A 111,753-nucleotide genomic window follows, 5' to 3' on the forward strand; every position below is an offset into this window, starting at 1 on the left:
GACTGTCTCCGACGGATGCCTATCCTGATCCGGTCGTTGATCTGAAGGTTGGGCGACAGCGGGCGCTTGCCGCCTACGAAAGCCGAAAACACCAGTAAGGAATTGAAAACTTGCCAGAAACGGAATCCCGTCCTAGCCTGCTCCGACCACCGCACAGGGGAGAGCGGATGATCCTGACGACGACAGAGGGGCAAAAAAACCTGCCCAGATATTTTTCGCAGGTCTTCAAGATGCTGCAGCGAATGGAGTCCGGACGGCTGGACATCGCGCTGCCGGATGGGCGCGTGTTTCGCAACGAAGGTGCCAAACCCGGACCTGTCGCCCGTGTCGATATTCACGACCCGGATGTGTTCGCCCGGTTGATCCGTGAAGGCGAGCTCGGCTTTTCCGACGCCTACCTTGAAGGTGGGTGGAGCACACCTGACCTGCGCGCCTTCATGGATCTTGTCCATCTGGGCACCGAGACGGTCTATGATGATTTCACTGGCAAATTCTTGGTTCAGGCCTATGAACGCCTGCGGTTCTGGCTGCACCGGAACAACCGAAAACAGGCCAAAAAGAACATTTCGTACCACTACGATCTGGGCAATGATTTCTACAGCCTGTGGCTGGACGAGACGATGACCTACTCCAGCGCGCTGTTCGAAACCGGTCAGGAAAGTCTGGAAAAGGCTCAGACGGCCAAATATGCCAGCCTGGTCGACGAGATGGGAGCAAAGCCGGGCGACCACATTCTTGAAATTGGCTGCGGTTGGGGTGGCTTTGCCGAATACGCCGCCAAGGAAAGAGACCTGAGGGTCACAGGCCTGACCATCAGTCAGGAACAGTTGAAGTATGCGACGCAACGCATAGAAAAAGCTGGACTTTCCGACAAAGTGACCTTCAAGCTCCAGGACTATCGCGACGAGCGTGGGCAGTATGACGGCATTGCGTCGATCGAGATGTTCGAGGCCGTTGGGCAAAAGTACTGGCCGGTTTATTTTCAAACGGTCCGCGACCGGCTGAAGCCCGGCGCACGGGCCACGCTTCAGATCATCACAGTGGCCGACCGCCGCTGGGACGTTTACAAAAACGGCGTTGATTTTATTCAGAAATACATCTTTCCGGGTGGCATGTTGCCAGCCCCGACGGTGCTGAGGCAGGAAATCCAGCAGGCCGGTCTGGATGTGGTCAAGTCGAAGGAGTTCGGCCCAAGCTATGACCTGACCTTGCGGCGCTGGTACGACACATTCAACGACAAGTGGGACCAGGTTGCTGCAATGGGCTTTGATGAGCGTTTCCGCCGCATGTGGAATTATTATTTGACCGCCTGCGGCGCAGCCTTTGACACGGGCAATTGCGATGTGACACAGATCACCGTAGCTAAACCCAACTAACACACGGAAATACCGGAATGCCGACAGCCTCACGTCTTGTTGCCGCGCTCAGTCTAATGGTGGTGGCTTTCCTTGTGTCCGGCATGATCATCGACAACGGCGAAGAGGGAAAGGACTACGGCTACTTCACCTATGTGAACCTGGTCCTTGGTTTTTTGTGTGGTTGGGTCATCATGGGCAAACGGGCTGGCCGCGGCTGGACTGCAGCCGTGAACAATGGCCTGACCGGAGTGGTTTCTCTGGTGTTTTGGGGCCTGTTCGTCCAGGGCACGTACGAGATGTTCCGGCTTGCGATGCGTCACCGCTATGACGGTCCATTCGAGGCATTGCTGGCCATTTTCCAGATCGGTGTGGATTTCGGCAAGCAACTGATCTCGCCCGAGATCATCGCGACCTTGGCGATTGGTGCTCTGCTGTCCGGCCTGTTTACCGAAGGCGCCTCGCGGCGCTGGAACTGACGCCCTAGTCACGAGACTACGATGACCAATCTGTTTTTTTACGGCACATTGCGGTATTTGCCGCTGCTTGAACTTGTTTTGGGTCGCTCGGGACAGGATCTTGCGGCCGAGCCGGCGATGCTGCCGGACCATGCGGTTCACGCGGTGCAGGACCAGGCCTTTCCGATGATCCTTGAGGTGCCCGGCGCAGCGGCACAGGGTATCTTGGTGCAGAACCTATCTACGCAAGACATTGAACGGTTGGCCTTCTACGAAGGTGGGTTCGACTATGACCTGCATGTCAAAGAGATCGTCCTTGAGGGCGGATCGCCCGTTTCCGCCCAAGTCTTCTTTCCCGCTCCCGGGTTATGGACGCCGGCCGATCCCTGGTCGTTGAAACAGTGGGTGTCCGAGTGGGGCGCGATGACCCTTTTGGCTGCGGATGAGGTCATGGGGTATTTCGGCAAGGTCGATGCCTCTCGGATCGCGCGCAGCTTTCCCGCCATTCGTACCCGGGCGTGGGCCAAGCTTGAAGCGCAGCAACGAAAAACCGGGGATGGACGAAGCGCCCGCGATGATGTGATCGTTCACCGCCACACGCGCGCATACATCGACTATTTCGGGATGGAAGAGATCGAACTGCAGCACCGCCGATACGATGGATCGATGGGGCCGGTTCTGAATCGGAATGGCTTGATGCAGGGTGCTGCGGTCGTGGTGCTGCCGTATGATCCCCTGCGCGATACGGTCCTTCTGGTTGAGCAGTTCCGAACCCCCGTATTTTTGATCGATGACCCCGAGCCTTGGATGTGGGAGCCGGTTGCCGGCATGATCGACCCCGGAGAAAGCCCGGAACAGGCGGCCCACCGAGAAGCCATGGAGGAGGCGCAGGTGTCGTTCTCGCGGCTCGAATATGCAGGTGGCGCCTATTCTTCGAGCGGTTCGTCAACCGAATACATCCACCTCTATGTTGGGATTGGAGACGTCACCGCCTCGATCAACAATGGTGGCTTAGCGACCGAGGGGGAGGACATTCGCAGCAGGATTCTGCCATATGTCGAATTCATGGATATGGTTGACCGGCATGTCTTCAAGGACCTTCCTCTATTGTCCCTGGCGCATTGGTTGGCACGCAACCGCGATCGGCTGCGGGGATGACTATCCCGCCTTGTGGTCGGCGCAGGGCACCTGTACATCTGCGAAAACGCCATTTTACAAGAGGGTGCCATGCGCATTGCACGAGACCTTGCTGACGCCGTAGGAAAGACTCCGTTGATCCGGCTGCGCCGTGTCAGCGAAGAAACCGGGTGCGAAATCCTTGGGAAGGCCGAGTTCATGAACCCCGGTCAGTCGGTCAAGGATCGCGCGGCGCTGTTCATCATTCGCGACGCCATTGCGCGCGGCGATCTCAAGCCCGGCGGGACGATTGTCGAGGGGACCGCGGGCAACACGGGCATTGGTCTGGCGCTGGTCGGCGCGTCGATGGGGTTCAAAACCGTGATCGTCATCCCGGAAACCCAATCCGAAGAGAAGAAGGACATGCTGCGCCTCGCCGGGGCCCAACTGGTTCAGGTTCCCGCCGCACCATACCGGAATCCCAACAATTTTGTGCATTACTCGCGGCGGCTGGCCGAGCAGTTGGCCAAGACCGAACCCAATGGTGCGATTTGGGCAAACCAGTTCGACAACGTCGCGAACCGTCGGGCGCATGTCGAGACCACAGGGCCGGAAATCTGGGAGCAGACCGACGGCAAGGTCGACGGATTCATCTGTGCGGTCGGATCGGGCGGAACGCTGGCCGGTGTGGCCGAGGCTTTGCAGCCCAAGGGCGTCAAGATCGGTATCGCCGATCCGATGGGCGCCGGTCTGTATTCCTATTACACGACGGGTGAAATCGCGATGGAGGGTGGCTCGATCGCCGAGGGGATCGGCCAGGTCCGCATCACCAAAAACCTTGAAGGGTTCAAGCCCGACCACGCCTACCAGATTACGGACAATGAAGCGTTGCCCTATATCTTCGATCTTCTGCGCGAAGAGGGGCTGGTCATGGGTGGGTCCACCGCAATCAACATTGCCGGCGCCGTGAGGCTGGCCAAGGAAATGGGTCCGGGTCACACCATCGTCACCGTGTTGTGCGACTATGGCACGCGCTACCAGTCGAAACTGTTCAACCCCGACTTCCTGCGTGAAAAGGAACTGCCGGTTCCAGAGTGGATGACCGAGGCCCCGCGCAGCATACCGGGTGTATTTGAGGACGTATGATGCTGCGGCAGTTCCTGGTTTTACTGGCATTTGCGTTTGTGGTCGCAATTGGCGCCGCAGGCGGAGCCTCGGCGCAGCTGACCGACCGTCAAAGCGAGTACTACCAGGGATGGCTCAGCACCGCCGAGCGTGCCGAGAAGGTGATCGAAGCCAATCGGGCATCGAATGCCTCGATGGAGAAATTGCGCACTGAAATAAGTGGTTATCGGGACGACTTCAATCGCGCGCGAAGTGCGAACACAGACCGCATTCAAACGCTGGAAAGCCAGCTCAAGGCATTGGGGCCCAAACCCGATGACGGATCTTCGGAACCTGAGGACATCGCCAGCTTGCGAGAAAGCCTCGAGCAGCAACTAAACAGCCTGAAGGTACCGCGGATCATCTCGGAAGAGGCCTACAGCCGCGCCAACGGCCTGATCAGCGAAATTGATAAGATCATCCGTGAGCGGCAGCGGAAAGAGTTTCTTGAGCGCGGGCCATCGCCGCTCAACCCGGCGCATTGGGCGCCTGCCTGGGTGGACGTAACCGAAGCTGGCCGTGCATTGATGAACGAGACGAAGGCCAACATGCGTTCGGCCGTTGTCCGTGAAAAGCTGAAAGAGAGCGGACTTGCCATCGGTATTCTGCTCGCGGTGGCCATGATCCTGCTGCTGTTCGGGCGATCTTGGTCGGAGAAAGCTGGAGACTATCTGCGGCGGTTCGGAGGCTCCGGGCGTGGCGTATGGACATTCGTCGTGTCGCTGTTCCGGATCATCCTGCCATGGTTCGGGGTTGCCATTATCGTTCAGGCCGTGGTCATGACCGGAGTGCCGGGGTTGCGCGGCACATTGCTGATCCAGGAAATTCCCTATTGGGCCGCGATCATTCTGTTTTACGACTGGATCGGTCGTCAGGTCTATTTGATGGGCGAAGAACGGGGTTTCAAAGTCCTGTCAGCAAATACGATCAAGGAACTGCGGGTTTATCTGGATCTGCTCGCGCTGATGCTGATCCTGCATGAACTGGGCCAATTGTTCGAACGGATCGAAAACACCTCTGAGGCTACTCGCGCCGTTGTCAGCTTCCCGGTCATACTCGTGACAGCCCTGTTGCTGCTGCGGATCCGCCAAATCCGCCGCCCCGAAGGTTCCGAGGACGAGACTGAGCAGGGCCAGTCAGCACGGGCTGCCGGGTTCAGTCAACTGGTCGAGTTGCTCCGTCGGGCGCTGTTTTTCCTGGGCATCGCAAGCGTTGTCCTGGCTGCCATTGGCTATACCAATGCCGCCGAAGCGATCGTGTTCCCATCGGTCAAAACGCTGGTCCTGATAACGGCCATCGTCATCTTCCAGCGGTTCATCAGCTCGATCTATGGCTGGCTGACGGGGCAGGGCGACGCGGCCAGCGACTCGTTGTTCTCGGTGCTGGTCGGGTTCGTTCTGGCCATTCTGTCGTTGCCCATTCTGGCGCTGTACTGGGGGGCGCGCGACTCGGACCTGCGCGAGGCGTGGTCCCGGCTTCTGATGGGTTTTGACATCGGCGGCGTGACGGTCTCGCCCAGCAACTTCCTGACTTTCGTGGCCGTGTTTGCGATCGGTTACATGCTGACCCGACTGCTGCAGAGCGGTTTGCGTAACTCGTTGCTTCCAAAAACCAGCATCGATCCGGGTGGGCAGAACGCGATCGTCGCAGGAACGGGCTATGTGGGAATTTTCCTTGCGGCGCTGGCCGCGATCATTGTCGCGGGCTTTGATCTGTCGTCACTGGCGATCGTCGCGGGTGCGTTGTCTGTGGGTATCGGTTTCGGATTGCAGACAATCGTGTCGAACTTTGTATCGGGCATCATCCTGTTGGTCGAACGGCCGGTCGCCAAAGGGGACTGGATCGATGTCAACGGGATGATGGGCTATGTGCGCGACATCTCGGTGCGCTCGACACGGGTGGAAACCTTTGACCGGACCGATGTGATCGTTCCGAACTCGGACCTGATCAGCGGCGTGGTGACCAACTATACCCGCGGCAATACCATAGGACGGGTCATCGTTCCGGTTGGCGTCGCCTATGGGACTGACACCCGAAAGGTCGAGAAGATCCTGGGCGAAATCGCGAATGCGCATCCGATGGTGTTGGCCAACCCGGCACCCAACGTCGTGTTCCAGGGGTTTGGCGCGGACTCGCTGGATTTCGAAATCAGAGCGATCCTGCGCGACGTGAACTGGGTGCTGTCCGTAAAGTCGGACATGAACCACGAAATCAACCGGCGCTTCACCGAAGAAGGGATCGAGATTCCATTCGCACAGCGCGATCTCTGGCTGCGGAACCCCGAGGTTCTGGTGCAACCGGCCAACAAGGCAGCGAAGCCCCAACAGCCGGATCAACAGGAACCTGTGAAGACCGACGACTCAAGCTCGGCGCCGATGGGCCTGACCGAGGCGGACATGGACGGAGACGACGGCGAAGAGCTGTAGTCAGAGGACTACGGCACCATCTCGCCGGCTGGCCGAGACCGAAGCGACCCCGCTCAATCGTTTGGGGTGGGGGCGCTTCAGGCAACTTTCGGATCCCCTGGATTTCCGCGCAATCGGCCCTTGCAAATCCCTGTTCGTTGGTCCAAATATCGCCGGCACGGAGAGGTGGCCGAGTGGTCGAAGGCGCACGCCTGGAAAGTGTGTAGGCGGGAAACCGTCTCCAGGGTTCGAATCCCTGTCTCTCCGCCATTCACCTTGAATACCCACAGTTTTTGCGCACCGCGCGGGATCGGCAGTGTTTTGGCCCGGACACCTTGGGCGAACATATGTTGTGCGCTGGGATCCGTACTGCCGGGCGGTGAGGCGGTGTACCGGGATTGTTACGTATCGGGGAACTGCACGGCCAGTTCTGTGCTTTTAGGGACGGCTTGGCAGGTCAGAACTTCACCGCGTGCGATGTCGTTCTGATCGAGGGCCATGTGCGCCCGCATTTGTACCTGACCCTCTGTCTGAATTGCGCGGCATGCGCCGCAGACGCCTGACTGGCAGCTGAAGGGCGGCGCCAGCCCCGCTGCAATGGCGGCCTCCAGGATCGTTTGCCCAGCCTCGATATGCACCTCGCGGGTTTCCCCATCAAGCGTCACCCTCGCCGTGGCCGCCATGCCCGACTGGTTCGTGTCCTGAGCTGGGTTGGCGCCGAAGCTTTCCATGTGGATTCGAGCATCGGGCACATCCAGCGCGTTCAGCGCTGCCCGGACGTCTGAGTTCATGCTGCCAGGGCCGCAAATCCAATACTGGACGTCCTGTGCGATGGGGGGTGACTCTTCGATTGCCGCCTTGATCGCATCCGTGTCAACGCGGCCGGTTCGCCAGGGGCTGAACCAGCTCAACAGCGATCGAGATGACAAGACATGGCGCAAGGTGAACCGGTATGGGTTGGCCTCGACAAGGGCGTCCAGCGTTTCCCGAAACAGAATCTCATTCTCGGACCGGTTGCCGTAGATTAGATGGGCGACGGAATGTGGCTCGTGGTCAAGCACGGCTCGGATCATCGCATAAAGCGGAGTCAACCCGCTGCCCGCGCCAAAAAAGTAGTGCGTGCGTCGTGCAGTTGCGTTGGGTTCCAGCGTGAAGCGGCCAAAGGGTGGCATCGCCTCGACCGCATCTCCGGCGCGCAGGGTGTCGCCGATATGGTTCGACACCAATCCTTCGGAAACGCGTTTCACGGTGATCCGCAGCGCTTCGTCTGGCGGGTTTGAGATGGTGTAGCAGCGTCGCTGCTCTTTCCCGCTCAGGCCGAAGCGCAGTGTCAGATGTTGGCCGGGGGACCAGCGAAACAGCTCAGTCAGGGCTGATGGTACGTCCAGCACGACGGTGGTTGCTTCGCCACCGATTTCAGGTCGGATTTCAGCCACGGACAAGGGGAAGAATTTGCGGGTCACGAGTGGTCCCTTCCTGAGCAAAAGACGGCCATCTTCAGTCAGCGATAATCCATGGTGGTGTGCAGTGCGCGGATCACCCATTTTCGGCCTTTGCGCGTCAGCGAAAAGCGGTCGGTTTGAGCCATCGTACCTGCGTGACCCTGCCAGTCGTACTTGACTGTGGTGACCGCTGTTGCTGTGGCGCTGCCGGGCTCTTCTGTAGTCACGATCCGCGGGGGTGAGCGGTCTGTTTCCACATATCCCTGCAGCGCTAGGACAGATTCAAAGCCGGTATCGCCGTTTCGCTGGGCCCAATCGGCCACCGAATAGCTAAAGTGATCATCCGGCTGGCCCTGACCATATTTTACGGTGATCGTGTGGATCGCTTCGGGATCCCAGTCGCTCCACGCGATCTGAGAGTTGGGGACAGATAGCTGACGTTCGGCAACCGCCTTCGGGTCGCTGCCGGGCGCGGCGAGAGCCAGTCCGCCTGCCAGGGCGATCCCAACCAAGCTGGCAAGAATGCGAAGTCTCACAGGATGACCTTTGGGTTCTGGGCAGTTGGGCGCGGGATGATTGGTGCCGGCCCAGGGATGGCGTTTGGGGAGAGTGTTTTGGGCCTGGTCATGTCTCGGCCTCAGCTTTCGTCATGAAGTCCATAACAACTTGCTGATGCTGCAAAACCGGGCCTTCTCCGACAGAGGCGGGGCCGACTTCAAACAACGGGCTTGCCAAGGATTTCTGTTGCTGTTCGCAGGCATAGACATCTTCGGTCGTGAAATCGCCCGAGGCCATCGGATCATCTTTGCCCAACGCGTGGTCGCCTTTGTATTTCGTGCCACCGAAGTCACGCCAGAACGCGTAAGATGACCATTGCTGCCGCGAGTACTCCCACGCCGACGCGCTGGCCAATCGGGTGCGGTTTTCCACTCGCGTTCGGTCGGGCGCGAGTGGCGTGATGATGAAGATGTTCCAGCTGTCTTCACTGCCAGCCAAGCCAATGCCCGGAAACAGCATCGGCACCCAGGCGCCAACGTGCGGTTTCGGGATTACTCGCGGAGTGGGCAGGTTTTTCTCGAGCGCGCGGGCATAGTCTGACGCGGGCGGCTCCCAAAAATGATAGTGTGGACCTTTCCAGCCGTATTCTGCGCGACCGTGGTCATACATGTGAAGCGTGTTCGAATGCAGGTGGCTCAGGTGGAAGACGTCGATGTAGTTCTCAACCACGATCTTCCAGTTGGCGCGGATCTCATAGCTTTGGCGGGCTTCGCCGTATTCGACCAATTCTTCGGGCTTGTGCGGGCCCAGCAACGGATCGACTGGCCCGAACCACTCCGCAAGGCTCGGCGCCTGCGGGTCAGGGTGCACGAAGATCATCCCGCGCCAGAGATCGACGCTTGCGGGTTTCAACCCGAGGCAAGATTTGTCGATGCCGTCAGGATATTCGCGGTTTTCATCCGGGACCGAGATCAGGTTGCCTTCCAGATCGTAGGTCCAATCGTGATAGGGGCAGGTCAGTGCCTTCTGTGTTTTGCCCACTGCACGGATCAATTGGGTTCCGCGGTGACGGCAGATGTTGTGGAACGCCCGCAGCCGACGGTCGCGCCCCATTACGACGAAGATGTTGTTCAAACCCGCCTGTACCGAGATGTAATGTCCGGGCTCGGGTACATCCTCGGCAAACCCGGCATATCGCCAGGTGCGAGAGAAGATCAGTTCTTGCTCGCGGCCGTACCAGTCCTGCGCTGTATAGGCAGAGGCGGAAAGCCGGTGATACATTCGTGTCATGAAAACCACTCAGACCAGCCAGGCCGGATAGACGGCCGGTGCGATGTCGGCGGTAACCATCAGGCCGCCGAAGACCACCCAAAGAACAGTAACGGTCCAGAACAAGAGTGGATCGGCTTCGCGGTTGACGGTATCGATCAGGAAAGCTTGGCCGCTGCGGATCGATGGTACGGCCCACCAGAGAAATACCAGCCCCCAGGGCCACTGGAGCCCCAGCCATGTGGCCACCAAAAGAACGGGTAGGGCTGCGTAGTTGATCAGTCTGGGAAGATTGATCATGCGTCACCCTCCAAGCTTGCAAACAACGCCAGCGCTGCCGCTTTCAGATCGTCGCGCCACTGAACTGGCGGTGAAATCGGGGCAAGCGCGTCGATGTTTTGAGCGCAAGCCGTTACTCCATGGGCGACTGCCCGAATGCGTTCGGGAGGTGCCGATGGATACGCGCGGGCCAGAATGCCTTCGACAACGGCCAGAAAGTCGGAATAGCTTTGGGTCAGTTTGGGGCCCAGGTCAGGAATGCGTTCGGCGGCGGCAGCCAAAGCCTGCCAAGCCAGCATCAGCCGGGGATCATGGCCGTGCCCGTCGTCAAACAGGGCATCAATCAACTCAGATGGCTCACCCTGCGACCCGAATTGAACCGAGACCGCCTCTGTAACTTCGGCAAAAGCGTTGATCACGTGGTCTGCCAATGCCGCCGTCATGTCATCCCGGTTTCCCAAGTAGTGGCGCAACAATGGCCGCTTGACACCAGCCTCTGCCGCGATGCGTTCTTGTGTTGCGCCTTCCAATCCGAAACGGGCCACACAGGTCAGGTAGGCATCGAGTATTTCAGCGGATCGTTGGTCTTTGAGCGTAGGCCGGGGCATTGGGGTTCCTTTATTGTCATCTTTGACAAATAACTGTGGCGCGTAAGTTGTCAATAATGAAAATTAACAGAGCGGGGTTGAGGGCAGGCCAAAATCAGCCTGTCCCTACGCAGGATTTGGCATGATGGGATGGTCGTCGGTGTCAGGTCTCGTCAGATCATACGACCGTTTCGCGCAACTGCGTCCGCGACGACGTTCTCCCACGCGGAGTAGACCCTCTCTGGAGAAAGAAGCGCCCTTAACTCATCGGATTCGTTTGCCATTCCTGCGCGGGCCGTCGGGTCATGGATCAGACGAATGGCGGCTTCTGCCAGTCCGGTGACGTCGCCGGTCGGCACCAGATAGCCATTTCGTCCGTGGCGGATGAATTCGGACGGACCATAGTCACAATCGAATGAGACGACCGGGATCCCACTGACGACAGCTTCGGCGACAACATTGTGAAACCCTTCATACAGCGAAGACCCAACCACGATATCGGCGTCGTTGGCCCAGTCGCCGACCCGGGCCGTGTTGCCAGGCAAATGAACGCAGCCCTCAAGACCCAGAGACTTGCGCAATTGCTCGAGTGCGGGACGCTCGGGACCTTCACCGTAGATCGTCAGGGTGGTCCATGGGCACTCGCCATGGATCCTGGCCATGGTTTCCAGAAGAAGGTGAAAACCTTTCTGCGGCACCAGGCGACCGACCGAGACCAGGTGACGCGCTTTTTCGGAGTTCGATACCTGCGCGCGTGTGAAAGGCTCGATCGGGTTCGGTATGACCCGACCGCGACGGCGGAGCGGGCCGGGCAGATCCGCCAGACCTTGTTGCGTCAATGCAACGACAGCCTTCGACCTTCGGCCCAGAACGGATTGCAGTCGCGCCCATCCGGGGTGTGCGTCCTGCAGACGTGGGTTGTTCCGTTCCGAAATGATGACCGGCAGCTTGGAGTCCAGTGTGGCGATCAGGGTAATTACATTCACTTTGGTCAGAAACGAAATCACGACATCGGGTCGTAGTTCGCGAATGACAGAACGGACGTGCGTGATCCTATTGAACTGTCCGCGCCTGCCGGACAGCGCGCTGGTCCGCACTTTTTCGTTCATCGAAAAATAGGGACCGTTTTCAGGCATGCTGAACGCCGTTGCGTGAACCTCGCAACCGCGTTCTACGAAATGGTTCGACAACATGGCGATGACTTTTTCCGCACCACCCGGACCGAACCCTGCCTGCACAAAAAGCAGCTTTAGACCATTCAACGACACAGTCCCCCGCCGAAAATGGTAATTTACGCAGGGTAATTGAGCAAGCTTGAGATGATTATTGTCAGAAATGGACGCAAAAGCTGGCGACAATATCCGAAATCCGGCCGATTGGATCGCAAAGCGTGTTGTCAGAGCAGCGGGTGTTCGAACCGGCTACTTGCTGTGGCCTGTCATGTCGTACAGGGCTGAAATTTGTTCGGCGCTTAGCTGGCGAGGGTTCAGTCCTCGGGTCAACAGGGCGAGTTTTGCGGTTTCCTCCAGTTCCTCCATTGCGAAACTGGCCGCCCAGATGTCTTTGCCGGCAACCACAGGGCCGTGATTGGCCAGCAGCACCGCGCTGCGCTGTCCGGCCAGTCCCCGGACCGCATTGCCCATTTCAGGGTCGCCGGGCAGGAAGAATGGCAGCAATTTCACCCGACCGACCCGCATGATTGAATACGGGGTCAGCGGCGGCAGAACGTCCTCGGGGTCAACTTCGGGAAGCATGGACCAGGCCACCGAATGCGTCGAGTGGAGGTGGACCACAGCCCCGGTCTGCTGCCTTGTGTCGTAGAAGGCCGAGTGCAGTGGGACTTCCTTGGTCGGCAAGTCGCCATCAATGTGCTGAAACCTGGCATCCAGATGGCTGATCCGTGCCGGGTCGAGAAACCCCATCGAACTGCCGGTCGGCGTAACCAGGATCGTTCCGTCGGACAGCCGGGCCGAGATGTTGCCCGACGCACCGCAGGTCAGCCCCCGATCGAACATCGACTTTGCAAGCAGACAGATTTCTTCCCGTAGCTTCGCCGCCTCGCTCATTGTTGCCGCTCCATTCTGTTCAAGGCGTCCGCAAAGAAATCGGGGCCGCCGAAATTGCCCGATTTCAGCGCCAGTGCAACGGACGGGGTTCCGGGCAGGAGTACCATGGGAACGCCGGCGGCCAAGCGGGGGCCGATCTGCAACTGCTTTGCGCGCAGGCCCTGGACGACCGCGCCCGAAGTCTCACCCCCTGCAATGACCATCCGGCGGAAGCCCGCGGCCCGCAGGCTGCGAGAGAGATCGGAGAACAGGTTTTCGATCGCGGCAGATGCCTTTTCCTTGCCGAAGGAGTCCTGTGCTTGCCTCACGACTTGTGGATCGGCCGAAGAGTAGATCAGCGGCGGTTGCTTCTGCTCGAGCGCCCAGTTGACCAATTCTTCCACCGAGATCGAGCCGCTGACCGCGTCCCGCGCGGTGACCTCGCGGTGTGGGGCGATGTCCCGGTAGCGCGCGACTTGCTCTCGGGTGGCGCGACTGCAGGATCCTGACAGCACAATGCCGGGTCCGGACACGCCGTCCCACTGTGGGTGTCGCGGTTTGAAGCCAAAATTTTCTGGCAACCCAAGCGCGATCCCGGACCCGCCGCAAAGGAGCAGGGTATCGCGGGCAGCCTTGCCGATTTCCAGCAGGTCTGCGTCGCGGATCGCGTCGACAATCGTATGACCTTTGGCAGGCAGGGCAGACTGAATGGCTGCAACCCCCTGCATGACCAACAAGGCGGCCACATGATGGACCGGACGGGCGGACTGAGCGGCCAGCAGACGCCGGAGATCAGGGTCGGTCATCGGAGTCAGTGGATGGTTCTGCATGCCGCTTTCATTCAACAGCTTGTCCTGCACGAACAGGTGCCCTTGGTAAACACTGCGCCCATTTTCGGGAAAAGCCGGGCAGACGATCGTGGTCGGAGCGTTCAGCCTTTCCGTCAGCGCATCCAGAACCGGACCGATATTGCCCTTTGCGGTGCTGTCGAAGGTCGAACAGACCTTGAAGACGATTTGCTGCGCACCTTGGGATAGCAGCCAGTCACAGGCTGCCAGACTGTCGCGCACCGCCTCGTCAACCGGGGCCGTGCGCGATTTGAGCGCAACCACGGCCGCATCAAGATCCTGGTCCGTGTGGCCCGTTGGGATGCCAACAAACTGGCTGACGCGCATGCCGCCCTCAGCGAGGGTCAGGCCAATGTCGGATGCGCCGGTGAAATCATCGGCAATGACTCCGATCTTCATAGTTTGATCTCTCTGATTGGCCCCGTGTCCAAACGGTTGATGTGGTCGGCTGGTCCCGGGGCAAAAACGGACCGGACCAGCGGATCGTGGCCTGGGATGATCAGGCCAGGGGCAGACGCGAGGCTTTGCAGCTTGTCAAAGCCGTCCAGCATGTCCTGCAGGTCGACCACAATGGGAAATGGTTTTCGGGCCATGAAGTTCTCGTAGTAATGCGATGCGTCCGACGCCAAAACCATCCAGCCGCTGGCAGTCCGGACCCGTACGCATTGCAGCCCGCGGGAGTGGCCGCCGATGCAGTGGACCGTGACACCGTCGGCCAACTCGGCGTCGCCGTCGTGGAAAACCACTTTGCCGGAATAAAGCCGCTTGACCGCCTCGCAGATATGACCGGCCGAAAATGGCGCGCGCAGAGTGTCGTGGCACATGCAGGGACCCGTGGCAAAGGCCATCTCGGCCGACTGCATATGCAACGTGGCGTTTGGAAACAGGTGCAGACCCCCTGCGTGGTCATAGTGCAGGTGCGTGACGATCACTTGCTGAATGGCCTCTGGCGCGATCCCGAAAGGCAGCAAGGCTTCACGCGGATCCATGGCAATAGGCCGTCCGCGGCTCAGCCCTTCGTCGGTGTCATACCCGGTATCCACCAGAATGACCTGCGTGCCGCGCCTGAGCAGCCACAGGTAGTAGTCCATGGCATGAGGGGCCGCGTGATCGTCATCCAAAATGAAGCTGTCAGCGCGGGTGCGGGCATTTCTGTCCGCATATTTGATGGCATAGACTTCCCAGTCGTTCATCGCATGACCTCGGAGAACGTGTTGACCTGCTTTCGGACCACCATATCCGAAACCGCCAGATCAAATGTCTTGAAATGCGGACTGTCCAAGTGGATCCTGAACGCGTCGGCGTTCGCGTAGATCTCATACAGAAAAACGATGGCCGGATCGTCGCCTGCGCAGACGTCGAATTGCAGACACCCGGGTTCGTCGCCCAACGACGTGCGCGCGTTGTCCAGCATCAGAGGCAGGAAACGCTCGCGTATCCCGGGCTTCAACTCGAAGGTTACGGTGACGGCATACATCAGGCGGGCGCTCCTTTCAGGCGGGCGAACAGGCGTTTGACCGGAGGCAATTGGCTGAGGATCAGCGCCAGGTTCAACACCAGCAGAATTGCTGCTCCGGGTCGAGAAACAAATACTGACAGATCACCATCCGACAGGAACAGTGACCGGCGGAATGTCTCGTCGAACAACCCGCCAAGGATGACGCCGATGACCAGTGGCGCAATCGGATATTTCATCAGGTTCATGAAATACGCCACGAAGCCGACCCCCAGCATCAGGTAAAGGTCATTGATGCCGCCACCCACACTGAATGAACCAATCGTGGTCAGAACCATCACGACGGGCAAGAAAACAGTTTGCGGGATTTTGAGAATCTTGATGAAGACCCGCGCGGTGAAAAGGCCCATCAGGAACATCGTCAACGATGCCAGCACCAGGATGGCCACGACCCGCAGGATGATTTCGGGGTCGATCGTGGGGCCGGGGATGACGTTGTTGATTTTGAACGCCCCCAGCAGCGCGGCCGCGGGTGGCGAGCCGGGGATGCCCAGTACCAACAGCGGGATCAGTGCGCCGCCGATGCAGGCGTTGTTGGCGGTCTCCGAACACAAAAGCCCGTCCAGTGAACCTTTGCCGAAGTTCTTACCATCCTTCGAAACGGTTTTGCCGACACCGTAGCTGACCCATCCGGCAACATCCTCGCCGACGCCCGGCAGGGCACCAACGCCGGTGCCGATCACGCCGGACCTGCCGATGGTGGGCAGGTGACGGCGAACCGTCGAGAGATTTGGCAGGATCGAGCCTTTCAGAGCCATGACCTTGCCGGCTTCGACATGGCGCAGGCCTTCGATGATCTGAGGGATCGCGAAGGCCCCCATGAGAACGGGCACCACCTGGAACCCGCTCAGCATGTAGGACCAGCCGAAAGTGTAGCGGGGTTCGGACAGCAAGGGGTCAAGTCCGACCATGGCCATGGCAAGCCCGATCAGACCGGATATCCACCCTTTGAGTACCAGGTCCTCGCTCATGAGCGTGCCAGACAGAAGGATACCGAACAGGGCCAGTAGCGCCTTTTCCGGGCTTGCGATGTTCTTTGAAACAAGCAGCAGTGCCCAGACGAAGATCAGGAGCGTGAGTGTGCCGATAATGGTCCCGATGAAACTGGCCGTCGTCGTCAATCCAAGCGCCTCACCTCCGCGTCCGGCCTTGGCAAGCGGGTGACCGTCCATTGCGGTGGCAGCGCTGGCGGCGGTGCCTGGGATGTTCAGCAGGATCGAGGGATAGGACCCGCCGTAAATCGCCCCCACATATGCGCCCAGCAGTGCGATCAAAGAGTAATCCAGCGGGATCTTGTTGCCGAAGAATCCGGTCAGAATGGTCACGGCAAGGGTCGCGGTCAGGCCGGGCAGGGCACCGAATGTTATGCCCAGAAAGACCGAAAAAACCAGATAGAGATAGGTCAGCGGATCGGCGACCAGCGCAGCGAAGGCATGGCCGAAGCCCGCCAGCTGAGACAAGACGAACTCCATGGTCTTAGCCTTTCCAGATCGGGCGGAGCGTCACGTAGTAGTGGTACTCGATTTGTTGAAACAGCAGGCCACCACGGGCCGGAACATTCTGGCGAAATCCGAAGGCCATGGCGCAAACAAGAATAAGTGGGGCGAGGACGGCAATGTAGGGAACGACCCGCAAAAGCCGCTCGGACCGGGCTTTGATCAAAACCGGGATCGTCAGGGCAACCCAAATGCCCAACGTGATCCAGTCGTCCGCATGGGCGTTCCAGTCGGCTTGAGCAGGGTAGAGCAACCAGGATGTGAACCCAGCCAGGCAAACGGCGCCGCAGGCGATCATCGCGCGCCGCGGGTGCCCACCGTAATACCCAAATATGAGAGCGGTAATCAGAAGGCCGGAACAAAGAGTGAAATCGACGCGCGGGACCAGCCCGCCCACATAAGCCAGAAGGATCAGGCCAATGGTGGAAAACCGAAATGCTTCGTCAGGGTTCCAGCCGATGCCAGCCGCACCAAGGGCGTGCCGCGCCCCGCCGGACCGGACCGAGATCACGAACAGCACCGTCGAGAGGCACAACAGGCCCACAAAGATGAACAACGGAACAATGGCTGCTGAGTCGTACCATTGGGTACCGCTGACCCCCGCCTTGTTTTCACCCCACAAGGGGATGTTCATGGTCTTCCACAGAAAGAACACCGATGTCGCCCCCAAAACCAGCGACGCCCAGAAATCCCGTGCGCGCAGGACCAGAATGTCCTCAGCCTTTTCCAACTTTGCCCTCCCGTGCAAAAAAGGGGCGCGGAACCGCGCCCCCAAGATCGTTTGTCGCTCAGGGCTTCTCGATGCCCAGAGAGGCCGGATCGACGGTCGTCGCACCCAAATCTTGCAGGGTGTATGCAAAGGTGGATTCCAACGTCGAGAACAGCTTCTGCGCCTCGGGTCCGTACTGTCCGCCGATGTCATAATTGTTTGCCGCGGCCCAATCGGCCACGGCCTGCGAGGCCATGGCTTTCTGGAATGCTTCGGCCAGTTTTGCCTTTACATCGTCGCTTGCCGAATTGTGGACCGCAAAGCCGATTGCCTGCTTCAGCGGCAAATATTGGTCGAGCCCGTCATAGATGCCAAAGGCCGAAGGAACGGTCATTCCCGCGATTTCCGCGTTTTCAGGTGTCAGCATCGCCAGCGGGCGCAACTGTCCGCCTTCGATCAGCGGGGCCTGTTCCGCCAGCGAGGTCACGACCAGCGCAACTTCACCGGCGATGGCGGCCTCTTGCCCCGGAGCTGAGCCTTTGTAGGGGACGAATTTGAACTCGGCGCCCGAGCCCTTTTCAATGGCCAGCAGGTTCAGGTGGTGGATGGATCCCGCACCCGAGGCTGCCGCGGGGATGGTTCCGGGCGCGGCCTTCGCCGCGTCCACCAGCTCTTCAAGGCTGTTGTAGGGGCTGTCGGCGGGAACCGAGATCAAATCAGGCGAGCCGCCAACGATGAACGGATACCAGTAGTCGAACTTTTTGTCCCAGCCGCCCTGGACGGCGGCGGTCACGTTCGATTCGGAAAGTCCCACCAACGTATAGCCGTCATCAGGCTGGTTCATGACGTAGACCATTCCGTTTGAACCCGCCACGCCTCCGGTCTGGTTGATCACGTTGATCGACACCGGCAAATGTTTCTCCATCTCGGCCATGATCATCCGGTTGATGGTGTCGGTACCGCCTCCGGCGCCCCAGACGACGGCGGTGGTAATGTCCCGGTACGGATATTCCTGTGCGCTGACGAGCCCTGCGGCACCTGCCGACATTAGGGCGGCCGCTGCCAACCTTGCGATTTTCGACTTCATCTTTTCCTCCCAGATGCAGTGATGTGTTTGTTGTTGCATTTAATTGCGTATACGTTACACAATGCGTTGTCAACGACCGGAATTGATTTAAGGTCGAACGCAAGAACACAGGAAAAGGACGCAGGGCGCAGATGGCCGAGAGACTAGAGATTGCAGTGTTCCACGGGGACGGGATCGGCCCGGAAATCATGGCTCCGACGCTAAGCATCCTTGCGCAGCTGTCGGAGCAGACCGAGGACTATACACTTGAGTTTCGGGAGGTTCCGGCCGGGGCAGCCCACTATGCGCAAACCGGAGAATCATTTCCGAAAACGTCAATGGATGCGGCGCGGCAGGCAGATGCCATTCTACTGTCCGCGATGGGTTTGCCGGACGTTCGGTACCCGGATGGGACCGAGATTTCACCTCAGATCGACCTCCGCAAGGCGCTGGGGCTGTTTGCCGGCGTGCGCCCTGTGCGGGTGAGAGCTGGGCAAGCAACACCGTTGGCCCTGCCGCCTGGCAAGGAAATTGACTTTGTTCTGATCCGCGAAAGCACTGAGGGGTTGTTTCACACCCAGGGGTGCGGAGAAGTGACCGAGGACGAGGCGCGCGAGACGCTGCTGATCACCCGAGAGGTCTGCGAAAAGCTGTTTCGGTTTACCTTCCAGTTGGCGCATGACCGAAAGGCATCCGGGCAGGGTCGGGGTCGTGTCACCTGTGTGGACAAGGCCAACGTCTTCCGTGCCTTTGCATTCTTTCGGGATCTGTTCGATGCCGAGGCTGAGCGTCACCCGGATTTGGTTGCGGATCATGCCTATGTGGATGCAACGGCCTTGTGGATGGTTCAGAAGCCTTGGGAATTTGATGTTCTTGTCACGGAAAACATGTTCGGAGACATCCTGTCTGACCTTGGGGCCGGTCTGATGGGAGGGCTGGGGCTGGCGCCCTCGGCTGACATTGGTCTGGATCATGCGGTGTTCCAGCCCTGTCACGGATCCGCCCCTGACATTGCCGGGGAAGGCATCGCCAATCCGTTTGCCATGCTCCAGTCGGCGGCGATGATGCTGGAATGGCTTGGGTTGCGGCATCAAAACCCCGCGTTGTCGCGCGATGGGCAACGGCTGCACGCGGCAGTCGACGGCGTCGTATCCGAGGGCCGAATTCTGACCCGTGATCTTGGCGGAGAAGCCGACACGCTGGCCGCAGCGCGGGCGGTGGCGGACAGGGTGTTTTCGGCGTGAGCAGCCAGCAGTTCATTCGTGTCGCCTGTGTCGGCGCCGGCTATTTCAGCCAGTTCCACTATGGCAGCTGGCGCCGCATACCGCAGGCTCAACTGGTCGCCGCATGTGATCGCGATCTCGAGAAGGCGGCCGCCACTGGGTTGCCTGCCTATGATGATCTGCCGTCGATGCTGGCCCGGGAATCTCCCCAGCTGTTGGACATAATCCTGCCGCCTGAGGGTCATGCCGACGCAATTCGTGCCGCGCTGGACGCAGGTGTGAGTTGGATCCTGTGCCAAAAACCGTTTTGTCGATCTCTGGCAGAAGCAGAGGCTGTTCTGCAGGATGCTCGGGATGCCGGAGCCAGCGTCGTTGTCCACGAGAATTTTCGCTTTCAGCCGTGGTATCGGGTGATGAAGGACGCCCTGACACGCGGGGATATCGGGACGCCGTTGCAGGCCACGTTCCGGTTGCGCCCGGGCGACGGGCAGGGGCCGCGCGCCTATCTTGATCGGCAACCCTATTTTCAGGAAATGCCGCGTTTTTTGATCCACGAAACGGCGGTGCATTGGGTCGATACGTTCCGGTTCTTGTTCGGCAAGCCAGTCTCGGTTTACGCGGATCTGCGGCGGATAAACCCGGTCATTGCCGGAGAGGACGCAGGCTATGTCATCTTTGAGTTCGAAAACGGCTTGAGGGCCGTATTCGATGGCAACCGGAACCTGGATCATGCCTCGGACAATCTGCGCCGCACCATGGGGGAGGCCCTGATCGAAGGCACTGGCGGAACACTGACGATGGATGGCTTTGGCGCCGTTGGGCTGCGGGAATTCGGCAGCCAGAGCAGAGAGCAGTTGCTTGCACCCGATAAATGGGAGGGCTTTGGCGGCGATTGCGTGCACGCATTGCAGCAGCATGTCATATCCGGTCTTCTAAATGGAACGCATTTGGAAAATACTGGCCCGGACTATCTGGACGTTATCCGCATTGAACAGGCGATCTACAGATCTGATGCGGAGGGCAGGAAAATCGTTTTGGAGGCCGAATGAAAAACGAGACCGGCAAGGCTCTCTCGAATACTCAACGCGCGGTGCGGGACTTGCGGCGGATGATCCTGACCGGAGAGTTGGCCGCCGGCACCGACCATCTGGAAACCGAACTGGCCGAGCAGTTGGGGATGTCGCGCACGCCGGTTCGCGAAGCAGCGCTTATGTTGGAAAGCAAGGGCCTGCTGGAAATGCGGCCGCGCAAAGGGGTGCGGATCCTGCCGGTATCTCCGGATGACATGCGCGAGATCTATGACATTCTGACCGAGTTGGAGAGCCTTGCAGCCGAACGCGCGGCCCAGGCCGGATTTTCCGAGCAAGACCTTCAGCCGTTGGCGGACTCGATCGCCCAAATGGATCGCGCCATAGGTGACGAAGACCTGGAGGCATGGGCCAAGGCCGACGACCTGTTCCACCGCGAGCTTGTCCGATTGGGTGGCAACCGGCGGGTGGAAAGCATCGTGTCCATGATGAGCGACCAGGTCCGCAGGGCGCGGGCCTCGACCCTGTTCATCCGCCCGTTGCCGGTCAAATCGAACGAGGATCACCGTGCGGTCTATACCGCAATCCGCGACGGCAAACCTGACGTGGCGCGCGACCGGCATCGCCAGCACCGGCTGCATGCCAAATCCGTCATCATCGACATTTTGGAAAAGCATCGGCTGAACAAGCTGTAGCCAGTCAGTTCGCTCATCCCGCTGGCCGTAGATCTGCCGGCGGTGCAATCTGGACTTCCAGTCCCAACTGGGGATATGGCCAATAAAGCGGCGCGCGATGCGAAAGGACTTCCGGTGCAGATAACCCAGCAGATGGCAGGCGACAGCGTCTATTACATCAATCTGGACCGTGTGCCCGAGCGCCGGGCGTTCATGGAGGCGCAGTTTCTGAAGGCGGGCCTTGTGGGTGCACATAGGATCAGTGCGACGGATGCCAGTCAGCCAAGCGCGTTGGGGCAAAACGGATATGTCGCGGGAACGGGAACGCGCTGGGGTTTGACGACCAGCGAAATCGCCTGTTTCGAAAGCCATAGATCGGTTTGGCAGCGGATCGCCGATCGGAACCTTCCAGCCGCTGTCGTCTTTGAGGATGATGTGGAAATGTCCTCTGACGCTGGCCGGGTGATCACCGAAGTGCTGAACCACCCGGAAGCCTATGATTGCGTCAAATTGGATTACTCGCCCCGGTCACTGCGCTTTGGGCCGGAGACCGGGATCGGAAATGCCCGCGTGCGCCCAATGTTGGAAATGGCGCCAAGTGCGGCGGCCTATGTTCTGTCACAGGCAGGCTGCCGCAAATTGTTGGCCTGGTCGCAGAGATATTCGGACCATCTCGATGACTTTCTGTCCTTGCCGCGCAGGGATTGGAACATGTTTCAGTGCTTTCCGGCCGTTGGTGTCCAGATGATCTGGTCGGGACGGCAGGAGCAGATCGACGAACCGGTCAAAAGCAGCGAACGAACCCAAAGCGCAGCCACAAACAGCGGATTGGACAAGGGCCCCACGTGGTTTCGGCTGCGGCGCGAGCTTCAGTCGGCCGGCCGAAAACTGAAATGGAAGCTGGGCGGTCAGGCGCGGCTTCTCCAGCGCGGCGGCATGGTGGACTTCATTCCCTGTGCCGACGATCTGATCGTGCGCCCTTGGTCCTGAAGTCTTTGTGCCAGTGGTGAAAAACCAAGCGGTTCCAACCATCGGCGCCAGTCGCAAAGTGCATAAACGTTAACAAAACTCTCGATTTGATATAACCTCGCAGTGTTATTGCGCGATTTGTTGGGGTTTTGGTGTGGGGCAAACGATTTACGAGAAATACGGCGGGTTCAAAACCATCAGCCGGATCGTGATGACATTTTACGAAATGGCATTGGAATCGGATGAGATCGGAGGCTACTTCGAAGATATCGACATGCCACGGTTGATTGATCACCAAACCAAATTCGTTTCGTCTCTGGTGGGTGGTCCCGCGTCTTTCAGTGATGATCGGATCGAGGCCGTGCATCGGCACCTCAACATCAGCCACGATGATTTCGACGAGATGGCTACGCTGTTCGGCGAAGCCCTTTCAATTCATGGAATGACCGAAGATGACGTGCAGGTCGCGCTGGCTGCGATCGAAGGCAAAAGGGCGATCATCGTTGCCCGGGATGCGGCATGAGCATCCTGGCCATCAACGAGCATCTGCTGCGTGCCATCGGGGTCGGTGTAGCGGTATTGCGGGCCTCGGACCTGACCTTCGTGTTCCACAATGGTCCATTTGCCGAATGGTTCGGCAAACCCGAGCCCGGCCAGACACTTATGGATATATTGCCGGATCTCGACCAGCGCGAACTGGATGACGTCAAACAATCGGGCCTGCGATACTCGGCCGAGCTGCAGATGAAGCCCAAGCGCCGCACGCTGATCTTCGCGGTGACGATTTCCTTGGCCAACGGGATGGATGAGCAGGTTCTGGTTGTCGAATGTCAGAACATAACGAAAATTCGTGAGCTGGAAAGCATGATCGACAGCTATTCGACCATGGTCGAGCGCAACACCCGCGAGTTGGAAAGAGAAAAAGAAAGGGTCGAACGGCTTTTGCTGAACCTGATGCCGCGTGCGGTTTATGAGGAGTTCAAAACCTTCGGCGTAGTGACGCCTCAGCTGTATGATCAGGTTTCCGTGGTCATGCTGGATTTCGTCGGCTTTACGGATTTTGCGGCAAAAACCGACCCTACGGTCACCCTCAGTGAGTTGAATGACATCTTCACCGCCTTCGACCGGATCGTCGAACAGTTCGGGTGTGAACGGATCAAGACGATCGGAGACGCTTATCTTGCGGTCTCAGGCATGCCCGACGCCACGCCTGACCATGCCACGGCGGTTGCGCATTGTGCGGTCCGATTTCTGCGGTATCTGGAACGGCGCAATGAAAGTCATCCGCACAAATGGCAGGCCCGGATCGGGCTTGGCATGGGGCCGGCCGTTGGGTCCGTGGTAGGGATCCAGAAATACGTCTATGACGTTTTTGGACCGGCCGTGAACATCGCATCGCGGTTGCAGGTCTTTGCGAACCCCATGAACATCGTTGCCCCCGAAGAGATGAAATATGCGCTGATCGATGAATTCCAGGTCTCGGACTTGGGTCCGGTCGACATCAAGGGGATGGGCATGATGGATCTGATCAATGTCACCTCACGGCTGAACGCACCGCATGCCAGCCGGATGTTTTGACGGTCATTCGTCGGGCGGAACCAGCCCCAACCCTCTGAGGTAAATGCCGATCCCGGATTCCAGAAGGTCTTCGGGCGGGAACGGCGAACTGGCCCCCGCATTGCGGGCATAAAGCTCGACTACACCATGGCTCATCGCCCAGATATGCGCGCTGAACATAGACGCCGGTGGTCGCTTTTCCGGCGGAATGTGTTCTGAAAGATCGGCCGCAGCCATTTCCAGAACCTCCTTTGCACGGTTGGCGGCCAGCGCCAGCTCGGGCGTCCGGTTGACCGAGATTCCGCTTTCGAACATCGAGATGTAATGGCCGGGATGCTTGCGCGCAAACGCCAGATATGCGCGCCCGGTCGCTTCGAAAGCGGCCAGCGCCGAGGGCTGCCCCTTGTCATAGGCATACTGCATGAGGTCCGCGAACATCTCGAACCCCTGACGGGCCGCCTCGGCGATCAGATCCTCGCGACCCTGATAGTGTCGGTAAACCGCGGCTGGGGTGACGCCGGCCCGTTTTGCGGCCTCAGACAATGTGAAGCCGGTCGGACCTTTTTCTTCGATCAGCGAGAGGGCGGCGTCGATCAGCGCCTGTTTCAGATTTCCATGGTGATAGCCGCGTTTGGTCATTCCGACGGCACCTGCCTGTGGTTGCGTGCTCTTTTACCAACCAGACATAATGCACGCGGCGCAGCAGGTCCAATCCCCGGGGCATGATCGGAGGGGCCACCGCTTGACCAAAGGCGCCCTAGACTACGCATCCCAGATTTCCGGTCCGCCACAAATCATCGGGTCGGGCTCTCCAACGGCTTCGGCGTCCTTTTCGTCATAGTCCAAGGTCGACAATACCGCCCGGATTGCCGCAAGCCGGGCGCGCTTCTTGTCGTCCGAACGGATGATCGTCCAAGGGCACAGATCGGAATGGGAGCGTGTCAGAGTTTCGGAAATCGACTGCGTGTATTCATCCCATTTGCCCAGACCGGCGATGTCGATAGGGCTCAGTTTCCATTGTTTCAGCGGGTCATTCTCGCGCGCGAGAAACCGATTGAGCTGTTCTGCGCGTCCGACGTTGAGCCAGAACTTGAAAAGGTGAATGCCGTCATGCACAAGCCCGATCTCCAGCGGCATGACTTGCCTGAAGAAGCGTTCCCGCTGGTCTGCGGTACAGAATCCAAAGACGTTTTCGACGACCCCCCGGTTGTACCAGCTGCGATCGAAGAAAACGATCTCGCCGGCTGATGGCAGGTGCTGGATGTACCGCTGGAAATACCATTGGCTGCGCTCGGCGTCGGAGGGTTTGCTGAGGGCGACATTGCGGGCGCCACGCGGGTTCAGGTTTTCCCGGAATCGCTTGATCGTACCGCCTTTGCCTGCTGCATCCCGGCCCTCGAACACGATCGCGATGCGTTGTCCGGTTTCCTTGACCCATGCCTGCATCTTGACCAGTTCGATCTGCAGGGCCTCCATCTGATTGTCATAGTCCTTGCGCTTCATCCTCTCCTGATATGGGTAGCTGGGGTTGAGGATGTCGCCTTTTTCAGCGTCTTCGATGGCCTTTCGCACGCTCTCGGGAGCGTCGTTCCGAAAGTAGCTGTTGATTGCTCGGTCCGCTGCACGGGTCATGAGTTGCCTCGCCATAAAATCCAGTTTCTACTATGGATTACGGGCGGGGTTAACGCAAACCCGCTCGTTCCGCGGCACGTTCGACCGCAGCAGCAACTTCTGGAGCGTCCACCACCTGCGGCATGTGCCCCATGCCTTCAAGTTCAATCAGCTCAGCGCCGGGGATTTGTTCGATCAGCCGCTCGGAATGCCAGCCCAGACCAACTGTCGTATCTGCCGTACCATGCACGATTTCGGTGGGCACCGATATCTCAGGGTAGCGCGGTTGCAGTTCGGCAACTTCGTCCAGGAGGTTGGCCCGTTGTTTTGCGTTGGCATGCATCGACGACCGGCGGAGCGTCAGGGCCGGGCCAAAATGCTCGGCATAGCCTTCGGGTGCGGTCTGGGGGGCAAAGACCGTATCCAGGGCCTTGTTGACGTACCAGTCCGGAACGTAGGCGGTGATCAACGGCAGGACGAGAGCATTTCCCCAGGAGGTCGAGGCAATGCGGTTGAAGGAATCGAGCGGAGTTTCCCATGGCACTGCGGCCGGGGCGATCAGGACCAGAGCCGAGATGTTGTCAGGTCGCGTCACAGCCCAGGCCAGTGATACCGACCCGCCATAGCTTTGGCCGGCGACGATGGGTTTGTCGGCCCCCAGCATCGCGGCAGCTTTCTGCAGGATTTCTGCCTGCTCAACGATGGTTTCGCCATCCGCCGAGAAGCTCTGAGAATAGCCCAGCCCCGGCCGGTCGAATACAATGACCCGAAAGGACTTTGCCAGCAACGGCGCCAGAGCAAACGTCATGTCCCGGGTATTGCCGCTGGACCCGTGGATCAGGACGACATCCGGGCCTTCGCCCATGACGACGGCATGTACAGCAACGCCGTCGACATCCAATACCTGACCCTCTGGCGGAAACGCGGCCTCGGCCCGGGCCTCATGGCGTGCGGCAAGCCAAGCCGTCAAAGCCGCAAAAAGGGCCGCAAACAGGCCCAAGTATATCAACGACTTAATGACCAATTTTCGTCATGTCGAAAGGAGTGGTCTGGTAGATCTCGTTGATCCAGTTCCCATACAGCAGATGCGCATGGCTACGCCACCGGTTCTGAGGCGTGCGGGACGGGTCATCGTCGGGATAATAGTTGATGGGCACGTTGATCGGAGTGCCATTGGCCACGTCCCGGTCGTATTCCTGTTTCAGGGTGTCACTGTCGTATTCGAAGTGATTGAAGATATACAGCGCCCGGTTCTGCCGATCTTCAACAAGACACGGACCGACCTCGTCGCTGCCCAGAAGGGTCACAAGCCCTTCGGCAGCGTCGATTTCATCCTGACGGACTTCGGTCCAGCGACTGACCGGGATCACGCAGTCATCCGAGAAGCCTCGCAGGAAAGGCGAGGCCGGTGACAGGTTCCGATGCCGGAAACACCCAAACGCCTTGGCGTCCAACATATACTTTTTGACGCCATGAAAGTGATAGATCATCGCCATACCACCCCAGCACACGCCGAAGGTCGAATGCACATTGGTTCGGGTCCATTCGAAAACCTCGGTCAGTTCGTCCCAATAGGTGACGTCCTGAAACTCCAGATGCTCGATGGGGGCGCCGGTGATGATCAGGCCGTCAAATTTCTGGTCCTTCACGTCCTGAAAGGGGCGGTAGAACTCTTCCATGTGTTCGGCCGCGGTGTTTTTGGTCTGATGCTCGGTCATGCGGATCAGGGACAACTCGATCTGCAGAGGCGTCGCGCCGATCAATCGGGCAAACTGGTTTTCGGTCTGGATTTTCTTCGGCATCAGGTTCAGCAACCCGATCTTCAGGGGCCGGATGTCCTGCCGTGCGGCCTGATCCTCGGCCATGACCATGACGCCCTCTTTCGTCAGAACGTCAAAGGCCGGGAGGTCGGACGGAATCTTGATAGGCATGAGGCGGGTTTTTCCAGTTTCTTCTGAAGCGTTCTAGTTAGGACGCCGCGGCGCGGGTCTCAAGTGTGCTCTCGATCAACTCATCGAAATCACGCGCATCCCGCACCTTTCCGATTGCGTCGGCGGTAACAGTGACCCCCCAATTCTCAGCCATGGATTGGTATCTGGGCTGTCGGTGGGCCAGGGCGCGGGCATAGGTCCAGCGGATGAAGTCGTCGGGATTGACCTCTGCCTCGGCGCAGCCGTGCTGATCAAGGTATTCCTGCCAGGTGCGCGTGAGGAAATCGGCCTGATACGACATCGGTTTGGGAGCCTTGTCGAACCGTCGGATCAGTTCGGCGGTGTGATCGTCGTCACCCTTGATCCAGACCATCAAGGTCTGGCGCGACAGTTCCGACAGGACGTGGTCGGAAGGGTTGTCAGGGTCCACCCATTCGCAGATTGACCCGCCGGTGTCACAGATAAAATGCGGGTACCCGTACAGACGCTGAGCGCGGTCAATGAAAAATTCGGTGTCCAGCAGAGCGTGGATTTCGGCCTGCCGGAACTGCTCTTGTCTACGCCGATATTCCGGCATCGCCAGCCCACCCAAGGCCGGGTTTCCGGGCTTGCCCAGATAGGCGGCGACCGGCGTCAAGTTTTCGAACGAAATGTTGGAACCGATATAGATCGAGTCAGAGAGCAGCAGATCCCGCAGAAAGGGAACCTTCATTGCCTCAGCCTTGGCGTTGTCGGTGATGTATTCACCCATGTAACGCGTGCCAATTCGATAATCGATCGAGTAGTGGAACCAGTCGCCCGAGTCGCGAAGGATGTTCGACACGTAAGTCTTGCCCAAGCCGGACATGCCGAAAAACAGCACCTTTTTGCGCGCCGCTTCGCGCCAGTCCTTTGCCGAGCTGTAGATCATGTGCAACCGTCCCTTGTTTTGTCCTAGCTAAATCGGCCCGGCGATGGCGTCAATCTCGGCTGCGGGATCGGCTTAGGATCAATAGCCCCAATGCAAGGATCGCAAAGCCGATGAAGGCATTCGGGGCAAGGGTTTCGTGCCGGACATAGGCGCCCAGCAGAATGGCGACCGGAGGGATGATCAGGGTGACCAGCAGCAGGTTGCCGCTGCCGGCTGCGGCCAGAACCCTGTAGTACAGCAAGTAGGCCCCAGCCGTAGCGACGAGTGCGTAATAAGCTACGGCGAGCCAAGTTGTCATAGGCAAGTCGAACGACGGCACACCGTCGACGACCAGCATTACCGGCAGCATGACGATGGTTGACCCGCTCAGCATTCCCGCCGCCGCAACCTGCGGCGCCAGGCCTGACAAGCGCAAACGGGCCCAGACAGCCGCCAGCGCATAGGATACGGTCCCCGCCAAAATGGCCAACTGAGCAGCGCTTTGAAGGCTGAACCCAAGGAAATTGTGCAATCCGATTGCGGTGGAAACTCCGCCAAAGCCAAGCGCAACGCCCACGGCTCGACGTTTGGTCAGTCGCTCGTCGGGAAAGAACGCAGCAGCAACCAGAACACCGAAGATTGCCGTGGCAGCGTTCAAGATCGAGGTCAGACCGGTGTCGACATACAATTGGCCCCAGGCCATCAGCGAGAAGGGCAATACGTTGTTCAACAGACCCATGACCAGAAAAGCGCCCCAAATACGCGGGTCCCTCGGTATCGTTTCTCGGCGGAGGAGAACGACGGCCCAAAGCGCAAGCGCGGCCCAGAAAACGCGATGAAACACGGCCGTCATCACAGGTATCGTGTCCAGTGCGACGCGGATCGCCAGGAAGGACGCGCCCCAGATCAGTCCAAGAAGAATGAGCTCGAACCAAGCAAGGGCGGAGAGGGATTTTTGTTGCGTCATGGCTATTTCTTGCATGTTTCTGTTTGCCTCACGCGGAATACTTGCATTCGGCAATTCGGTAAGCGACCCGGATCATGCGAAAAACCCCGCCACAAGGGCGGGGTTTTCCAATTCTGTATGAGCGTATCCCTTAGTTCAGGGCGTAGGTCACCTGAATACCAACGCTCCACGCGCTGTTTCCAGAGAAGTTCGCCCGCGCCCCGGGGCCAGCACCGTCAGCGGTTGCGTCGCCCAGATCGGTATAGCGAACGCCGCCCGAAATCTTGGCGCGTTCCATCGAGTAGGTGCCGCCAAGGCCGATGCTCCAGAACCCGTCGGTCGGACCCAGGTTGGAAACGGGCTCATTGGTTGCCGATTCATAGCCAAGGGTCACAGCGCCCGAGAATTGTTCGGAGAACTGGTAGCCAAGACCCAGCGAATAGGTCCAGGTCGGATCGTCATAGTCCACCAGCGCGCTGGTCGGCGGATAGTTCGGGGGATCGTAAACCGTTTGCGGCCAATCGACCCAGCGGATCGATCCGAACAGCAATGTCTTGGGGGCAACGCCGGTCTGGAAGTCCAGGTTCACCGATTGCGGAGAAACGACCTCGCTGGAAGTGTCGAATGTCGCCACGGTTCCAGGCGGGATCGGCGGGATCGGGATTGGGTTCACCGACTCCGTTTGCGACAGGTCATGGGAAATTTTCGAGTTGTAGGTCAGCGCCACGCGCGCTGCGATCTCGGGCTTTTCCCAAGCCACACCTACGACGTAACCCAGCGCGGTATCCTTGTCGGCATTCACCTCGTAACCAGCCGCCGCCGGCACGGCAACGTCAGCGCTGAGCCGCTGAATACGCAGACCACCGATGGCGCTGAAGCCGCCGTCGAACTTGTAGCGCAACAAGGCAGTAATTGCCTCTGTGTCGGCTTTCGCGCGCAGAACGTCAGTGCGACCGCCCGGGATCGGGTTCTGCGAGAGCGGGTAGTTCGAACCGTAGGCGATATCGGCACCGAACGGTTCGTCATAGATCAGCGCAAAGTCGAGTTGGTCGGTGAAGGCGTGCTTGTACGCGAGATGAGGCGAGAAGAAGTCGTTTGCAACGTTGCCCGAGTCAACGCCCAGCATCGTGCCGCTTACGCTTGGGTTGGTGTAGCCCAGGCGAAACTGTACGACGGAACCTTCCTCAAAGATAATGTTGATGCCTTGCCCACTACGGTCGATACCGCCGGCATGAGCGGCGGTCGCCCCTGCACAGAGCACGCACGCCTGTAACAGCGCTTTCTTCATGTATTCCTCCCTTTTCACTATCCGGCGCCACAGTATTGTCTTGTGAGTGTCAGTGGCGGTGATTTCTGTGACCATTATTCACGGGGAGTTTAAAAAAACGTCAACCACTGACCATACGTTAGTTTCTGCCAGTGACCGAACGTCAGTTTTTGTGTGTGGTTTTTGCCAGAGTGCCCGATCCCGCGCGGCCTTCGGACCAGACATTCAGGAATATGCCCGAGAAAATCACGACGGCGCCCAGCATGGTCCACTGATCCAGGGGTTCGTGATACAGCAGCATCCCAACAATGGCGATCGTCGGCAGGCGCGCGAAATCAAAGGGAATAACGACCGTGGCCGGAGCGATGGCAAGCGCGTTTGTAATGCAGAAATGGGCCAGCAGGCCGGCCAGCCCGACCAGCAACAACAGGGGCACGCTTTGAGCGGTTGGCAGAACGATCTGCCCGTCCGCTCCGGCAACAGCAAGACCCATTGCGGCCTGCATCGTAGTCAGCCAGAAAACGATGCATCCGATGCTGGCGAACCCTGTCAGTTTCTTCGTCGAAATCGTTGTAAGCGCAAAGAAAACAGCCGAGGAGGCCGCTGCAAGAACACCGGGCGTGAGCGGTGTGGCTCCGGGTCGGGCGACGATCAATATGCCTGCGAAACCTATGATTGCCGACATGACCCGTGTGGGGGTCAGGCGCTCGCCCAGCAGAAGCGGAGACAGGAGTACGACCCATATCGGTTGCGTAAATTCCAACGCAAAAACCTGCGCCAGCGGGATGACGCTGACAGCGTAGAACCACAGGTTTTGGCCCGCAAAATGCAACGAGTTTCGAACCGCGTGCAGACCCAGACGTTGTGTCGATACCTGGTGCCATTTGCCGGTTGCCGTCAAAACGGCCGAAACGACGATGACGCCGACAATGCTGCGGTACATCATGATTTCAAACGTGTCGTGCGTCAGGCTAAGCTCGCGCCCGGCAACGGCCATTGACGAGAAAGAAGCGATCGCCCCGGTCATCCACAGCGCGGTTTTGGCAATCATCGATTTGCTATCGCGCATGTTTCGATCCTTGGGCTGAGCGTGCGTTTGGCCACCGAACCAAAACCGACGCCGGTTCACAACAACAAAAAAGCCGGGTCAGCGCCCGGCTTTTGGTGTCATTCCCATTCGATCGTGCCCGGAGGCTTGGAGGTGATGTCATAGGTGCAACGGTTGATGCCCTTGACCTCGTTGATGATCCGGGTGGCGGTTTCGCCCAGGAATTCGTGGGTGAACGGGTAGTAATCGGCCGTCATTCCATCAACCGAGGTCACCGCCCGCAAGGCGCAGGCATAGTCATAGGTGCGCCCGTCGCCCATCACGCCGACTGTGCGCACCGGAAGGATCGCGACGAAGGCCTGCCAGATCTCGTCATACAGGCCGTGCTTGCGGATCTGGTCGATATAGATCGCGTCGGCCTCGCGCAGGATTTCCAGCTTTTCGCGGGTGATCTCGCCCGGGCAGCGGATGGCCAGACCCGGTCCGGGGAAGGGGTGGCGGCCGATAAAGCTGGGCGGCAGGCCCAGTTCACGGCCCAGCGCGCGCACTTCGTCCTTGAACAGTTCACGCAGCGGCTCGACCAGTTTCAGGCCCATCTTTTCGGGCAGGCCGCCGACGTTGTGATGCGATTTGATCGTGACTGACGGGCCGCCGGAAAACGACACCGATTCAATGACATCGGGGTACAGCGTGCCCTGGGCCAGGAACTCGGCGCCCTCGATCGTGTCGGCGTGTTTCTGGAACACGTCGATGAACAGCTTGCCGATGATCTTGCGCTTGGTCTCGGGGTCCGAGACGCCCTCTAGCTCGCCCAAGAACAGCTCGCTTTCATCTGCGTGGATCAGTTGGATGTTGTAGTTGTCGCGGAACATCGAGACGACTTCCTGCGCCTCGTTCTTGCGCAGCAGGCCGTGATCGACGAAGACGCAGGTCAGCTGGTCGCCGATCGCCTCGTGGATCAGGATCGCCGCGACCGAGCTGTCGACGCCGCCCGACAGACCGCAGATCACCTTCTTGTCGCCGACCTGTTCGCGGATCTTGCGGATCATCTCGTCGCGATAGGCGCCCATGGTCCAGTCGCCCTTGAACCCGGCCAGTTTCACGAAATTCTCGTACAGTTTTGCGCCCTTGGGGGTGTGGTGCACCTCGGGGTGGAACTGCACGGCATAGAAATGACGGCTGGTATCGGCGGTGATCGCGAAAGGCGCGTTGGGCGAGGTGCCGAACACCTCGAACCCCGGTGCGATTTGGCTCACATGATCACCGTGGCTCATCCAGACCTGTTCGTCGCCATCGGTGAACCAGCCCTCGAGCAGGTCGAGCTTGCCGCGCGGCGTCACGAAAGCCCGCCCGAACTCGGCGGTGCCGTGGCCGCTTTCGACCTTGCCGCCCAGCTGGTGCATCATGACCTGCTGGCCATAGCAGATGCCCAGGATCGGAACGCCATACTCGAATATCTCTTGCGGGACGCGCGGTGATCCCTCGCGGGTCACGCTGTCCGGCCCGCCGGAAAAGATGATGGCGCGCGGGGCCATGTCCCGCACGAAATCCATCGTGACGTTCTGGTAGGGGTGGATTTCGCAATAGACGTTCAACTCGCGCAGGCGGCGGGCGATCAGCTGCGTTACCTGGCTGCCGAAGTCGATGATCAGAAGGCGGTCATGGGATGTCTCGGTCATACCCGGCCTTTAGGTCGGAAGCCTTGCATGTGCAAGCGCCTTGACGTCATTTGGCGGGAAAGAGTGACGCGGAGCGCATTGAATGACCGGAATTTCGCTCAGAAGGGCTGTGGCAACCGATGCGGAGCCCATCCGCCGATGTATCGAAGCGGCCTATGCCGCAGCGCGCCAGTCCATTCCCGACCTGCCGGATGTGACCGAGGGGGTCGAGGAGGACATTCGCGACCGGAACGTCGTTGTGGCCGTGGATGAAACATCCCTGCAGGGTGTCGTGGTTTTTGGTTTCGAAAGAGAAACCGCGATGATCTTCAATCTGGCCGTTTCACCGGATGCGCAAGGGCGGGGCATTGCTCGTCGGCTGGTCGATTTCGTCGCGACAGAGGCTCGCGAAAACGGAGTTCGGAACATGCGCCTGACAACCCACCGCCTGATGACGGGCACCCGCGCGATGTACCGCCATCTTGGGTGGCAGGAGACCGAGCACGAGGGGAACAAGGTTTATTTCAGCAAGCCAACCTGACGCCCCGTAAGGCCTGTTGCTGGTGCTGGACAGCGCGGAATATGTCGCTTTTCCCCCTATTGCGCCGGAATCCACATCTGGTGAAGTCGCGGCATCTTGTAACAAGCAATCCAATCTAAACTTTCACACGGGATCATCTCATGACAGAGGCAAGCACCCGACGCAGAGCGCGTGGTGGCGGAGGCGCCGCCCGCCGGGCCGAGCGTACCGCGGTTCGGATCGAAACGGCGAAGTATATCGAACGCAACATTCCGAACTTCGAGATCCTCAATGACGAAGCGTTGGAGATCATCGAGGCCAATGCGGAAACCGTGCTGGAGGAGGTCGGCGTCAATTTCGTCGACAACCCTGCGGCGCTGGAACGATGGCGCGATGCCGGGGCCGTCATCGATGGTGAGCGCGTTCGCATTCCGCGAGGTCTGGCCCGCGAACTGATCAAGACCGCGCCCAAGGAATTCACGCAGCACGCGCGCAACCCCGAAAAATCGGTGGTAATCGGCGGGCGCAACCTTGTGCTGGCGCCGGTCTACGGACCGCCTTTCGTGCGGGACGCACAGGGTGGCCGCCGCTATGCCACGATGGACGATTTCAACAAGTTCGTGAAACTGGCCTACATGTCCAAGTGGCTGCACCACTCGGGCGGCACGGTCTGCGAACCGACGGACGTTCCGGTGAACAAGCGGCACCTCGACATGCTGATGGCGCATATGACGCTGTCGGACAAACCCTTCATGGGGTCGGTAACCGATCCCAGCCGGGCGCAGGATTCGGTCGAGATGTGCGAAATCCTGTTCGGCAAGGAGTTCGTGCAGGAAAACACCGTGATGACCTCGCTCACCAACATCAACTCGCCGATGACGTTCGACGACGTGATGATGGGGTCGCTGGAAGTCTATGCGCGCAACAATCAGGCCTGCATCATCTCGCCCTTCATCGTGGGCGGCGCGATGGCCCCGGTTTCGGTTGCTGGTACTCTGACGCAGGTGCTGGCCGAGGTGCTGGCCGGCATCGCCTACAGCCAGATCATCCGCCCGGGTGCACCGGCCATTTTTGGCGCATTCGTGTCGTCGATCGACATGAACTCTGGTGCACCGACTTTCGGCACGCCCGAAGCCGCGCACATCACCTATGGCGCCGGTCAGTTGGCGCGCCGTTTGGGTGTTCCATACCGCTCGGCCGGGTCGTTCTGCGGGTCCAAGCTTCCGGACGCGCAGGCGGCTTACGAGACTGCGAATTCGCTGAACATGGGTCTGCTGTCAGGCGTCAACTTCATGTTGCATGCATGTGGCTGGCTCGAAGGCGGTCTGGTTGCGGACTTCGAAAAATTCGTCATGGATGCCGATCAGTTGGGAGCGCTTCATGCGTTGGCCAAAGGGGTGGCCTATGATGAAAACGCGCAGGCCATGGACGCGATTCGTGAGGTGGGGCCGGGTGGTCACTATCTTGGTTGTGCGCACACCCAGGCCAATTTCCAAAGCGCCTTCTGGAAGACCGACCTGCTGGACTACAAACCCTTTGAAACATGGGAAGAAGAGGGTGCGCGGGACACGCGCATGCTGGCCTCGGCCCGGGTCGAGCATCTGCTGGCCAACTACCAGCAACCGCAACTCGACCCGGAAAAACTGGCGGCACTAACCGCCTATGTCGAGGAAAAGAAAGCGTCCATGCCCGACGCCTTCACTTGACGACATGAAGTTCCGGGGCGCGGCTGGCTTGATGCAGTCGCGCCTCACCAATCAAAGCGATCAGTAGGTCCAGGTGGCGAACCAGCGAATACGCGGCGTCGCCCGAGCGTCGTTGGTCGTCGACGCTCCGCTCCATCTCCAACAGTCGCATCAAGGCCGCTCCGGTTCCCGGTAGCGCGCCATAGCCAAACAGGCGCTGCAAGTGGCGGTCACGGTCGTATTCCTGTGCTCCGACCTTGGCTGCCCGAGACAGCAGCCGCGGGCGGCGGAGGGCGGTGATCATAGTCATCAGGTCCTGCATTTCGGCGTTCCTCTGTTCAATTTTGCCTGCAGCAATTTTGCACAACCCAAGCGGGTGTTGCCGTGATCGGGCTCGCGCCGAACGATGGTTTCACGACTGTTTATCTTTTTGAATCAATTCTGGTCAGAGCCGTTGGAGGTTAACGAACGAGTAACGAAAGCAACTCTAGGTAGATTTGGTTAACACTTTATCCGACGGCGGACAGTGGCAGTTTGATTGTCGACGAGGGCGAATAACGATGGAAAACAGCACCGCATTCACCGTTCCAGCTTGGGTTCCCGAAGGGGCACAGCGATACCTGGCCCATACCGAGGCGGGACGGTCGATCCGGGATCTGGCGCGGTCGGCAGGGTGTCACGCGTCAACCATTCTGCGACAGATTCGAAGGATCGAAATGCGCCGCGACGATCCCTTGGTGGATGCAGCACTGCAGTCACTTGCCGAAACACACTTTCCCGGTGCGGGGAATGAAGTCGCCTCTGGTCCCTTGTTTAGCGTCGGCGATGATCCTCATCGCATTCCCAATGCCGAAGACGAGGCGTTCGAGCGCGAGGCTTTGCGGGTGCTGCGGCGCCTTTGCGAAACGGGTGCGGTTCTGGCCGTGGCCGAGGACATGGAAAAGGCGGTCGTTGTCCGCGACAGCGGCGAGGGCGGTACAACTCGGACCGCCGTTGTTGATTGCAAGACCGCTCAGGCTCTGGCTCTGAAGGACTGGATCGTTTGTGACAATGCGGGGCGTGTGTCGCGTTACCGGATCACGCAAATGGGCCGAACCGCATTAAGCCAGTTGATTGCCGATGCCGAAAACCGCGCGCGGACACAGACTGAATATGGCATGGCCGAGGCACCGGCGAAGTTCAAAACGCGCAGTCAAGCCGACGAGAAGCGTCCACGGCGCATCCGTTATTGCGCAGCGGAGAGCCCCCTGATTGCCTTGTCGCGCCGGCGCGACCGGGATGGAAAGCCGTTTCTGGACGAAAGCCTGGTGCGCGCCGGAGAGCGACTGCGCGAGGATTTCGAGCTGGCCCAGATCGGACCGCGGGTCACGCAGAACTGGGACCGGTTCCTTACCGCTGGCGGTCGTGCGGGTTTCGAAGGCGATGCTCAGGTTGCGCGCGGGTCGTCCGAGGCGCGTGATCGCGTGGCTCGGGCCTTGTCGGATCTGGGTCCGGGTTTGAGCGACGTTGCGCTGCGGTGTTGTTGCTATCTGGAAGGCCTGGAACTGGCCGAGAAACGGATGGGCTGGTCAGCACGTTCTGGGAAGATCGTGCTGCGCATTGCGTTGCAGCGCCTCAAGCGTCATTACGAGAAGCAAGCAGAGTGTGACAGATTGATCGGTTGATCCAACTTGAGTCCGATTGGCCGGAGTTGCGGAAAACGCAACAGGTGATAATCAAGGGTTATGAATTTTACCCTCAGACAGCTGCAATACTTCCGCGCCGTGGCCGAGCAGCGCAACTTTGGCCGGGCCGCTCAGGTGTGTCATGTGTCTCAACCGGCACTATCGGTGCAGATACGGGCTTTGGAAGACATCATGGGCGGGCCGCTATTTGAAAGGCGCGCCCGAGATGTTCTGCTGACACCGTTGGGGCGCGACGCGCTTGAGCACGCACGGCGCATTTTGGGCGCGGCCGAACGGTTGGATCGGTTTGCGCGTGACAACTCCACCGGGCATCGCAGTCTGTCGGTCGGCTTGATCCCGACGGTCGCACCGTATCTGCTGCCGGGTGTCTTGGCTGGTCTGCGGTCGGCGGATGTGTCCCTGCGCGTACAGGTACGCGAGGCACGCACCGAGCGGTTGCTGTCGATGCTGAAAGCGGGCGAGATCGACGCCGCCGTGCTGGCCCTGCCGGTGGGCGCGCGCGGCCTGGACGAGGTACCTCTGTTTGAGGATCGTTTTCTGCTGGCTGGCAGCGAGACGCGCCTGAACAGCCTGACCGTCAGCCCCGACGCTCTGCGCCCGATCGACCTGAACGCGGCCCAACTGATGCTGCTGGAAGACGGGCACTGCCTGACGGATCAGGCACTTGAGGTGTGCGGGCAGGACCGGACCAGCGCCCATATCAACATGGGCGCGTCGTCTTTGGCCACGCTGTCGCGGTTGGTGGCGGAGGGGTTCGGCCTGACCTTGATTCCGGAATTGGCGGCGCGTTCCGAGGCCGATGCCGTGCCGGGGCTGAAACTGCTGCGGTTCGGCGCCCCGGAGCCCGCGCGGCAGATCGGCCTCGTGCGGCGCGATTCGTCGGATGGGGCGGTGTGGTTCGATCAACTGGCCCAGGTGATCCGGCAGGTCGGCGAAAACATCGTGTCGGAAACCCGGAACTGAAAAGGGCCCGCACTTGGCGAGCCCTTCGAGTGTAGGCTGGTTGAAGGCTCAGGCCATTTCGGGCTGTTGCGCTTCTTCCAGATGCTTCATCAGATTTTCGGGCGACGAAACGCCATAGGGGTCCTCGGGGCAGTTGTCCATCAGGCCGGGCTCTTCGAACCACGTCTCGACCACACCGTCGTTGATGATGGCCGCATAGCGCCACGAGCGCATACCAAAACCCAGATTGGCCTTGTCGACCAGCATACCCATCTTGCGGGTGAACTCGCCCGACCCGTCAGGAATGACCTTGACGTTCTTCAGCCCCTGATCCTGGGCCCATTTGTTCATGACAAAGCTGTCATTGACCGACATGCAGTAGATCTCGTCGATGCCCTTGGCCTTGAACGCCTCGTAGTTGTTTTCGAACCCCGGCAGTTGGTAGGTCGAGCAGGTGGGCGTGAACGCACCGGGCAGCGAGAACAAGATGACCCGGTTGCCTGCGAAGTAGTCGGCCGTGGTCTTGTCTTCCCAGCGGAATGGGTTGGGCCCTTCGATCGAGTCGTCGCGCACGCGGGTGTGGAACGTCACGTCGGGCAGCTTGGCACCGGTTTTCATGGGGCATCTCCTGTGATTCACATTTGTTCGGCCCGTGGGTTAAAACGATTCCAAACCGGCTTCAACACGGTATGTGCTGCGTTTGCGAATATCCTCTTGTCCGCGGAAATCATGTCGAAATTTGCGTTGATCCCCTAGGAAGTCGCGCTCCTATTCTGCATCTGCGAAACGCTGACGCATGGCAGCTATGCATGGCTGGCGTAATACATCCGACCGGTTTATGTTATGCACCAACCAAATTGACCCAAAGTCAGGAAACCGGCCCCGTGCGCGATCTGAAAATCCCTGAACAACGTCACCCGGAAAAGGCGCATAAGCCCGACAATGCGCAGCCGAAAAAGCCCAACTGGATCCGGGTGAAAGCGCCCGGCGGCAAGGGCTATGCCGACACGCGCCGGATCATGCGCGACAACAACCTGGTCACCGTCTGCGAAGAGGCCGGCTGTCCGAATGTGGGCGAATGCTGGAGCCAGGGCCACGCGACCATGATGATCATGGGCGAGATCTGCACCCGTGGCTGCACCTTCTGCAACATCGCCACCGGTCGCCCCGATGCGCTGGATGCGTTCGAGCCGGGCCGGGTGGCCCATGCGGTGGAAAAGCTGGGTCTGAACCATGTCGTCATCACCTCGGTCGACCGCGACGACCTGGCTGATGGCGGGGCCGAGCATTTCGCTCAGACCATCCGCGCGGTGCGTCACCGTTCGCCCAAGACCACGATTGAGATCCTGACCCCGGACTTCCTGAAATGCGATCCGTCGGTTCTGGAAACCGTAGTCGCGGCCAAGCCGGACGTTTTCAACCACAACCTTGAAACCGTGCCGGGCTTGTACCCCGAGGTACGCCCGGGCGCGCGTTATTTCCACTCGCTGCGGCTGCTGCAGAAGGTCAAGGAGTTGGACCCGTCGATCTTCACCAAGTCGGGCATCATGGTTGGTCTGGGCGAGAACGAACAGCAGGTGCGCCAGGTTATGGACGACATGCGCGCCGCCGATATCGATTTCCTGACCATCGGCCAGTATCTGCAGCCCACGCCGAAACACCACCGCGTGGACCGCTTTGTCACGCCCGAAGAGTTCGCAGCCTATGAAAAAGCCGCCTACGGCAAAGGGTTCTTGATGGTCTCGGCCACGCCGCTGACCCGCTCGTCTTACCATGCGGGCGATGATTTCGCGCGTCTGCGGGCGGCACGACAGAAAAAGCTGGGGCAAGCGTGACGCCCGAACGGCTCGCGCAACTGACTGCGTTGCGCCACGCTTTGCACCAGCGGCCCGAGGTCTCTGGCGAAGAGGCTGAAACAGCGGCATTCATAGCCGAGCAACTGCGCGGTGTGACCGGCCGGGTTCTGACCGGGATCGGTGGGCACGGGGTCGCGGCCGTGCTCGACTCGGGCCAGCCGGGACCGACCGTGGGCATCCGCTGCGAACTGGATGCGCTGCCGATATTGGAGTTGCCGGGCAAACGCTGGTGCTCGCGGGTTCCGGGCAAGGGTCATCTGTGCGGGCATGACGGCCACATGACGATGGTGCTGGGCGTGGCGCAGGACCTGGCGCAAACGTCCGTGTCACGCGGTCGGGTCGTGCTGATCTTCCAGCCCGCCGAAGAGATCGGGAAGGGCGCACGCGACTTTCGGAACGACCCACAATACACTGAAATACAGCCGGATTTCCTGTTCTCCCTGCACAACCTGCCGGGGCTGGAGCTGGGCGCGGTCGAGCTGTGTTCCGGCCCGGCCAATTGCGCCTCGCGCGGGATGCGGGTGCGGCTGACGGGCAAGACCTCGCACGCGGCGGCCCCGCAGGACGGGCTGTCGCCGGCCTCGGCCATGGCGGAGTTGATTCCGGCCCTGACCGCCTTGGGGTCGGGCGGCGAACTGACCGAGGATTACGCGCTGACCACCGTCACCCACGCCCAACTGGGGGCGCCGACCTTCGGCGTAGCACCCGGCGAGGCCGAGATTTGGGTCACGTTGCGCACCGTCTCCGACGTGCGCATGGCGCAACTGGTCGATCGGGCCGAAGCGCTGGTCCGCAATGCCGCCGCCGACGAGGGTCTGGGTGTCGAGATCACTTTTGACGACGTGTTCGAAGCCTGCGTCAATCACCCGGAGGCCGTGCTGATCCTGGCTCAAGCCTGCGCGCAGGCCGGGGTACAACCGCGCCTGACCACCGTGCCGCAACGGTTTTCGGAGGATTTCGGGCAGTTCGCCAAGGGGTCGAAAACCGCCATGTTCTGGCTGGGGTCCGGGGTTGACCATCCGCAACTGCACAACCCCGACTATGATTTCCCCGATGCGCTGATCCCTTTCGGCGCGGGTATCTTTCTTGCGGCAATCCGTCAGGTTCTGGACGCGTCGGTCACGGCCTGAGCTTGCGCGGCTGGCTGGTTGCCCATTCGGGCCACCAGCCCTTGTATTCAACGCCGGCAATCGCCAGACACAGCACGATCAGGCCCAGCGCCAGCTTGACCCGCTGGTCCGAGGGCGGATTGCGCGCCCATCGGGACATTCGCAGAAGGTGGCGCAGGATCATGGGGCCTCGAATCCGCGGCGGGATCAGTCTTCGGTAAAGCGGACCTTGCCGATGAAGGGCAGGTTGCGGTTGCGTTGCGCATAGTCGATGCCATAGCCCACGACGAATTCGTCCGGGATTTCAAAGCCGATCCAATCGGCGCGGAAATCAACCTCGCGGCGGCTGGGTTTGTCCAGCAAGGCAATCGACTTGAGCCGTTTCGGCTGGCGGCTGCGCAGCAGGTTGGTGACGTGGTTCAGCGTGTGCCCCGTGTCGACGATATCTTCGACCACCAGTACGTCGCGCCCTTCAATTGCGCCGCGCAAGTCTTTGAGAATGCGAACTTCCCGGCTGCTTTCCATTGAATCGCCATACGAGGACGCCTCGAGGAAATCGACCTCGATCGGAAGGTCCAGTTCGCGCACCAGATCGGCAATGAAGACGAAGCTGCCGCGCAGCAGGCCTACGACCACCAGCTTGTCGGTATCGCCGAATTCGCGGGTGATTTCGCGGCACAATTCCTCGATCCGCGCCGCGATGGCCTTGGCCGAGATCATCTCATCTATCACATATGCGCGCTGGCTCATGGCTGCCCCCTTGATCTTTGGCGCGCAACATACGACATGACGCGCCATTGTCACGTTTCAAATGCCCAGGTTGCCATGCCCACTCATTCGGAAACCCGCCACCTCCCATACAGCGCGCAGCAGATGTATGATCTGGTTGCGGATGTGGCGAAATACCCCGAGTTTCTGCCTTGGTGCGCGGCCGCGCGGATCCGGCGGACCTATGCGGCGGGCGAGGCGCAGGTGATGGAGGCCGACTTGGTGATCTCGTTCAAGGTGTTCCGCGAACGGTTCGGCAGTCGGGTGACGCTGTTCCCCGAGCAGAAGAAGATCGACACCGAATACCTGGACGGTCCATTCAAATACATGAAATCCGACTGGCATTTCGAAGACGCCCCCGAGGGCGGCTGCAACGTATCCTTCCACGTGGATTTCGAGTTCAAGAACGCCGTGTTGCAGGGCATCATCGGCGTGGTCTTCAACGAGGCGATGCACCGGATCGTGCGCGCCTTCGAGCAGCGCGCGGACAGCCTCTACGGCTGAGGGTTTACCCGGCGCGGGTGCACGTTAGACTGCGCCGCATGACTGAATTCACACGCACTCTTTCCGAATTCGCCGCAGGCCCGGTCAAGACAACCGCGCAGGCGCGGATCGTCACGTCTCTGTCCGCGCTCGACTGGCTGGCGGTTGGGCGCGCAGGGGTCAATGAGCCGGTCTCGCGCATCCTGCGAAGGATGGTGCTGGACGAAGGCGGGGCCAGACAGGCCACCCTGTTCGGCGGCGGGGCCGCGCCGATGCGCGCTGCGGCTTTGGTCAACGGCACGGTGTCGCATGCGCTGGACTATGACGACACGCATTTCGCCCATATCGGCCACCTCTCGGTGGCGGTGTTTCCCGCCGCGCTGGCCGTGGCCGAATGGCAGGATCAGCCCATCGTCGATTTGCTCGAGGCGGCCTTGGTGGGGATGGAACTGTCCATCCGCATTGGCCTGTGGCTGGGGCGGGGGCATTATCAGGTCGGGTTTCACCAGACCGCAACGGCGGGGGCGTTCGGAGCGGCCGTGGCGGCCGCCCGCCTGCTGGGATGCGATCCGGCGGCCATGCGCCGGGTTCTGGGGCTGACCGCGACCCGGGCGGCGGGCCTCAAGGCGCAGTTTGGCACCATGGGCAAGCCCTACAATGCGGGGCAGGCGGCTTCGGTCGGGGTCGAGGCCGCGCTGCTGGTGCAGCGGGGGTTCGTTCCCAATCCCGATGCCCTGACCGGGCCGTTCGGGTTTGGCGCGACGCATCACGGTGCCGATGACACAGCCACAGCGCTGTCGGGGCTTGGGGATGAGTGGCGGTTCGAAAGCGTCAGCCACAAGTTCCACGCTTGCTGCCACGGGCTGCACGCCGCGCTTGAGGCTGCGCGCGATCTGGACATCGCCGAACCCGAGGTGGCCGAGATCAAGATCCGCACCCATCCGCGTTGGATGAGCGTCTGCAATCAGACCGCACCGACAACCGGGCTGGGCGCCAAGTTTTCCTATCGGACGGTGATCGCCATGCAGGCGCTGGGATACGATACGGCCCTGCCTGAAAGCTACACGGACAAGGTCTGCGCCGATCCGCGCCTGCAATCGCTGCGCGACCGGATAACGGTCGAAGCGGATGAAACCCTTTCCGAGACCGAGGCCCGCTTGGCGCTGCTGCGGCGGGACGGGGCGCGGCGCGAAGCGACCCACGATCTGACCGCGCCGATCTCGATTTCCGAACGTGAGGACCGGGTCCGTGACAAGGCCGCCAAACTGATCGGCGCTGACGAGGCGGATGCGATCTGGTCGATGCTGCGCACCGGCGGGCGCGCAGCGGATCTGGCGAAGCGGCTGGTTAATTAGACCACGCGCCAGTGAAGCGGGAAGCCGGGGTCGAACACGGTGACCGGGCCATCGCATGTTTCGATCTTGTCAGGGTAGCTGACCGGTTCGCCCTTCTGCAGGGTGATGGTCTGATCGTTGAAGGGCAGCCGGTAGAACCTTGGCCCGTTGACCGAGGTGAACCCTTCCAGCTTGTCCAGCGCACCCGCGCGGTCAAAGACCTCGGCCACCAGCGACATGGTGTTCGTGGCGGTGAAACACCCCGCGCAGCCGCAGGCCATTTCCTTGTTGGCGTCGGTATGCGGGGCGCTGTCAGTCCCCAGAAAGAACCGTTCGTCGCCCGAAGTCGCGGCATCGACCAGCGCCTTGCGGTGCTCTTCCCTTTTGGCGACGGGCAGGCAGTAGTAGTGCGGCTTGATTCCGCCAACTAGGATGTGGTTGCGGTTGATGATCAGATGATGCGCGGTGATCGTTGCGCCCAGATCGGTTTCGTTCGCGCGCACATACTCCACACCGTCGCGGGTGGTGATATGCTCCATCACCACGTGCAGGCCCGGCGTGGCCTTGCGGATCGGGTCCAGAACGCGGTCGATGAACACCGCCTCGCGGTCGAAGATGTCGATCTCGGCATCGGTGACCTCGCCGTGCACGCAGAGCGGCAGGCCGATCTCGGCCATCCGGTCCAGCACGGGGCGCACCTTGTCGAAATTCCGCACGCCCGAGGCCGAGTTGGTCGTGGCCCCTGCCGGGTACAGCTTGACCGCCTTGACCAGACCGCTGGCATGGGCCGCGGCCATGTCGTCGGGGTCGGTATCCTCGGTCAGGTACAGGGTCATCAAAGGCTCAAAGCTCATGCCTTCGGGCAGGGCGGCCAGGATACGGTCGCGATAGGACGCGGCCTGCGCGCCGGTGACCACCGGGGGCACAAGGTTGGGCATGATGATGGCCCGCGCGAAATGGCGGGCGGTTTCGGGCAGGACGGCCTGCAGCATGGCGCCATCGCGCAGATGCAGGTGCCAGTCATCGGGGCGGCGGAGCGTCAGAGTATCGGTCATGGCGCCGGGCTAGCACAGGCAGGCCGCACGGGAAAGTGACAACAAACCTTGCCAGGCGACCAGATTGCCGCAAGTCCCGGAAAGATCACGGTCTTGACGCGCAGCGGCAGCCATGACCTGTTGTGCCAAGGGAGATTGAGACACATGAGCCAGCCAGATTCCATCGATGCCGTTCAGAAGATGCTGGGCGAACAGGGCTATGTCTGTGGCCGCGCCCTGGCCACCGTGGTGTTCCTGTCGCTGAAACTGGGCCGGCCGCTGTTTCTGGAAGGTGAAGCGGGCGTCGGCAAGACCGAGATCGCCAAGGCTCTGGCCTCTGGACTTGGCCGCCGCCTGATCCGGCTGCAATGCTATGAAGGGCTCGATGCGTCCTCGGCCGTCTATGAATGGAACTTTCCCGCGCAGATGGTGGCCATCCGCACCGCCGAGGCGGTCGGCGGGTCCGACCGGAAGGGTCTGCAGGAGGAACTGTTCAGTGGCGACTATCTGATCCGCCGCCCATTGCTCGAGGCGATGGAGCCCGACCCGGCTGGCCCGCCGGTGCTGCTGATCGACGAGTTGGACCGCACCGACGAACCGTTCGAGGCCTTCCTGCTGGAGGCGCTGAGCGATTTCCAGGTGACAATCCCCGAGATCGGCACGATCAAGGCGCCCGAACCGCCCATCGTCATCGTCACGTCGAACCGCACGCGCGAGGTACATGACGCGCTCAAGCGCCGCTGCCTGTACCACTGGGTCGACTACCCCGATTTCGACCGCGAGCTGGAGATCCTGCACGCCCGCGCGCCCGAGGCCGCCGAGGCGCTGAGCCGCGAGGTTGTGGCCTTTGTCCAGCATCTGCGCACCGAGGACCTGTTCAAGAAACCCGGCGTGGCCGAGACCATCGACTGGGCAAAGTGCCTGCTGGCGCTGGACGTGATCAACCTCAGCCCCGAGGTGATCGGCGACACGCTGGGCGCGATCCTGAAATACCAGGACGACATCCAGAAACTGCAGGGCTCTGAGGCCAAGCGCATTCTGGATCAGGCCAAAGCCACGCTCGAACCAGTCTGATGTCCTTGCGGCGCCAAAACACTCCGGGGGCCTAGGGATGGCCGAACAGCTTCCGCTGGAAATTCCGACCGATCCGAAACTGGCGCAGAACATCACCCATTTCGCGCGCGCCTTGCGCAAGGCCGGGCTGCCGATCGGCCCCGGCCGCGTGGTCGATGCCATCCGCGCGGTGCAGGCGGCGGGCTTTACCCGCAAGCAGGATTTCTATTGGACCCTGCACGCCTGTTTCGTGAACCGGCCCGAGCATCGCACCGTGTTTGCCCAGATCTTCCGCCTGTACTGGCGCGACCCGCGGTATCTTGAGCACATGATGTCGATGATGCTGCCGGCCATTCGTGGCGTTCAGGAGGAACGCATGGCCGAAGCGGGCGAAAAACGCGCGGCCGAGGCCCTGCTGGACGGTGTCGAACGGGACGAGCCCAAGGACGTCGAGCAAGAAGGCGAAAGCGAAATCGAGATTGATGCCACGCAGACCGCCTCGTCCGAAGAACGGCTGAGGTCGCTGGATTTCGAACAGATGAGCACCGCGGAAACCGCACAGGCCAAGCGCATTCTGGCGCGGCTGCAACTGCCGGTGGACCCGATCGCCTCGCGCCGGGGGCAGGCCAGCCATCTGGGCCAGCGGATCGACCGGGCGCGCACCTTGCGCGCGGCCATGCGTCAGGGCGGCGAGATGCGACAGATCGCACTCGTCAAACCGAAACCGCGCTGGCCCAATCTGATCGCGCTGTGTGACATCTCGGGGTCGATGAGCCAGTACAGCCGGATCATCCTGCACTTTCTGCACACGGTCTCGAACGCCAAGGGGGCTGGCTGGGCCAAGGTGCATGCGTTCACCTTCGGCACGCGGCTGACGAACATCACGCGGCACCTGCATCAGCGCGACGTCGATGCCGCGCTGGCCGCCGCCGGGGCCGAGGCGCAGGATTGGGAGGGCGGCACGCGCATCGGCGAATGCCTGCACCAGTTCAACCGCGACTGGTCGCGCCGGGTGATGGGGCAGGGGGCCGTCGTGCTGCTGATCACCGACGGGCTGGAGCGGGGTGACCCCGATCTGCTGGAAAAAGAGATCGAACGCCTGCACCTGTCGGCCCGGCGGCTGATCTGGCTGAACCCGCTGCTGCGCTGGGACGGGTTCGCGCCGAAGGCGAAGGGCGTCGCCACCATGCTGCCGCATGTGGACAGCTTCCGCGCCGGTCATTCGATTGCATCGCTTGAGGATCTGGCCACCGTGATTTCACGACCCGACGACCAGGGAGAGAAAGCGCGGTTGTTGGCCGCGCTTTCAGGCTAACGTTACTGCAGTTGCTTTTCGTTGCACTCGCGCGCCATTTCCATGGCTTTGTAGGTGCCGGTCAGATCGACGGTGAAGCCAAAGGACTTCTCGGGAAACACCGCCATGACCTTTTGCTTGGCCAGGTCGTCGGCGAATTGCGGGTCGTCCGACAGGACATAGCCGCCCGAATACCCCTTGGTGATGTTGCCCTTCATGCCGGTCGCCTCGCCGACATACAGGTTGTCGCCCAACAGGATCGCGACGGCCTCCTTGTCTCCGCGCTTGATGTCGGTTTCCGCCTTGGTAAACACACCGACATATCCAACGCTGCGGTCTTCGGTCAGACCCATCTGCACCACGTTCTCGGCATCATCGACCGCTTCGATCAGGCATGACTTCTTGTCCTTGTCGGCAAAGACCTTCCAGCCCTCGACCTCTCCGTAGCGTTCGAAAGTGTCGGCCCAGGCGCTGCCTGCAATCAATGCCGCTGCGCCGATGGTTAGTGTAAATATCTGTTTCAAGACATTGTCTCCTTTACGAAATCTCTTGCGTCAATTCGGCCGCAAGTCGGGCCTGACCGCAGGCTAGTCGGCGTCCGAAAAACAATCAAATGTTTGATTGTCTGGCGCGGACTTCGGCCGAAACCTGCCTTCTGCGTCACATGAAGAACCAAGTTGGCAGGGTCGGTGTCCGAGATAATCCACCTGAGAACGCGCTCCTTGCTTTTCATCGCGTCAAACCTGCTTATGTTGATGCGAACCACCGCGGGAGGGTCCGATGGACAGATTTGACAACAGTCCGGAAACGGCATCGGCGTGGTTTCGCGAGGGTCGCGGCGCGGTTCTGGCGACGGTCGTTGAAACCTGGGGCAGTGCACCCCGGAGGGTGGGGGCCCAGTTGGTCATCAGCGGCGACGGCCGGATCGAAGGCTCGGTCTCGGGTGGCTGTGTCGAAGGCGCGGTGATCGTCGAGGCGCTTGAAGCCATCGAAGAAGGCGAAGCGCGCCTGCTGGAATTCGGGGTCAGCGACGAGGATGCCTTTGCCGTCGGGCTGGCCTGCGGCGGCACGATCCGGGTTCTGGTCGAGCCGGTGGGCTCGGTCCTGCCCGAACTGATGCTGGCCGAACTGGTGGCGGCGCGGGCGCGGCGCGAGCCCGTGGCCTATGAGGTCAATGTCGAAACTGGCCACCGCGCGCTGCGGCGCAACGCCTATGCGGACCGGTTGCGCATGGATCGATCAGGTTTCGAGGAAGACGGCCAGACCTTTGTGGCCGTGCACAACCCGCCCCTGCGGCTGATCGTGGTGGGTGCGGTCCATATCGCGCAGGCGCTGGTACCGATGGCGCGGATCGCGGGCTATGACCCGATCATCATCGACCCGCGCGAGGCGTTTGCGTCCAAATCCCGCTTTCCCGGTGAAAAGCTGCTGACCGACTGGCCGGACGAGGCCGTGGCCAGCATCGGACTGGATGCGCGTACGGCGGTGGTTCTGCTGACCCACGACCCCAAGCTGGATGACCCGGCCCTGCAGGCCGCTCTGAACTCGGACGTGTTCTACATCGGCGCGCTGGGGTCGTCGCGCACTCATGCCAAACGGGTGCAGCGGATGACCGAGGCGGGCTTTTCGGCGGAACAGTTGCAGCGCATCCACGGGCCGATCGGCCTGGATATCGGCGCGGCCGGACCGGCCGAGATTGCCGTTGCGATCATCGCGCAGATGACGGCGGTGCTGCGGGGCAAGGCATGAAGTTCGGCCCTGTACCGGTTGCGGTCGCGAAGGGCGCGATCCTTGCGCATTCGGTCATGGCTGGCACGAAAAAGCTGCGCAAGGGACTGATGCTGGACGACACGCATGTCGCCCTTTTGGCCGAGGCGGGCGTGTACGAGGTGGTCGTTGCGCGGCTGGAACCCGGCGACTGTCACGAGGACGAGGCCGCGCGCCAATTGGCTGCGGCACTGACCCCGGATCCGAAGGGGGCCAACTTGCGCGTGACCGAGCCGTTTACAGGCCGCGTCAACCTAATTGCGGATCAAGCTGGGGTTGCCGCTCTGGACGTTGAGGCTCTGCTGGCGTTCAATCAGGTCAACCCGATGATCACTGTGGCCACCGTTCCTCAGCATCAGCAGATGGGTGCGGGTGGCATGGTCGCCACGATCAAGGTCATTTCCTACGCGGTGCCGCTGGCGGACGTTCAGCGCGCGGCCGAGCTGGCAAAAGGGGCCATTCGCCTGGCAGCGCCGAAGTTTGGCAGCGCCGGGTTGGTGGTGACTGACATTCCCGGCGGGCCGCCGAACGACAAGGGCATCGCCGCGATGCGCGGTCGGGTCGAGGCCCTGGGTCTGAGCCTGGAGGACGTGCAGATCGTTCCGCACGCGGTCGACGCTCTGGCGCAGGCATTGACCCGGATGAATGCCGATATCGTGATGATCCTTACCGGCTCGGCCACATCCGATGTCGAGGACGTGGCGCCTCAGGCTGTTCGGCGCGCGGGCGGGCAGGTGGACCGTTTCGGTATGCCGGTTGATCCGGGCAACCTGTTGTTTCTCGGGGTTTTGGGCAAGCGGCCGGTCATCGGTTTGCCGGGATGCGCACGTTCGCCCGCGTTGAATGGGGCTGACTGGGTGCTGTCTCGGGTGGCCTGCGGGATCCCGACCACGGGTGCCGATATTGCGGCGATGGGCGTCGGTGGTCTGCTCAAGGAAATCCCGACCCGTCCGCAACCTCGGGCTAAACGCAAAGTGACGTAACGGCAGTTTCGCCCCGTTGGCGACCTGCAATACATGTTGGCAGTTGGCTCCCAAGGGGCGGGTTGGAAACGGCCAAGTTTTTTGTTCTCAAACGACTTTTCCCGTGTTTAACTCGGGCCAAGGATAAATACGAAAATGGGAGGAACTTATGACACAGGTCTCAATGACCGTGAACGGAAAGACCGTGAGCGGTGATGTCGAAGGCCGGACGCTGCTGTCCAGCTTTCTGCGTGATCACCTGTCCCTGACCGGTACCCATGTGGGCTGTGACACGGCCCAATGCGGCGCCTGCGTGGTTCATGTGAACGGCGAGGCGGTGAAGTCCTGCAACATGCTGGCGCTCGAGGCGGATGGAGCAGAGGTTGGCACCATCGAAGGGCAGGCCAACCCGGACGGATCGCTGAACGTGATCCAGCAGGCGTTTCAGGATCATCACGGCCTGCAATGCGGTTTCTGCACGCCCGGCATGGTGATGTCGGCAGCGGCCCTGCTGAAGGAAAACCCGCGCCCGACCGAGGCTGAAATCCGCAAATACCTGGAAGGCAACCTGTGCCGGTGCACCGGGTACCACAACATCGTCAAGGCGATCATGGCCGCGTCCGGCCAGGACGTCAGCCACATCGCCGCCGAGTGATGCCGCTGCGGGCGTGACTGAGAACGCCCGTGGGATGACTGGGATGCACGCAAGCATCCGTTTATGGGAGGAGAACAAGCTATGCCCAAAGACAGTGGCATCGGAGCCAGTTCCAAGCGCCGCGAGGACGTGCGCTTTTTGACCGGAGCAGGCAATTACACCGACGACATCAACGTACGTGGTCAGGCCTATGTGTATTTCCTGCGATCCGACATCGCGCATGGCCGGATCAAAAGCATCGACACGTCCGCCGCCGAGTCCATGCCCGGCGTGGTCCGGGTGTTTACCGGCAAGGATTTCGAAGGCGTGGGCGGCATGCCCTGCGGCTGGGAGGTGACCGACAAGCACGGCGCGCCCATGCAGGAACCGCCGCACCCGATCCTGGCGCAAGGCAAGGTGCGCCATGTGGGCGACCCGATCGCCGCCGTCGTGGCCGACAGCCTGGAACAGGCCCGCGACGCGGCCGAAGCGATCGACGTGGATATCGAGGAACTGCCCGCTGTTCTGGACATGAAAGCCGCCGCCGAAGAGGGCGCGCCGCTGGTCCATGACGATCTGAAGAACAACATCTGTTATGACTGGCAGTTGGGCGAGGCCGACGATGCCAAGGTGAACGAGGTTTTCGCCAATGCGGCGCATGTCACCACCTTGGAACTGGTGAACAACCGCCTGGTCGCCAACCCGATGGAGCCGCGCGTGGCCGTGGCGGAATACAGCCGGGGCACGGATGAATACACGCTCTATACCACCTCGCAGAACCCGCATGTGATCCGGCTGCTGATGTGCGCCTTCGTGCTGGGCCTGCCCGAGCACAAGGTCCGCGTCGTGGCGCCGGACGTAGGTGGCGGTTTTGGCACCAAGATCTTCCACTACGCGGAAGAGGCGTTCTGTACCTTCGCCGCCAAGGCCTGCAACCGTCCGGTCAAGTGGACGGCCAGCCGCTCCGAGGCGTTCATGTCGGATGCTCAGGGCCGTGACCATGTCAGCAAGATCGAACTGGCGCTGGATGCCGACAACAATTTCGTCGGGCTGCGGACAAACACTTTTGCCAATCTGGGCGCGTATCTTTCGACGTTTTCCAGCTCGGTGCCGACCTGGCTGCACGGGACGCTGATGGCAGGCAACTACAAGACGCCGGTCATTCAGGTGAACGTGCGGGCGATGTTCACCAACACCGTGCCGGTGGATGCCTATCGCGGCGCAGGCCGCCCCGAGGCGACCTATCAGCTGGAGCGCGTGATCGACAAAGCCGCGCGCGAGCTGGGGGTCGACCCGGTGGCGCTGCGCCGACAGAACTTCATCACGCAGTTCCCCTATGACACGCCTGTGGCGCTGACCTACGACACCGGCGACTACAACGGCACCATGGACAAGCTGGAGCAGGCCGCCGATTTCGCGGGCTTCCCGGCACGTCGCGCCGAAAGCGAGGCGCGGGGCAAGCTGCGCGGCCTGGGCGTGAACTGCTATATCGAGGCCTGCGGCATCGCGCCTTCGAACATCGTAGGCATGCTGGGGGCGCGTGCGGGTCTCTATGACGCGGCAACCGTTCGGGTGAACGCCACCGGCTCGATCAGCGTCATGGTCGGGGCGCACAGCCACGGGCAGGGGCACGAGACCGCCTTTCCGCAGGTCGTGGCCGACATGATCGGCATCGACGAGTCGATGGTCGAGATCGTGCACGGCGATACCTCGAAGATCCCGTTTGGCATGGGCACCTATGGGTCGCGCTCTCTCGCGGTCTGTGGATCGGCCATGGTCAAGGCGACCGAGAAGGTGATCGACAAGGCCAAGAAGATCGCGGCGCACCTGCTGGAGGCGTCCGAGGCCGATATCGAGCTTAAGGATGGCCAGTTCACCGTGGCCGGCACCGACAAGTCGGTGGCCTGGGGGGATGTGACCCTGACGGCCTATGTGCCGCACAACTTCCCGCTGGAGGTCGAGCCGGGGCTGGAGGAGACCGCGTTCTATGATCCGGCCAACTTCACCTTCCCGGCCGGCGCCTATGCCTGCGAGGTCGAGGTTGACCCTGAGACCGGGCAGGTGACCATCGAACGGTTCACCGCAGCGGATGATTTCGGCAACATCATCAACCCGATGATCGTTGACGGCCAGGTGCATGGCGGTATCGGGCAGGGGATCGGTCAGGCCCTGCTGGAAAACTGCGTCTATGACGAAAACGGCCAGCTGTTGAGCGCGTCCTTCATGGACTATGCCATGCCGCGGGCCGATGACGTGCCGTTCTATACCGTGGATCATTCGAGCCAGACGCCCTGCACGCACAACCCGCTGGGTGTGAAGGGCTGCGGCGAGGCCGGGGCGATTGGATCGCCGCCTGCGGTGGTCAATGCCGTGATCGATGCGCTGAACTCGGGTGGCAAGGCGGTGGACCACATCGACATGCCGGTCAGCCCGTCGCGTGTTTGGGCGGCGATGAACAGCTGAGTGGAGAGGTTGGTGTGCGAGGGGTCAGCCCTTCGCGCTCCCTGGTCAATCAAATGCCAGATGAAGGGCGGTTCCGCGCCTTTCGGAAAGGAAAAGCGAAATGTACAATTTCGAGTTCAAGAACCCCTCGACCATTGCTGATGCGGTTGCCGCGTTGGCAGGAGAGGATGCACAGGCGTTGGGGGGCGGTCAGACCCTGATCCCGACGATGAAGCAAAGACTGGCCTCACCCGCGACGCTGGTGAGCCTGGGTGCCATTCCCGAGTTGAAGGGCGTCTGCATCGAAGATGATGGGTCGATTTCGATTGGAGCGGCGACCACGCATGCCACGGTAGCGGCAGAAGTTGCGGGCAAGTATCCCGCGCTGGCTGATCTGGCGGGGCATATCGGTGATCCTGCCGTTCGCAATAGGGGCACGATAGGTGGGTCCTTGGCCAATAACGATCCGGCGGCCTGCTACCCCGCAGCTGCATTGGGGTCAGGCGCGACCATTCGTACGAGTGCGCGCGAAATCGCTGCGGATGAATTCTTTCAGGGCATGTTCACGACAGCGCTGGACGAGGGCGAGCTGATAACGACGGTCCGGTTCCCGGTACCGCAGGCAGCAAGCTACCAGAAGTTTCTGCAGCCTGCCTCGCGCTTTGCGCTGGTGGGGGTTTTCGTTGCCCGTTTCGCGGACGGTGTGCGCGTTGCGGTGACCGGAGCCAGCGAGGACGGCGTGTTCCGTTGGAGCGAAGCCGAACAGGCGCTGAGCAAGGAATTCCGGCCCGATGCCCTTATGGATCTTCGGGTCAACCCGATGAACATGATCGAAGATCTGCACGGCAGCAAAGACTACCGCGCGCACTTGGTGGGTGTCATGACCCGGCGGGCGGTTCAGGCCTGCATGTGACGCGGTCTCGGTGACTGCTTTGGGCCCCGGACGTGTTCCGGGGCCTATTTCTTTTTCGCGACACGCGGAAGCCTTTTGGGCTGCCAGTAGGCTCCGGCATCCTCGCGCGCTTTCTGATAGTCCTGAACCCGGTGATAAGCCGCGTCGCCCTTGACTGCGAAAAGGTGGCTTAGAAGAACCTCGAGAACGGCCATCGCTCCGGAGAAGCTGGAGAACTGGTGCTGTGATCGGGTGCTGACGGTCAGCCTCACGTCCGCCTCGACCCCCGGAGCAATGACATCGCTGTCGGCCAGCAGTATAACGCGCATACCCTTTTCCCGGGCAAACCGGATGGCGCGTATCGTGTCGGCCGAATAGGGATGAACGGTGATTGCGAACAGGCAGTCGGTTTCGCCCGCGCTCAGAAGGTCGTCGATGGCCGATCCCATATGCCTTGGGATCAATTGCATTCCCGGGTGGGCCATACGTCCGGCGTAGTGGAAGTAATAGGCCAAGGCATAGCTTGCGCGGGTTGCGGTGACCAAGCACTGGGGAGCATCGGACATCAGGGTGACTGCGGATCTGACCTTGACCGGATCCAGCTGGCGCAACGAACGTGACACTACGTTCATTTCGTTGCGGGCATAACTGGCCTGTGCCGACGCAAAGGCATCGCCGGCATTCAACTGGGTCAGCCAATCCCGGCTGAGGCGGTCTTCGCTGTCTGTCACTAGATCCCTGCGGAAAGGGCGGCGAAAGGCTTCGAAGCCATCAAAACCAAGATGCTGCGCCAGCCGAACGATCACGTTTGTGCTGACGCCGATCTTTTCGGCAGACACGCGGATGGAGTCGATTCCGAAATCGCCCGGATGGTCGATGATGTATTTTGTTGCGGCCTGCAATTGGGCCGGCAAATGGTCTATCTCTCGGCGCAGCCGATCCATCAGGTGGTGGGTTGAGGGTGTCATGATGGGAGAAAAACAAATGTTATGATTATTACAAGAGAAAAACATCCTCACACGAGCTAAGCACGCCAGAAACCGATAGGATGATTCAATGTCTGACACACAGGCTTCGTCGCTTCTGTATGTTTTGGTCGCACCGAACGGTGCGCGACGCAGTCATGCGGATCACCCCGCCTTGCCGGTTTCGACCGGTGAGATTGTGGAGACGGCCATTGCCTGCCACGCGGCCGGGGCAAACGGGTTGCACCTGCATGTCAGGGATGGGCAGGGCGCGCATTCTCTGGATGCAGGGCGCTATCGGGAGGCTATGGCCGAGCTTGCCCGAACCGTGCCCACTATGGATGTTCAGATCACGACCGAGGCCGCCGGTATCTACGACGTTTCTGCGCAGTTGGAGTGCCTGCAGCAGGTGGCCCCGAAATGGGCCTCGATCTCGGTTCGGGAAATTGCGCGCGCGCCCGATCTGGCCCCGCGGGTCTATGCGCTGTGTGCGGAACAGGGAACTCGGGTGCAGCATATCCTCTACGATTCGACGGATGCGGATCTGCTGGAGCGATGGCAGTCGGATGGGATCGTGCGGCGCGAGCAGGAAGACCGCTTGCTGGTGCTGGGACGCTATGCCACCGGGCAGGAATCCCAACCGGCGGACCTCGAGGCCTTTCCCGCTGCTCGTACGCCTTGGATGGTTTGTGCTTTCGGGCGTCTGGAACACGCCTGTCTGGCGGCTGCGGCCGCTCGTGGCGGCGATGTCAGGGTCGGTTTTGAGAACAGCCTGACGAACTCGGATGGAACCCGATGGACGGACAACGCGACCTCGGTCGCGGCGTTGATCGCTTTGCTGAAAGGACAATGATGTGAGCCATGTTTTTCCGCGCCACACCACGGCGGAATTGCCGGTCGCTGTCGGCGGTGATGGGTGTTATTTGATCGACGCGCAGGGCAAACGGTATCTCGACTGTGGGGATGCGGCCGTGTCGTGCCTGGGACATTCAAACCCGGCAGTGATCCACGCGGTGCAGGAGCAGGTTCAGAAGATCGCTTTTGCCCATACTGGTTTCATGACCTCGGAACCGGCCGAAGCCCTGGCGGATCTGCTGATCCAGCACGCGCCCGGATCGTTGGACCGGGTCTATTTCGTGTCCGGCGGTTCCGAGGCGACCGAGGCCGCGATCAAGCTGGCGCGCCAGTACTTCCTTGAAATCGGGCAACCCGAGCGGTCTCGGGTTATCGCACGGCGGCAGAGCTATCATGGCAATACGCTGGGCGCGCTTTCAGCGGGCGGAAATGCATGGCGACGGGCTCAATTCGCACCAATGCTGATCGAGATGAGCCATATCGCGCCCTGCTACGAATACGCCGAAAAGCCCGAAGGCGAGAGCAGCTATGACTATGGCCAACGCGTGGCGAATGAGCTTGAGGTGGAGATCCTGCGGCTGGGCCCCGAGACCGTGATGGCGTTTATGGCGGAACCGGTGGTCGGGGCCACGTTGGGCGCCGTCCCCGCGGTCGAGGGGTATTACAAGCGGATCCGCGAAATCTGTGATCAATACGGCGTGTTGTTGATCCTCGACGAGGTCATGTGCGGCATGGGCCGGACCGGCCATCTGTTTGCCTGCGACCACGATGGGGTGGCGCCGGATATTCTTTGCATCGCCAAGGGCTTGGGGGCTGGATATCAACCCATCGGTGCCACGCTGTGCACCGATCGGATTTATGACGCCATCCGAAATGGCTCGGGTTTCTTCCAGCACGGCCATACCTATGTCGGACACCCGGTGGCCACGGCGGCAGCCCTGGCTGTTGTGACAGAACTTACCTCGCGCGATTTGCCGGCCCGTGCCCGCGACATGGGTGACAAACTGCAAACCAAACTCGAGGCGGCCTTTGGCCAGCATCCCAATGTCGGGGACATCCGTGGCCGCGGCCTGTTCCGGGGCATCGAACTGGTGGCTGATAGAGATCCGCGCGAACCGTTTGACCCGGCCCGGGGAGTGGCGGCCAAGATCAAGAAAGCCGCCGTCGAAGCGGGGTTGATCTGCTATCCGATGTCCGGAACACGCGACGGCAGGAGAGGCGACCATGTGCTTCTGGCCCCGCCATTCATCATCGAAGAGCCGCAGTTGGACGAACTGGTGGACAAGCTGTCGGTTGCGATTTCCAAAGCAATTTGACATGCCGTTCTGAATGTGACCCAAAAACAAAAAAGCTCCCTCGAACGAGGGAGCTTTGGTCACTCGGATCCAAGTGCCGTCACTTCTGGGGAAGCGGTCCGATCATCATGATCATCTGGCGGCCTTCCATCTTCGGCATGTTTTCGATCTTGCCGATTTCCTTGACGTCCTCCGCCACGCGCTCGAGCAGTTCGCGTCCCAGGTTCTGGTGCGCCATTTCCCGGCCGCGGAAGCGCAGGGTCACTTTGACCTTGTCGCCATTCTCGAGAAACTTGAAAACGTTCCGCATCTTGACGTCGTAATCATGCGTATCGGTGTTGGGCCGGAACTTGACCTCTTTCACCTCGATGATCTTCTGTTTCTTGCGGGCTTCGCTTTCGCGTTTCTGCTGCTCGTACTTGAACTTGCCAAAGTCCATGATCTTGCAGACCGGCGGATTCGCGTTGGGCGAGATCTCGACCAGATCAAGACCGGCATCGGCTGCCATCTGCATGGCCTTGGCGGGATGAACCACCCCGACATTCTCACCTTCGGCGCCGATCAGGCGAATTTCGGGGGCACGGATCTTTTCATTGACGCGCGGGCCGGTATCACGTTGTGGCGGCGCGTTGTGAGGTCTGCGGGCTATGGGTTCATTCCTTTGATAATTGCCGATTTCCGAGCCGGGAACTTAAACTGAGACGAAGGTTCTTTCAAGCGCCATATAGGTGCTATGACACGAAATTCGCACGTGTCGACGCGGTGCTCGGGCCGGCGGAACGGGCGTTCGCCGGCCCGGATCTCGGCTCAGCCGACAAAGGCTTTTTCGATCACGAATTCCTTGGGGTCCGAGTTCGCACCCTCGCGCAGGCCTAACTCTTCGAGAATGGCCTTGATGTCGTGGTTGAAGGCCAGGCTGCCGCAGACCATCGCTCGGTCGGTCTCGGGTTTGATGCCGCCTTCGATGCCCAGGTCCTTGAAGACAGTTCCGTCCTTCAGCAGGTCGGTGATCCGGCCCATCTTGGGGCTCTGTTCGCGGGTGGTGGTCGGGTAATAGCGGATCTTGTCGGCGAAACCTTCGCCGATCAGTTCGGCCAGCAACTCGTCCTTGCGGATGTTCTCGATTAGCTGGCGGCCATATTCCAGCTCCGCCACCTCGCGGCAGGTGTGGGTGATGATGACCTCGTCGTAGTCCTCATAGGTCTGCGGCTCGCGCAGCAGCGAGGCAAAGGGGGCAAACCCTGTTCCGGTGGCAAAGAACCACAGGCGCTTGCCCGGCAGCAGTGCATCATGCACCAGCGTACCCACGGGTTTGGGCCGCAGAATGATCTGATCGCCGGGCTGGATGTGCTGCAGTTTCGAGGTCAGCGGGCCGTCCTGCACCTTGATCGAATAGAATTCCAGTTCCTCGTCCCACGACGGCGACGCGATCGAATAGGCGCGCAGCAACGGTTTTCCGTTGTCGCCCAAAAGGCCGATCATAACGAATTCGCCCGAGCGGAAGCGCAGCGATTGCGGACGCGTGACCTTGAACGAAAACAGGCGGTCGGTCCAGTGTTTCACTTCCAGAACGGTCTGGGCGTCCGGCAGGACGGGGGCCTTCACGGCGGTTGCTTCGGTCACGGGCTTCATCTCTGTCATCGTTTCACTACCGGTCTGGTAAACCGGCATCTCCGTTTAAGCTTTGATCCAGGTCAGGAAAAGGGGGCAGATTGCCCCGATCGTTGCGTCAGCCGCGCAGGCGGGCCTGATAATCGTGGTCCTGCCAGTTGGCGCGGGCCAGCCATTGGTCCTCGGGCTGGCGGGCGGCAAGGTCTGCGTCAATCTCGACCTCGTCGAAGCCGCTGCGCCGGGCCATCGCGTATTGGTCGGCCAACACGTGTCCCTTCGCGCGCAGGCGGCCTTCATAGCCCTTCAGGCGCAGCGTACGGGCAATGGTAAAGCCTCGGCCATCGGCAAAGGACGGAAAGTCGACGCGCACCATGCGCGTGTTTCCAAGCCGTTCGAACAATTCGTCGGGGTCCGTATCCGAGGTGACGTCCAGTGCGATCACATCGTTTGCGGCATCCTCAAGGGTGACAAAGCCGTCGGTCCAGTCATCAGGGGCAAAGCCCTCGTCATTCACGATTACGTTCATGTTTTCTCTCCGCTGCGTACCATTTTGCCGTCGACGAAATGGATGCCGCATTCTTCCTTGTTCTGATCGCGCCAGCGTCCGGCGCGGGGATCTTCGCCATCCTTCACCGGCGAGGTGCAGGGCGCACAGCCGATCGAGGGATAGCCCTTTGCCACCAACGGATGCCGGGGCAGGCGGTTTTCTTCCATGTAGGCGCGCACGTCCTGAGGCGCCCAATGCGCCAGAGGGTTCACCTTGATCCGGCCGGTGCCGTCCTCGACCTCGAAGAACTCGAGCGTGGCGCGGGTGCCGGATTGGAACCGCTTGCGCCCGGTAATCCAGCCTTCATAGCCCGCCAAGGCCCGCTGCAAGGGGAAGGTCTTGCGCAGGTTGCAGCAGGCATCCATGTCGCGCAGCCGCAGTGCGCCATAGGGGTCTTCGCGCTGAATATCCTCGTCATCCGCGCGGATGATCTGGACGTTCTTCAAACCCAGACGCTCGCTGACTTCGTGCTGGTATTCCAGCGTCTCGGTAAACAGCATCATCGTGTCGATGAACAGGACAGGCGTGGCCTTGTCGACCACGGCAGCCATGTGCAGCAACACCACCGACTCGGCGCCGAAGCTTGAGACAAGCGCTAGGTTGCCTGCTTCCTCAAGCGCACCATGCATGACGTCATGTGCGCTGTGGTGGCGGAACCGGGCGTTCAGCGCCTCGACCTTTTCGGTCAGTTCGCGTCGTTCCCGGCCCAGTTCCGTCTGGATCAGGTCAAGCGGCATTGGCCCGCGCCTCGGGGTAGAGGGCCGCCTTGAACGGGGCCATTCCAACACGGCGGTAGGTTTCCAAAAAGGTCTCCTCGGCGCTTGCGCGCTGTTCCAGATAAGTTTCCACGATCCGTTCGACCGCGGGCACGATCTCGTCATAGGCAAAGCCCGGACCGGTGCGGTCGCCGATGGCGGCCGTTTCGGTGGCGTCTCCGCCCAGCGTGATCTGGTAGTTCTCGACGCCCGCGCGATCCAAGCCCAGGATGCCGATGTGACCCACGTGGTGATGTCCGCAGGCGTTGATGCAGCCCGAGATCTTGATCTTGAGGTGGCCGATGTCGTGCTCCAGCTTCAGCTCGTCGAACCGGGTCGCGATCTGCTGCGCCACCGGGATCGAGCGGGCCGTTGCCAGTGCGCAATAGTCCATGCCGGGGCAGGCGATGATGTCGCTGATCAGGCCGATATTCGCGGTGGCCAGGCCGTGCTCTTTCAGCTTGGCATGGATCGCGGGCAGGTCCGATTTGTGGACATGCGGCAGGATCACGTTCTGCTCGTGGCTGATGCGCAGCTCGTCATAGGCGTATTGCTCGGCCAGATCGGCCATCACGCGCATCTGCTCGGCGGTTGCGTCACCCGGCGTCTGGCCGTGTTTCTTGATCGAAATCGTGACGATCGCGTGATCCGCCTGCTTGTGCGGCGCGATGTTGGTGTCGATCCACGAGCGGAACACCGGGTCGTTCGAATAGGCGCTCTCGAATCCCGCGACCGAGCCTTCGCGGAAGGTGGGCGGGGCGAAATGCGCCTTGATTTGATCCAGCAGCGCCATGTCGGCGCCCTTGAACTGCGGGCGGACCTGCAGGAAGCGCTCGTTCACCTTGGCGCGGATCGCGTCGATACCGTGTTCATGCACGGTGATCTTGATGCGGGCCTTGTACTTGTTGTCCCGGCGGCCGATCTGGTTCCAGACCGAAACGGTGGCCTCCAGATAGGCCAGCAGGTCGTCGAAGGCCACGAAATCAGACAGCTCCTTGCCGATCATCGGCGTGCGGCCCAGACCGCCGCCGACCAGAACGCGGGCGCCCAGAACGCCGTCGCGCTCGACCAGTTGCAGGCCGATGTCATGGGCCTTGATCACGGCGCGGTCATGCTCGGACCCGGTGATGGCGATCTTGAACTTGCGCGGCATGAACTGAAATTCCGGGTGGTCGGTGGACCACTGGCGCAGCAGTTCGGCATAGGGGCGCGGATCGGCGATCTCATCCGCTGCGGCGCCGGCGAAATGGTCCGCGGTCACATTGCGGATGGTGTTGCCGCTGGTCTGGATCGCGTGCAGGCCGACCTCGGCCAGCGCGTCCAGCATGTCAGGCACGTCGCGCAGTTTCGGCCAGTTGTACTGGATGTTCTGGCGCGTGGTGAAGTGGCCGTAACCTTTGTCCCACTTCTCGGCCAGCAGGGCCAGTTGGCGCATCTGGGCGCTGTTGAGCGTGCCATAGGGGATGGCCACCCGCAGCATGTAGGCGTGCAGTTGCAGATACAGGCCGTTCATCAGGCGCAGGGGCTTGAACTCGTCCTCGGTCAGCGAGCCGTCGATGCGGCGTTCGACCTGAGCGCGGAACTGGGCGTTGCGCTCGGCCAGGAATGCTTTGTCAAACTCGGAGTAGCGGTACATCTTTGGCTGTCCTTTTTTGCAGCCCCGGATCCGGGGCCTTTTTACGGGGAGAGAGGGGCCTGAGGTCAGACCCGGGGCTGCGGGGAAGATTCCTGTTTGCCGTGGGCATAGTTGGACGGACCAGTCCGGCGGAAGTCTTCCCGAAAATGGGTGGGTTCAGGACCGTTTTCGCCTGCAACGACATCGGCAAGATAGGCACCTACGATCTTGTCGACTTGCTTCTGTGCATCCAGAAGACGCAGCTGAGCGTGCGCTTCGTCGGTGATCAGTTCGGCCTCGCGCAGATCGCGCGACCAACGGTCATCGGCGGTCAGATAGATCACGTCGCCTTCCAGCAGGTCATTTGCGGTAACGACTTTGGGGGTGAAAGCGCGGGCCATCAGGCAAGCTCCTTGTTGAATTCGGTGACGGCTTTGGCCGCGTCGCGCGGGGCCAGGCCATAGAATGTGAGTGCAGGACCGTCGAGGCCGGCAGCGGCGAGGTCTGCAGACAGTTGATCCAGCGTCGTGGCGACAACGCGCTGATCAGGTCGCGAGGCGTTTTCGACCAACGTGACCGGCGTGGCGCGATCGGCGCCGTGCATGATCAGGCGTCCTTGAATGAAGCGCGCGGATTTCTTGCCCATGTAGATGGCTGCAACAGACCCCGGTCGGGCCAGCGCAGCCCAGTCGTGATCGGCAAAGCCCTGCATGTCGTGCCCGGTCAGAAACCGGACCGAGGAGTTTCGGCCGCGTCGGGTCAAGCTTTGGCCAATTCCGGCCACCGCCGCCGAGGCAGCCGTAATGCCGGGAACGATCGTCCACGGGATACCGGCTGCGTCCAGTGCATCGATCTCTTCGTCCAGCCGGCCGAAAAGGGTCGCGTCACCGGATTTGAGGCGAACGACCCGTTGTCCCTTGAGCGCGTAGTCAACCAGCAATGCGTTGATGTCATCCTGCTTCCAGGACGGACCAAAGCCGGCCTTGCCCACGTCGACCAGCCGGGCGTTCTGGCCGGCCAGTTGCAAAACCTCTGGGCTGATCAGGCGATCATGCAAAACAACCTCGGCCCGCTGGAATGCGGACAGGGCCTTGAGAGTCAGCAATTCAGGATCACCGGGTCCCGCGCCGACGAAGTCGACCTGTCCCGTTTGTCCTTTTGTCTGCGTGGCCTTCATTGGGTAGCCCTGGCTGTTGTTTGACTTGGCCCTCAATATAGGAAATATTCCCGACCAGATGCCATATTGCCGAATAAATAAGGACAAGCGTTCTGAATTTCGCGGCAGGCGGAACAAGGGTTTTCATTCGGAAGGAAAATTGGAATGTCGGTTCGAATAGACGACACGGATCGGAAAATTCTGGCCGAGCTGCAGCGAGACGCCAGTCAATCGCTGGACGAAATCGCGGCCAAAGTGGGCAGTTCAAAGACACCCGTTTGGAATCGGATCCGCAAGATGAAAGGGGCCGGAATCATCGGTCAGCAGACCGTTCTGCTGGACGCAGAGGCGCTGGGTTTCGAGGCGACGTTCTTTGTTCTGATCCGAACCTCCGAGCATGAGGCGGATTGGCAACGCAAGTTCCTGCAGGCCCTGCGTGATCGTCCCGAAGTTCAAGAAGCGCACCGCCTGGCTGGCGACATCGACTACATTCTGAAAGTTCGGGTCAGGAACGCACGGGCCTACGATGCTTTTTACCAGGCACTGATCTCAGAAGTGCGCGTGCACAACGTCACCGCGCTGTTGTCGATGGAAGAAATCAAGTCGACCACCATGCTGCCCCTGAACGCCCTGGCCGACACCTGATCGGCGCTCAGGTTTGGACCATTAGTCGTGTCAGCCCGTGGAAGTGGTAGGTGTTCGCATATACCGGAGATTCGGCCAGTCGCAGGCCTGGACAGCGGTCAAAAAGAACCGGCAGAGCGATCCGCATTTCCAGCCGAGCCAGCGGGGCGCCGACGCAGAAATGCAAACCACCGCCAAAGCTCGCGTTGGCCTGAATGCTGCGGGTCGGGTCGAATTTGTCCGGGTCGGTCCAGACGTCCGGGTCACGGTTGGCGGCCCCAAGCATCAACGCCACCTGATCGCCGCGGGCAAACTGATTGCCAAAAACCTCGACGTCCTCATAGGCATAGCGCGTGAACATATGCAGCGGCGGGTCGAAGCGCAGGATCTCCTCGACCGTCATGTCGATTGTGTCCGGGCTCAGGGCATCAGGCGTGGTTCCGGACTCCAAAAGTGTTTTGACGCCGTTGCCCAGCGAATGAACGGTTGCCTCATGGCCGGCGTTCAACAATAGGATGCAGGTAGCGATCAACTCGTCGCGTGACAGTTTCTCGCCGTCTTCCTCTGCCGTGATCAAACGGGTGATCAGATCATCTTTCGGTTCGGATCGGCGGTGAGAGACGTAGTCGTTCAGAAATGCCGAGAACTCGGCGGCGGCCTGTGCTGCCTGATCTTCGGTCTCGCGGGCGCGACTGGCCTGATACATGGCGACCATGGCGTGGGACCACTGCAACAACTGCGGTGCCATGCTTTCGGGTACACCCAGCAACCGGCAGATCGTGATCACAGGAACCTGCGTGCAATAGGCATCCAGAGTGTCGAATGGAGCATCGGGGAACGCGTCGATCAGGTTGTGACACAGCCTTTCGATGTCCGGTGCGAGCGCTCCGATAGCCCGCGAGGTAAAGGCGCGCAGAACCAGAGCGCGAAGGCGGGTATGGCGCGGAGGTTCGGCTTCGAGTAGCGAATGCGCTTCGACCGTCAGCCACGGCGCAAGGTGATCGGGGCCTTTTGTGGCCATCTCTGGCGGTATTTCACGTCCGAAACGCCGATCGCGCAAGAGGGTCTGGACCGCCGCGTGAGACATCGCCGCGGGCATGTCGTAGTCCTGCCAGTACACCAAGTCACCGTGATCGCGCGCTGCCCGGTAGAAAGGGTAGGTGTTTTGAACAAATTCGGGCTCGGTCGGAGATTGGTGCACGGTCTTCATGCGGCGCAGACTTGCCATGCGGCGCTGTGAATGCAAGACCCTGTTTCATGCAAAGAGTTTGGGTCACGATTGGTTTCCTGTTCGCGGTCGCGCTGTTGTCGGCGGCCGTCTGGTCTTATGGGTACCGGCAGGCGCTCTCTCAGCTTAGCGAGAAAGCCGAGGCCGATCTGGAGTTGGCGTCGGATCGTCTGAGCACTCAGTTGCAGGTCTATCAGGAACTTGCGGTGCTGATGGCCGAGCACCCGACGCTGCGGGCGTTGGACACCGGCGACCGGCGACGGGCGGCGCAGGCGCTTCTGCTGGAGGTCGCGGACAAGACCTCGGCTGTGGATGTTCTTTATGCGGACAAGACCGGGCGCGTTCTGGCCGCTGCGCGGGACGTGGTGAATGGCAACATGGCCGACCAGCCCGCGTTTCAACGCGCGCTACACGGCGCTCTTGGCAGCTCGCACGGGGTTTTGCGCGACACTGGAAACCGGATCTATTCCTATGCGGCGCCTGCGTTTTCCGAAGATGGTCAGGTAACCGGAGCCCTGATGGTCATCGCGGATGTCGAAGACGTTGAAAGCACGTGGCGCGGCAGTACCGAGGCGGTGTTTTTTGTGGATCGTTCTGGCTCGGTCTTCATTTCCAACCGGTCCGAACTGCTGTTTTGGCAACGTCCGCCGGGGCAGATCGGCTTGCAGCCGGCTGATGGCAAGCCGGGCGCGTTTTCGTCTACACGCATGGGCCCGCACGAACTATGGTCGATCGGCTGGAGCCCGTACCTGCCGGATCGCGCCCTGCACTTGACCCGCGATCTGCCGGTGATCGGAATGACAGGCGAAGTCTTGATGGATGTGACGCCGGCACGACGTCTGGCCGGACTGCAGGCCGCCGCAGTCGCAGCGATCTGCCTTGCCTTTGGCGCGTTGCTGTTTCTGGCCACCGAACGGCGGCGCACTCTGGCCGAAGCCAATGCGGTGCTGGAGAGCCGGGTGGCACAGCGGACCCGCGCCTTGACGGCCGCAAACGTGGCTCTGCGCCGCGAGGTGGCCGAGCGGCAAGAGGCCGAAGCGGCGTTGAAACGCGCGCAGGACGATCTGGTACAGGCGGGCAAGCTGAGCGCGCTGGGGAAAATGTCGGCGGGCATCAGCCACGAATTGAATCAGCCGCTGATGGCCATCCGGCAATACGCCGACAACGGCACGGCCTTTCTGGCGCAGGGCAAGCCCGAAAAGGCCCGCGAAAACCTGGGGCGAATCTCGGACATGGCTGCCCGTATGGCACGCATTATCAAGAACTTGCGCGCTTTTGCCCGCAATGAGAGCGAGCCGATGGGCAAGGTCGATCTGGTTCAGGTGCTCAATACGGCCGTCGAACTGACTGACGGTCGGTTGCGCTCGGACGGGGTCACGTTGATCTGGCAGCCGCCCAATGCACCTGTCTTTGCCTGGGGTGGAGAGGTGCGGCTGGTGCAGGTCTTCGTCAATCTGATCACCAATGCCGCCGACGCGATGACAGGTCGCGAAACCCGAAGCCTGACGATCACGCTGACCCGTGGCGAGCGGTTGATGGTCGCGGTGCGCGATACCGGCCCGGGCATTCAGGATCCCGATCGCGTTTTTGAGCCATTCTATACGACCAAAACCGTTGGCTCATCCGAGGGAATGGGCCTTGGCCTTTCGATCTCATACGGTCTGGTCCAGAGTTTCGGAGGAGAGATACGCGGCGCGAACATGCCCGACGGAGCAGAATTCACCGTCGAGTTGGAACCATTTGAGAAGGAAGCCGCGGCATGATCCGAACGGTTCTATTGGTCGATGATGACGCCGCCGTGCGCGAGGCGCTGGCCCAGACTCTGGAACTTGCGGACTATTCCGTAATTCCCGCTGGATCGTTTGTGGCTGCCAAAGACCATATCCGGGAAGATTTCCCAGGTGTGATTGTCTCGGATATTCGGATGCCGGGACGGGATGGGTTTCATCTTCTGTCCTATGCCCGCGAGGTCGACTCGGAGTTGCCGGTCGTTCTGCTGACCGGCGAAGGCGACATACCGATGGCGGTGCAGGCTATGGGGCAGGGCGCGTTCGACTTTCTTGAGAAGCCCTGCGCCGCCGCCGATCTGCTTGCGGTTCTGAGCCGTGCATTTGCCGCGCGCAGTCAGGTATTGGACCACCGGGCAGCCAAGCGCGAACTGGAGAAGGGCGATCCTGCGGCCCGCTTGTTGTTCGGTTTGTCACCGCAGGCTGATGCCTTGCGGAACAGGGTGCGCAGCGTTGCCCCAACTCAGGCCGAAGTTCTGGTCACCGGACCGCCCGGCAGCGGCATTTCGAAAGTCGCCGAAGTCATCCATTTGATGTCACCCCGCGCGCAGGGGCCGTTCGTCAAGCGCCCGGCGTCAGGTCTGGGAGCGGATGCCCTGCAGGCGATATGCAAGGATGCGGCAGCCGGATCGTTGTTTCTGGATGAAGTCTCGGCCATGCCCGAGTCGACGCAATATGCGGCCCTGGAGATGATCGAAAACGGGCCCGGGGTCCGCATCATCGCCGGAACAACCGCGGATCTGGCCGAGATGGCGGCCGAGGGTCGGTTCAACGCAGATTTGTTCTATCGGTTGGACGTGATGCGGGTGCGCGTACCGTCTTTGGCCGAACGTCCCGAGGACATCCCGGTGATCTTTCGCCACTACGTCGCCCAAGCGGCCGAACAGGCCGGGATCGCGGTACCGGATGTCTCCTCCGAGCACTTGGCGTCATTGATGGCGCGGGACTGGCCCGGCAACGCGCGTTCGCTGATGTCGGCTGCGATGCGTTTTGTTCTGGGGATGCCCGAGGATGTTGCCGCCGCCGCCGATCTTGGGCTGAACGAACAGATGGCGCGCGTTGAGCGCTCGTTGCTGATTGCGGCCTTGGGTCGTCACAACGGAAGGGCTTCGGACGCGGCCAAGTCCCTGAAACTGCCGCGTAAGACGTTCTACGACAAATTGGCCCGCTACGGCATACGCCCTGAAGACTATCGGCGCTGACGCGGAACGATTCGCCCGATGATTCGATGTATGTGCGGTTTTTCGCACAGTGGCGCATTTGGGTGTGTGGTTTCCCGCACAAATGTCTGCGATAACAAAATACTCATTGCGGATGCTCTATTTAAGATATTGAAAAGAATTTAGAAAATCTGCCTGCAACCAGCCGTTCTCGAATTGTTGAACGGTGACCGTCGATTCGTTTCACTCTTGCGCATCCGGCATCCCCATGGATGTCAAAGGAAGTCTCTATGGAAGTCTGGGAGGAAAAGACAGATGAAATTCCTGGCAACAGCCGCCACCGCGCTTGCGCTTTCCGTTACCGCAACAGCGGGCTTCGCTGCCTGCGACGATGGCGAGATCGTCGTCAAGTTCGCGCATGTGACGAACACCGACAAACACCCCAAGGGCATCGCCGCATCGCTGCTCGAGCAGCGCGTGAACGACGAGATGAACGGCGTCATGTGCATGGAGGTCTATCCGAACTCGACCTTGTACAACGACGACAAGGTGCTCGAGGCGATGCTGCAGGGCGACGTGCAACTGGCCGCCCCGTCGCTGTCGAAGTTCGAGAAGTTCACCAAGCAGTTCCGTCTGTTCGACCTGCCGTTCATGTTCAAAAACATCGACGCGGTTGATGCGTTCCAGGCCTCGGCGGATGGCCAGGCCATGAAAGACAGCATGCAGCGCCGCGGCCTGCAGGGTCTGGCGTTCTGGCACAACGGCATGAAGCAGATGTCGGCGAACAAACCGCTGATCGATCCTTCGGACGCCAACGGCCTTAAATTCCGCGTTCAGTCTTCGGACGTGCTGGTTGCGCAAATGGAAGCCATCGGCGGAAGCCCGCAGAAAATGGCCTTCTCGGAAGTCTATGGTGCTCTGCAGCAGGGCGTTGTGGACGGTCAGGAGAACACTTGGTCGAACATCTACGGCAAGAAGTTCTTCGAAGTGCAGGATGGCACCACCGAAACCAACCACGGCATCATCGACTATCTGGTCGTGACTTCGGTCGACTGGCTGGACAGCCTCGATCCGGAAGTGCGCGAGCAGTTCCTGACGATCCTGGCCGAGGTGACCGAAGAGCGCAACAAAGAGGCGTTTGCCGTCAACGAAAAGGCCAAGCAGGCCATCATCGACGCGGGCGGCTCGATCCGCGAGCTGACACCCGAGCAGCGTCAGGCTTGGGTTGATGCGATGAAGCCGGTTTGGGACAAGTTCTCCGGTGACGTTGGTCAGGACAAGATCGACGCCGCTCAGGCGATCAACGCCGGGTTCTGATCCGACACGCAGGTGTGCTCCGACGGTCGCAAGCCCGCCGGAGCACATACCAAGCGGGCCCAATCGCGCCCGCCACCTCGATAAATCAACAAAAATGGGGACAGAAAGATGTCTGGTGCGAAAACCGGCCCCGGTGGGCTGGTCGACCGAATCGAAGAAACCCTGATCGCGTTGCTTCTTGGCCTGATGACGGCCGTGACCTTTGCCAACGTGATTGCGCGTTTCGTCTTCAACTCCAACATCCTTTGGGCGCTAGAGCTGACCGTATTCACCTTCGGATGGCTGGTATTGCTGGGGGCGTCCTACGCCGTCAAGAAACACGCGCATCTGGGTGTTGATGCCATCCTGAACATGCTGCCACCGGCACCGCGCAGGGTATTGGCACTGATCGCGGTGGGGTGCTGCCTCGTATTCTCTCTGCTGCTGTTGAAGGGGTCCTACGACTACTGGGCGGTCTTTGCCGACCTGCCTCCGACCTCTGGACGCTGGTTCCCCACGGGCTTTGATTTCGACGCTCGTAGTCAGAGCTTCTACGAGGTGGACGACATCCCCATGGTCGCGCCGCTTCGGTTCCTCGAAGACCTCATCAACTATGGCGAGTACTACGAGAAGCTGCCCAAGGTCGTGCCGTATTTCGTTCTGCCGCTGTCGATGTTGCTGCTGGTGATCCGCTTTGCCCAGGCAGGGCTGCAGATCCTGCGCGGTGAGGCCGACCGTATTGTCGCAAGCCACGAGGTTGAGGACGAGATCGAAGAAGTCCGGGCCCTTCAGGGAGAACACGACTGATGGATGTAGTACTACTTTTTGCCATGGTCGTGGGCCTGCTGTTGATCGGCGTTCCGATCGCAGTTGCCCTTGGGCTGAGCTCGACCCTGTTTCTGCTGATCTACTCGGACAGCTCGCTGGCTTCGGTTGCCGGGACCCTGTTCGAGGCGTTCGAGGGCCACTTTACCCTGCTGGCCATCCCGTTCTTTATCCTTGCATCGTCCTTCATGACGACCGGAGGGGTGGCGCGCCGGATCATTCGGTTCTCGATCGCTTGCGTTGGTCACCTGCCTGGCGGTCTGGCAATCGCGGGCGTGTTCGCATGTATGCTGTTCGCCGCGCTGTCAGGATCGTCTCCGGCCACCGTTGTTGCGATCGGTTCGATCGTGATCGCCGGTATGCGTCAGGTCGGCTATTCCAAGGAATTCGCAGCGGGCGTCATCTGTAACGCCGGTACGCTGGGTATCCTGATCCCGCCGTCGATCGTCATGGTTGTCTACGCGGCCGCGGTCGAAGTCTCGGTCGGCAGGATGTTCCTGGCCGGTGTCATTCCGGGTCTCATGGCCGGGTTCATGCTGATGGTCACAATCTATGTGATGGCCAAGGTCAAGAACCTGCCGAAAGGTGATTGGAAAGGCTGGGGCGAGATATTTGCGTCGGCACGCGAGGCCGGTTGGGGTCTGTTCCTGATCGTCATCATCCTTGGCGGCATCTATGGCGGTATCTTCACACCGACCGAAGCGGCGGCGGTCGCGGCTGTATACGCCTTCTTCATCGCCAGCTTCGTCTACAAGGACATGGGGCCACTCAGCACCCAGGATGGTGAGCAAAACCTCTCGCTTGTGAAAAAGCCGCTGGCGCTGATCACGGCCTTTTTCCACCCCGACACCAAACATACGCTGTTTGAGGCCGGCAAGCTGACGGTCACCCTGCTTTTCGTCATCGCCAACGCGCTGATCCTCAAGCATGTTCTGACCGATGAGCAGGTGCCGCAACACATTGCCGGCGCAATGCTGTCGGCGGGTCTGGGGCCGATCACTTTCCTGATCGTGGTCAACGTAATCCTTCTGATCGGCGGTCAGTTCATGGAGCCCTCGGGCCTGCTGGTCATCGTGGCGCCGCTGGTGTTTCCGATTGCCATCGAACTGGGCATCGACCCGATCCATCTGGGCATCATCATGGTGGTGAACATGGAAATCGGGATGATCACGCCTCCGGTCGGTCTGAACCTGTTCGTTACGTCGGGCGTCGCGGGAATGCCGATGATGGCCGTCGTGCGCGCAGCACTGCCGTTCCTGGCCGTTCTGTTCGTCTTCCTGATCATGATCACGTACATCCCGTGGCTGTCGACGGTGTTGCCAAACACCTTCATGGGCCCCGAGATCATTACGAACTAGACCGTCGCAATCGATCCGAACCGGGTAACCGGTTCGGGTCACTTTTTGCGCGGTCGGCCGGCATCTGCCAGGCCGCCTCGCTGGATGGCCGGGCTTGAACTCACCATCGGTTCTTCCCACATAGTGAACGAGGACGACCTCCCCACCATGGGTGATCATTCGGGACGACCCGAAGTTGATAGAGGTGTCCCCGATGTCCTGGATCTTTCTTCTTTTTGCCGGTTTGCTGGAAATCGTCTGGGCAGTTGCCATGAAGCAGTCTGCTGGATTCACGCGGCTCTGGCCGACCGTTGTCATGGGAGGCGCAATGGTCGGTTCGTTCGGTTTGCTGGCCCTGGCCATGCGCTCCTTGCCACTGGGAACCGCCTACGTGCTGTGGACGGGTATTGGCGCGGTCGGTGCGTTCCTGGTTGGTGTGATGTTTTTGGGCGAGGCACTGACCCCGCTGCGTGTCATCGCAGCGACACTGATCGTGTCCGGCATGGTCGCAATGAAACTTGCGTGACCGGCCCGTTGTTGACGCAGGCACCCGCGGTGGGCAGGCTGGAACCACCCTGATCACCGCAACCAACGAGTGCCGAAACATGCTGACCGATGATGACAAGCGCCTGATGCGCGTTGCCTACCAAGAAGCCAAAGCCGGTTTCGATGAGGGCGGTTGCCCGATCGGATCTGTACTGGCTCGGAACGGCACGATCATCTCGCAGGGCCGAAACCAAAGGGTTCAGCAGGGGGATCCGATCGCCCATGGCGAGATGGATGCACTGCGCAAGGCAGGCCGGCAGAAGACGTACCGAGATACCGTTCTGTATACCACCCTGTCTCCGTGCATGATGTGCGCCGGAACGATCGTTCAGTTCGGCATCCCACGCGTGGTCATCGGTGACACGGAAAACTTCGACGGCAACGAAGACTTCCTGCGCGATCATGGGGTCGAGGTTGTTTTGGCCGAAGACCCGGACTGCATTGCCCTGATGTGCAGGTTCGTGACCGAACAGCCTGAGCTTTGGGCCGAGGACATCGCGGACTGAGTGTGCGTGGACCGGTCAGGCCTGTTCCAGCGCTGAAATGATGCCCGAGAAATCGCGTGCCTTCAGGCTTGCACCGCCGACCAGCGCGCCGTCCACGTTTGACACTCCGAAAATCTCCGCCGCGTTGTCCGGCTTGACCGAACCGCCATAGAGCAAACGAACCGACCGGCCGACACCTTCGCCAAATCGCCGTTCAAGTCTGGCGCGAATGAAATCGTGGACTTCTCCGATTTCTTCCAAGGTGGGAACCTTGCCGGTGCCGATGGCCCAGATCGGTTCATAAGCCACGACGAGGTTCTCTCCGGTAGCAAGATCCGGGATCGATCCGGACAACTGTCCGCCAATGATATCGAGCGTATTGGCCGCTTCGCGCTGTTCAAGGCTTTCGCCGACGCAGATGATTGCGGTCAGGCCCGCGTTCATGGCTGCCCGGGCCTTGGCGCGGATATCGTCGTCTTTCTCGCCGTGGTCTTCTCGCCGTTCCGAATGCCCGACGATTACGCTGGTCGCGCCGGCGTCTTTCAGCATCTCGGCGCTCAGATCACCCGTATGGGCGCCCGAAACTTCGGCGTGGCAATCCTGTCCGCCGATGGCGACGCCCGAGCCTTGCACGGCTTGTGCGGCCCGGTGGATCAAAGTTGCCGGAGGGCAGATCAGAATATCGACTGTCGGAGAAGGGTGCGTCGCAGTCAGCGTGTCCAACTCGGAAAGAGCAGCCCCGGTTCCGTTCATTTTCCAGTTTCCGGCTGCCAGTCTGCGTCGCATAGCGGGGTCTCCGTGATCTTTCGTGCGTTTCTATCCAGTTAGCACCCGGATCAAGGTCTGACAATTGCGCTTGGGTGGCCGCGCGCTGGCGAGTCGCGCGACGGATCGATCTGGGTGGACTCAACCAGACGGCGCCGGCGGCAGTTCACCTGCCCACAAACGTTGCAGGCTTTAGGTGACTCAGCGCTGTTCGGCCAGGTTTTCGTCGAACTTGATCGACTCGCCGCAGCCACAGGCATCGACGACATTGGGATTCTTGAACTTGAACCCGGATTCCAGCAGCGAGACCTCGTAGTCGATCTCGGTTCCGAACAGAAACATCTGAGCCATCGGAGCGATCATGACCCGCGCCCCATCCTGTTCAACCACTTCGTCATGCGGATCCGGCTGATCGACATACTCCATGGTATATTCCATACCGGCGCAGCCACCTTTCTTGACGCCAATCCGCAGACCGGCATGGCCGCCCGACGTCATCAGGCGGAGGATCTGCTCTGCAGCTTTGGGCGTCATCGTCACGGCCTGTTTGCCGGGAATGCCGAACATCGTCGTCTCCATTTTCGCGCGTTATACCTAATCTAAGGCCCCGAGGGCCCGGGCTCAAGAGAGCGCAGAGCCACAAGTTTGCTCATCGCCGGTTTTGACCGTACCGTACGGGCAGAGGGCAGGGTTTGCCGATGAGATCGAATTGACAGCAGAACAAGGTGGGTTTCGATGATGTTGCGGATTTCAAATAAGATTGGCTTGTGCCGGCAGGTTGCGTTTCTGGCTCTTCTGGTGGCCGGCAGTGCCGTTCATGCAGCGGGCGATAACAAGCGGCACCCGGTGAATTGCTCGACCGCCGAAGGCGACCTGCGTGCAATTGCGGCGGAAAAGAAACACGCCGAGGATCAGCAGGCGGAAAGTGTGGTCGCGATCACGCCGGCCGGGGCGCTGCTTGGATTGATCTCTGGAACAGAACAGAAGCGGTTGCAGATGCTGTCGGGTGACTATGTCAAGAAGCTGGACGACCGCGCCGCCGAGATCAAAGCACAGTGCAACGTGAAGTGAGTGCACCTCAGCGAGTAAAATAGGGCCGCTCTCGGGCAAGAGCGGCCCAGTATTGCGGAGCCTCGGCAGGGGGGGCGGTAGACGCTCCAACGTGGTCGCCATTGACTGCTGGGGCGATATTTGAGTTGCCGAGTTCCTCTGACGGGTCCGACTGCGAAGCCCGCGTTGTACTTGTTACGCAGCAACGTAACGGTTCGACGACCGATCCGTGACAGCTGGGTTTCAGGTTTGTGACGTTTCCCGCGCGCTCAGCGCGGCAGGCGCTTACATAAAGCCAAGTTCCAGCCGGGCTTCGTCGGACATCATCTCCATTCCCCAGGGTGGTTCCCAGGTCAGTTCGACATCCACCTCCTTAACCCCGGCAACGGGCTCGATGGCCTCGACGATCCAGCCTGGCATATCACCGGCCACCGGGCAGCCCGGAGCGGTCAGGGTCATGATGACTTTGACTGCGTTGTCGCTGCTGATGTCGATCGTGTAGATCAGTCCAAGGTCATAGATATTGACCGGAATTTCAGGGTCATAGACAGTCCTGCAGGCCTCGACCACGGATTCGTACAGAGGGTGCTCAACGGTCGAAGGCGCAATCAGGGGCGTGCCTTCAAGCTGTTCGCTGGGGTGGGTCATGAATGCCTCGGGTTGTTACCTGAGCAATTATATAGGGAAAGCTAAAGGCAGCGTCCAGAGGGGGTAGGGCGCCCCGCTACAGGGCGCCGCACCGGTCAGTCGTTGATATCATGGTCAAACGTCCTGACTTGCCCATGTGGCAGCGCGAACATGCGCCGCAGAACTAGCCATGCGATCAACGACAAGGTGGCGAAGATCAAAAGCAGGACGGGCAGGTTCGGGGCCAAGCCGGGGATGACCAGAAGGATTCCGGTGATAGCCGCGCCGATAGCGAAGCCAAGGAAGATGAAACCTGGCAAGGCCACTTCCAGAATGCCCAGCGCCAGTGCGGCTGCCAGCCATACCCACCACGTCAGCCAGAACGGATCTGCCATCATTTGCCTCCCTTGAGCATTTTGAAGGCGTCGCCAAACGCTTCGAGCGCATTTGCGGGCACAACAATCGTCTGGCTGCCTCCGCTTTTGCCCATCGCATTCAATGCCTCAACTTGTTTCAGCGCAACTTGATATTGGGCGGCTTCGATCCCGTTGTCCTGGATGGCCTTTGCGACGACGCCGGTTGCGTAGGCTTCCGCGTCCGCCTGCACGCGGCGCGCCTTGGCGGCTTGTTCCGCCGCATACAGCTCGGCGTCGGCCTGCAGTTCGACCGCGCGTTTCTGGCCCTCGGCTTCGGTCACCTGCGCGCGACGGGCGCGTTCGGCATTCAACTGCTGCAGCATGGCGTCGCGGGTCGCCTGATCCAGGTTTACGTCCAGAATTTCGGCGCGGGTTACCTCGATCCCCCAGTCGTCAACCGCGGTTTCGACGCTTTCTTGAATGCGTTCAATCAGTTGCGCGCGATTTGACTGAACCTCGTCCAGGTCCATTTTGCCGATTTCGGCCCGCACGATACCAGCGACGGTCGTTGCGATGGCGCCGTCGACGTCCCGAATGCGGTAGACGGTCTTTTCAGGCTCGAGGATGCGGTAGAAGACCGAAGTATCGATCTGCACCAACACGTTGTCTTTGGTGATCGCGTCCTGCGTCGCATTGGGCAGCTGACGTTCCAGGATGGATATCTTGTGGCGCGCAACGTCCAGAAAAGGAACGATAAAGTTGATCCCGGGGCCCAGCACAGAGTGGAGGCGTCCGAACCGTTCGACCACGTATTTCTCGGATTGTGGAACGATCTTGATACCCTTGAGGATGATGACGACGACCAAGGCCGCCCCAAGCAGGTAGATGATGTTCGATGATAGCAGTCCGATGATCTGGTCTTCGGTCATTTCTGTCCTCATTTTTTGTGTACAATGGTATACACTTGGGGATTGAAGGGCTGAATTTCAACTCAGCTATGAAATGAACCGAACAGGATATCCATGCAAGGTAATTGGGACAAAGCACGGAGATTTCGGGTTGTGGCTGCTTTGCATCCGCCGTTGATTGCGCTATCGGGGCGAAATGAAACTGATTATAGACACAGACCCCGGCATCGACGATGCCATGGCGATCGCCTACGCCGCCGCCGCTCCGGAAATTGACCTTATTGGCCTGACTACGGTCTTTGGCAATACGCATGTCCAGCAGTCCAGCCGGAACGCGCGGTTTCTGGCTCACAAGCTTGGGTTGGACATACCTGTTGCGCAGGGCGCAGCGTTTCCATGGGAAGCTGATGCGCACACGCCCTCTCGGCACGTGCATGGGGATGAGGGTTTTGGCGATGTAACCGATGTGCCCGAGATCGGCGCGAACCACGACCTGAGCGCAGCCGAGTTTCTGGTCGAGATGGCCCGGCGCTACAAGAAGGACCTAACGGTGTGCGCGGTTGGGCCGCTGACCAACATTGCCAATGCGATGCGTCTGGATCCGGATTTCGCTCAGAGCATAGGCCAGTTGGTCATTATGGGCGGTGCAGTCTTCTGTCCTGGCAACATCACCGATCACGCCGAGGCGAATATCTATCACGATGCGAAAGCCGCAGACGAGGTGTTCGCTCAGCCCGCTCCGACGGTTCTGGTCGGCCTGGATGTGACCTTGAAAACGCTCTATCGCGCGGCTGATTTCGGGGAACTGGCGCGACGCGCGCCTGAAATCGGTGGATTTCTGAACGATATCTCTCAGTTCTATCTGAATTTCTACCGCGATGTTGCCGGGTTGGATGGCTGCGGTCTGCATGACTCGACCGCAGTCATCGCTTGTTCTCACCGTGCGATGTTCAAAATTCAAGAAACAGGTTTGAAAGTGGTAACCGAAGGGCCCGAGGTTGGGGCAACCCGGCCGGACCCGTCTCGCCCACCGTTGCAGGTGTGCTGTGACGTCGTCGGTCAGCAGGTGGTGGACCTGTTCACGCAAAGGGTTGCCAGCTTGCCCTGACGGGTTGCATTGGCCGGGCAGATCGGGCAAAGCCTGCCCGGTTCAGCGACCCGAGGCGATGACATGACCCAGCGTTTCTCATTCGAATTGAAGGCCACCGACGGTAAGGCCCGCACCGGTGTGATCCACACGCCGCGGGGCGAGGTGCGCACGCCGGCCTTCATGCCCGTGGGCACCGCCGCGACGGTCAAGGCGATGATGCCCGAAAGCGTGCGCGCCACCGGTGCCGACATCCTGCTGGGCAACACCTATCACCTGATGCTGCGGCCCACGGCCGAACGGATCGACCGCTTGGGCGGTCTGCACAAGTTCATGAACTGGGAGCGCCCGATCCTGACCGACTCGGGCGGGTTTCAGGTGATGTCCCTGGCGGGCTTGCGCAGGCTGACCGAGAAGGGGGTGACCTTCAAATCGCATGTCGACGGATCGAAGCACGAGCTGACACCCGAGCGGTCGATGGAGATCCAGCGCCTGCTGGGGTCGGACATCGTGATGTGTTTCGACGAATGCCCCGCCTTGCCCGCCGATCGCGACCGGATCGCCGAGTCGATGCGCCTGTCGATGCGGTGGGCCGAACGGTCCCGCGAGGCCTTTGGCGATCGGCCCGGCCATGCGCTTTTCGGGATCATGCAGGGCGGGTTGGAGCGCGACCTGCGCGAAGAAAGCGCCGAGGCGCTGAAGGCCATCGGGTTCGAGGGCTATGCCGTTGGCGGTCTGGCCGTTGGCGAGGGGCAGGAGGCCATGTTCGGCTGTCTTGATTATGCGCCTGATTTCCTACCGACCGATAAGCCGCGCTATCTGATGGGCGTGGGCAAGCCCGACGACATCGTGGGCGCCGTGGCGCGCGGGATCGACATGATGGATTGCGTGCTGCCGTCGCGCTCGGGACGGACGGGGCAGGTGTTCACCCGCCGCGGGGTCGTGAACATCAAGAACGCCCGCCACGCCGACGATCCGCGTCCGCTGGACGAACAGTGCCCGTGCCCAGCCTGCTCGAATTACTCGCGCGCCTACCTGCACCATGTATTCCGGGCCAACGAAATGATTTCGGGCATGCTGCTGACCTGGCACAATCTTCATTATTTCCAGGAGATCATGCAGGGCATGCGGGACGCCATCGCCGCCGGTGCATTCGAGGTCTGGCAGGCCGAGTTCCATGCGCAGCGGGCGCTGGGTGATATCGAGCCGCTCTAACGGGCGTGTTGGGCGACCCGAGCCAAAATCAGTGGATATGTTGTCGCGATGCCTTGCAGTCGGGGAAACCTCGGGCCATTCTGATTGGCACAGGTTAGGCGACGAGGTTGAAATGGGGCGGTCCGCGCCCCACCTTTATCGTCCGAGAAAGGAGATGGCCGACGGCTGCCTGAAACAGGGGTCAGTGCCATCTTGCCAATGATAAGGATAGAGCATGCAAGAGCCTCTTAATTCCTCATACCCCGTTCTGCCGCTGCGCGACATTGTCGTGTTTCCGCACATGATCGTCCCGCTGTTCGTGGGGCGTGAAAAGTCGGTGCGTGCGCTGGAAGAGGTGATGCAGGATGACAAGCAAATTCTGCTGTCCAGTCAAGTCGACCCTTCCGTCGACGACCCGACCCAGGACGGTATCTACCGCAGCGGCGTTCTGGCAAATGTCCTGCAGCTGCTCAAGCTGCCCGATGGCACGGTAAAAGTGCTGGTCGAAGGGCAGGCCCGCGTCAAGATTTCGGAGTTCATTGAGAATGAAGAATTCTTTGAGGCCCGCGCCGAATACCTGACCGAAATTCCCGGCGACGTTACGACGACGCAGGCGCTTTTGCGCACTGTCGCCGATGAGTTCGAGCGGTACGCCAAGGTTCGCAAGAACATCCCGGAAGAAGCCCTGACCGCTGTCAGTGAGACAACCGATCCGGCGAAACTGGCCGATTTGGTTTCGGGTCACCTTGGCATCGAGGTCGAACAGAAGCAGGACCTGCTGGAAACGCTCAGCATCAGCGAGCGTCTGGAAAAGGTCTATGGCCTGATGCAGGGCGAGATGTCGGTTCTTCAGGTCGAGAAGAAGATCAAGACCCGCGTCAAGTCGCAGATGGAGAAGACCCAGCGCGAATACTATCTGAATGAGCAGATGAAGGCCATTCAGAAGGAGCTGGGCGACGGCGAGGACGGCGCGAACGAGATCGCCGAACTGGAAGCCAAGATCGCCGAGACCAAGCTTTCGAAAGAAGCCCGCGAAAAGGCGGAAGGCGAGCTGAAAAAGCTCAAGAACATGTCGCCGATGTCGGCCGAAGCGACCGTGGTGCGCAACTATCTGGATTGGATCCTGTCGCTGCCTTGGGGCACCAAGTCTCGGGTCAAGAAAGACCTTGGCCGGGCGCAGCAGATCCTCGATGCCGATCACTATGGCCTCGAAAAGGTCAAGGAGCGGATCGTCGAGTATCTGGCGGTTCAGCAGCGCTCGAAGAAGTTGAAAGGCCCGATCATGTGCCTTGTCGGCCCTCCGGGCGTGGGCAAGACCTCGCTTGGGAAGTCGGTCGCCAAGGCCACGGGGCGCGAGTTCATCCGCATCTCGTTGGGTGGGGTGCGCGATGAATCCGAGATCCGCGGCCACCGCCGGACCTATATTGGCTCGATGCCCGGCAAGATCATCCAAGCGCTGAAAAAGGCGAAAACCACGAACCCGCTGATCTTGCTCGATGAAATCGACAAGATGGGGCAGGATTTCCGTGGTGATCCGGCTTCGGCCATGCTCGAGGTGCTGGACCCGGAACAGAACAGCACGTTCATGGACCACTATCTTGAGGTCGAATACGACCTGTCCAACGTGATGTTCCTGACCACGTCCAACAGCTACAACATGCCTGGGCCGCTTCTGGACCGGATGGAGATCATTCCGCTGGCCGGCTACACCGAGGACGAAAAGCGCGAGATCGCAAAGCAGCATCTGATCTCCAAGCAGGTGAAGAACCACGGGCTGACGGCCAAAGAGTTCGAACTGACCGATGAGGCGCTGACCGCGATCATCCGCACCTATACCCGCGAGGCCGGTGTGCGGAATCTTGAGCGCGAGATTGCCAAGGTGGCGCGCAAATCGTTGACCCGGATCATCAAGAACGAGACCGACCGGGTTGTCGTGACGGCTGAGAACCTGCACGAATTCCTGGGTGTGCCCAAGTTCCGTTACGGTTTGGCTGAACAGGATGATCAGGTCGGCGTTGTGACCGGTCTGGCCTGGACCTCGGTCGGTGGCGACCTGCTGCATATCGAGGCGTTGAAGCTGCCAGGCAAGGGTCGGATGAAGACCACAGGCAAGCTGGGCGATGTGATGAAGGAATCCATCGACGCGGCTTCGTCTTATGTGCGGTCGATTTCGCCTCAGATCGGGGTCAAACCGCCGCAGTTCGACAAGATCGACATCCACGTGCACGTGCCTGACGGCGCGACGCCCAAGGATGGACCCAGCGCCGGCCTGGCGATGGTGACTTCGATCGTGTCGGTTCTGACCGGTATCCCGGTCCGCAAGGACATCGCCATGACGGGCGAAGTTTCGCTGCGTGGCAACGCCATGCCGATCGGCGGGTTGAAGGAGAAACTGCTCGCGGCTCTGCGGGGTGGCATCAAGACGGTGCTTATTCCGGAAGAGAACGAGAAGGATTTGGCCGACATCCCCGAAAACGTGAAGGAAGGGCTGGAGATCATCCCGGTCAAGCACGTGTCCGAAGTTCTTGAGCGCGCCTTGGTGCGCAAACCTGAGCCGATCGAATGGGATGAGGCCGCCGAAGAAGCCGCAGCCGCAGCGGCCAAGGCTTCGGATAACAGCGGACCTTCAGCCACGGCGCACTGATCTGAAAACAACGAGAAGGGCGGGGAATAATCCCCGCCCTTTCTGATTCAAAGCCCGATTACAGGTTTTGATGGGTCCAGAACTTCTTCCTCGGCTATGTAGCGCTGGAATTTCTCAGGGGGCAGGGCGGACCGGACTGCGATCCAGAAAATGGTCGATGACAGCAGGGTGCACAACAAGATGTCCCACCCGAACGGGATCAGGTGCAGCGCGCCGTCTCCGAATTGACCAAGAAACGAGATCAACCCAAGTCCGGCCAGATAGGGCGCGAGCCACAAGGCCTGTTTGAGATCCATCTGTTCCAGGCGTCCCCGAAACCGCACCAAAAGCAGGAGCAGTCCGATCAGAAGGGTGATGCCCAGGCGCCAGACCGTATCCCAGCCGCTCCAGTAGACGATCAGAGTTGCAATCGCAAAGGCCAGCATTCCGACAAAACCAACCGCTGGAACGCGGATCGAGCGGGGCCTGTCTGGCAGTAGGCTGCGCAGGCATACAACGGCGATGGGGCCCACGGCGAAGGACAGGACGATCGCTGCCCCGTTCAGGGCGATCACTGTCTCAAAGGGAATGGTCAAAAGGAAAAGAGTGCCAATCACGAAGTTGAGCACCAGCGCCCAGATGGGCACGCCAAATGCCGACAGGTGTTGGATGCGCGCAGGCAGAAACCCGTTCTGCGACAGGGCCATCGCAATACGAGCGTTCGAACCGGTGGCCACGAGGGCGTTTCCGAACGGCCCGATCACCGAGCCGACGTTGAGGATGCTGATGAACCATAATATCCCGACGGACATTATGACCCCGTCCAAAGGGCCCTCTCCGGCAAAACTGAGCTTGGCCCAGCCCTGCGCCAGCATCTGAGGGTCGAGCGAGCCGATGAAAGCGATCTGGAGGCCCAGATAGATTGCCGCACACATGATGATCGACAATACAAGCGCCGCCGGAATGTCGAATTTCGGGTTTCGCACCTCGCCTGCCATGTCGACCACATGCCTGAACCCGATGAACGAAAAGATTACCCCACCTGTCGAAACGGCGGCCATTATTCCCTTGAGCCCATACGGTGCGAACCCCTCGGGCTGCGTGAAGTTCTCGGCATTGAAACGTGAAAGGATCAGCACCACGGACAACAGGATTGGAATGGCCACTTTTGCGCTTGTTATCATTGTGTTGACACGCGCAAAGAACTTTACGCCCAGCATGTTAATCACGACGAAGAACACCATGAATGCCAAGGCCACAGCCTGTCCGGGCGCGGTCAGGTCACCAGATGGCGCATGCAGCCAGCGTGCATAGGGTGCGAGGTAGGACAGCATTGCCTCGACCTCGATCGGAGCGGTCGTGTTGTACCCGATCCAGGCAGTCCAACCCATCGTCATGGCGACGATATTGCCGTGTGAAAACTGCGGGACCCGAGCGATCCCTCCGGGGATCGGCAACATGGCAGAGATTTCGGCGAATGTGATGGCCAGAATGAACATCGCGACGGCCCCGATTGCCCAGGACAAAACCGCCGCGGGGCCTGCGTGCTGAACGGCCAGAAGCGGCCCAAACAGCCAGCCTGAGCCAATGATTCCTCCGACAGATATGAATGTCAGACCCACCAGGCCGATGTCGCGCTTTAATTCGGCCATGCATGTCCCTGATTGCCATGCCGGTGCTGCACCGACCCGAACTCAAGGATAGACGCCGAGTCTCATCCGTTTCAAGCGTTGAAAAAGAGAGAGAATGGTGGGTGATAAGAGATTTGAACTCCTGACATCTTCGATGTGAACGAAGCGCTCTACCACTGAGCTAATCACCCGTAGGGCGGCGTCTTACAGTGCTTTTTATCCGGCTGCAAGAGGGGAGATGGCTGGAGTTCTTAACCTCTTCAGGCATGAGGATATCCTGCGCCAAGCTGTGAAATCGACACGGTCATTCTGAGGCGCCGGCTCGTGTTGCAGGTAGTCGTTCCTACGAAAAGGCCCCGGAAATCCGGGGCCTTGTCCATTCGAGAATCGCGCCGTTTCTAGAGGATGAAGTCGTCCGCTGTCAGGTCAAGGAGGCCATTCAAGCGGATGACCATCTCGGGCGATTTGTCCCCGTCGGTGTCGATGAAGACCAGGGTCCTGTCCGAAGCCGTTCCGCGAGAATCGATCTGCTTGTAGTAGATCTCACCTTCATCCGCAGTCGAGAACGGCGTCGTTCCGTTGAAGGTGAAAGCATCATCGCCATCCAAAACCGTGCTGGCGTCAATTCCGCTGAGGTCAATCTTGTCCACGCCGACTTCGAAATCGGTGATGACATCCGCCGAGCCTGCGGATTTTGAGCTGTCCTTTATCGTGTTGAACACGAAGGTATCGGCATCGTCGCCACCGGTCAGGAAGTCTTTTCCGGTTCCTCCGGCCAAGATATCTTGACCGGTGCCGCCCAGCAGTTTGTCGGATCCTGTTCCGCCTGTCAGAGCGTCATTTCCTTGACCGCCTTCCAGTGTGTCCCTTCCTTCCAGGCCGTTGAGTGTGTCGTTTCCATCATTACCCTGCAAGATGTTGGCTTTTTTGGACCCGGTTATCTGGTCAGCTTGAGCGGTCCCGGAAACGTTTTCGATGCGTTGCAAAGTGTCAACGCCGTACCCGGTGTCCTGCGCCTCGATATTCGACAGATCAACAGTGGCCGCCCCGGTGCCGAGGAAGCGAATCCAGTCGCTGCCACCACCTCCGTCCAGAACATCGTTTCCGTCCGCGTCCTGCGCAAGGATGTTGTCCTTGCCGCCGCCGCCGAGAACCGTATCGGCACCGGTGTCACCGGACAACGTATCGTGGCCACCGCCGCCGCTGAGTGTATCTTCGCCCTCGGCGCCGTAGATGGTGTCGGAACCACCGCGACCCTGCAGGACGTTGCCAACCTCGTTTCCGAGGATGGCGTCCCCACCGTTGCCGCCAATCGCGTTCTCGATGACGACAGAATTGGCGATTGTAAAACCGCCACGAACGCCTTCGGCGGATGATATCGCGCCTCCGGCGTCGTCCCCCTCGAGGTCGGCGTCGTTCAGGTTGATCGTCACTGAACGCCCGACTCCGGCGGCCGAAAGTGTGTCGATTCCGCCAGCATCCCAAATTGAGGTCCAGGCCGTTCCGACCTTGTTCGATCCTTTGATCTTGTACACGTCGTTTTCGGTGTTGTGCTGCTGGGTGCCGTAGATCGCCTGCAGTGCTGCGATGTCCAACGCCATTGGCGAGGCAGTGCCGCCGATATCGTAGTAATGCAGGGGGAACATTTCGGGGTAACCCGAATTGTAGGACATGATCGTATAGACGCCCTGATTTTGTCCGTCCGTCCCGAAGTCGTCAAAGGGTTGGGTAACCCCGGGAAAGACCGAGGAAGAACCGCCGTCATCATGGGGGTGAGCTAACCCCATGCCATGTAGAATTTCATGCAGTACAGTCGCGAAGCCTTCACCGCCCTTACGCAAAGCAGCTTTGCTCCACAAAACGGTATCGTACGCAAACAGGCCAAACAGCGCATCCAAACCGAGTGAGCCGGACAGCAGAGGCGTATCGCCCGGCACTTGGTGAAACCCGATCGAACCTCCCAGGGTGTCTTGGGTCACCAAGCCATAAGTCAGGTTCACCTGGTTGATGGTGCCATTGGGCGCGAGAAAGTTTGTCTCGGTGAACTCAATGGGGATAATCGTTTCGATCAGGTCGAATGCTGCCCGAATTGCCGCCTTCATGTACTTTGCAAACGGTTGATCCCCAAGGGTGCCGTCATCAAAAGAATAGGTAAGCGTTCCAGCCGGGCCTCCGATATTGGTGCTGAGATCCCAGGATGTCCCCCAGATCAATCCGTCTACGTAGGTAAGCCCGGTCGGGTTGGCGCCCGGACTGGTTGTATTGGCAATCGACATAGAAAATTATCGCCTTCTTTGGTGTTCAACAGGTTTCAATATTTTTGGGGCCTCTAGCAGCCCCCTGTTTGCTGCGCGCGATCATGGTGGAGGGTATCGGAAAGTACCATGGAGGAATTCCCGGCCTCTGAATTCTTTCAGGGACTCTTCTCGCGTTGATGTGCCAGAAAGTAAATAGTTCCCAGATGGTTGTGGCTCGATTGGGTCAAGACTTCGGCAAAACCGTGTCGTCAAGTAAACGTCGGGGCAGTGAATAAGTCGGGTCTACACAGCGAGTGGGCTTTCCCCTTCGGTTCGAGCAAGGCTCCTGCGGGCAAACCGAAAAGTAATCTTCGAATTCGACAGCCTATGCGGGAGCGCAGTCTGGCAACCGCTATCCAGCACGCTGGCCAGTGGAAAGTCCGGCGAGTGCCGGTTCACGCAACGGTGCGCGCCGGAGCTATTCAAAAGGAGCATGCCAAACGCGCTCGCGAACAAATTTTCCAGTTCCTGCAAAAAACTTGAAAACGCCGCTTGACGATGCCCGGGCGTGGCCATAATACACCCCAACGTTCAGCAATGAACGGGCAGCGGGCGGTTGTAGCTCAGTTGGTTAGAGTACCGGCCTGTCACGCCGGGGGTCGCGGGTTCGAGCCCCGTCAACCGCGCCATCGCTGCCAGCCTTTGATCCGGGCAAACGGATCGACATAGACCCTAATGCGCGGTTGTAGCTCAGTTGGTTAGAGTACCGGCCTGTCACGCCGGGGGTCGCGGGTTCGAGCCCCGTCAACCGCGCCACTTCTCCTCAAAAGTCGTTGCGTTCCCTGTGGACACAGGGTTGCTTTTCTGGACAATCGGTCCCGGCAGGTAGCACGCAGTCGGGGTTTTCGATGGTCAGCTTGAACCGCGTCGTCATGGTTCGTCAAAGCAAGAAATGGATAGGGAGTCTGGGACCCGAGGCGCTGGATTGCGCCGAAATATCGGGAAAATGGGGAACGCAGTTCGGGTTTCGCAGCCATACCCAGATCTGGCATCGTCAGCACGATATCTGCAAAGGCCCGCTGATGGATGAGCGTGGGGAGGTTCGACAATTCGATCTCATACTCGCCAATCAGGTCTGGGAACATCTTGACCGGCCCTATGAAGCCACTCTGAACGTGCTGGAAATGCTGCGGCCAGGAGGGTGGTTCTGGTTGGCCGTGCCGTTCTTCATCCCGTTCCATGCGGCTCCGCACGACTGTTCGCGTTGGTCGGCGCGGGGATTGCGCAACCTACTGATCGAATGCGGCTTTGATCCGGAAAGCATTAAGGCCGCGCAATGGGGCAACCGCCAGGCGGCTTTGCGCAACCTCGAGCAGGTGTGGCCGCCCGTCTATGACCCTGAAACCGACAGTCTGGAGAACGACCCGGATTTTCCGATCTGTGCCTGGGCCATGGCGCGAAAGAGCGAAGACGGGTGACCAAGGCGGAGAAAATCTGCTCGTTCACACTTTGTTCTAACTTTTCGGTTGGAGACTCAGCGTCGCTCGCCTATCTCTAGGACACTTGTGTGTTGGGGGCCTGAATGGCTGAGCTGAAGAATATCGAGGTGCGCGGCGCGCGCGAGCACAACCTGAAAAACATTGACGTGGACATTCCGCGCGATCAGCTGGTTGTCATCACGGGTCTGTCCGGGTCAGGAAAGTCGTCGCTGGCATTCGATACGATCTATGCCGAGGGTCAGCGCCGCTATGTCGAAAGCCTTTCGGCCTATGCGCGCCAGTTTCTGGACATGATGGAAAAGCCCGATGTGGATCACATTAGCGGCCTGTCCCCGGCGATCTCGATCGAGCAGAAGACCACGTCGAAAAACCCACGCTCGACCGTGGGAACGGTGACCGAGATCTATGACTATCTGCGCCTGCTGTTCGCGCGCGCAGGCACGCCCTACAGCCCTGCCACCGGTTTGCCGATCGAAGCCCAGCAGGTTCAGGACATGGTCGATCGGATCATGGCGATGGAGGAGGGCACCCGAGGCTATCTGCTGGCGCCCATCGTTCGCGACCGCAAGGGTGAGTACAAGAAAGAGTTTCTGGAACTGCGCAAGCAGGGGTTCCAGCGCGTCAAGGTCGATGGCCAGTTCTACGAACTGGACGAGCCGCCGACGCTGGACAAGAAGTTCCGCCATGACATCGACGTGGTTGTTGACCGGATCGTCGTGCGCGAGGGGATGGAGACCCGCCTGGCCGACAGCCTGCGCACCGCGCTGGACCTGGCCGATGGCATCGCGATACTGGAGACCGCCCCGCGCGAGGGCGAGCCCGAGCGCATCACGTTCTCCGAGAATTTTGCCTGTCCGGTCAGTGGGTTCACCATCCCCGAGATCGAGCCGCGCCTGTTTTCGTTCAACGCGCCCTTTGGGGCTTGCCCGGATTGCGATGGGCTGGGGGTCGAGCTGTTTTTCGATGAACGGCTTGTGGTGCCCGATCAGACCTTGAAACTGTATGACGGTGCGTTGGCCCCGTGGCGCAAGGGTAAGTCGCCGTATTTCCTGCAGACGATCGAAGCGATCGCGCGCCACTATGAGTTCGACAAGAACACGCCGTGGAAGGATCTTCCGGCGCATGTGCAGCAGGTGTTTCTGCATGGCTCGGGCGATGATGAAATCCAGTTCCGCTATGACGAAGGCGGACGGGTCTATCAGGTGACCCGCAGCTTTGAAGGCGTTATCCCGAACATGGAGCGCCGCTATCGCGAAACCGACAGCGCGTGGATCCGCGAGGAATTCGAACGGTATCAGAACAACCGTCCCTGCCACACTTGCGAGGGCTATCGCCTGCGCCCCGAGGCACTGGCGGTAAAGATTGCCGGGCTGCATGTTGGCCAGGTGGTCGAAATGTCGATCAAAGAGGCTCTGGCCTGGGTCGAGGACGCGCCGAACCATCTGAGCGCCCAGAAAAACGAGATTGCCCGCGCGATTCTGAAAGAGATCCGCGAGCGGTTGGGGTTTCTGAATAACGTTGGTTTGGAATACCTTACGCTGTCTCGTTCAAGTGGTACCCTGTCAGGCGGCGAAAGCCAGCGCATCCGGCTGGCCAGCCAGATCGGCTCGGGCCTGACCGGCGTGCTTTACGTGCTGGACGAACCCTCGATCGGCTTGCATCAGCGCGACAATGACCGCCTTTTGGGCACCCTGAAGAACCTGCGCGATCAGGGCAACACCGTGATCGTCGTCGAGCATGACGAGGAAGCCATCCGCGAAGCCGACTATGTGTTCGACATCGGCCCCGGTGCCGGCGTGCATGGCGGGCAGGTGGTCAGCCACGGCACGCCCGAGCAGATCGCGGCCGATGCGGCCTCGATTACAGGGCAGTATCTGTCGGGGGTTCGGGAAATTCCGGTGCCCGCCGAGCGGCGCAAGGGGAACAAGAAAAAGGTAACGGTTGTAAAGGCTTCGGGCAACAACCTCAAAGACGTGACGGCCGAGTTTCCGCTGGGCAAGTTCGTCTGCGTGACCGGGGTGTCGGGCGGCGGCAAGTCGACCCTGACGATCGAGACGCTGTTCAAGACCGCCTCGATGCGTCTGAATGGTGCGCGTCAGACGCCTGCGCCCTGCGAAACGATCAAGGGGCTGGAACATCTGGACAAGGTGATCGACATCGACCAGCGGCCCATCGGGCGCACGCCACGGTCGAACCCGGCCACATATACCGGCGCCTTCACCCCGATCCGCGACTGGTTCGCCGGTCTGCCCGAGGCGAAGGCGCGGGGCTACAAGCCCGGGCGGTTCAGTTTCAACGTCAAGGGCGGGCGCTGCGAGGCCTGTCAGGGCGACGGAGTCATCAAGATCGAGATGCATTTCCTGCCCGACGTCTATGTCACCTGCGAGACCTGCAAGGGCGCGCGTTACAACCGCGAGACGCTCGAGATCAAGTTCAAGGGCAAGTCCATCGCCGACGTGCTGGATATGACGGTCGAAGACGCGCAGGAGTTCTTCAAGGCCGTACCCTCGATCCGCGACAAGATGGATGCGCTGGCACGCGTGGGGCTGGGCTACATCAAGGTCGGCCAGCAGGCCACGACCCTGTCGGGCGGCGAGGCGCAGCGAGTCAAGCTTTCGAAAGAGCTGGCAAAACGTTCGACGGGCCGGACCCTGTACATTCTGGACGAGCCCACAACCGGCCTGCATTTCGAAGATGTGCGCAAGCTGTTGGAAGTGCTGCATGAACTGGTCGATCAGGGCAATACTGTCGTCGTGATCGAACACAATCTGGACGTGGTGAAAACCGCCGACTGGATCATCGACATCGGCCCTGAGGGTGGCGATGGCGGCGGCGAGATCGTTGCCGTGGGCGCCCCGGAAGAGGTCGCCGAGTGCGAGCGCAGCCACACCGGGCGATACCTCAAGCCGATGCTGAACCCCGAGCGCGTGGCGGCCGAATAGGGCGCCTGCGCGTCAGTACAGAATATCCGCCACCGCGCCGATAAGGTTCAGCACTTTGCGCGTATCGGGGTCGATTCTGTAGACGTAGTCGCCCGCGCGAACGTAGTTGCCGCCACGTTTCAGGCCATAGCGGTACGGATCGTCGATCCAGACATAGTCGCGATCAATCCGGTCTCCGACCTTGTACCAGTTCTTGGCCTGACCGGGCGGGACGCAGGGCACGGCCTTCTTGGCCAACCCGGGCGGGCAATTGGCAACGGATTTTGCGCCCTTCTGCGGGGCCACACGTTCGACCGAGAACGTGTCCTTGGTCTTTCCTTTGCCTTTGCTGTTGTCAGCCAGTGTCGCGACCGGGGTCAGTGACAGGCCGGCAAGCAGTGCAATATGCATAAGTGTCTTCATGGGCGGTTCCCCTCGGTTCGTCGCGCCGTCATGCCGCGTTTCCCGATATTTTGGAATGACCGCCCGAAGTGCAAGCCCTGGGCGGCGAAATGCCGCCCAAGCTCAACTGCGGCCGCGCTTTTCGAACCGGGGCAGCACGGCCGAGAAATCCATTCCCTTGCCGTCTTCGGCTTCGACGAACTGTTCGTAAAGCGCAGTGGCGATCTGGCCCATCGGCGTGTCGGCGTCGGCGCTTTCGGCGGCCTGCTGGCTGAGCCGCAGGTCTTTGAGCATCAGCTCGGCGGCGAAACCGGGCTTGTAGTCGTTGTCGGCAGGCGACTGCGGCCCGACACCGGGGGCCGGGCAATAGGCGTTCATGCTCCAGCTGTAGCCCGACGAGGTGCTGACCACGTCGAACATCTTCTGCCTGTCCAGGCCCAGCTTGTCGGCCAGGGCAAAAGCCTCGCAGGTGGCGATCATGGTGACACCCAGGATCATGTTGTTGCAGATCTTGGCGGCCTGACCGGCGCCCGCCGTGCCGCAATGCACCGCCTTCTGGCCCATGATGTCGAACAGCGGGGCCGCCTTGGCAAAGGCCGCGTCCGAGCCGCCGGCCATGAAGGTCAGCGTGCCGGCGGCCGCGCCGCCGATTCCGCCCGAAACGGGCGCGTCCACAGCCAGAAGCCCGGCCTGTTCGGCCTGCTCCGCCACGGCGCGGGCGCTATCTACGTCGACGGTCGAGCAGTCGATGAACACCGCGCCTTTCTCCATGTGTGGAATGATCTGATCGGCCACCGCGCGCAGGATGTCGCCATTGGGCAGCATGGTGATGACCGCTTCGGCCCCGCGGACCGCATCAGGGGCCGTTTCGGCCTTGGTCACGCCCTCGACCGACACGCCCGCGGTGTCGAACCCGGTCACGTCGTGACCGGCCTTGGCCAGATTGGCCGCCATCGGCGCGCCCATGTTGCCCAGGCCAATGAATCCGATCTTCATGTTTCACTCCTCCTCGAATGTCAGCGTGTCCGCGCCCATCGGCATCAGCATCCGTGATACCGCTGTGGCCGGTACGTTCATGTCCGCAAACTGCCATCTCGGGTTGCGGTCCTTGTCGATGATCTGCGCCCGGATACCTTCCAGAAAATCGCCGTGCTCCATCGACCGGAAGGTAAAGCGGTATTCCAGCTCCAGCGCCTTGCGCATGGTCAGGGCGGGTCCGCGCAGGCGGTGCAGCATCTCAATCGCGCAGGCCATCGACAGCGGCGAATTGCGGCCCATCGCCTCAAGCGCGCCGCGGGTGAATTCGGTGTCGCCATTGCGCAGGTCGGTCAGCACGTCGCCCAGAGTTTCACCACCGAAGAAACGGTCAATCTCGTCCTGCGGTAGGGTGCGGTCCGGGGCAGGGGCGGCGTGTTCGGCCAGCAAATCTGCATTGCCCGAGGCCTCGAGCATCTCGATCATGTCGGGCCATTGGTCCTGCGGGATGAAGTGGTCGGCGAACCCGGCATAGATCGCGTCGCCCGGACCCATGCGCGCGCCGGTGACGCCCAGATATTCGCCCAACCGCCCCGGCGCCAGCGCCAACAGAAGCGACCCGCCCACATCCGGCACCAGCCCGATCGAGCATTCGGGCATCGCGATCTTCGAGCTTTCGCCGACGATCCGGTGCGTCCCGTGACAGCCGATGCCCACGCCGCCGCCCATGGTAAAGCCTTGCAGGAAGCTGACCACCGGCTTGGGATATTCGAAGATCATCGCGTTCAGACGGTATTCATCGCGCCAGAACTTCTGCCCATAGGCATAGTCGCCCTTGGTGCCCGTTGCGTACAACTCGGCGATGTCTCCGCCCGCGCAAAAGGCCTTGTCGCCCTCGGCATCAAGGATGACCAGATCGACCTCGTCATCCTCGCGCCAATTGCGCAGGGCGGTGTAGATGGCCATGCACATCTCGTAGCTCAGCGCATTCAGCGCCTTGGGCCGGGTCAGGGTGATCCGGCCGGCGCGGCCCGTGGTGCGAATGTCGATATCGGACATGAAAACCTCAGCGATGGGCGAGCAGTTGGCGGGCGACGATCACGCGCATGATCTCGTTCGTGCCTTCCAGAATTTGATGCACCCGCAGATCGCGCACAAGCTTTTCGATGCCGTAATCGGCCAAATAGCCGTAGCCGCCATGCAACTGCAGGCACTGATCGACCACTTTCGATCCTGTCTCGGTCACGAATTTCTTGGCCATCGCGCAGAACTTGGTGGCGTCGGGCGCGCCCTGATCCAGCTTCCAGGCCGCCTGACGCAGGAAGGTGCGGGCGGCCTGCAGCTCGATCTCCATGTCGGCCAGCCGGAATTGCAGGGCCTGGAACTGGTCGATGGTCTGGCCGAAGGCCTTGCGTTCGGACATGTACTGCAGCGTCATGTCCAGCCCCGCCTGTGCCGCGCCCAGCGAGCATGAGGCGATGTTCAGGCGCCCGCCGTCCAAGCCCATCATCGCGTATTTGAACCCGTCGCCCTCGGTCCCCACGAGGTTTTCGGCCGGGATCTTGCAGTCGTCGAACTGGACCTGCGCGGTGGGCTGGCTTTTCCAGCCCATCTTTTGTTCCAGCGCCCCAAAGCTGAGGCCCGGTGTGCCGTCCTCAACATAAACCGTCGAGATTCCCTTGGGTCCGTCGCCGCCTGTGCGCACCATGCAGACATAGGCATCGGAATAGCCGCCGCCCGAGATGAAGGCCTTGGTGCCGTTCAGCGTATAACCGTCGTTGGTGCGCTCGGCCCGTGTCTTGAGCGCCGCCGCGTCCGAGCCCGAGCCCGGTTCGGTCAGGCAATAGCTGAGCACCGTGTTCAGGCTGAGAACGTCGGGCATGATGCGCGATTTCAATTCATCGCTTGCAAAGCTGTCCAGCATCTTGGCGCACATGTTGTGGATCGACAGAAAGGCCGCGACCGAGGGGCAGGCCATCGACAGCGCCTCGAACACCAGCGTGGCGTCCAGACGGGTCAGGCCCGAACCGCCGCTTTCCTCGGACACATAGAGCCCGCCAAAGCCCAGTTCGCCGACTTTGGGCCACAGATCCTTGGGTATGGTGCCCTCGGCCTCCCACTGGCGGGCGAAAGGTGCGATCTGTTCTTGCCCGAACGCGTAGGCCATATCGAAAATGGCCGTCTGTTCCTCGGTCAGCGCGAAATCCATGGCCGGTCTCCCCCTTGTGGCGACGTGAATTGAACGACTGTTTATTTATTGCGCAATCCTTACAGAAATTTTTCACGCTGAGCAAACCCCGTGATGCACATGCGCCGGATTTGGGTGATTGCCAAAAGGCGGTTATGCTGAGCCATTCGTTTTATTGATTGATCGGAGTTGTGGATGTCGAATTACAAGATGGCCGTGGTTGCGATACACGGAATGGGCAGCCAGTCGGTCGGACCGAACCAGCCGTCCTCGGTGCCGACGTTTTCGAGCGACTTGCACGATCGGGTGGGGCGGCAGTTGGGGCAGGACATGAGCAAAGTTGCCTGGCACGAGGTGATCTGGGCGCAAATCCTGCAGGGCCGGCAGATGGACTATCTGAACAGCATAAGCCCCTATACGGGCTATGACCGAACGCGCCGTTTCGTTGTGTGTAACCTGTCTGACGCGGCATCCTATCGCCCGACCCCCGACGGCAGCGACAAAACCTATGCCGCGATCCATGAACGAGTTGCGCAGGTAATACGCATCGTCCGGTTTCAGATCGGCGAGCGCGCGCCCATCCTGATCGTCGCTCATTCCTTGGGTGGGCACATTATGTCGAACTACATCTATGACCTTCAGCGCCATCTGCGCCACGGTGGATTGCCGCAGCATGGCGTTCCGGTGGAGGACATGCAGACAGTAGTCGGGATGGTCACGTTTGGCTGCAACATCCCGATCTTTCTGTTCGCCTATCCCGAACAGGACATCACGCCGATCCAACGCCCCAACCAGGAATTGCCACTGACCCTGCAATTCCATAACTGGTGGCAGAACTATTATGACAAGCACGACGTTCTTGGCTTTCCCCTTGGACCGATCGCGCCCAGCTATGGGCAGCTTGTCGGGACGGGTGAGATCACCGATCAGGCTATTCGGGTCGGGAATATCTTCACCGGATGGAATCCGTTTTCGCACAATGGGTATTGGAAAGCCCGCAGCCTGTACGAGCCCGTGGCCGACCGGATCAGACAGATCCTGAATGCGGTATGAGAGTCACAGATCAGCGTGGAATTCGTCAATCAGGTGTCGGACCACGGCCTGGCCTGGATCGTCGCCATTGGCCAGCGCTTCGGCGTGAACGCGACGCTGCCGCGTGGCTGAGGTACCGCTCTCGGCAATCTGACGCAAACGGGCCAACTCGGCCATGGTGCCCAATGCTTCGGCATCTTCGGCCAGCATGCCCATCAACTCGCCCATCAGGTCGGGCATCGGTTTGATCGAGCGGTCTCCGAAATCGATCAGACCTTCGCCCACGCCGTAGCGCTGCGCGCGCCAACGGTTTTCGCCGATCAGGAACCGATCATATTGCCGCCAGCGCAGGTTGCGGTCTTTCAGGCGGCAGAGCATTCGGGTCAGTGCCTGCACCATGGCCGCCAGCGACAGCGCGTGTTCCATGCGAGGCTGCACATCCATGATCCGCGTCTCGAGCGTCGGATAGCTGTGCGACGGTCGAAGGTCCCACCAGATCTTCGAGGTATCCTCGATTACGCCCAATTCGACCAGGACACCGGTGGTGCGCTCGTATTCGGACCAACTGCCAAAAACAGGGGGCAGCCCGGTGCGGGGCAGGTTGTCGAACACCGTCAGGCGATACGAGGACAACCCGGTATCCTGTCCGTTCCAGAAGGGTGATGAGGTTGAAAGCGCCAGGAGGTGGGGCAGAAAATAACACAGTTGCGGCAGGATATCGGCGCGCTGAGCGGGGTCGTCTACACCGACATGCACATGCATCCCGCAGATTAGCATGCGCCGGGCGACACCCCCCAGCGCGTGTTGCAGGTTGTCATACCGCTCTTTTCGCGTGTGGTGCTGGTCTTTCCAATCCGCAAACGGGTGGCAGGATACAGCGATGGGCGACAGGTTGTGCTCGGCAGCGCGCTTGGCGACACAGGACCTCAGCCGCCTGAGGTCCTCACGTGCGGACTTGACCGTCGTATGCGGGCGGGTCCCAACCTCGATCTGGCATTGCAGGAATTCCGGGCTGACCTGGCCTTCAAAATCCGCCTGGCAGGCCTGCATCAATGCCTCGGGCGCCTGAGCCAGCTGCAAGCTGTCGCGATCGACAAGCAGGTATTCCTCTTCGATGCCGATCGTGAAATCCTGCTGCATGTGCGGGCCTCCCGTTTCCTTTTGGGATCAGTGAATACGGAATCCGCTCTTTTGCCAAGGCTTTGGCGCCATCGACCTTGCGCTGACCCGTGTGCCAAAGGTAAGCACCGCAGAAGCCAGACAGATAATCGGAGCCGTGTGTCGTGAAACCCAGGAAATTCCCGAAGCTCAATGCATTCTTGGACAGGTTTGGCACACGGTTGATCGACAAGGCCCCCGAGCGGGATGAGCGGGCACGGCTTGAAGCATTCGAGCGGGCAGGCGGCCTGACCCGACCGGCCTATGCCCTGTCACCCGGGATGGAAGGGTTCGATATTGCCGAACTGGTCTCCGAGTATGCGGTCCATGCGGAATCCCTGGCTGCTTTGAAGGATCCTGAGCGGAACCAGACCGGCTACCGGATCGGCAACGGGTACTACGACAGTCCGGACGCCGACGCCCTGTACTTGATGATCCGGCGGTTCAAGCCGAAACGCGTCGTCGAGGTCGGATGTGGAAACTCCACCCGAGTGACCCGGCAAGCCGTGCTAGACGGCAGCTTGGAAACGCGGATCACGGCGATCGACCCGTATCCGCGCGCAGACATCGCGCATGTTGTTGATCAGTTCGAACAGAAACGACTGGAAGAGGTCGACGCATCCTTGTTCGATCAGCTCGAGGCCGGAGACGTTCTGTTCATCGACTCGAGCCATGTCGTGCGCATGAGCAATGACGTAGCGCATCTGTTCTGCCGCATCATCCCGAACCTGAAACCCGGCGTCGTGATCCATGCCCACGATGTTTTTTTGCCCTATGAATACCCCAAGCGGTTTTTCTATGACTGCCCGGGTTGGGGCGAGCAGTACATGCTGCACGCGTTGCTGCAATCTGGTTCGTTTTCAATGCTTTGGCCCGGCTACTACCTTCAGCAAGCGCGTCCCGATGCCGTCGAAGCCTTGCCCTTTTTGACTGAAGGCCGAGCGCAGAGTATCTGGGTTCAGAAGCGGTAAAGCAGATTTTTTCGTGATCCGCTTTTCGAAAGCGCGCGTACCCCTTTCCATATCACGCTGGAGAGGAGACTAAACATGTTCCGTCGTACATTCATGGGTGCCGCAGCCGCCGTCGCACTCGCACTGCCGATGAAAGCCCAAGCCGCAGACATCGTGGACACCGCAGTTTCGGCCGGGTCGTTCAACACGCTGGTTGCCGCTGTTCAGGCCGCCGGTCTGGTGGACACGCTGAAGGGCAAAGGCCCCTTCACGGTGTTCGCGCCCACCGATGAAGCGTTCGCCGCTCTGCCCGAGGGCACTGTCGAGACGCTGCTGATGCCCGAAAACAAGGATCAGTTGGTCGCCATCCTGACCTATCACGTTGTGCCGGCCAAAGTTATGTCGGGTGACATTGCAGGCAAGCGGGCGAAGGTCCTGACCGTTCAGGGCGAACGTCTGAGCGTCAATGCCAAGAACGGCGTCAAGGTCGACGGAGCGAATGTCGTTCAGGCCGACATCGAGGCAAGCAACGGCGTCATCCACGTCGTCGACACCGTTCTGATCCCCGAGTAATCAAGACACTCGCCACATAATCAAAGCCCCGGTCGATCGGCCGGGGCTTTGTCGTTTCAAAGCAGTCTGACTTTTGTTCCGATCTGGACCAGAGGATACAGTTCCTCGACATGCTGGTTGTACAACCCGATGCACCCGGATGAACTTTGGCGTCCGATCTTGCGGGTGTCATGTGTGCCATGCACCAGGTAAGCCGGCCAGGACAGGTACATGGCGCGGGTGCCAAGTGGGTTGCCCGGATCTCCACCTTCCATGCGGACCGGCAGGTTGGGATCGCGCTCGCGCATCGATGCGGTCGGCGTCCAGCTGGGATTTTCCGCTTTGCGCACGACTTCGGTGTAGCCGCGTTTGGTCAGCTCTTCGCTCATGGGAACCGAGCTGGGGTACAGTTTGTAGGTACCGTCAGGACCCCAGTAATGCACCGCCCGGCTGGTTATGTCAGCCAGCAAGCAGCCCGCGCCCAGTTCATCGAAGTGATCCTGCCAGTCCTGCTTGGAAAAGGACGATACGTTGCGGCGAACGGGAAGCTGAGTGCTGATCGCCTCCTCGCTTTGAGGGAAGGCGTCCTGGCTCTGCGCCCGCAACAAAGTCGGCGACGCCAATACGGATGCTACCCCCAAAAGGGCCGAGCGGCGGGAAATTCTGGTTGTCACGATGGCCTCCTGGCGACTGACTGCTCGAATTTTCGGCCAATTTATGCCGGGCAGAGAGGTGAAGCCAGAGGTCGGTGCTGAAATTCTCGTGAACGCAGTCCGGCTTGCGCAGTTTTTTGCCAAGCAGAAGCTGCACAAGGTGACGGTTGGCGGACTGGGTTTGCCTGCGGGCAAAAAGGCCGCCCCAATTTTGGGCGGCCTTTGATCTTTAAGTCAGGGTGTTAGTCCATCGCTTTGAAGTTGAACTCGCCACCTTCCTTGATGCCCGATGGCCAGCGCGACGTCACGGTCTTGGTGCGAGTGTAGAACTTGAAGCTGTCGGGGCCGTGCTGGTTCAGGTCTCCGAACATGGATTTCTTCCAGCCGCCGAAGGTGTGATAGGCCAGCGGTACCGGGATCGGGACGTTGATACCAACCATGCCGATATTGACCCGGCTGGCGAAATCACGGGCGGTGTCGCCGTCGCGGGTGAAGATCGCGGTGCCGTTGCCGTATTCATGGTCCATCGCCAGCTTAAGCGCCTCTTCGTAGGATCCGGCGCGGACGGTGGACAGAACGGGGCCGAAGATCTCCTGCTTGTAGATGTCCATGTCGGGGGTGACATGGTCGAACAGGTGGGGGCCGACAAAGAAACCGTCTTCATAGCCCTGCAGTTTGAAATCGCGGTTGTCGACCACCAGCTTCGCGCCCTGTTCCACGCCCGAGTTGATCAGGCCCAAGATGCGTTCCTTGGCGGCGGCGGTCACGACTGGCCCCATGTCGACGTCGTCGCCGGCGGTATAGGGACCGACTTTAAGCTTCTCGATGCGCGGCACCAGCTTCTCGATCAGCGCGTCAGCGGTTTCCTCGCCCACCGGAACGGCCACCGAAACGGCCATGCAGCGTTCACCGGCGGCGCCGAAACCGGCGCCCACCAGTGCGTCGGCGGCCTGATCTAGGTCGGCGTCGGGCATGACGATCATGTGGTTCTTGGCCCCGCCAAAACACTGGGCGCGTTTGCCGTTCGCCGTGGCGCGCGAATAGATGTACTGCGCGATGGGGGTCGAGCCGACGAAGGACACACCCTGAATGATCTCGCTGTCCAGCAGGGTGTCCACGGCTTCTTTGTCGCCGTTGACGACTTGGAACACACCTTTGGGCAGACCGGCCTCGACGAACAGTTCGGCCAGCATCAGCGGTACCGATGGGTCACGTTCCGAGGGCTTCAGCACCACCGCGTTGCCGCAGGCCAGAGCAGGGCCGACATGCCACAGGGGCATCATGGCCGGGAAGTTGAACGGCATGATGGCGGCGACAACGCCCAGCGGCTGGCGCATGGAATACATGTCGATGCCGGGGCCGGCGCTGTCGGTGAACTCACCCTTCAGCATCTGCGGGGCGCCGATGCAGTATTCGATCACCTCGAGCCCGCGCTGCAGGTCGCCTTTGGCGTCGGGCAGGGTCTTGCCGTGCTCGCGGCTCAGCGCTTCGGCCAGCTTGTCCATGTCGCGATGCATCAGGTGGACCATCTGCATCATCACGCGGGCGCGCTTTTGCGGGTTGGTTGCGCCCCATGCGGGCTGCGCTGCAGCGGCGTGTTCGATTGCTGCCGTCGTCTCGGCAGCGCTGGCCATCGGGCATTTGTACTGAACCTCGCCCGTGGCGGGGTTGTAGACGTCGTCAAATCGACCGGATGTGCCGGGCGTGTATTCGCCGTTGATGAAATGGGTCAGGTCTTGCATCGCAAACTCCTCCGCTGAATTTGCGCGCAGCATAGGCTTGCATAAATCTCATGAACAGAGGCAATATCCCAAAAGAGTTTTGCAAAAATGCAGGGGTGGGGATGGATCCGAACTGGGATGACATGCGCGTATTCCTGGCGGTTGCGCGCGAGGAAAGCCTGTCTTCGGCGGGGCGGTTATTGAAGATCGACCCGGCGACAGTGGGGCGGCGGGTTTCCCGGTTGGAAACAGCACTGAAAGCGCCGCTTTTCACGAAGTCGCCGCAGGGCTACGTGCTGACCTCGGCCGGAGAGCGACTGTTCGAGCACGCTCAAGGCGCCGAAGAGGCGATGCGCGCAGCGGCTGGCGCGATGGAGGGCGCGACCAAGTCGCTGAGTGGTCAAATCCGGATTGGTGCTCCGGACGGAAGCGCCAACTATCTGCTGCCACAAGTCTGCGCCAAAATCAGCGACTCGAACCCCGACCTGGACATACAGATCCTCGCCTTGCCGCGGATCATAAACCTGTCGCGCCGCGAGGCGGATATGGCTGTCACCGTCAGCGCCCCAACGGCCGGCAAGCTGCTGGTGCAAAAGATCAGCGACTACAAGCTGCATATGGTGGCAACAGCCGACTATCTTTCGCGGCATGGTCCCATTCGATCGGTCGGTGACCTGAAGGGCCACCGCATGATCGGTTATATCCCGGACATGATCTTCGACCGCGAGCTCGATTACCTCAACGATCTGGGTATTGATCGTGTCCCACTTGCATCGAACTCGGTCTCGGTGCAGTTGCGGCAAGCTTCGCTGGGTACCGGGGTGTGTATCGCGCATGACTTCACGTTGCCATTCCATCCTCAGCTAAAAAAAATTCTGACGGATCAAGTCAGTCTGACGCGCAGCTTTCACCTGGTTCGCCATCAGGGTGATCAACGCAACGAACGGTTGAACCGATTTGCAGAAGCGCTCAGCCGGGGAATTCGCGACGAAGTTGCGCGGCTGGAAGCCGAAGCCCAAGCTTGACAGGTTGATCTAATCGGGCAACGCTTTGGAAAACGGGAAAATTATTTCGGAGGTATTGCCCATGCTTGTACAGGCCATTCTGAAGTCCAAGTCGACGGGCGGGGTTGTGACGGTGGCGCCTTCGATGACCGTGTCCGACGCCGCAAAGATTCTGGCCGATAAGCGCATTGGTACGGTGATCGTATCGGAAGACGATGGCGAAACCGCAGCCGGCATCCTCTCGGAACGCGATATCGTGCGGGAATTGGCGGCCAGTGGCAGCGGGTGCCTGACACAGCCGGTAAGCGCCTACATGACCAAGAAACTGGTGACCGCCACCCAACAAGATAAGGTGCAGGACGTTCTCGCTCGTATGACCGAAGGTCGGTTCCGGCACATGCCGATTGTCGAAGATGGCAAACTGATTGGGATCGTCACTCTGGGCGACGTCGTAAAAGCGCAATTGTCAGAACTGGCCATGGAAAAAGATGCCCTGCAGGGCATGATCATGGGGCATTAGCCCCATCTGACGACATTGCGGCCTCTTGCAGCTGCGGAAAACTTGTGTTTGCTTGCGCAGAAATTTTCTTGCTCAGGAGGGCGCGATGCGGGTTGGATTATATCCGGGAACCTTTGACCCCATCACCATGGGTCATATCGATATCATCCGCCGGGCAGCCATGCTGGTCGACAAGCTGGTGATTGGCGTCGCGATCAACCGCGACAAGGGTCCGTTGTTCTCGCTGGAAGAGCGGGTGGCGATGATTGAGGCGGAATGTGCCTACCTGACCGAACAGACCGGCACTGAAATTGTTGCGCATCCGTTCGAAAACCTGCTAATAGACTGCGCCCGGGACGTAGGGGCGCAGATCATCGTACGCGGTCTGCGTGCTGTTGCCGATTTCGAATATGAATTTCAGATGGTTGGGATGAACCGGGCGCTCGACGATTCGATCGAGACCGTGTTCCTGATGGCTGAAGCCCGACACCAGGCGATTGCCTCGAAACTGGTCAAGGAAATCGCCCGGCTGGGTGGGGACGTGTCGAAATTCGTCACGCCCCAAGTCAATATCGCGCTGAAAGAGCGGTTAGGCTAGGGCGCCCATCGCGGCAGCGGTGTCCAGCATCCGGTTCGAGAACCCCCACTCGTTGTCGTACCAGGCCAGAACGCGAACCAGCGTGCCGTCGGTCACTTTGGTTTCGGCCAGCGACACGGTCGAGCTGTGGGAATCGTGGTTGAAGTCGATCGAGATCAACGGGCGGGTTTCCGCAGCCAGAACCGTCGGGATCTTGGCCGCGGCCTCGGTGAACAGGGCGTTGACCTCGTCTTCGGTGGTGGGACGCGAAACCTCGACCACCAGATCGACGACCGAGACGTTCGGGGTGGGAACCCGGATCGCCTGACCGGTCAGTTTGCCCTGCAGTTGCGGCAGAACCAGCCCCACGGCCGAGGCCGCACCGGTGGTGGTCGGGATCATCGATAGGGCCGCCGCGCGCGACAGGTACGGGTCTTTGCCGGCGGTGTCATGCACCGGCTGGCTGGCGGTATAGGCGTGCACCGTGGTCATATTGCCGTGCACGATACCCAGGCCCGCATCCAGCGCGGCAGCGACCGGCGACAGGCAGTTGGTGGTGCAGGATGCGTTGGAAACCACGGTGTCGGCGGCGGTCAGATCGTGGTCGTTCACGCCGAACACCACGGTTTTAACCTCGCCATCCCCGCGCGCCGGCGCCGAGATCAGAACCTTTTTCGCGCCGTTCTTGAAATGGCGAGATGCAGCTTCGCGCGTGCGGAACACGCCGGTGCATTCCAGAACCACGTCGACGTCCGACCAATCAAGCGCCTCGGGGTCGCGCTCGCTGGTCAACCGGATCGGGCCGGCGCCTACGTCCAGCCCGGCCTCGGTCAGGGTGACCGGCTTGGTGTAGCGGCCATGCACGCTGTCGAACTCAAACAAATGCGCATTCATTTCAGGCTTGGCGAGGTCGTTGATCGCGACGATCTGCACATCCGTACGACCGCTTTCCATCAGGCCGCGCAGGACACCGCGCCCGATCCGTCCAAATCCGTTGATTGCAAGTTTGAGTGTCATGTCGCGCTCCGTCTGAATGGCCGCTAAGCCGCGATTGAAATCAGTTAGCGCTAACAAAGGCAGTCAGGCGAAAATGTCAAGCAAAACCTCTGTCAGCGCCAGAACGCGACCCAGTCGAGAAAGTCGTAGAACTTCTTGCCGAGGAACAGGAGGTGCTCGGTTCCAAACAGCGCGAAATCCAGCATCAGACCACCAAGGATGAGGACTCCCAGCCAGATCGCGATTTGGTTTGTCATTGCTGCTCCGAACAAAAAAGCCCGCCCAGATAACCTGAGCGGGCGACGCGGTTCAAGCGGTCTTGATGAGATCAGTTAAGCCGTCCCATGGCGACGGCCACATCGGCCATGCGTACTGAGAAGCCCCATTCGTTGTCGTACCACGCCAGCACGCGAACCATACGGCCGTCCACGACGCGGGTCTGGTCGGGCGCGAAGATCGAGCTTTCCTCGGTGTGGTTGAAATCGGTCGACACCAGGGGGGCGGGTTCATAGCCCAGGACGCGCTGCATCGGCCCCTTGGCGGCCTCGGCGACGATGGCGTTGACTTCGTCGACGGTCACTTCGCGCGCGGCGCGGAAGGTCAGGTCGACGGCGGACACGTTCGGCGTGGGCACGCGAATGGCCGAACCGTCCAGGCGCCCCTTGAGGTTCGGCAGAACCTCGCCCAGCGCCTTGGCGGCACCGGTGCTGGTGGGGATCATCGACATGGCGGCGGCGCGGGCGCGGTACAGGTCGCTGTGGCGGCGGTCCAGCGTGGGCTGGTCGCCGGTATAGGCGTGGATCGTGGTCATGATGCCGTTTTCGATGCCGATGCCTTCGTCCAGAACCTTGGCAAGCGGGGCAAGGCAATTCGTGGTGCACGAGCCATTCGACACCATCCTGTCGTTGGCGGTCAGGCTGTTGTGGTTGACGCCGAACACGATCGTTTTGTCCACGTTCTTGCCCGGAGCCGACAGCAGAACCTTTTGAGCGCCACGTTCAAGGTGTGTTTTCGCCTTCAGCCCGTCGTTGAACTTGCCGGTGCATTCCAGAACGACGTCACAGCCTTCCCAGTCCAGCTCGTTCATGTCGTAGGTCGAAAACATCTGCATAGGCCCGCGACCCAGGTCCATCGTGTTGCCGCTGATCGAGACATCGCGTGGAAAGCGGCCGTGGATGCTGTCGTATTTCAGCAGATGCGCCGAGGTTTCAAGCGGTCCCGTGGCGTTGACCTTGATCACTTCGATATCGTTGCGGCCTGACGCGGCGATGTGCGACAGGGTACAGCGGCCGATGCGGCCAAAACCATTGATGCCGACCTTGATGGTCATGTGACGTCTCCAAATCCGCTTGTGTTCCGGGCGATATAGCGATGATCGGTCCATCTAAAAAGATGGAAAATACCATATTTGCAATGTGTTAGCGCAAACTTGGTGTGGTTGCGCTAACGCTTGCGCTAGCTGTCGGATCGGTTAGGGTCCAAAGTGCGACAGATGAACGGAAAGGATGCGGCATGAGCGGTTTGCTGGCCCTGTTGGACGATGTGGCGGGAATCGCCAAGGTGGCGGCGGCCTCGGTCGACGATGTGGCGGCGGCCGCCGGCAAGGCTGGGGCCAAGACCGCGGGCGTGATCATCGATGACGCGGCCGTCACGCCGAAATACGTCCAAGGGTTCGCCCCTGCACGCGAATTGCCGATCATCTGGCGCATCGCGCGCGGGTCGATGTTCAACAAGGTCATTCTGCTGCTGCCGGTGGCGCTGTTGCTGGCGAATTTCGCGCCGTGGCTAATAACGCCCTTGCTGATGATCGGTGGGTCATACCTGTGCTTCGAGGGCGCCGAGAAGATTTTTCACGTGCTGTTTCCGCATGGAAGCCACGTGATCGAAGAAGACATGAACGTCCGTGATCCGGGTCATCTGGAGGAGCAGAAGATCAAGGGCGCGATCAAGACCGATTTCATCCTGTCGGCCGAAATCATGACCATCGCTCTTTCTGCCATTGAGGCGCCGAATGTCTGGATGCAGGCCGCGACGCTGGCGGTTGTGGGGATCGGTGTCACGGTGGCCGTCTATGGCTCGGTCGCGTTGATCGTCAAAATGGACGATGTCGGGCTTTATCTGGCCAAGAACGCGCCGACACCGATCGGCCGCGGGTTGGGCCGCGGGCTGGTCAAGGCGATGCCGAAGGTCATGAAGACGCTGTCGGTCGTGGGTACGGCGGCGATGTTGTGGGTCGGCGGCTCGATCATGATCCATGGGCTCGAGGTGCTGGGCTTTGGGTGGCTCGGCCACCACATCCACGATTGGGCTTATGCGGCCGGTCATGCTGTGTCCGATCAATGGGCCGGCGCGGTGGAGTGGATCAGCAAGGCTGCTATGGACGGCGTGTTCGGGCTGGCTTGGGGGTTCGTTCTGATCCCGTTGGCGACCAAGGTCATCGCGCCGCTGTGGCCCAAAAAGGCAGAGCAGACAGCGGACCATTGAGGCCCAAAAGAAAAGGGCGGCACGATGGCCGCCCCTTGATTGCTCGGATCGGCTGGATCAGCCCAGCAATTCCTTGACCTTGGCGACCGTCGCCTCGGCGGTGATGCCGAAATGCTTGTACAGTTCGCCTGCGGGAGCGGAGGCGCCAAAGCTCGACATGCCGATGAAACCGGCCTTGGCCTCGCGGCCGCGCTCGCCCAGCAGCCAGCGGTCCCAGCCGCCGGCACGGACGGCGGCCTCGATGCCGACGCGGACGGGGCCGGCGGGCAGGACCCTTTTGCGATAGGCTTCGTCCTGCTCGGCGAACAGTTCCATGCAGGGCATCGAAACGACGCGGGTGCCGATCCCTTCGGCCTCGAGCATCGCTTTTGCCTCCATGGCCAGCGACACCTCGGACCCGGTGGCGATCAGGATCGCCTGACGCTTGCCCTCGGCCTCGGCCAGAACATAAGCGCCCTGGGCGGTCAGGTTCTTGGTTTTGTGCTGGGTGCGCACGGTCGGCACGCCCTGGCGGGTCAGCGACAGGACCGAGGGGCTGTCCTTGAAGGTCAGCGCCAGTTCCCAGGCCTCGGCGGTCTCGACGGTGTCGGCGGGGCGGAACACATAGGTGTTCGGCGTTGCGCGCGAGATCGCCAGATGCTCGACCGGCTGGTGCGTCGGGCCGTCTTCGCCCAGACCGATCGAGTCATGGGTCATCACGAAAACGCTGGGGATCTTCATCAGCGCGGCCAAACGCATCGACGGGCGCGCATAGTCGGTGAAGGCCATGAAAGTGCCGCCATAGGGGCGGATGCCACCATGCAGCGCCATGCCGTTCATCGCCGCGGCCATGCCGTGTTCACGGATGCCGTAGTGGATATAGCGGCCCTTGCGGTTTTCCGGCAAGAACACGCCCATATCGGCTGATTTGGTGTTGTTCGACCCGGTCAGGTCCGCCGATCCGCCGACCGTCTCGGTCATGATCGGGTTCACGACGTTCAGCACCTTTTCCGACGAGGCGCGGGTGGCCAGCTTGGGTTGATCCTCGGAAACCTGCTTTTTGAAGGCACGGATGGCGCCAGCCAGCTTCTTCGGCGCCTCGAACGCGTAGGCGCGGTTGAACTCGGCCTGCTTGCGCTCGGACAGTTGGGCAAAACGTTCTTCCCACGCCTTCCGTTCCATTGCGCCACGCGCGCCGATTGCTTCCCACGCGGATTTCACCTCGGTCGGAATTTCGAACGCTCCGTGCGGCCAGCCATATGCATCCTTGGCGGCCTGCAGCTGTTCGGCATCCGTCAACGCGCCGTGACCTTTCGAGGTATCCTGCGCGGCATGCCCCAGCGCGATGTGGCTTTCGCAGGCGATCATGGTCGGTTTCTTCGACGCTTTTGCCTGCACAATCGCCGCATCGATGGCCTTGGGGTCGTGGCCGTCAATCTCGATCACATGCCAGCCCGAAGCGGCGAACCGGCGCACCTGATCAGTACGGTCGGCAATGTCCACGGTGCCGTCGATGGTGATGTTGTTGTTGTCCCAGAACACGATCAGCTTGCTGAGCTCGTGCCGACCGGCCAAGGTGATGGCCTCCTGGCTGACACCTTCCATCAGGCAGCCGTCACCGGCGATCACATAGGTGTAGTGGTCGACAACCTTTTTGCCGTAATGGGCCCGCTGGATTTCTTCGGCCATCGCAAAACCGACGGCGTTGGCAATTCCTTGCCCAAGAGGACCGGTGGTGGTTTCAACACCATCAATCAGGAAGTTTTCCGGGTGGCCGGCGGTCTTCGCGCCCAGTTGGCGGAAGTTCTTGATCTCGTCCAGAGTAACTGCGCTGTAGCCCGTCAGGTAGAGCAGGGAATAGATCAGCATCGAGCCATGGCCGGCCGACAGGATGAACCGGTCGCGGTCGGGCCAGTTTGGGGCCGAGGCGTCGAATTTCAGGTGTTTTTCAAACAACACGGTCGCGACGTCGGCCATGCCCATCGGCATTCCGGAATGGCCGGAATTGGCGGCGGCGACAGCATCAAGGGTCAGGGTGCGAATGGCCGCAGCCTTCGCCCAGTGTTCAGGGTTGGCATTGCGCAGCGCAGTCAGGTCCACGGGTGTTGTTCCTTTGGATTACGGCAGATTGCGGGCTGAATACCATCCACCCCCCAAAGTGCAAGCGGAACCCGGCGCGGCGCATTGCCATCGCTTCAAGAGTGTTGCTCAAGCCTTTGAAAGCAAAGAGTGGGTATTTTGGCGAACATTCCGTTAGACTAAGTACCGGTACGAGCCGTATTGATTCGGCCATCGGAAAAACAGAACGAACCTTGGTAAAGAGGTGACAGGGGCAATGAGCCAGATCGAAGACTTACAGCGACGCATCATGGCCGCGATGGATCGGATTGGCACCGGGATCGAGGCGTTGCAATCGGCGGGTCCGGTCTCGGGCAGCGAAGATGGACAATTGCGCGCCGCTCTGGACGAGGAAAAGCTGGCTAATGCGCAATTGGAAGAGCGCCTGAAGTCTCTGAGGGAGCGGCATGATCAGGAAATCGACGCATTGCGCGCCCAGTTGGGCGAGTCCAATGCGAAATTGGCCACCGTCGAGGCCGCGCGTGCCGAACTGTCCGAAGCCAAGGCTGCGCTGGAAAATCAGGACGAAGTTGCAGCGCTGAAGGCCGAGATCTCCGAATTGCGGCGGCAGCTGGAGGATTCAGAGCGTATCCCCGAATTGAATGCCGAACTGGAAATGCTGCGGGCCGAACGCGCCAGCCACGGCGCAGCCATGTCGCGGCTTGATGACGACCTGCAGCGCTTGCGCAAGGCAAATGACCAATTGCGCGAAGCGGTCGACGAGTTGCGCAAGGCTGCTGAGGACGGCGTTCCCGATGCCGAGCTTCTGAACAAGGCAACCGTGGCCGAGCTGGAGGCCACCCGGGCCGCCCGCGCCACCGACGCGGCCGAGGCTCACGCGGTTCTGGCGCGGCTCGAGCCATTGCTGACCCATGCCAACCTGGCCGAAGGAGAGGTAGAGTAATGCCCGAGGTTACCATTCATATTGGCGGGCGCGGATTTGAGGTTTCCTGCCAGGACGGCGAGGAACCGTTTCTGCACGCAGCCGCGAAGATGCTGGATGATGAGGCCCAGGTGATGGCCGACCAGATTGGCCGTATGCCCGAGTCGCGGATGCTGTTGATGGCGGGGCTTATGCTGGCCGACAAAGCGGCGGCCACCGAGGATCGCATCAAGACACTCGAGGCGAAGCTGGCCGAAGTTGAAGGCGAATTGGAGCGTATGCGCAGTGCGCCCGCGCCAGAACCAGAACGGATCGAAGTGGCCGTTGTTCCGCCCTCGGTTACCGACACACTTGCAGAGATGGCGGCACGAGCCGAGGCGCTGGCCTCGGTGATCGAAGAGAAGAACGCGAGATGACACATTTGCGGAGTTTGTGCCTGGCGGCGTTGGTCGGGGCGGTCTCGGGTCCGGCATTGGCACAGATTGACATCCTATCTGTGACCTTCACCTGCGAAAATGGCGTTGAGCTGCCCGTGACATACTTCAACCCCTCCGACGGCGAAGGGGCTGCGGCGATGATCGTCGATGGTCAGTTGATTGCGTTGCGCCAGGTCCAGAGCGGCTCGGGTATCCGCTACGAGTCGGTGAACGGGCAGGGGACGTATACCCTGCGGTCGAAAGGCTGGAACGCGATGGTCAGTTTCGCGGCGGCCGGAGCCACCGACGAAACCGATATTTTGAAAGACTGTGTCAGCCGCTGAGCGGCTGATCAGGCGTTTGCCTCGCGGATTTTGTCGGCGGCTTCTTTGTTGTAGACGACACCGTTTTCATCGAACAGCGTGTCCAGCTCTCCTGACAGGGTCATTTCCGTGATGATATCACAACCACCCACAAATTCGCCTTTGACGTAGAGTTGAGGCACGGTCGGCCAGTCCGAATAGTCCTTGATGCCTTGACGGATTTCCTCGTCCGCCAGAACGTTCACGTCGGTGTATTCGACACCCATATAGTTCAGAACACCGGCCACCCGAGATGAAAATCCGCACTGCGGCATTTCTTTGGTGCCCTTCATGTACAGCACCACATCGTTGCTTTTGACGGTTTCGTCGATCTGGGTCTTAACGTCGGTCATTTCGCGTTTCCTTGTTTACGTTCGTCCGTCTATCGGGCGGTCATTTCGATCGGCGGCTGCGCCACCAGTTTCTTGGTTCAGTACGCTGGTTCATCGCATGAACCGCGTCGATTACATTGACTTTTGTCACACCGTCGGCTTCCCACGGTCTGCGTTTCAAAGCGTTTGGGTCGGGGCGCATATCCGACAATCATCTTGTTCTGTTCCGTTTCAGATAGGCTTCAAGCAGAGCCGCGGCAACTACCAGCCCGCCGACACATATTCCGATCCAGACAACCCAACCGATCATGTCACGTGACCGAATTGTCGGATGGCATCGGAATGCACAAGGCAGCGCGTGCCATCTCCAGAGTGAGCATGGCACTGGCCGCCGCCAGCCTCATCACTCAGGTACTTTCGTGGTCAACGCCAGCGCGTGCAACTCGCCATCCGGGCCGTCCATCTTGCCCTTCAGTGCAGCATAGACCGCGCGCTGCTGCTGGACCCTGTTCTTCCCGCGAAAGCTTTCGTCCACGACCATGGCGGACATGTGTACGCCATCGGTGCCGCCGACCTGGATTTCCGCATTCGGAAAGGCTTCGCGCAGCAGATGTTCGATTTCGTGGGCGCTCATTGGCATTTAGGATACTCCTGAAGGTCTTTTCAAAGATGTAGAGCGATGCCGAAGCCCGCGCAAGGGTGTGCAGCGCCCTTGGAAAAGTCAGATCCCGCGCTGATCGAACAGCGCAGGAGCCGATTATGGTTCAGCGTCGTCGCGCTCAGGCGACAGCTTCGGCAAAACTGCTGCGATACATCGCTGAGAGTTCACTCAGAGGAGATTCGGACGCGCCGATCCGCACGGTTTCTCCGGTAAAGCGACCGACCGAAACCAGCGGCACGCCAGCCTGGCCCGCCGCAATCATCAGCGCTTCGGCCTGATCGAAGTTGCAGGCCACCAGGTAACGGCCCTGATCCTCACCGAACAGGAACTCGGTCGGGGCGTCATCAAGATGCACACCCACGCCCGCGGCTTCGGCCAGTTCGAAGGCCGCCAGTGCAAGGCCGCCATCGCTCAGGTCAGTACAGGCCTTGATCATCTCGCGATTGGCCCGGATGAAGTCGCCGTTGCGCTTTTCCGCATCCAGATCCACATGCGGGGCGTCGCCGTCTTCGCGGTTGAAGACCTCGGCCAGCAGGGCGGATTGGCCCAGATGCCCCTTGGTTTCGCCGATCACCAGCGCAACGTGGCCTTCACGCACCTCGGTGCCGATGATTTCGTCGGCGTGCTGCAAAAGGCCGACGGCACCGATGGTCGGTGTGGGCAGGATCGCCTGACCGTCGGTTTCGTTGTAGAGCGACACGTTGCCCGAGACGATCGGCATATCCAGCGCGGCCACGGCGGCGCCGATGCCTTGGATGGCACCGACGAACTGGCCCATGATCTCGGGCTTTTCGGGGTTGCCGAAATTCAGGTTGTCAGTGGTGGCCAGCGGTTTGGCACCAACGGCGGTCAGGTTGCGATAGGCTTCGGCCACGGCCTGCTTGCCGCCTTCCTCGGGGTTGGCGCGCACGTATCGCGGGGTCACGTCCGAAGTGAAGGCCAGCACCTTGTCGGTGCCATGCACGCGCACCATGCCTGCACCAACGCCAGGCGTACGCGCCGTGTCAGCCATCACCATGGTGTCGTATTGCTCATAGACCCAGTGCTTGCTTGCGTAGTTAGGCGACGAGATCAGCGCACGCAGCCCGTCGATCGGGTCGATCTGCGGTACCTCGCCCAGATCTTCGGCCGCCGAGGTGGGGACCCAGGGGCGGTCGTATTCCGGTGCCGTTGATGCCAGTTTCGACAGCGGCAGGTCGGCCTTGATTTCGCCGTTGTGCATGATCAGGAACCGGTCTTCGGCGATGGTTTCACCGACGATGGCGAAATCCAGATCCCATTTCTCGAACACGGCGCGGGCTTCGGCCTCAAGCTCGGGCTTCAGCACCATCAGCATGCGTTCCTGGGACTCGGACAGCATCATCTCGTAGGCCGTCATGTTTTCCTCGCGCTGGGGCACGTTTTCCAGGTCAAGCCGGACACCCAACCCGCCCTTGTCGCCCATCTCAACGGCCGAGCAGGTCAGGCCCGCCGCGCCCATGTCCTGAATCGAGATCACGGCGCCGGTCTGCATCAGTTCCAGCGTCGCCTCCATCAGGCGTTTTTCGGTGAAGGGGTCACCGACCTGCACGGTTGGGCGCTTTTCCTCGATCGTGTCGTCGAATTCCGCCGAGGCCATCGTGGCACCGCCCACGCCGTCGCGGCCGGTCTTGGCGCCCAGATAGACAACGGGCATGCCAACGCCCGACGCAGCCGAGTAGAAGATCTTGTCGGCATCCGCCAGCCCAGCGGCAAAGGCGTTTACGAGGCAGTTGCCGTTGTAGGCCGGGTGGAACCGAACTTCGCCGCCCACGGTCGGCACGCCGAAACAGTTTCCGTAGCCTCCGATGCCTTCGACCACGCCATTGACCAGCTGGCGGGTCTTGGGGTGGTCGGGTTCGCCGAAGGACAGCGCGTTCATCGCCGCGATGGGCCGCGCACCCATGGTGAACACGTCGCGCAGAATGCCGCCCACGCCGGTTGCCGCCCCTTGGTAGGGTTCGATGTACGAGGGGTGGTTGTGGCTTTCCATCTTGAAGACCACGGCCTGCCCGTCGCCGATATCGACCACACCGGCGTTTTCACCCGGACCGCAGATCACCTGAGTGCCCGAGGTGGGCAGCGTGCGCAGCCATTTCTTCGAGGATTTGTAGGAACAGTGCTCGTTCCACATGGCCGAGAAAATCCCCAGCTCGGTAAAGGTCGGCTCGCGCCCGATAATCTCGAGGATCATGTCGTATTCTTCGGGTTTCAACCCGTGTGCGGCAATCAGATCCGGTGTGATGGCGGGCTCTTGCATCGTGTGTCCTGTTTCCAAGGTGGCCGGGATTGCGGGCCTTTTAGGGCAACCGGGCGATTTGGGAAAGGGTCAAGAGCGCGCAGCGAACAGGAACCGGCTATTTGCTGGCAGAATGCGGCGGCCTGCGACCGGGAAATGCAGGTCGCACCACCGCATTGATGGGGACAGCAGCGCGTGCGCCGCTGTCCCGCCGCCGTTATTGAGGCGGCTCTTCCTTCTTGTTCACGGCGTCGGCCGCGGCCGCGCCGATCGCCGCTTTCTGTTGTTCGGTCAGGTTTTCGGCCTCTTCCAAACCCGGAATGGCAACGCGCACCTCGCGGCGGGCAAAGTCGATCCCGTTCTCCTTGAACGCGGCCTTGACCCGGTTGAAGATTTCCTTGCGCAGGGTGAACTGCTTGCCGGGCTTGGCCATGAACTTGCCGCGGATGATCATGCCGACATCGTCAAAGTCGAACACGCCCTGCGATTTGAAGGGCTGCAGGAAGCCATCCTTGTGGAGCGGGTCCTCCATCATCTCGGCGCCGATCTTCTTGAAGATCTTCTTGACCTTGTTCGGGTCGGTGTCGAAGGGCACGGTGAACTTCAGCTTCATGATGACCCAGTCGCGGCTGTAGTTGGTCAGCTTCTGGATCTCACCGTAAGGAATGGTGTGAACCGGGCCGCGATGGTGGCGCAGTTGCATCGAGCGGATCGAGATCTTTTCCACCGTGCCGGTGGTGCCACCCACATCGACATATTCACCCACGCGGAAAGCATCGTCGATCAGGAAGAAGATGCCGCCCACGATGTCCGAGACCAGTTTCTGCGCACCAAAGCCGATGGCCAGACCCAGGATACCGGCACCAGCCAGAAGCGGCGTGATGTCCAAGCCCAGAGCGCCCAACGCCAGCAAGGCGAAGATCACCGCGATGGCCACCTGAGCAGTCACGCGCAGCAAAGGCAGAACCGTGGCCAGGCGGGAGCCTCCGGCACCGCCGCCTTCGCCGGCTTCCTCATCGGGGCTCTGCTCCGAAGCCGTCTGCTCTTTGGCCAGC

The 111,753-nt window shown here is 60.5% G+C and carries 112 protein-coding genes, 4 tRNA genes and 1 pseudogene (2 of these 117 only partly in view); 57 read left to right on the forward strand and 60 right to left on the reverse strand.

All coding sequences use genetic code 11. The annotated features are described in order from the left end of the window. The 7 genes from ACR0EF_RS04625 to ACR0EF_RS04655 form a co-directional block, all read left to right on the forward strand. Positions 1-98 carry the final stretch of a cryptochrome/photolyase family protein gene (locus ACR0EF_RS04625; protein WP_170371185.1) on the forward strand. Its footprint begins 1,327 nt before the window's first position, so 98 of the gene's 1,425 nt are visible here — the last part of the coding sequence; its start codon lies beyond the left edge, outside the window; the stop codon is at positions 96-98. Positions 99-167: 69 nt separating this feature from the next. Beyond that, complete coding sequence (locus ACR0EF_RS04630; RefSeq protein ID WP_093961875.1) at positions 168-1,376, forward strand: SAM-dependent methyltransferase; 1,209 nt, start codon at positions 168-170, stop codon at positions 1,374-1,376. 17 nt (positions 1,377-1,393) lie between these two features. Further along, positions 1,394-1,834 carry a TrgA family protein gene (locus ACR0EF_RS04635; RefSeq protein ID WP_093961876.1) on the forward strand — a complete coding sequence of 147 codons (441 nt, stop codon included), beginning with the start codon at positions 1,394-1,396 and terminating at the stop codon, positions 1,832-1,834. 21 nt (positions 1,835-1,855) lie between these two features. Then, a complete protein-coding gene (locus ACR0EF_RS04640; RefSeq protein ID WP_170371184.1) occupies positions 1,856-2,971 on the forward strand; it encodes an NUDIX domain-containing protein in 1,116 nt (371 codons plus the stop codon). Positions 2,972-3,040: 69 nt separating this feature from the next. Beyond that, positions 3,041-4,075, forward strand: coding sequence for a cysteine synthase A (locus ACR0EF_RS04645; protein WP_093961878.1), 1,035 nt, complete (start codon positions 3,041-3,043; stop codon positions 4,073-4,075). Next, entirely contained in the window at positions 4,075-6,519 is a 2,445-nt protein-coding gene (locus ACR0EF_RS04650; protein WP_170371183.1) for a DUF3772 domain-containing protein, read from the forward strand. The genes ACR0EF_RS04645 and ACR0EF_RS04650 overlap by 1 nt, the downstream gene beginning before the upstream one ends. Positions 6,520-6,678: 159 nt before the next feature. Further along, positions 6,679-6,768, forward strand: a tRNA-Ser gene (locus ACR0EF_RS04655). 131 nt (positions 6,769-6,899) lie between these two features. Here the strand turns inward: ACR0EF_RS04655 and ACR0EF_RS04660 are convergent. From ACR0EF_RS04660 to ACR0EF_RS04720, 13 genes are all read right to left on the reverse strand, one after another. Continuing rightward, complete coding sequence (locus tag ACR0EF_RS04660; RefSeq protein WP_170366990.1) at positions 6,900-7,961, reverse strand: 2Fe-2S iron-sulfur cluster-binding protein; 1,062 nt, start codon at positions 7,959-7,961, stop codon at positions 6,900-6,902. A gap of 38 nt (positions 7,962-7,999) precedes the next feature. Next, positions 8,000-8,452 carry a hypothetical protein gene (locus tag ACR0EF_RS04665; protein ID WP_170371182.1) on the reverse strand — a complete coding sequence of 151 codons (453 nt, stop codon included), beginning with the start codon at positions 8,450-8,452 and terminating at the stop codon, positions 8,000-8,002. Positions 8,453-8,564: 112 nt separating this feature from the next. Then, the gene (locus tag ACR0EF_RS04670) at positions 8,565-9,728 is read right to left on the reverse strand and encodes an aromatic ring-hydroxylating oxygenase subunit alpha (RefSeq protein WP_170371181.1); all 1,164 of its coding nucleotides are present in this window, start codon (positions 9,726-9,728) and stop codon (positions 8,565-8,567) included. Positions 9,729-9,737: 9 nt separating this feature from the next. Continuing rightward, positions 9,738-10,007, reverse strand: a complete 270-nt coding sequence (locus ACR0EF_RS04675) for a hypothetical protein (protein ID WP_170371180.1) — start codon at positions 10,005-10,007, stop codon at positions 9,738-9,740. Then, a complete protein-coding gene (locus ACR0EF_RS04680; RefSeq protein WP_170371179.1) occupies positions 10,004-10,594 on the reverse strand; it encodes a TetR/AcrR family transcriptional regulator in 591 nt (196 codons plus the stop codon). The genes ACR0EF_RS04675 and ACR0EF_RS04680 overlap by 4 nt, the downstream gene beginning before the upstream one ends. A gap of 152 nt (positions 10,595-10,746) precedes the next feature. Beyond that, positions 10,747-11,841 (reverse strand): glycosyltransferase family 4 protein, encoded by a 1,095-nt coding sequence (locus ACR0EF_RS04685; RefSeq protein ID WP_480771316.1) that lies wholly within the window; start codon positions 11,839-11,841, stop codon positions 10,747-10,749. Between the two features lie 153 nt (positions 11,842-11,994). Next, entirely contained in the window at positions 11,995-12,639 is a 645-nt protein-coding gene (gene otnC / locus ACR0EF_RS04690; RefSeq protein WP_170371177.1) for a 3-oxo-tetronate 4-phosphate decarboxylase, read from the reverse strand. Beyond that, the gene (gene otnK / locus ACR0EF_RS04695) at positions 12,636-13,865 is read right to left on the reverse strand and encodes a 3-oxo-tetronate kinase (protein ID WP_170371176.1); all 1,230 of its coding nucleotides are present in this window, start codon (positions 13,863-13,865) and stop codon (positions 12,636-12,638) included. The genes otnC and otnK overlap by 4 nt, the downstream gene beginning before the upstream one ends. Next, complete coding sequence (locus ACR0EF_RS04700; protein ID WP_170371175.1) at positions 13,862-14,659, reverse strand: N-acyl homoserine lactonase family protein; 798 nt, start codon at positions 14,657-14,659, stop codon at positions 13,862-13,864. The genes otnK and ACR0EF_RS04700 overlap by 4 nt, the downstream gene beginning before the upstream one ends. Beyond that, positions 14,656-14,943, reverse strand: a complete 288-nt coding sequence (locus ACR0EF_RS04705; protein WP_170371174.1) for a putative quinol monooxygenase — start codon at positions 14,941-14,943, stop codon at positions 14,656-14,658. Before ACR0EF_RS04705 ends, ACR0EF_RS04700 begins: the two co-directional genes overlap by 4 nt. Further along, positions 14,943-16,454 carry a tripartite tricarboxylate transporter permease gene (locus tag ACR0EF_RS04710; protein ID WP_170357619.1) on the reverse strand — a complete coding sequence of 504 codons (1,512 nt, stop codon included), beginning with the start codon at positions 16,452-16,454 and terminating at the stop codon, positions 14,943-14,945. The genes ACR0EF_RS04705 and ACR0EF_RS04710 overlap by 1 nt, the downstream gene beginning before the upstream one ends. A 4-nt stretch (positions 16,455-16,458) precedes the next feature. Further along, positions 16,459-17,208, reverse strand: coding sequence for a hypothetical protein (locus ACR0EF_RS04715; protein WP_170371173.1), 750 nt, complete (start codon positions 17,206-17,208; stop codon positions 16,459-16,461). Between the two features lie 58 nt (positions 17,209-17,266). Beyond that, complete coding sequence (locus ACR0EF_RS04720; protein ID WP_170357621.1) at positions 17,267-18,274, reverse strand: Bug family tripartite tricarboxylate transporter substrate binding protein; 1,008 nt, start codon at positions 18,272-18,274, stop codon at positions 17,267-17,269. Positions 18,275-18,405: 131 nt separating this feature from the next. Between ACR0EF_RS04720 and ACR0EF_RS04725 the strand changes: the two genes are divergently transcribed. From ACR0EF_RS04725 to ACR0EF_RS04750, 6 genes are all read left to right on the forward strand, one after another. After that, positions 18,406-19,497, forward strand: coding sequence for an isocitrate/isopropylmalate dehydrogenase family protein (locus tag ACR0EF_RS04725; protein ID WP_170371172.1), 1,092 nt, complete (start codon positions 18,406-18,408; stop codon positions 19,495-19,497). Then, complete coding sequence (locus ACR0EF_RS04730) at positions 19,494-20,525, forward strand: Gfo/Idh/MocA family protein (RefSeq protein ID WP_170371171.1); 1,032 nt, start codon at positions 19,494-19,496, stop codon at positions 20,523-20,525. Before ACR0EF_RS04725 ends, ACR0EF_RS04730 begins: the two co-directional genes overlap by 4 nt. Further along, positions 20,522-21,199 carry a GntR family transcriptional regulator gene (locus tag ACR0EF_RS04735; protein WP_170357624.1) on the forward strand — a complete coding sequence of 226 codons (678 nt, stop codon included), beginning with the start codon at positions 20,522-20,524 and terminating at the stop codon, positions 21,197-21,199. The genes ACR0EF_RS04730 and ACR0EF_RS04735 overlap by 4 nt, the downstream gene beginning before the upstream one ends. 75 nt (positions 21,200-21,274) lie before the next feature. Then, positions 21,275-22,168, forward strand: a complete 894-nt coding sequence (locus tag ACR0EF_RS04740; protein ID WP_170371170.1) for a glycosyltransferase family 25 protein — start codon at positions 21,275-21,277, stop codon at positions 22,166-22,168. A gap of 133 nt (positions 22,169-22,301) precedes the next feature. Further along, entirely contained in the window at positions 22,302-22,670 is a 369-nt protein-coding gene (locus tag ACR0EF_RS04745) for a group I truncated hemoglobin (RefSeq protein WP_170338900.1), read from the forward strand. Continuing rightward, positions 22,667-23,725 (forward strand): adenylate/guanylate cyclase domain-containing protein, encoded by a 1,059-nt coding sequence (locus tag ACR0EF_RS04750; protein WP_170371169.1) that lies wholly within the window; start codon positions 22,667-22,669, stop codon positions 23,723-23,725. The genes ACR0EF_RS04745 and ACR0EF_RS04750 overlap by 4 nt, the downstream gene beginning before the upstream one ends. Before the next feature lie 3 nt (positions 23,726-23,728). Here the strand turns inward: ACR0EF_RS04750 and ACR0EF_RS04755 are convergent, their stop codons facing one another. From ACR0EF_RS04755 to guaA, 9 genes are all read right to left on the reverse strand, one after another. Then, on the reverse strand, positions 23,729-24,343 hold the full coding sequence (locus ACR0EF_RS04755; protein WP_093961897.1) for a TetR/AcrR family transcriptional regulator: 615 nt from the start codon (positions 24,341-24,343) through the stop codon (positions 23,729-23,731). Between the two features lie 123 nt (positions 24,344-24,466). Next, positions 24,467-25,336, reverse strand: coding sequence for a polyphosphate kinase 2 (gene ppk2, locus ACR0EF_RS04760; RefSeq protein WP_170357627.1), 870 nt, complete (start codon positions 25,334-25,336; stop codon positions 24,467-24,469). A gap of 49 nt (positions 25,337-25,385) precedes the next feature. Beyond that, positions 25,386-26,285: an alpha/beta fold hydrolase gene (locus ACR0EF_RS04765; protein WP_254433905.1), complete on the reverse strand. Its 900-nt coding sequence runs from the start codon at positions 26,283-26,285 to the stop codon at positions 25,386-25,388. A 43-nt stretch (positions 26,286-26,328) separates the two neighbouring features. Continuing rightward, the gene (metA, locus tag ACR0EF_RS04770) at positions 26,329-27,246 is read right to left on the reverse strand and encodes a homoserine O-acetyltransferase MetA (protein WP_093961900.1); all 918 of its coding nucleotides are present in this window, start codon (positions 27,244-27,246) and stop codon (positions 26,329-26,331) included. Between the two features lie 37 nt (positions 27,247-27,283). Then, positions 27,284-28,156, reverse strand: a complete 873-nt coding sequence (locus tag ACR0EF_RS04775; protein ID WP_170339449.1) for an ATPase — start codon at positions 28,154-28,156, stop codon at positions 27,284-27,286. 49 nt (positions 28,157-28,205) lie between these two features. Then, complete coding sequence (locus ACR0EF_RS04780) at positions 28,206-29,102, reverse strand: DMT family transporter (protein ID WP_170367009.1); 897 nt, start codon at positions 29,100-29,102, stop codon at positions 28,206-28,208. A 130-nt stretch (positions 29,103-29,232) separates the two neighbouring features. Next, the gene (locus tag ACR0EF_RS04785; RefSeq protein WP_170339445.1) at positions 29,233-30,369 is read right to left on the reverse strand and encodes an OmpP1/FadL family transporter; all 1,137 of its coding nucleotides are present in this window, start codon (positions 30,367-30,369) and stop codon (positions 29,233-29,235) included. Between the two features lie 142 nt (positions 30,370-30,511). After that, positions 30,512-31,417 carry a DMT family transporter gene (locus tag ACR0EF_RS04790; RefSeq protein ID WP_170371167.1) on the reverse strand — a complete coding sequence of 302 codons (906 nt, stop codon included), beginning with the start codon at positions 31,415-31,417 and terminating at the stop codon, positions 30,512-30,514. Positions 31,418-31,515: 98 nt separating this feature from the next. Continuing rightward, positions 31,516-33,075 (reverse strand): glutamine-hydrolyzing GMP synthase, encoded by a 1,560-nt coding sequence (gene guaA / locus ACR0EF_RS04795; protein ID WP_170339441.1) that lies wholly within the window; start codon positions 33,073-33,075, stop codon positions 31,516-31,518. An 82-nt stretch (positions 33,076-33,157) separates the two neighbouring features. On the opposite strand from guaA, the gene ACR0EF_RS04800 reads away from it, so the two are divergent. After that, positions 33,158-33,595: a GNAT family N-acetyltransferase gene (locus ACR0EF_RS04800; RefSeq protein WP_170371166.1), complete on the forward strand. Its 438-nt coding sequence runs from the start codon at positions 33,158-33,160 to the stop codon at positions 33,593-33,595. Between the two features lie 140 nt (positions 33,596-33,735). Continuing rightward, complete coding sequence (locus ACR0EF_RS04805; protein WP_170371165.1) at positions 33,736-35,280, forward strand: trimethylamine methyltransferase family protein; 1,545 nt, start codon at positions 33,736-33,738, stop codon at positions 35,278-35,280. Here ACR0EF_RS04805 and ACR0EF_RS04810 read toward each other — a convergent pair. Next, complete coding sequence (locus ACR0EF_RS04810) at positions 35,273-35,581, reverse strand: DUF6477 family protein (protein WP_093961906.1); 309 nt, start codon at positions 35,579-35,581, stop codon at positions 35,273-35,275. The two genes, ACR0EF_RS04805 and ACR0EF_RS04810, sit on opposite strands and share 8 nt — an antisense overlap. A 238-nt stretch (positions 35,582-35,819) precedes the next feature. Here ACR0EF_RS04810 and ACR0EF_RS04815 point away from each other — a divergent pair, with 238 nt between their 5' ends. Together ACR0EF_RS04815 and ACR0EF_RS04820 are read left to right on the forward strand one after the other, a co-directional pair. Continuing rightward, entirely contained in the window at positions 35,820-36,923 is a 1,104-nt protein-coding gene (locus ACR0EF_RS04815; protein ID WP_170371164.1) for a DUF6456 domain-containing protein, read from the forward strand. Positions 36,924-36,983: 60 nt separating this feature from the next. Further along, positions 36,984-37,907: a LysR substrate-binding domain-containing protein gene (locus ACR0EF_RS04820; RefSeq protein ID WP_170357636.1), complete on the forward strand. Its 924-nt coding sequence runs from the start codon at positions 36,984-36,986 to the stop codon at positions 37,905-37,907. A gap of 48 nt (positions 37,908-37,955) precedes the next feature. On the opposite strand, the gene ACR0EF_RS04825 is transcribed toward ACR0EF_RS04820, so the two are convergent. Beyond that, positions 37,956-38,504: a peroxiredoxin gene (locus ACR0EF_RS04825; RefSeq protein ID WP_170371163.1), complete on the reverse strand. Its 549-nt coding sequence runs from the start codon at positions 38,502-38,504 to the stop codon at positions 37,956-37,958. Between the two features lie 266 nt (positions 38,505-38,770). On the opposite strand from ACR0EF_RS04825, the gene lipA reads away from it, so the two are divergent. Further along, the gene (gene lipA, locus ACR0EF_RS04830) at positions 38,771-39,721 is read left to right on the forward strand and encodes a lipoyl synthase (RefSeq protein WP_170371162.1); all 951 of its coding nucleotides are present in this window, start codon (positions 38,771-38,773) and stop codon (positions 39,719-39,721) included. Beyond that, positions 39,718-40,872, forward strand: coding sequence for an amidohydrolase (locus tag ACR0EF_RS04835; protein ID WP_170371161.1), 1,155 nt, complete (start codon positions 39,718-39,720; stop codon positions 40,870-40,872). The genes lipA and ACR0EF_RS04835 overlap by 4 nt, the downstream gene beginning before the upstream one ends. Here the strand turns inward: ACR0EF_RS04835 and ACR0EF_RS04840 are convergent. Continuing rightward, positions 40,862-41,011, reverse strand: coding sequence for a hypothetical protein (locus tag ACR0EF_RS04840; protein WP_170371029.1), 150 nt, complete (start codon positions 41,009-41,011; stop codon positions 40,862-40,864). The two genes, ACR0EF_RS04835 and ACR0EF_RS04840, sit on opposite strands and share 11 nt — an antisense overlap. A gap of 47 nt (positions 41,012-41,058) precedes the next feature. Further along, positions 41,059-41,601, reverse strand: coding sequence for a hypoxanthine phosphoribosyltransferase (gene hpt, locus ACR0EF_RS04845; protein ID WP_005983543.1), 543 nt, complete (start codon positions 41,599-41,601; stop codon positions 41,059-41,061). A 75-nt stretch (positions 41,602-41,676) separates the two neighbouring features. Between hpt and ACR0EF_RS04850 the strand changes: the two genes are divergently transcribed. Next, the gene (locus ACR0EF_RS04850) at positions 41,677-42,123 is read left to right on the forward strand and encodes a type II toxin-antitoxin system RatA family toxin (protein WP_170371160.1); all 447 of its coding nucleotides are present in this window, start codon (positions 41,677-41,679) and stop codon (positions 42,121-42,123) included. Between the two features lie 38 nt (positions 42,124-42,161). Beyond that, positions 42,162-43,457: an MmgE/PrpD family protein gene (locus tag ACR0EF_RS04855; protein ID WP_170371159.1), complete on the forward strand. Its 1,296-nt coding sequence runs from the start codon at positions 42,162-42,164 to the stop codon at positions 43,455-43,457. On the opposite strand, the gene pyrC is transcribed toward ACR0EF_RS04855, so the two are convergent. Continuing rightward, positions 43,454-44,491 carry a dihydroorotase gene (gene pyrC, locus ACR0EF_RS04860; RefSeq protein WP_170367018.1) on the reverse strand — a complete coding sequence of 346 codons (1,038 nt, stop codon included), beginning with the start codon at positions 44,489-44,491 and terminating at the stop codon, positions 43,454-43,456. The two genes, ACR0EF_RS04855 and pyrC, sit on opposite strands and share 4 nt — an antisense overlap. A 144-nt stretch (positions 44,492-44,635) precedes the next feature. Between pyrC and ACR0EF_RS04865 the strand changes: the two genes are divergently transcribed. Both ACR0EF_RS04865 and ACR0EF_RS04870 read left to right on the forward strand, forming a co-directional pair. Beyond that, positions 44,636-45,544, forward strand: a complete 909-nt coding sequence (locus ACR0EF_RS04865) for an AAA family ATPase (protein ID WP_170367019.1) — start codon at positions 44,636-44,638, stop codon at positions 45,542-45,544. Between the two features lie 37 nt (positions 45,545-45,581). After that, a complete protein-coding gene (locus ACR0EF_RS04870; protein WP_170371158.1) occupies positions 45,582-46,838 on the forward strand; it encodes a vWA domain-containing protein in 1,257 nt (418 codons plus the stop codon). A gap of 2 nt (positions 46,839-46,840) precedes the next feature. Here ACR0EF_RS04870 and ACR0EF_RS04875 read toward each other — a convergent pair whose 3' ends face one another. Further along, complete coding sequence (locus tag ACR0EF_RS04875; RefSeq protein ID WP_170371157.1) at positions 46,841-47,341, reverse strand: hypothetical protein; 501 nt, start codon at positions 47,339-47,341, stop codon at positions 46,841-46,843. Positions 47,342-47,597: 256 nt separating this feature from the next. Between ACR0EF_RS04875 and ACR0EF_RS04880 the strand changes: the two genes are divergently transcribed. The 5 genes from ACR0EF_RS04880 to ACR0EF_RS04900 all read left to right on the forward strand — a co-directional run bounded on the left by ACR0EF_RS04880 (position 47,598) and on the right by ACR0EF_RS04900 (position 53,535). Then, positions 47,598-48,566, forward strand: coding sequence for an XdhC family protein (locus tag ACR0EF_RS04880; protein ID WP_170371156.1), 969 nt, complete (start codon positions 47,598-47,600; stop codon positions 48,564-48,566). Further along, entirely contained in the window at positions 48,563-49,567 is a 1,005-nt protein-coding gene (locus ACR0EF_RS04885; protein ID WP_170371155.1) for a molybdopterin-binding protein, read from the forward strand. Before ACR0EF_RS04880 ends, ACR0EF_RS04885 begins: the two co-directional genes overlap by 4 nt. A 148-nt stretch (positions 49,568-49,715) precedes the next feature. Continuing rightward, a complete protein-coding gene (locus ACR0EF_RS04890) occupies positions 49,716-50,201 on the forward strand; it encodes a (2Fe-2S)-binding protein (RefSeq protein ID WP_149775244.1) in 486 nt (161 codons plus the stop codon). Positions 50,202-50,282: 81 nt separating this feature from the next. After that, positions 50,283-52,643: a xanthine dehydrogenase family protein molybdopterin-binding subunit gene (locus tag ACR0EF_RS04895; protein ID WP_170371154.1), complete on the forward strand. Its 2,361-nt coding sequence runs from the start codon at positions 50,283-50,285 to the stop codon at positions 52,641-52,643. A 100-nt stretch (positions 52,644-52,743) separates the two neighbouring features. After that, the gene (locus ACR0EF_RS04900) at positions 52,744-53,535 is read left to right on the forward strand and encodes an FAD binding domain-containing protein (protein ID WP_170371153.1); all 792 of its coding nucleotides are present in this window, start codon (positions 52,744-52,746) and stop codon (positions 53,533-53,535) included. Between the two features lie 44 nt (positions 53,536-53,579). On the opposite strand, the gene ACR0EF_RS04905 is transcribed toward ACR0EF_RS04900, so the two are convergent. Further along, complete coding sequence (locus ACR0EF_RS04905) at positions 53,580-54,482, reverse strand: MurR/RpiR family transcriptional regulator (protein WP_170371152.1); 903 nt, start codon at positions 54,480-54,482, stop codon at positions 53,580-53,582. Between the two features lie 88 nt (positions 54,483-54,570). Between ACR0EF_RS04905 and ACR0EF_RS04910 the strand changes: the two genes are divergently transcribed. Continuing rightward, positions 54,571-55,332 carry a beta-keto acid cleavage family enzyme gene (locus ACR0EF_RS04910; protein WP_170371151.1) on the forward strand — a complete coding sequence of 254 codons (762 nt, stop codon included), beginning with the start codon at positions 54,571-54,573 and terminating at the stop codon, positions 55,330-55,332. A 1-nt stretch (position 55,333) separates the two neighbouring features. Further along, a complete protein-coding gene (locus tag ACR0EF_RS04915; protein WP_170371150.1) occupies positions 55,334-56,650 on the forward strand; it encodes an aspartate aminotransferase family protein in 1,317 nt (438 codons plus the stop codon). 79 nt (positions 56,651-56,729) lie between these two features. On the opposite strand, the gene infC is transcribed toward ACR0EF_RS04915, so the two are convergent. The 7 genes and pseudogenes from infC to cobA form a co-directional block, all read right to left on the reverse strand. Beyond that, a complete protein-coding gene (gene infC / locus ACR0EF_RS04920) occupies positions 56,730-57,305 on the reverse strand; it encodes a translation initiation factor IF-3 (protein WP_311201685.1) in 576 nt (191 codons plus the stop codon). A 131-nt stretch (positions 57,306-57,436) separates the two neighbouring features. Next, on the reverse strand, positions 57,437-58,270 hold the full coding sequence (locus ACR0EF_RS04925; protein WP_170371149.1) for a ferredoxin--NADP reductase: 834 nt from the start codon (positions 58,268-58,270) through the stop codon (positions 57,437-57,439). 88 nt (positions 58,271-58,358) lie between these two features. Then, complete coding sequence (locus tag ACR0EF_RS04930; RefSeq protein WP_170339405.1) at positions 58,359-58,766, reverse strand: DUF934 domain-containing protein; 408 nt, start codon at positions 58,764-58,766, stop codon at positions 58,359-58,361. After that, entirely contained in the window at positions 58,763-59,524 is a 762-nt protein-coding gene (locus ACR0EF_RS04935; RefSeq protein WP_093961927.1) for a phosphoadenylyl-sulfate reductase, read from the reverse strand. Before ACR0EF_RS04935 ends, ACR0EF_RS04930 begins: the two co-directional genes overlap by 4 nt. Beyond that, positions 59,514-61,178 carry a nitrite/sulfite reductase gene (locus ACR0EF_RS04940; RefSeq protein ID WP_170363567.1) on the reverse strand — a complete coding sequence of 555 codons (1,665 nt, stop codon included), beginning with the start codon at positions 61,176-61,178 and terminating at the stop codon, positions 59,514-59,516. The genes ACR0EF_RS04935 and ACR0EF_RS04940 overlap by 11 nt, the downstream gene beginning before the upstream one ends. 65 nt (positions 61,179-61,243) lie before the next feature. Next, positions 61,244-61,558 (reverse strand): DUF2849 domain-containing protein, encoded by a 315-nt coding sequence (locus tag ACR0EF_RS04945; protein WP_093961929.1) that lies wholly within the window; start codon positions 61,556-61,558, stop codon positions 61,244-61,246. Further along, positions 61,558-62,304, reverse strand: a pseudogene (gene cobA, locus ACR0EF_RS04950) (uroporphyrinogen-III C-methyltransferase); the annotation flags it as partial. The pseudogene cobA and the gene ACR0EF_RS04945, both read right to left, overlap by 1 nt. 174 nt (positions 62,305-62,478) lie before the next feature. Here cobA and ACR0EF_RS04955 point away from each other — a divergent pair. Beyond that, entirely contained in the window at positions 62,479-62,958 is a 480-nt protein-coding gene (locus tag ACR0EF_RS04955; protein WP_093961931.1) for an Lrp/AsnC family transcriptional regulator, read from the forward strand. A gap of 7 nt (positions 62,959-62,965) precedes the next feature. On the opposite strand, the gene ACR0EF_RS04960 is transcribed toward ACR0EF_RS04955, so the two are convergent. Beyond that, on the reverse strand, positions 62,966-64,147 hold the full coding sequence (locus tag ACR0EF_RS04960; protein ID WP_170371939.1) for a cytochrome P450: 1,182 nt from the start codon (positions 64,145-64,147) through the stop codon (positions 62,966-62,968). Positions 64,148-64,194: 47 nt separating this feature from the next. Here ACR0EF_RS04960 and ACR0EF_RS04965 point away from each other — a divergent pair, with 47 nt between their 5' ends. The 7 genes from ACR0EF_RS04965 to ACR0EF_RS04995 all read left to right on the forward strand — a co-directional run bounded on the left by ACR0EF_RS04965 (position 64,195) and on the right by ACR0EF_RS04995 (position 71,622). Further along, the gene (locus ACR0EF_RS04965; protein ID WP_170371148.1) at positions 64,195-65,928 is read left to right on the forward strand and encodes a sensor histidine kinase; all 1,734 of its coding nucleotides are present in this window, start codon (positions 64,195-64,197) and stop codon (positions 65,926-65,928) included. Beyond that, positions 65,925-67,154 carry a sigma-54-dependent transcriptional regulator gene (locus tag ACR0EF_RS04970; protein ID WP_170339397.1) on the forward strand — a complete coding sequence of 410 codons (1,230 nt, stop codon included), beginning with the start codon at positions 65,925-65,927 and terminating at the stop codon, positions 67,152-67,154. Before ACR0EF_RS04965 ends, ACR0EF_RS04970 begins: the two co-directional genes overlap by 4 nt. Before the next feature lie 273 nt (positions 67,155-67,427). Beyond that, positions 67,428-68,429: a DctP family TRAP transporter solute-binding subunit gene (locus tag ACR0EF_RS04975; protein WP_170357656.1), complete on the forward strand. Its 1,002-nt coding sequence runs from the start codon at positions 67,428-67,430 to the stop codon at positions 68,427-68,429. A 108-nt stretch (positions 68,430-68,537) separates the two neighbouring features. Then, entirely contained in the window at positions 68,538-69,215 is a 678-nt protein-coding gene (locus tag ACR0EF_RS04980; RefSeq protein ID WP_170338826.1) for a TRAP transporter small permease, read from the forward strand. After that, complete coding sequence (locus ACR0EF_RS04985; protein WP_170338824.1) at positions 69,215-70,591, forward strand: TRAP transporter large permease; 1,377 nt, start codon at positions 69,215-69,217, stop codon at positions 70,589-70,591. Before ACR0EF_RS04980 ends, ACR0EF_RS04985 begins: the two co-directional genes overlap by 1 nt. Positions 70,592-70,784: 193 nt before the next feature. Beyond that, the gene (locus ACR0EF_RS04990; RefSeq protein ID WP_170357657.1) at positions 70,785-71,096 is read left to right on the forward strand and encodes a DMT family transporter; all 312 of its coding nucleotides are present in this window, start codon (positions 70,785-70,787) and stop codon (positions 71,094-71,096) included. Further along, the gene (locus ACR0EF_RS04995) at positions 71,089-71,622 is read left to right on the forward strand and encodes a nucleoside deaminase (protein WP_254438842.1); all 534 of its coding nucleotides are present in this window, start codon (positions 71,089-71,091) and stop codon (positions 71,620-71,622) included. Before ACR0EF_RS04990 ends, ACR0EF_RS04995 begins: the two co-directional genes overlap by 8 nt. A 15-nt stretch (positions 71,623-71,637) precedes the next feature. On the opposite strand, the gene tpiA is transcribed toward ACR0EF_RS04995, so the two are convergent. Both tpiA and ACR0EF_RS05005 read right to left on the reverse strand, forming a co-directional pair. Then, positions 71,638-72,387, reverse strand: a complete 750-nt coding sequence (gene tpiA, locus ACR0EF_RS05000; RefSeq protein WP_170338818.1) for a triose-phosphate isomerase — start codon at positions 72,385-72,387, stop codon at positions 71,638-71,640. Between the two features lie 180 nt (positions 72,388-72,567). Then, positions 72,568-72,933, reverse strand: coding sequence for a HesB/IscA family protein (locus ACR0EF_RS05005; protein WP_170338817.1), 366 nt, complete (start codon positions 72,931-72,933; stop codon positions 72,568-72,570). Between the two features lie 171 nt (positions 72,934-73,104). Between ACR0EF_RS05005 and ACR0EF_RS05010 the strand changes: the two genes are divergently transcribed. Beyond that, a complete protein-coding gene (locus ACR0EF_RS05010) occupies positions 73,105-73,437 on the forward strand; it encodes a hypothetical protein (RefSeq protein ID WP_170371146.1) in 333 nt (110 codons plus the stop codon). 264 nt (positions 73,438-73,701) lie between these two features. Here the strand turns inward: ACR0EF_RS05010 and ACR0EF_RS05015 are convergent, their stop codons facing one another. The 3 genes from ACR0EF_RS05015 to ACR0EF_RS05025 form a co-directional block, all read right to left on the reverse strand. Further along, the gene (locus ACR0EF_RS05015) at positions 73,702-74,064 is read right to left on the reverse strand and encodes an SUF system Fe-S cluster assembly protein (protein ID WP_170339389.1); all 363 of its coding nucleotides are present in this window, start codon (positions 74,062-74,064) and stop codon (positions 73,702-73,704) included. A 95-nt stretch (positions 74,065-74,159) separates the two neighbouring features. Continuing rightward, the gene (locus ACR0EF_RS05020; protein WP_093962948.1) at positions 74,160-74,438 is read right to left on the reverse strand and encodes an NfeD family protein; all 279 of its coding nucleotides are present in this window, start codon (positions 74,436-74,438) and stop codon (positions 74,160-74,162) included. Further along, positions 74,438-75,328: an SPFH domain-containing protein gene (locus ACR0EF_RS05025; RefSeq protein WP_170338815.1), complete on the reverse strand. Its 891-nt coding sequence runs from the start codon at positions 75,326-75,328 to the stop codon at positions 74,438-74,440. Before ACR0EF_RS05025 ends, ACR0EF_RS05020 begins: the two co-directional genes overlap by 1 nt. A gap of 175 nt (positions 75,329-75,503) precedes the next feature. Between ACR0EF_RS05025 and ACR0EF_RS05030 the strand changes: the two genes are divergently transcribed. From ACR0EF_RS05030 to lon, 3 genes are all read left to right on the forward strand, one after another. After that, positions 75,504-76,415: a nucleoside hydrolase gene (locus ACR0EF_RS05030; protein ID WP_170371145.1), complete on the forward strand. Its 912-nt coding sequence runs from the start codon at positions 75,504-75,506 to the stop codon at positions 76,413-76,415. Positions 76,416-76,478: 63 nt separating this feature from the next. Further along, on the forward strand, positions 76,479-77,609 hold the full coding sequence (tgt, locus tag ACR0EF_RS05035) for a tRNA guanosine(34) transglycosylase Tgt (RefSeq protein WP_170371144.1): 1,131 nt from the start codon (positions 76,479-76,481) through the stop codon (positions 77,607-77,609). Positions 77,610-77,823: 214 nt separating this feature from the next. Next, positions 77,824-80,232: an endopeptidase La gene (lon, locus tag ACR0EF_RS05040; protein ID WP_170371143.1), complete on the forward strand. Its 2,409-nt coding sequence runs from the start codon at positions 77,824-77,826 to the stop codon at positions 80,230-80,232. Positions 80,233-80,279: 47 nt separating this feature from the next. Here lon and ACR0EF_RS05045 read toward each other — a convergent pair whose 3' ends face one another. From ACR0EF_RS05045 to ACR0EF_RS05055, 3 genes are all read right to left on the reverse strand, one after another. Continuing rightward, positions 80,280-81,863, reverse strand: coding sequence for an APC family permease (locus ACR0EF_RS05045; RefSeq protein WP_170371142.1), 1,584 nt, complete (start codon positions 81,861-81,863; stop codon positions 80,280-80,282). A gap of 95 nt (positions 81,864-81,958) precedes the next feature. Beyond that, a tRNA-Val gene (locus ACR0EF_RS05050) sits at positions 81,959-82,033 on the reverse strand. A 207-nt stretch (positions 82,034-82,240) separates the two neighbouring features. Beyond that, entirely contained in the window at positions 82,241-84,118 is a 1,878-nt protein-coding gene (locus tag ACR0EF_RS05055; protein ID WP_170371141.1) for a M10 family metallopeptidase C-terminal domain-containing protein, read from the reverse strand. Between the two features lie 573 nt (positions 84,119-84,691). On the opposite strand from ACR0EF_RS05055, the gene ACR0EF_RS05060 reads away from it, so the two are divergent. The 4 genes from ACR0EF_RS05060 to uvrA all read left to right on the forward strand — a co-directional run bounded on the left by ACR0EF_RS05060 (position 84,692) and on the right by uvrA (position 88,520). Continuing rightward, positions 84,692-84,768 (forward strand) — tRNA-Asp (locus ACR0EF_RS05060). A gap of 50 nt (positions 84,769-84,818) precedes the next feature. Further along, positions 84,819-84,895, forward strand: a tRNA-Asp gene (locus tag ACR0EF_RS05065). Positions 84,896-84,987: 92 nt separating this feature from the next. Further along, positions 84,988-85,557 carry a methyltransferase domain-containing protein gene (locus ACR0EF_RS05070; RefSeq protein WP_170371140.1) on the forward strand — a complete coding sequence of 190 codons (570 nt, stop codon included), beginning with the start codon at positions 84,988-84,990 and terminating at the stop codon, positions 85,555-85,557. A 104-nt stretch (positions 85,558-85,661) separates the two neighbouring features. After that, positions 85,662-88,520, forward strand: coding sequence for an excinuclease ABC subunit UvrA (gene uvrA, locus ACR0EF_RS05075; RefSeq protein ID WP_170371139.1), 2,859 nt, complete (start codon positions 85,662-85,664; stop codon positions 88,518-88,520). A gap of 12 nt (positions 88,521-88,532) precedes the next feature. Here uvrA and ACR0EF_RS05080 read toward each other — a convergent pair whose 3' ends face one another. From ACR0EF_RS05080 to ACR0EF_RS05095, 4 genes are all read right to left on the reverse strand, one after another. Next, a complete protein-coding gene (locus tag ACR0EF_RS05080) occupies positions 88,533-88,922 on the reverse strand; it encodes a hypothetical protein (protein ID WP_170371138.1) in 390 nt (129 codons plus the stop codon). Positions 88,923-89,024: 102 nt separating this feature from the next. Next, complete coding sequence (gene mmsB, locus ACR0EF_RS05085) at positions 89,025-89,897, reverse strand: 3-hydroxyisobutyrate dehydrogenase (protein ID WP_170371137.1); 873 nt, start codon at positions 89,895-89,897, stop codon at positions 89,025-89,027. Between the two features lie 3 nt (positions 89,898-89,900). After that, positions 89,901-90,935 (reverse strand): enoyl-CoA hydratase/isomerase family protein, encoded by a 1,035-nt coding sequence (locus ACR0EF_RS05090; RefSeq protein WP_170371136.1) that lies wholly within the window; start codon positions 90,933-90,935, stop codon positions 89,901-89,903. A 7-nt stretch (positions 90,936-90,942) separates the two neighbouring features. Beyond that, positions 90,943-92,085 carry an acyl-CoA dehydrogenase family protein gene (locus ACR0EF_RS05095; RefSeq protein ID WP_005983439.1) on the reverse strand — a complete coding sequence of 381 codons (1,143 nt, stop codon included), beginning with the start codon at positions 92,083-92,085 and terminating at the stop codon, positions 90,943-90,945. 174 nt (positions 92,086-92,259) lie between these two features. On the opposite strand from ACR0EF_RS05095, the gene ACR0EF_RS05100 reads away from it, so the two are divergent. Further along, a complete protein-coding gene (locus tag ACR0EF_RS05100; protein WP_170367042.1) occupies positions 92,260-93,117 on the forward strand; it encodes a hypothetical protein in 858 nt (285 codons plus the stop codon). Positions 93,118-93,120: 3 nt separating this feature from the next. Here ACR0EF_RS05100 and ACR0EF_RS05105 read toward each other — a convergent pair whose 3' ends face one another. Beyond that, entirely contained in the window at positions 93,121-94,236 is a 1,116-nt protein-coding gene (locus tag ACR0EF_RS05105) for a carboxylate-amine ligase (protein ID WP_170339368.1), read from the reverse strand. Positions 94,237-94,436: 200 nt separating this feature from the next. Here ACR0EF_RS05105 and ACR0EF_RS05110 point away from each other — a divergent pair, with 200 nt between their 5' ends. Together ACR0EF_RS05110 and ACR0EF_RS05115 are read left to right on the forward strand one after the other, a co-directional pair. Next, positions 94,437-95,225, forward strand: a complete 789-nt coding sequence (locus tag ACR0EF_RS05110) for a class I SAM-dependent methyltransferase (protein ID WP_254438841.1) — start codon at positions 94,437-94,439, stop codon at positions 95,223-95,225. A gap of 75 nt (positions 95,226-95,300) precedes the next feature. Then, positions 95,301-95,777 carry a fasciclin domain-containing protein gene (locus ACR0EF_RS05115; protein ID WP_170339366.1) on the forward strand — a complete coding sequence of 159 codons (477 nt, stop codon included), beginning with the start codon at positions 95,301-95,303 and terminating at the stop codon, positions 95,775-95,777. Between the two features lie 56 nt (positions 95,778-95,833). On the opposite strand, the gene ACR0EF_RS05120 is transcribed toward ACR0EF_RS05115, so the two are convergent. Beyond that, positions 95,834-96,430 (reverse strand): L,D-transpeptidase, encoded by a 597-nt coding sequence (locus ACR0EF_RS05120; RefSeq protein WP_437342726.1) that lies wholly within the window; start codon positions 96,428-96,430, stop codon positions 95,834-95,836. A gap of 1 nt (position 96,431) precedes the next feature. Here ACR0EF_RS05120 and ACR0EF_RS05125 point away from each other — a divergent pair, with 1 nt between their 5' ends. Next, a complete protein-coding gene (locus ACR0EF_RS05125; RefSeq protein WP_170356934.1) occupies positions 96,432-96,635 on the forward strand; it encodes a hypothetical protein in 204 nt (67 codons plus the stop codon). 16 nt (positions 96,636-96,651) lie between these two features. Here the strand turns inward: ACR0EF_RS05125 and ACR0EF_RS05130 are convergent, their stop codons facing one another. Next, a complete protein-coding gene (locus ACR0EF_RS05130; protein ID WP_170339365.1) occupies positions 96,652-98,151 on the reverse strand; it encodes a CoA-acylating methylmalonate-semialdehyde dehydrogenase in 1,500 nt (499 codons plus the stop codon). Between the two features lie 101 nt (positions 98,152-98,252). Between ACR0EF_RS05130 and ACR0EF_RS05135 the strand changes: the two genes are divergently transcribed. From ACR0EF_RS05135 to coaD, 3 genes are all read left to right on the forward strand, one after another. Then, entirely contained in the window at positions 98,253-99,155 is a 903-nt protein-coding gene (locus ACR0EF_RS05135) for a LysR family transcriptional regulator (RefSeq protein ID WP_170339363.1), read from the forward strand. Positions 99,156-99,216: 61 nt separating this feature from the next. After that, entirely contained in the window at positions 99,217-99,654 is a 438-nt protein-coding gene (locus ACR0EF_RS05140; protein WP_170339361.1) for a CBS domain-containing protein, read from the forward strand. A gap of 85 nt (positions 99,655-99,739) precedes the next feature. Further along, positions 99,740-100,231 (forward strand): pantetheine-phosphate adenylyltransferase, encoded by a 492-nt coding sequence (coaD, locus tag ACR0EF_RS05145; protein ID WP_093961954.1) that lies wholly within the window; start codon positions 99,740-99,742, stop codon positions 100,229-100,231. Here coaD and gap (ACR0EF_RS05150) read toward each other — a convergent pair. From gap (ACR0EF_RS05150) to gap (ACR0EF_RS05160), 3 genes are all read right to left on the reverse strand, one after another. Beyond that, the gene (gene gap, locus ACR0EF_RS05150; RefSeq protein WP_170339359.1) at positions 100,223-101,227 is read right to left on the reverse strand and encodes a type I glyceraldehyde-3-phosphate dehydrogenase; all 1,005 of its coding nucleotides are present in this window, start codon (positions 101,225-101,227) and stop codon (positions 100,223-100,225) included. The genes coaD and gap (ACR0EF_RS05150) overlap by 9 nt on opposite strands. A 92-nt stretch (positions 101,228-101,319) precedes the next feature. Then, complete coding sequence (locus ACR0EF_RS05155; RefSeq protein WP_170338780.1) at positions 101,320-101,463, reverse strand: hypothetical protein; 144 nt, start codon at positions 101,461-101,463, stop codon at positions 101,320-101,322. A 71-nt stretch (positions 101,464-101,534) separates the two neighbouring features. Further along, positions 101,535-102,536 (reverse strand): type I glyceraldehyde-3-phosphate dehydrogenase, encoded by a 1,002-nt coding sequence (gene gap, locus ACR0EF_RS05160; RefSeq protein ID WP_170339356.1) that lies wholly within the window; start codon positions 102,534-102,536, stop codon positions 101,535-101,537. A gap of 182 nt (positions 102,537-102,718) precedes the next feature. On the opposite strand from gap (ACR0EF_RS05160), the gene ACR0EF_RS05165 reads away from it, so the two are divergent. Next, positions 102,719-103,690, forward strand: a complete 972-nt coding sequence (locus ACR0EF_RS05165; protein WP_093961957.1) for a DUF808 domain-containing protein — start codon at positions 102,719-102,721, stop codon at positions 103,688-103,690. Between the two features lie 57 nt (positions 103,691-103,747). On the opposite strand, the gene tkt is transcribed toward ACR0EF_RS05165, so the two are convergent. Beyond that, positions 103,748-105,769: a transketolase gene (gene tkt, locus ACR0EF_RS05170; RefSeq protein WP_170371134.1), complete on the reverse strand. Its 2,022-nt coding sequence runs from the start codon at positions 105,767-105,769 to the stop codon at positions 103,748-103,750. Positions 105,770-106,004: 235 nt separating this feature from the next. Here tkt and ACR0EF_RS05175 point away from each other — a divergent pair, with 235 nt between their 5' ends. The 3 genes from ACR0EF_RS05175 to ACR0EF_RS05185 are packed head-to-tail and all read left to right on the forward strand — an operon-like array spanning position 106,005 to position 107,430. Beyond that, the gene (locus ACR0EF_RS05175; protein WP_170367050.1) at positions 106,005-106,691 is read left to right on the forward strand and encodes a hypothetical protein; all 687 of its coding nucleotides are present in this window, start codon (positions 106,005-106,007) and stop codon (positions 106,689-106,691) included. Next, entirely contained in the window at positions 106,691-107,086 is a 396-nt protein-coding gene (locus tag ACR0EF_RS05180) for a cell division protein ZapA (RefSeq protein WP_170339348.1), read from the forward strand. The genes ACR0EF_RS05175 and ACR0EF_RS05180 overlap by 1 nt, the downstream gene beginning before the upstream one ends. Further along, entirely contained in the window at positions 107,083-107,430 is a 348-nt protein-coding gene (locus tag ACR0EF_RS05185) for an MliC family protein (protein WP_170371133.1), read from the forward strand. Before ACR0EF_RS05180 ends, ACR0EF_RS05185 begins: the two co-directional genes overlap by 4 nt. Before the next feature lie 8 nt (positions 107,431-107,438). On the opposite strand, the gene grxD is transcribed toward ACR0EF_RS05185, so the two are convergent. From grxD to ACR0EF_RS05205, 4 genes are all read right to left on the reverse strand, one after another. After that, positions 107,439-107,801 carry a Grx4 family monothiol glutaredoxin gene (gene grxD, locus ACR0EF_RS05190; protein ID WP_170371132.1) on the reverse strand — a complete coding sequence of 121 codons (363 nt, stop codon included), beginning with the start codon at positions 107,799-107,801 and terminating at the stop codon, positions 107,439-107,441. Positions 107,802-108,183: 382 nt separating this feature from the next. Continuing rightward, the gene (locus tag ACR0EF_RS05195) at positions 108,184-108,420 is read right to left on the reverse strand and encodes a BolA/IbaG family iron-sulfur metabolism protein (RefSeq protein WP_093961963.1); all 237 of its coding nucleotides are present in this window, start codon (positions 108,418-108,420) and stop codon (positions 108,184-108,186) included. Positions 108,421-108,559: 139 nt separating this feature from the next. After that, on the reverse strand, positions 108,560-110,719 hold the full coding sequence (gene purL / locus ACR0EF_RS05200) for a phosphoribosylformylglycinamidine synthase subunit PurL (RefSeq protein ID WP_170371131.1): 2,160 nt from the start codon (positions 110,717-110,719) through the stop codon (positions 108,560-108,562). 196 nt (positions 110,720-110,915) lie between these two features. After that, positions 110,916-111,753, reverse strand: the 3' end of a protein-coding gene (locus ACR0EF_RS05205) for a mechanosensitive ion channel family protein (RefSeq protein ID WP_170371130.1). 1,415 nt of this gene lie beyond the right edge of the window; the window shows 838 of its 2,253 coding nt (coding positions 1,416-2,253); the start codon falls outside the window, past its right edge — the gene reads right to left on this strand; the stop codon is at positions 110,916-110,918.

The sequence above is a fragment of the Ruegeria sp. CG8 genome, assembly GCF_056537165.1.

What these genes read in the sequence shown, in the direction of transcription:
- grxD (WP_170371132.1), bottom strand. Translation starts at nt 107,801, where the DNA reads ATGACCGACGTTAAGACCCAGATCGACGAAACCGTCAAAAGCAACGAT.
- ppk2 (WP_170357627.1), bottom strand. Translation starts at nt 25,336, where the DNA reads ATGACCCGTGCAGCGGACCGAGCAATCAACAGCTACTTTCGGAACGAC.
- mmsB (WP_170371137.1), bottom strand. Translation starts at nt 89,897, where the DNA reads ATGAAGATCGGATTCATTGGCCTGGGCAACATGGGCGCGCCGATGGCG.
- ACR0EF_RS05010 (WP_170371146.1), top strand. Translation starts at nt 73,105, where the DNA reads ATGTTGCGGATTTCAAATAAGATTGGCTTGTGCCGGCAGGTTGCGTTT.
- ACR0EF_RS04855 (WP_170371159.1), top strand. Translation starts at nt 42,162, where the DNA reads ATGACTGAATTCACACGCACTCTTTCCGAATTCGCCGCAGGCCCGGTC.
- lon (WP_170371143.1), top strand. Translation starts at nt 77,824, where the DNA reads ATGCAAGAGCCTCTTAATTCCTCATACCCCGTTCTGCCGCTGCGCGAC.
- ACR0EF_RS05130 (WP_170339365.1), bottom strand. Translation starts at nt 98,151, where the DNA reads ATGCAAGACCTGACCCATTTCATCAACGGCGAATACACGCCCGGCACA.
- ACR0EF_RS04960 (WP_170371939.1), bottom strand. Translation starts at nt 64,147, where the DNA reads ATGAAGACCGTGCACCAATCTCCGACCGAGCCCGAATTTGTTCAAAAC.
- ACR0EF_RS05155 (WP_170338780.1), bottom strand. Translation starts at nt 101,463, where the DNA reads ATGACAAACCAAATCGCGATCTGGCTGGGAGTCCTCATCCTTGGTGGT.
- pyrC (WP_170367018.1), bottom strand. Translation starts at nt 44,491, where the DNA reads ATGACCGATACTCTGACGCTCCGCCGCCCCGATGACTGGCACCTGCAT.
- ACR0EF_RS05115 (WP_170339366.1), top strand. Translation starts at nt 95,301, where the DNA reads ATGTTCCGTCGTACATTCATGGGTGCCGCAGCCGCCGTCGCACTCGCA.
- coaD (WP_093961954.1), top strand. Translation starts at nt 99,740, where the DNA reads ATGCGGGTTGGATTATATCCGGGAACCTTTGACCCCATCACCATGGGT.
- ACR0EF_RS04955 (WP_093961931.1), top strand. Translation starts at nt 62,479, where the DNA reads ATGTCGGTTCGAATAGACGACACGGATCGGAAAATTCTGGCCGAGCTG.
- ACR0EF_RS04650 (WP_170371183.1), top strand. Translation starts at nt 4,075, where the DNA reads ATGCTGCGGCAGTTCCTGGTTTTACTGGCATTTGCGTTTGTGGTCGCA.
- ACR0EF_RS05095 (WP_005983439.1), bottom strand. Translation starts at nt 92,085, where the DNA reads ATGGATTTCGCGCTGACCGAGGAACAGACGGCCATTTTCGATATGGCC.
- ACR0EF_RS04735 (WP_170357624.1), top strand. Translation starts at nt 20,522, where the DNA reads ATGAAAAACGAGACCGGCAAGGCTCTCTCGAATACTCAACGCGCGGTG.
- ACR0EF_RS04705 (WP_170371174.1), bottom strand. Translation starts at nt 14,943, where the DNA reads ATGTATGCCGTCACCGTAACCTTCGAGTTGAAGCCCGGGATACGCGAG.
- ACR0EF_RS05090 (WP_170371136.1), bottom strand. Translation starts at nt 90,935, where the DNA reads ATGTCCGATATCGACATTCGCACCACGGGCCGCGCCGGCCGGATCACC.
- ACR0EF_RS04670 (WP_170371181.1), bottom strand. Translation starts at nt 9,728, where the DNA reads ATGACACGAATGTATCACCGGCTTTCCGCCTCTGCCTATACAGCGCAG.
- ACR0EF_RS05180 (WP_170339348.1), top strand. Translation starts at nt 106,691, where the DNA reads ATGCCCGAGGTTACCATTCATATTGGCGGGCGCGGATTTGAGGTTTCC.
- gap (WP_170339356.1), bottom strand. Translation starts at nt 102,536, where the DNA reads ATGACCATCAAGGTCGGCATCAATGGTTTTGGCCGCATCGGCCGCTGT.
- ACR0EF_RS04975 (WP_170357656.1), top strand. Translation starts at nt 67,428, where the DNA reads ATGAAATTCCTGGCAACAGCCGCCACCGCGCTTGCGCTTTCCGTTACC.
- ACR0EF_RS05030 (WP_170371145.1), top strand. Translation starts at nt 75,504, where the DNA reads ATGAAACTGATTATAGACACAGACCCCGGCATCGACGATGCCATGGCG.
- metA (WP_093961900.1), bottom strand. Translation starts at nt 27,246, where the DNA reads ATGCCTATCAAGATTCCGTCCGACCTCCCGGCCTTTGACGTTCTGACG.
- ACR0EF_RS05125 (WP_170356934.1), top strand. Translation starts at nt 96,432, where the DNA reads ATGGCCTCCTGGCGACTGACTGCTCGAATTTTCGGCCAATTTATGCCG.
- ACR0EF_RS04740 (WP_170371170.1), top strand. Translation starts at nt 21,275, where the DNA reads ATGGCCAATAAAGCGGCGCGCGATGCGAAAGGACTTCCGGTGCAGATA.
- ACR0EF_RS04900 (WP_170371153.1), top strand. Translation starts at nt 52,744, where the DNA reads ATGTACAATTTCGAGTTCAAGAACCCCTCGACCATTGCTGATGCGGTT.
- ACR0EF_RS05195 (WP_093961963.1), bottom strand. Translation starts at nt 108,420, where the DNA reads ATGCCAATGAGCGCCCACGAAATCGAACATCTGCTGCGCGAAGCCTTT.
- ACR0EF_RS04720 (WP_170357621.1), bottom strand. Translation starts at nt 18,274, where the DNA reads ATGAAGTCGAAAATCGCAAGGTTGGCAGCGGCCGCCCTAATGTCGGCA.
- ACR0EF_RS04865 (WP_170367019.1), top strand. Translation starts at nt 44,636, where the DNA reads ATGAGCCAGCCAGATTCCATCGATGCCGTTCAGAAGATGCTGGGCGAA.
- ACR0EF_RS04675 (WP_170371180.1), bottom strand. Translation starts at nt 10,007, where the DNA reads ATGATCAATCTTCCCAGACTGATCAACTACGCAGCCCTACCCGTTCTT.
- ACR0EF_RS04700 (WP_170371175.1), bottom strand. Translation starts at nt 14,659, where the DNA reads ATGAACGACTGGGAAGTCTATGCCATCAAATATGCGGACAGAAATGCC.
- ACR0EF_RS05100 (WP_170367042.1), top strand. Translation starts at nt 92,260, where the DNA reads ATGTCGAATTACAAGATGGCCGTGGTTGCGATACACGGAATGGGCAGC.
- ACR0EF_RS04785 (WP_170339445.1), bottom strand. Translation starts at nt 30,369, where the DNA reads ATGAAGAAAGCGCTGTTACAGGCGTGCGTGCTCTGTGCAGGGGCGACC.
- ACR0EF_RS04635 (WP_093961876.1), top strand. Translation starts at nt 1,394, where the DNA reads ATGCCGACAGCCTCACGTCTTGTTGCCGCGCTCAGTCTAATGGTGGTG.
- ACR0EF_RS04935 (WP_093961927.1), bottom strand. Translation starts at nt 59,524, where the DNA reads ATGCCGCTTGACCTGATCCAGACGGAACTGGGCCGGGAACGACGCGAA.
- ACR0EF_RS04810 (WP_093961906.1), bottom strand. Translation starts at nt 35,581, where the DNA reads ATGCAGGACCTGATGACTATGATCACCGCCCTCCGCCGCCCGCGGCTG.
- ACR0EF_RS05015 (WP_170339389.1), bottom strand. Translation starts at nt 74,064, where the DNA reads ATGACCCACCCCAGCGAACAGCTTGAAGGCACGCCCCTGATTGCGCCT.
- otnK (WP_170371176.1), bottom strand. Translation starts at nt 13,865, where the DNA reads ATGAAGATCGGAGTCATTGCCGATGATTTCACCGGCGCATCCGACATT.
- ACR0EF_RS04825 (WP_170371163.1), bottom strand. Translation starts at nt 38,504, where the DNA reads ATGAAAACCGGTGCCAAGCTGCCCGACGTGACGTTCCACACCCGCGTG.
- ACR0EF_RS05025 (WP_170338815.1), bottom strand. Translation starts at nt 75,328, where the DNA reads ATGACCGAAGACCAGATCATCGGACTGCTATCATCGAACATCATCTAC.
- ACR0EF_RS04820 (WP_170357636.1), top strand. Translation starts at nt 36,984, where the DNA reads ATGAATTTTACCCTCAGACAGCTGCAATACTTCCGCGCCGTGGCCGAG.
- ACR0EF_RS05135 (WP_170339363.1), top strand. Translation starts at nt 98,253, where the DNA reads ATGGATCCGAACTGGGATGACATGCGCGTATTCCTGGCGGTTGCGCGC.
- ACR0EF_RS04815 (WP_170371164.1), top strand. Translation starts at nt 35,820, where the DNA reads ATGGAAAACAGCACCGCATTCACCGTTCCAGCTTGGGTTCCCGAAGGG.
- hpt (WP_005983543.1), bottom strand. Translation starts at nt 41,601, where the DNA reads ATGAGCCAGCGCGCATATGTGATAGATGAGATGATCTCGGCCAAGGCC.
- ACR0EF_RS04840 (WP_170371029.1), bottom strand. Translation starts at nt 41,011, where the DNA reads ATGTCCCGATGGGCGCGCAATCCGCCCTCGGACCAGCGGGTCAAGCTG.
- ACR0EF_RS04985 (WP_170338824.1), top strand. Translation starts at nt 69,215, where the DNA reads ATGGATGTAGTACTACTTTTTGCCATGGTCGTGGGCCTGCTGTTGATC.
- ACR0EF_RS04990 (WP_170357657.1), top strand. Translation starts at nt 70,785, where the DNA reads ATGTCCTGGATCTTTCTTCTTTTTGCCGGTTTGCTGGAAATCGTCTGG.
- ACR0EF_RS04905 (WP_170371152.1), bottom strand. Translation starts at nt 54,482, where the DNA reads ATGACACCCTCAACCCACCACCTGATGGATCGGCTGCGCCGAGAGATA.
- ACR0EF_RS04790 (WP_170371167.1), bottom strand. Translation starts at nt 31,417, where the DNA reads ATGCGCGATAGCAAATCGATGATTGCCAAAACCGCGCTGTGGATGACC.
- ACR0EF_RS04710 (WP_170357619.1), bottom strand. Translation starts at nt 16,454, where the DNA reads ATGGAGTTCGTCTTGTCTCAGCTGGCGGGCTTCGGCCATGCCTTCGCT.
- ACR0EF_RS05055 (WP_170371141.1), bottom strand. Translation starts at nt 84,118, where the DNA reads ATGTCGATTGCCAATACAACCAGTCCGGGCGCCAACCCGACCGGGCTT.
- tgt (WP_170371144.1), top strand. Translation starts at nt 76,479, where the DNA reads ATGACCCAGCGTTTCTCATTCGAATTGAAGGCCACCGACGGTAAGGCC.
- ACR0EF_RS04800 (WP_170371166.1), top strand. Translation starts at nt 33,158, where the DNA reads ATGACCGGAATTTCGCTCAGAAGGGCTGTGGCAACCGATGCGGAGCCC.
- ACR0EF_RS05080 (WP_170371138.1), bottom strand. Translation starts at nt 88,922, where the DNA reads ATGAAGACACTTATGCATATTGCACTGCTTGCCGGCCTGTCACTGACC.
- ACR0EF_RS04870 (WP_170371158.1), top strand. Translation starts at nt 45,582, where the DNA reads ATGGCCGAACAGCTTCCGCTGGAAATTCCGACCGATCCGAAACTGGCG.
- tpiA (WP_170338818.1), bottom strand. Translation starts at nt 72,387, where the DNA reads ATGCGACGCAGACTGGCAGCCGGAAACTGGAAAATGAACGGAACCGGG.
- ACR0EF_RS04895 (WP_170371154.1), top strand. Translation starts at nt 50,283, where the DNA reads ATGCCCAAAGACAGTGGCATCGGAGCCAGTTCCAAGCGCCGCGAGGAC.
- ACR0EF_RS04945 (WP_093961929.1), bottom strand. Translation starts at nt 61,558, where the DNA reads ATGGCCCGCGCTTTCACCCCCAAAGTCGTTACCGCAAATGACCTGCTG.
- ACR0EF_RS04880 (WP_170371156.1), top strand. Translation starts at nt 47,598, where the DNA reads ATGGACAGATTTGACAACAGTCCGGAAACGGCATCGGCGTGGTTTCGC.
- ACR0EF_RS04805 (WP_170371165.1), top strand. Translation starts at nt 33,736, where the DNA reads ATGACAGAGGCAAGCACCCGACGCAGAGCGCGTGGTGGCGGAGGCGCC.
- ACR0EF_RS05175 (WP_170367050.1), top strand. Translation starts at nt 106,005, where the DNA reads ATGAGCCAGATCGAAGACTTACAGCGACGCATCATGGCCGCGATGGAT.
- ACR0EF_RS04725 (WP_170371172.1), top strand. Translation starts at nt 18,406, where the DNA reads ATGGCCGAGAGACTAGAGATTGCAGTGTTCCACGGGGACGGGATCGGC.
- ACR0EF_RS04640 (WP_170371184.1), top strand. Translation starts at nt 1,856, where the DNA reads ATGACCAATCTGTTTTTTTACGGCACATTGCGGTATTTGCCGCTGCTT.
- otnC (WP_170371177.1), bottom strand. Translation starts at nt 12,639, where the DNA reads ATGAGCGAGGCGGCGAAGCTACGGGAAGAAATCTGTCTGCTTGCAAAG.
- purL (WP_170371131.1), bottom strand. Translation starts at nt 110,719, where the DNA reads ATGCAAGAGCCCGCCATCACACCGGATCTGATTGCCGCACACGGGTTG.
- ACR0EF_RS04930 (WP_170339405.1), bottom strand. Translation starts at nt 58,766, where the DNA reads ATGAACGTAATCGTGAATGACGAGGGCTTTGCCCCTGATGACTGGACC.
- ACR0EF_RS05070 (WP_170371140.1), top strand. Translation starts at nt 84,988, where the DNA reads ATGGTCAGCTTGAACCGCGTCGTCATGGTTCGTCAAAGCAAGAAATGG.
- ACR0EF_RS04980 (WP_170338826.1), top strand. Translation starts at nt 68,538, where the DNA reads ATGTCTGGTGCGAAAACCGGCCCCGGTGGGCTGGTCGACCGAATCGAA.
- ACR0EF_RS04965 (WP_170371148.1), top strand. Translation starts at nt 64,195, where the DNA reads ATGCAAAGAGTTTGGGTCACGATTGGTTTCCTGTTCGCGGTCGCGCTG.
- ACR0EF_RS05005 (WP_170338817.1), bottom strand. Translation starts at nt 72,933, where the DNA reads ATGTTCGGCATTCCCGGCAAACAGGCCGTGACGATGACGCCCAAAGCT.
- ACR0EF_RS04780 (WP_170367009.1), bottom strand. Translation starts at nt 29,102, where the DNA reads ATGACGCAACAAAAATCCCTCTCCGCCCTTGCTTGGTTCGAGCTCATT.
- gap (WP_170339359.1), bottom strand. Translation starts at nt 101,227, where the DNA reads ATGACACTCAAACTTGCAATCAACGGATTTGGACGGATCGGGCGCGGT.
- guaA (WP_170339441.1), bottom strand. Translation starts at nt 33,075, where the DNA reads ATGACCGAGACATCCCATGACCGCCTTCTGATCATCGACTTCGGCAGC.
- ACR0EF_RS05045 (WP_170371142.1), bottom strand. Translation starts at nt 81,863, where the DNA reads ATGGCCGAATTAAAGCGCGACATCGGCCTGGTGGGTCTGACATTCATA.
- ACR0EF_RS05185 (WP_170371133.1), top strand. Translation starts at nt 107,083, where the DNA reads ATGACACATTTGCGGAGTTTGTGCCTGGCGGCGTTGGTCGGGGCGGTC.
- ACR0EF_RS05020 (WP_093962948.1), bottom strand. Translation starts at nt 74,438, where the DNA reads ATGGCAGATCCGTTCTGGCTGACGTGGTGGGTATGGCTGGCAGCCGCA.
- ACR0EF_RS05140 (WP_170339361.1), top strand. Translation starts at nt 99,217, where the DNA reads ATGCTTGTACAGGCCATTCTGAAGTCCAAGTCGACGGGCGGGGTTGTG.
- ACR0EF_RS04885 (WP_170371155.1), top strand. Translation starts at nt 48,563, where the DNA reads ATGAAGTTCGGCCCTGTACCGGTTGCGGTCGCGAAGGGCGCGATCCTT.
- ACR0EF_RS04755 (WP_093961897.1), bottom strand. Translation starts at nt 24,343, where the DNA reads ATGACCAAACGCGGCTATCACCATGGAAATCTGAAACAGGCGCTGATC.
- ACR0EF_RS04890 (WP_149775244.1), top strand. Translation starts at nt 49,716, where the DNA reads ATGACACAGGTCTCAATGACCGTGAACGGAAAGACCGTGAGCGGTGAT.
- ACR0EF_RS04940 (WP_170363567.1), bottom strand. Translation starts at nt 61,178, where the DNA reads ATGTACCGCTACTCCGAGTTTGACAAAGCATTCCTGGCCGAGCGCAAC.
- ACR0EF_RS04645 (WP_093961878.1), top strand. Translation starts at nt 3,041, where the DNA reads ATGCGCATTGCACGAGACCTTGCTGACGCCGTAGGAAAGACTCCGTTG.
- ACR0EF_RS04680 (WP_170371179.1), bottom strand. Translation starts at nt 10,594, where the DNA reads ATGCCCCGGCCTACGCTCAAAGACCAACGATCCGCTGAAATACTCGAT.
- ACR0EF_RS04850 (WP_170371160.1), top strand. Translation starts at nt 41,677, where the DNA reads ATGCCCACTCATTCGGAAACCCGCCACCTCCCATACAGCGCGCAGCAG.
- ACR0EF_RS04630 (WP_093961875.1), top strand. Translation starts at nt 168, where the DNA reads ATGATCCTGACGACGACAGAGGGGCAAAAAAACCTGCCCAGATATTTT.
- ACR0EF_RS04910 (WP_170371151.1), top strand. Translation starts at nt 54,571, where the DNA reads ATGTCTGACACACAGGCTTCGTCGCTTCTGTATGTTTTGGTCGCACCG.
- uvrA (WP_170371139.1), top strand. Translation starts at nt 85,662, where the DNA reads ATGGCTGAGCTGAAGAATATCGAGGTGCGCGGCGCGCGCGAGCACAAC.
- ACR0EF_RS04925 (WP_170371149.1), bottom strand. Translation starts at nt 58,270, where the DNA reads ATGACAGAGATGAAGCCCGTGACCGAAGCAACCGCCGTGAAGGCCCCC.
- ACR0EF_RS04750 (WP_170371169.1), top strand. Translation starts at nt 22,667, where the DNA reads ATGAGCATCCTGGCCATCAACGAGCATCTGCTGCGTGCCATCGGGGTC.
- ACR0EF_RS04970 (WP_170339397.1), top strand. Translation starts at nt 65,925, where the DNA reads ATGATCCGAACGGTTCTATTGGTCGATGATGACGCCGCCGTGCGCGAG.
- ACR0EF_RS04775 (WP_170339449.1), bottom strand. Translation starts at nt 28,156, where the DNA reads ATGATCTACAGCTCGGCAAAGGACTGGCGCGAAGCGGCGCGCAAAAAG.
- ACR0EF_RS05165 (WP_093961957.1), top strand. Translation starts at nt 102,719, where the DNA reads ATGAGCGGTTTGCTGGCCCTGTTGGACGATGTGGCGGGAATCGCCAAG.
- ACR0EF_RS05105 (WP_170339368.1), bottom strand. Translation starts at nt 94,236, where the DNA reads ATGCAGCAGGATTTCACGATCGGCATCGAAGAGGAATACCTGCTTGTC.